Source organism: Enterobacter sp. MGH 37 (genome assembly GCF_000534515.1).
GTDB classification, from domain to species: Bacteria; Pseudomonadota; Gammaproteobacteria; order Enterobacterales; family Enterobacteriaceae; genus Enterobacter; species Enterobacter kobei.
On the sequence record NZ_KI973206.1, the window covers coordinates 1 to 115,343 of the forward strand.

The 115,343-nt window shown below is 55.7% G+C and carries 104 protein-coding genes, 8 tRNA genes, 2 rRNA genes, 1 other RNA gene, 1 pseudogene and 1 other annotated feature (1 of these 117 running past the window's edge); of the genes and pseudogenes, 53 read left to right on the top strand and 63 right to left on the bottom strand.

From position 1 onward, the window contains the following. The 6 genes from L383_RS0124045 to rluD form a co-directional block, all read right to left on the bottom strand. Nucleotides 1–1,774: ribosomal RNA gene (locus L383_RS0124045) — 23S ribosomal RNA — on the bottom strand; the annotation flags it as partial. A gap of 192 nt (nucleotides 1,775–1,966) precedes the next feature. After that, nucleotides 1,967–2,042: transfer RNA gene (locus tag L383_RS11080), tRNA-Glu, on the bottom strand. A gap of 85 nt (nucleotides 2,043–2,127) precedes the next feature. Continuing rightward, nucleotides 2,128–3,667 (bottom strand): 16S ribosomal RNA (locus L383_RS11075). Between the two features lie 429 nt (nucleotides 3,668–4,096). Continuing rightward, nucleotides 4,097–6,670 (bottom strand): ATP-dependent chaperone ClpB, encoded by a 2,574-nt coding sequence (gene clpB / locus L383_RS11070; protein WP_014884862.1) that lies wholly within the window; start codon nucleotides 6,668–6,670, stop codon nucleotides 4,097–4,099. A gap of 130 nt (nucleotides 6,671–6,800) precedes the next feature. Then, nucleotides 6,801–7,532: a purine nucleoside phosphorylase YfiH gene (gene yfiH / locus L383_RS11065; RefSeq protein WP_014884863.1), complete on the bottom strand. Its 732-nt coding sequence runs from the start codon at nucleotides 7,530–7,532 to the stop codon at nucleotides 6,801–6,803. Continuing rightward, nucleotides 7,529–8,509 (bottom strand): 23S rRNA pseudouridine(1911/1915/1917) synthase RluD, encoded by a 981-nt coding sequence (rluD, locus tag L383_RS11060; protein WP_014884864.1) that lies wholly within the window; start codon nucleotides 8,507–8,509, stop codon nucleotides 7,529–7,531. Before rluD ends, yfiH begins: the two co-directional genes overlap by 4 nt. Nucleotides 8,510–8,640: 131 nt before the next feature. Between rluD and bamD the strand changes: the two genes are divergently transcribed. The 4 genes from bamD to pheA all read left to right on the top strand — a co-directional run bounded on the left by bamD (nucleotide 8,641) and on the right by pheA (nucleotide 11,407). Then, on the top strand, nucleotides 8,641–9,378 hold the full coding sequence (gene bamD, locus L383_RS11055; RefSeq protein WP_023331105.1) for an outer membrane protein assembly factor BamD: 738 nt from the start codon (nucleotides 8,641–8,643) through the stop codon (nucleotides 9,376–9,378). A 267-nt stretch (nucleotides 9,379–9,645) separates the two neighbouring features. Further along, nucleotides 9,646–9,987 (top strand): ribosome-associated translation inhibitor RaiA, encoded by a 342-nt coding sequence (gene raiA / locus L383_RS11050; RefSeq protein WP_014884866.1) that lies wholly within the window; start codon nucleotides 9,646–9,648, stop codon nucleotides 9,985–9,987. A gap of 103 nt (nucleotides 9,988–10,090) precedes the next feature. Continuing rightward, nucleotides 10,091–10,216, top strand: a sequence feature (Phe leader region). Continuing rightward, on the top strand, nucleotides 10,092–10,139 hold the full coding sequence (gene pheL / locus L383_RS25960) for a pheA operon leader peptide PheL (protein ID WP_100249759.1): 48 nt from the start codon (nucleotides 10,092–10,094) through the stop codon (nucleotides 10,137–10,139). It overlaps the preceding feature by 48 nt. Nucleotides 10,217–10,246: 30 nt before the next feature. Beyond that, nucleotides 10,247–11,407, top strand: a complete 1,161-nt coding sequence (gene pheA, locus L383_RS11045) for a bifunctional chorismate mutase/prephenate dehydratase (RefSeq protein ID WP_023331106.1) — start codon at nucleotides 10,247–10,249, stop codon at nucleotides 11,405–11,407. Here the strand turns inward: pheA and L383_RS11040 are convergent. The 3 genes from L383_RS11040 to aroF are packed head-to-tail and all read right to left on the bottom strand — an operon-like array spanning nucleotide 11,404 to nucleotide 14,539. After that, the gene (locus L383_RS11040; protein WP_023331107.1) at nucleotides 11,404–12,276 is read right to left on the bottom strand and encodes an SMP-30/gluconolactonase/LRE family protein; all 873 of its coding nucleotides are present in this window, start codon (nucleotides 12,274–12,276) and stop codon (nucleotides 11,404–11,406) included. The two genes, pheA and L383_RS11040, sit on opposite strands and share 4 nt — an antisense overlap. A gap of 60 nt (nucleotides 12,277–12,336) precedes the next feature. Then, a complete protein-coding gene (tyrA, locus tag L383_RS11035; protein WP_023331108.1) occupies nucleotides 12,337–13,458 on the bottom strand; it encodes a bifunctional chorismate mutase/prephenate dehydrogenase in 1,122 nt (373 codons plus the stop codon). A gap of 10 nt (nucleotides 13,459–13,468) precedes the next feature. Then, complete coding sequence (gene aroF / locus L383_RS11030) at nucleotides 13,469–14,539, bottom strand: 3-deoxy-7-phosphoheptulonate synthase AroF (RefSeq protein ID WP_014884870.1); 1,071 nt, start codon at nucleotides 14,537–14,539, stop codon at nucleotides 13,469–13,471. A 214-nt stretch (nucleotides 14,540–14,753) separates the two neighbouring features. Here aroF and L383_RS11025 point away from each other — a divergent pair, with 214 nt between their 5' ends. From L383_RS11025 to L383_RS11010, 4 genes are all read left to right on the top strand, one after another. Then, a complete protein-coding gene (locus L383_RS11025; RefSeq protein ID WP_014884871.1) occupies nucleotides 14,754–15,128 on the top strand; it encodes a DUF2799 domain-containing protein in 375 nt (124 codons plus the stop codon). Nucleotides 15,129–15,281: 153 nt separating this feature from the next. Further along, nucleotides 15,282–15,818 carry a regulatory sequestration protein YfiR gene (locus L383_RS11020; RefSeq protein WP_032629438.1) on the top strand — a complete coding sequence of 179 codons (537 nt, stop codon included), beginning with the start codon at nucleotides 15,282–15,284 and terminating at the stop codon, nucleotides 15,816–15,818. Next, nucleotides 15,811–17,031, top strand: coding sequence for a diguanylate cyclase DgcN/YfiN (gene dgcN, locus L383_RS11015; protein WP_014884873.1), 1,221 nt, complete (start codon nucleotides 15,811–15,813; stop codon nucleotides 17,029–17,031). The genes L383_RS11020 and dgcN overlap by 8 nt, the downstream gene beginning before the upstream one ends. Before the next feature lie 12 nt (nucleotides 17,032–17,043). After that, the gene (locus L383_RS11010; RefSeq protein WP_023331110.1) at nucleotides 17,044–17,529 is read left to right on the top strand and encodes an OmpA family protein; all 486 of its coding nucleotides are present in this window, start codon (nucleotides 17,044–17,046) and stop codon (nucleotides 17,527–17,529) included. 2 nt (nucleotides 17,530–17,531) lie between these two features. Here the strand turns inward: L383_RS11010 and L383_RS11005 are convergent, their stop codons facing one another. The 7 genes from L383_RS11005 to ffh all read right to left on the bottom strand — a co-directional run bounded on the left by L383_RS11005 (nucleotide 17,532) and on the right by ffh (nucleotide 22,949). After that, nucleotides 17,532–18,902: a PepSY-associated TM helix domain-containing protein gene (locus L383_RS11005; RefSeq protein ID WP_023331111.1), complete on the bottom strand. Its 1,371-nt coding sequence runs from the start codon at nucleotides 18,900–18,902 to the stop codon at nucleotides 17,532–17,534. Between the two features lie 38 nt (nucleotides 18,903–18,940). Then, nucleotides 18,941–19,345 (bottom strand): DUF2946 domain-containing protein, encoded by a 405-nt coding sequence (locus tag L383_RS11000; protein ID WP_023331112.1) that lies wholly within the window; start codon nucleotides 19,343–19,345, stop codon nucleotides 18,941–18,943. Between the two features lie 132 nt (nucleotides 19,346–19,477). Continuing rightward, entirely contained in the window at nucleotides 19,478–19,825 is a 348-nt protein-coding gene (gene rplS / locus L383_RS10995) for a 50S ribosomal protein L19 (RefSeq protein ID WP_002914145.1), read from the bottom strand. 43 nt (nucleotides 19,826–19,868) lie between these two features. After that, nucleotides 19,869–20,636: a tRNA (guanosine(37)-N1)-methyltransferase TrmD gene (gene trmD, locus L383_RS10990; protein WP_014884877.1), complete on the bottom strand. Its 768-nt coding sequence runs from the start codon at nucleotides 20,634–20,636 to the stop codon at nucleotides 19,869–19,871. Between the two features lie 31 nt (nucleotides 20,637–20,667). Next, on the bottom strand, nucleotides 20,668–21,207 hold the full coding sequence (rimM, locus tag L383_RS10985) for a ribosome maturation factor RimM (protein WP_003863136.1): 540 nt from the start codon (nucleotides 21,205–21,207) through the stop codon (nucleotides 20,668–20,670). Nucleotides 21,208–21,222: 15 nt separating this feature from the next. Then, nucleotides 21,223–21,471, bottom strand: coding sequence for a 30S ribosomal protein S16 (gene rpsP, locus L383_RS10980; RefSeq protein WP_003863133.1), 249 nt, complete (start codon nucleotides 21,469–21,471; stop codon nucleotides 21,223–21,225). A 116-nt stretch (nucleotides 21,472–21,587) separates the two neighbouring features. Then, nucleotides 21,588–22,949: a signal recognition particle protein gene (gene ffh / locus L383_RS10975; protein WP_014884878.1), complete on the bottom strand. Its 1,362-nt coding sequence runs from the start codon at nucleotides 22,947–22,949 to the stop codon at nucleotides 21,588–21,590. A gap of 166 nt (nucleotides 22,950–23,115) precedes the next feature. On the opposite strand from ffh, the gene L383_RS10970 reads away from it, so the two are divergent. Both L383_RS10970 and L383_RS10965 read left to right on the top strand, forming a co-directional pair. Beyond that, nucleotides 23,116–23,907 (top strand): cytochrome C assembly family protein, encoded by a 792-nt coding sequence (locus L383_RS10970; RefSeq protein WP_014884879.1) that lies wholly within the window; start codon nucleotides 23,116–23,118, stop codon nucleotides 23,905–23,907. An 18-nt stretch (nucleotides 23,908–23,925) separates the two neighbouring features. Continuing rightward, complete coding sequence (locus L383_RS10965; RefSeq protein ID WP_032629440.1) at nucleotides 23,926–25,212, top strand: HlyC/CorC family transporter; 1,287 nt, start codon at nucleotides 23,926–23,928, stop codon at nucleotides 25,210–25,212. Between the two features lie 51 nt (nucleotides 25,213–25,263). Here the strand turns inward: L383_RS10965 and grpE are convergent, their stop codons facing one another. Continuing rightward, on the bottom strand, nucleotides 25,264–25,857 hold the full coding sequence (gene grpE, locus L383_RS10960) for a nucleotide exchange factor GrpE (RefSeq protein WP_014884881.1): 594 nt from the start codon (nucleotides 25,855–25,857) through the stop codon (nucleotides 25,264–25,266). Nucleotides 25,858–25,979: 122 nt separating this feature from the next. Here grpE and nadK point away from each other — a divergent pair, with 122 nt between their 5' ends. The 3 genes from nadK (at nucleotide 25,980) to bamE (ending at nucleotide 29,082) form a co-directional block, all read left to right on the top strand. Next, the gene (gene nadK / locus L383_RS10955; RefSeq protein ID WP_008502500.1) at nucleotides 25,980–26,858 is read left to right on the top strand and encodes an NAD(+) kinase; all 879 of its coding nucleotides are present in this window, start codon (nucleotides 25,980–25,982) and stop codon (nucleotides 26,856–26,858) included. Between the two features lie 85 nt (nucleotides 26,859–26,943). Then, on the top strand, nucleotides 26,944–28,605 hold the full coding sequence (gene recN / locus L383_RS10950) for a DNA repair protein RecN (RefSeq protein ID WP_023331114.1): 1,662 nt from the start codon (nucleotides 26,944–26,946) through the stop codon (nucleotides 28,603–28,605). A 138-nt stretch (nucleotides 28,606–28,743) separates the two neighbouring features. After that, complete coding sequence (bamE, locus tag L383_RS10945; protein WP_014884883.1) at nucleotides 28,744–29,082, top strand: outer membrane protein assembly factor BamE; 339 nt, start codon at nucleotides 28,744–28,746, stop codon at nucleotides 29,080–29,082. 104 nt (nucleotides 29,083–29,186) lie between these two features. Here the strand turns inward: bamE and L383_RS10940 are convergent, their stop codons facing one another. Both L383_RS10940 and L383_RS10935 read right to left on the bottom strand, forming a co-directional pair. Then, on the bottom strand, nucleotides 29,187–29,474 hold the full coding sequence (locus L383_RS10940) for an RnfH family protein (RefSeq protein WP_023331115.1): 288 nt from the start codon (nucleotides 29,472–29,474) through the stop codon (nucleotides 29,187–29,189). Continuing rightward, the gene (locus L383_RS10935) at nucleotides 29,464–29,901 is read right to left on the bottom strand and encodes a type II toxin-antitoxin system RatA family toxin (RefSeq protein ID WP_014832955.1); all 438 of its coding nucleotides are present in this window, start codon (nucleotides 29,899–29,901) and stop codon (nucleotides 29,464–29,466) included. The genes L383_RS10940 and L383_RS10935 overlap by 11 nt, the downstream gene beginning before the upstream one ends. Before the next feature lie 156 nt (nucleotides 29,902–30,057). Between L383_RS10935 and smpB the strand changes: the two genes are divergently transcribed. From smpB to L383_RS10920, 4 genes are all read left to right on the top strand, one after another. Continuing rightward, nucleotides 30,058–30,540, top strand: coding sequence for an SsrA-binding protein SmpB (smpB, locus tag L383_RS10930; RefSeq protein WP_008502505.1), 483 nt, complete (start codon nucleotides 30,058–30,060; stop codon nucleotides 30,538–30,540). Nucleotides 30,541–30,629: 89 nt separating this feature from the next. Next, nucleotides 30,630–30,993, top strand: a transfer-messenger RNA (tmRNA) gene (ssrA, locus tag L383_RS25085). A gap of 298 nt (nucleotides 30,994–31,291) precedes the next feature. Beyond that, nucleotides 31,292–31,642 (top strand): hypothetical protein, encoded by a 351-nt coding sequence (locus tag L383_RS10925; RefSeq protein WP_149278394.1) that lies wholly within the window; start codon nucleotides 31,292–31,294, stop codon nucleotides 31,640–31,642. A 34-nt stretch (nucleotides 31,643–31,676) separates the two neighbouring features. Next, nucleotides 31,677–32,516 (top strand): site-specific integrase, encoded by an 840-nt coding sequence (locus tag L383_RS10920; RefSeq protein WP_155857903.1) that lies wholly within the window; start codon nucleotides 31,677–31,679, stop codon nucleotides 32,514–32,516. A 15-nt stretch (nucleotides 32,517–32,531) separates the two neighbouring features. Here L383_RS10920 and L383_RS0124055 read toward each other — a convergent pair. Beyond that, nucleotides 32,532–33,679 (bottom strand): IS3 family transposase gene (locus L383_RS0124055; RefSeq protein ID WP_085949497.1). Its coding sequence is split into 2 segments (ribosomal slippage): nucleotides 32,532–33,442 and nucleotides 33,442–33,679, totalling 1,149 coding nucleotides; the frame shifts between segments, so codons are not numbered across the junction. Nucleotides 33,680–34,525: 846 nt separating this feature from the next. On the opposite strand from L383_RS0124055, the gene L383_RS25095 reads away from it, so the two are divergent. From L383_RS25095 to L383_RS10900, 3 genes are all read left to right on the top strand, one after another. Further along, nucleotides 34,526–35,599 carry a ParA family protein gene (locus L383_RS25095; protein WP_023331121.1) on the top strand — a complete coding sequence of 358 codons (1,074 nt, stop codon included), beginning with the start codon at nucleotides 34,526–34,528 and terminating at the stop codon, nucleotides 35,597–35,599. A 596-nt stretch (nucleotides 35,600–36,195) separates the two neighbouring features. Further along, the gene (locus tag L383_RS10905) at nucleotides 36,196–36,552 is read left to right on the top strand and encodes a hypothetical protein (RefSeq protein WP_014884928.1); all 357 of its coding nucleotides are present in this window, start codon (nucleotides 36,196–36,198) and stop codon (nucleotides 36,550–36,552) included. 104 nt (nucleotides 36,553–36,656) lie between these two features. Further along, the gene (locus L383_RS10900; protein ID WP_023331122.1) at nucleotides 36,657–37,217 is read left to right on the top strand and encodes a YceI family protein; all 561 of its coding nucleotides are present in this window, start codon (nucleotides 36,657–36,659) and stop codon (nucleotides 37,215–37,217) included. Here L383_RS10900 and L383_RS10895 read toward each other — a convergent pair. From L383_RS10895 to L383_RS10885, 3 genes are read right to left on the bottom strand one after another with little or no spacing between them, the layout of a single operon-like run. Next, entirely contained in the window at nucleotides 37,209–38,000 is a 792-nt protein-coding gene (locus L383_RS10895) for an anti-sigma factor family protein (protein WP_023331123.1), read from the bottom strand. The two genes, L383_RS10900 and L383_RS10895, sit on opposite strands and share 9 nt — an antisense overlap. Next, the gene (locus L383_RS10890; RefSeq protein ID WP_023331124.1) at nucleotides 37,997–38,527 is read right to left on the bottom strand and encodes a sigma-70 family RNA polymerase sigma factor; all 531 of its coding nucleotides are present in this window, start codon (nucleotides 38,525–38,527) and stop codon (nucleotides 37,997–37,999) included. Before L383_RS10890 ends, L383_RS10895 begins: the two co-directional genes overlap by 4 nt. Nucleotides 38,528–38,534: 7 nt before the next feature. Continuing rightward, the gene (locus tag L383_RS10885; protein WP_014884932.1) at nucleotides 38,535–39,062 is read right to left on the bottom strand and encodes a tetratricopeptide repeat protein; all 528 of its coding nucleotides are present in this window, start codon (nucleotides 39,060–39,062) and stop codon (nucleotides 38,535–38,537) included. A gap of 764 nt (nucleotides 39,063–39,826) precedes the next feature. Between L383_RS10885 and L383_RS10880 the strand changes: the two genes are divergently transcribed. The 5 genes and pseudogenes from L383_RS10880 (at nucleotide 39,827) to nudI (ending at nucleotide 55,511) form a co-directional block, all read left to right on the top strand. Continuing rightward, complete coding sequence (locus L383_RS10880) at nucleotides 39,827–49,936, top strand: BapA/Bap/LapF family large adhesin (protein ID WP_023331125.1); 10,110 nt, start codon at nucleotides 39,827–39,829, stop codon at nucleotides 49,934–49,936. A 77-nt stretch (nucleotides 49,937–50,013) separates the two neighbouring features. Beyond that, a complete protein-coding gene (locus tag L383_RS10875; RefSeq protein WP_023331126.1) occupies nucleotides 50,014–51,417 on the top strand; it encodes a TolC family outer membrane protein in 1,404 nt (467 codons plus the stop codon). Further along, entirely contained in the window at nucleotides 51,414–53,612 is a 2,199-nt protein-coding gene (locus tag L383_RS10870) for a type I secretion system permease/ATPase (RefSeq protein ID WP_023331127.1), read from the top strand. The genes L383_RS10875 and L383_RS10870 overlap by 4 nt, the downstream gene beginning before the upstream one ends. Before the next feature lie 10 nt (nucleotides 53,613–53,622). Next, nucleotides 53,623–54,806: pseudogene (locus L383_RS0124065) on the top strand (HlyD family efflux transporter periplasmic adaptor subunit). Between the two features lie 279 nt (nucleotides 54,807–55,085). Then, nucleotides 55,086–55,511: a nucleoside triphosphatase NudI gene (gene nudI / locus L383_RS10865; protein ID WP_023331130.1), complete on the top strand. Its 426-nt coding sequence runs from the start codon at nucleotides 55,086–55,088 to the stop codon at nucleotides 55,509–55,511. On the opposite strand, the gene L383_RS25100 is transcribed toward nudI, so the two are convergent. The 4 genes from L383_RS25100 to L383_RS10850 form a co-directional block, all read right to left on the bottom strand. Further along, entirely contained in the window at nucleotides 55,474–55,626 is a 153-nt protein-coding gene (locus L383_RS25100) for a helix-turn-helix domain-containing protein (RefSeq protein WP_226882784.1), read from the bottom strand. The two genes, nudI and L383_RS25100, sit on opposite strands and share 38 nt — an antisense overlap. A gap of 10 nt (nucleotides 55,627–55,636) precedes the next feature. Continuing rightward, on the bottom strand, nucleotides 55,637–56,155 hold the full coding sequence (locus tag L383_RS10860) for a DUF6622 family protein (protein WP_032629446.1): 519 nt from the start codon (nucleotides 56,153–56,155) through the stop codon (nucleotides 55,637–55,639). 85 nt (nucleotides 56,156–56,240) lie between these two features. Then, complete coding sequence (locus L383_RS10855) at nucleotides 56,241–57,422, bottom strand: aminotransferase-like domain-containing protein (RefSeq protein ID WP_023331132.1); 1,182 nt, start codon at nucleotides 57,420–57,422, stop codon at nucleotides 56,241–56,243. A gap of 20 nt (nucleotides 57,423–57,442) precedes the next feature. Then, nucleotides 57,443–58,330: a LysR family transcriptional regulator gene (locus L383_RS10850; RefSeq protein ID WP_023331133.1), complete on the bottom strand. Its 888-nt coding sequence runs from the start codon at nucleotides 58,328–58,330 to the stop codon at nucleotides 57,443–57,445. Between the two features lie 96 nt (nucleotides 58,331–58,426). Here L383_RS10850 and L383_RS10845 point away from each other — a divergent pair, with 96 nt between their 5' ends. Next, nucleotides 58,427–59,029 (top strand): short chain dehydrogenase, encoded by a 603-nt coding sequence (locus tag L383_RS10845; RefSeq protein WP_014884943.1) that lies wholly within the window; start codon nucleotides 58,427–58,429, stop codon nucleotides 59,027–59,029. Here L383_RS10845 and L383_RS10840 read toward each other — a convergent pair. From L383_RS10840 to L383_RS10810, 7 genes are all read right to left on the bottom strand, one after another. Further along, nucleotides 59,023–59,757, bottom strand: coding sequence for a class I SAM-dependent methyltransferase (locus tag L383_RS10840; protein ID WP_014884944.1), 735 nt, complete (start codon nucleotides 59,755–59,757; stop codon nucleotides 59,023–59,025). The two genes, L383_RS10845 and L383_RS10840, sit on opposite strands and share 7 nt — an antisense overlap. A gap of 126 nt (nucleotides 59,758–59,883) precedes the next feature. Further along, nucleotides 59,884–61,263: an amidohydrolase family protein gene (locus L383_RS10835; RefSeq protein ID WP_023331134.1), complete on the bottom strand. Its 1,380-nt coding sequence runs from the start codon at nucleotides 61,261–61,263 to the stop codon at nucleotides 59,884–59,886. Nucleotide 61,264: 1 nt separating this feature from the next. Next, nucleotides 61,265–62,221 (bottom strand): carbamate kinase family protein, encoded by a 957-nt coding sequence (locus L383_RS10830; RefSeq protein ID WP_023331135.1) that lies wholly within the window; start codon nucleotides 62,219–62,221, stop codon nucleotides 61,265–61,267. After that, nucleotides 62,218–63,771 carry a hypothetical protein gene (locus L383_RS10825; RefSeq protein ID WP_023331136.1) on the bottom strand — a complete coding sequence of 518 codons (1,554 nt, stop codon included), beginning with the start codon at nucleotides 63,769–63,771 and terminating at the stop codon, nucleotides 62,218–62,220. Before L383_RS10825 ends, L383_RS10830 begins: the two co-directional genes overlap by 4 nt. An 11-nt stretch (nucleotides 63,772–63,782) precedes the next feature. Then, nucleotides 63,783–65,198 (bottom strand): YlbE family protein, encoded by a 1,416-nt coding sequence (locus L383_RS10820; RefSeq protein ID WP_023331137.1) that lies wholly within the window; start codon nucleotides 65,196–65,198, stop codon nucleotides 63,783–63,785. Further along, nucleotides 65,198–66,739, bottom strand: coding sequence for an acyl-CoA synthetase FdrA (fdrA, locus tag L383_RS10815; RefSeq protein WP_023331138.1), 1,542 nt, complete (start codon nucleotides 66,737–66,739; stop codon nucleotides 65,198–65,200). Before fdrA ends, L383_RS10820 begins: the two co-directional genes overlap by 1 nt. Before the next feature lie 107 nt (nucleotides 66,740–66,846). After that, complete coding sequence (locus L383_RS10810) at nucleotides 66,847–67,452, bottom strand: ankyrin repeat domain-containing protein (protein WP_014884950.1); 606 nt, start codon at nucleotides 67,450–67,452, stop codon at nucleotides 66,847–66,849. Between the two features lie 320 nt (nucleotides 67,453–67,772). Between L383_RS10810 and L383_RS10805 the strand changes: the two genes are divergently transcribed. Next, on the top strand, nucleotides 67,773–68,702 hold the full coding sequence (locus tag L383_RS10805) for a LysR substrate-binding domain-containing protein (RefSeq protein WP_023331139.1): 930 nt from the start codon (nucleotides 67,773–67,775) through the stop codon (nucleotides 68,700–68,702). Here the strand turns inward: L383_RS10805 and L383_RS10800 are convergent. Next, nucleotides 68,699–68,857 (bottom strand): YqaE/Pmp3 family membrane protein, encoded by a 159-nt coding sequence (locus L383_RS10800; RefSeq protein WP_014884952.1) that lies wholly within the window; start codon nucleotides 68,855–68,857, stop codon nucleotides 68,699–68,701. The two genes, L383_RS10805 and L383_RS10800, sit on opposite strands and share 4 nt — an antisense overlap. Nucleotides 68,858–69,034: 177 nt before the next feature. On the opposite strand from L383_RS10800, the gene L383_RS10795 reads away from it, so the two are divergent. From L383_RS10795 to L383_RS10785, 3 genes are all read left to right on the top strand, one after another. Then, on the top strand, nucleotides 69,035–69,334 hold the full coding sequence (locus tag L383_RS10795; RefSeq protein ID WP_014884953.1) for an ArsR/SmtB family transcription factor: 300 nt from the start codon (nucleotides 69,035–69,037) through the stop codon (nucleotides 69,332–69,334). A 9-nt stretch (nucleotides 69,335–69,343) separates the two neighbouring features. Beyond that, a complete protein-coding gene (locus L383_RS10790) occupies nucleotides 69,344–69,865 on the top strand; it encodes a rhodanese family protein (protein WP_014884954.1) in 522 nt (173 codons plus the stop codon). Nucleotides 69,866–69,944: 79 nt separating this feature from the next. After that, nucleotides 69,945–70,124, top strand: coding sequence for a hypothetical protein (locus tag L383_RS10785; protein ID WP_014884955.1), 180 nt, complete (start codon nucleotides 69,945–69,947; stop codon nucleotides 70,122–70,124). 38 nt (nucleotides 70,125–70,162) lie between these two features. Here the strand turns inward: L383_RS10785 and stpA are convergent, their stop codons facing one another. After that, nucleotides 70,163–70,567: a DNA-binding protein StpA gene (gene stpA, locus L383_RS10780; protein WP_014884956.1), complete on the bottom strand. Its 405-nt coding sequence runs from the start codon at nucleotides 70,565–70,567 to the stop codon at nucleotides 70,163–70,165. Nucleotides 70,568–71,062: 495 nt separating this feature from the next. Between stpA and alaE the strand changes: the two genes are divergently transcribed. Further along, nucleotides 71,063–71,512, top strand: a complete 450-nt coding sequence (gene alaE / locus L383_RS10775) for an L-alanine exporter AlaE (RefSeq protein WP_023331140.1) — start codon at nucleotides 71,063–71,065, stop codon at nucleotides 71,510–71,512. Between the two features lie 32 nt (nucleotides 71,513–71,544). Here the strand turns inward: alaE and L383_RS10770 are convergent, their stop codons facing one another. Then, entirely contained in the window at nucleotides 71,545–71,889 is a 345-nt protein-coding gene (locus L383_RS10770) for a DUF2002 family protein (protein WP_006811693.1), read from the bottom strand. 160 nt (nucleotides 71,890–72,049) lie between these two features. Here L383_RS10770 and L383_RS10765 point away from each other — a divergent pair, with 160 nt between their 5' ends. From L383_RS10765 to leuA, 13 genes are all read left to right on the top strand, one after another. Further along, nucleotides 72,050–72,376, top strand: coding sequence for an ElaB/YgaM/YqjD family protein (locus L383_RS10765; RefSeq protein WP_023308924.1), 327 nt, complete (start codon nucleotides 72,050–72,052; stop codon nucleotides 72,374–72,376). A 246-nt stretch (nucleotides 72,377–72,622) separates the two neighbouring features. Next, entirely contained in the window at nucleotides 72,623–72,862 is a 240-nt protein-coding gene (nrdH, locus tag L383_RS10760) for a glutaredoxin-like protein NrdH (protein WP_014884959.1), read from the top strand. Beyond that, nucleotides 72,859–73,269, top strand: a complete 411-nt coding sequence (gene nrdI, locus L383_RS10755) for a class Ib ribonucleoside-diphosphate reductase assembly flavoprotein NrdI (RefSeq protein ID WP_014884960.1) — start codon at nucleotides 72,859–72,861, stop codon at nucleotides 73,267–73,269. Before nrdH ends, nrdI begins: the two co-directional genes overlap by 4 nt. Beyond that, nucleotides 73,242–75,386 carry a class 1b ribonucleoside-diphosphate reductase subunit alpha gene (nrdE, locus tag L383_RS10750; protein WP_023331141.1) on the top strand — a complete coding sequence of 715 codons (2,145 nt, stop codon included), beginning with the start codon at nucleotides 73,242–73,244 and terminating at the stop codon, nucleotides 75,384–75,386. The genes nrdI and nrdE overlap by 28 nt, the downstream gene beginning before the upstream one ends. A 9-nt stretch (nucleotides 75,387–75,395) precedes the next feature. Further along, the gene (nrdF, locus tag L383_RS10745) at nucleotides 75,396–76,355 is read left to right on the top strand and encodes a class 1b ribonucleoside-diphosphate reductase subunit beta (RefSeq protein ID WP_023331142.1); all 960 of its coding nucleotides are present in this window, start codon (nucleotides 75,396–75,398) and stop codon (nucleotides 76,353–76,355) included. A 333-nt stretch (nucleotides 76,356–76,688) separates the two neighbouring features. Further along, on the top strand, nucleotides 76,689–77,900 hold the full coding sequence (gene proV, locus L383_RS10740) for a glycine betaine/L-proline ABC transporter ATP-binding protein ProV (RefSeq protein ID WP_014884963.1): 1,212 nt from the start codon (nucleotides 76,689–76,691) through the stop codon (nucleotides 77,898–77,900). Continuing rightward, nucleotides 77,884–78,954 (top strand): glycine betaine/L-proline ABC transporter permease ProW, encoded by a 1,071-nt coding sequence (gene proW / locus L383_RS10735; RefSeq protein ID WP_014884964.1) that lies wholly within the window; start codon nucleotides 77,884–77,886, stop codon nucleotides 78,952–78,954. Before proV ends, proW begins: the two co-directional genes overlap by 17 nt. Nucleotides 78,955–78,963: 9 nt before the next feature. Continuing rightward, nucleotides 78,964–79,959, top strand: coding sequence for a glycine betaine/L-proline ABC transporter substrate-binding protein ProX (gene proX, locus L383_RS10730; RefSeq protein WP_023331143.1), 996 nt, complete (start codon nucleotides 78,964–78,966; stop codon nucleotides 79,957–79,959). Nucleotides 79,960–80,124: 165 nt separating this feature from the next. Continuing rightward, on the top strand, nucleotides 80,125–81,309 hold the full coding sequence (locus L383_RS10725; RefSeq protein WP_014884966.1) for an MFS transporter: 1,185 nt from the start codon (nucleotides 80,125–80,127) through the stop codon (nucleotides 81,307–81,309). Between the two features lie 314 nt (nucleotides 81,310–81,623). Then, a complete protein-coding gene (gene mprA / locus L383_RS10720) occupies nucleotides 81,624–82,154 on the top strand; it encodes a transcriptional repressor MprA (RefSeq protein ID WP_014884967.1) in 531 nt (176 codons plus the stop codon). A gap of 126 nt (nucleotides 82,155–82,280) precedes the next feature. Further along, nucleotides 82,281–83,453: a multidrug efflux MFS transporter periplasmic adaptor subunit EmrA gene (gene emrA, locus L383_RS10715; protein WP_014884968.1), complete on the top strand. Its 1,173-nt coding sequence runs from the start codon at nucleotides 82,281–82,283 to the stop codon at nucleotides 83,451–83,453. A 16-nt stretch (nucleotides 83,454–83,469) separates the two neighbouring features. Continuing rightward, a complete protein-coding gene (gene emrB / locus L383_RS10710; protein ID WP_014884969.1) occupies nucleotides 83,470–85,017 on the top strand; it encodes a multidrug efflux MFS transporter permease subunit EmrB in 1,548 nt (515 codons plus the stop codon). 166 nt (nucleotides 85,018–85,183) lie between these two features. After that, nucleotides 85,184–86,839: a 2-isopropylmalate synthase gene (leuA, locus tag L383_RS10705; RefSeq protein ID WP_023331144.1), complete on the top strand. Its 1,656-nt coding sequence runs from the start codon at nucleotides 85,184–85,186 to the stop codon at nucleotides 86,837–86,839. On the opposite strand, the gene L383_RS10700 is transcribed toward leuA, so the two are convergent. The 22 genes from L383_RS10700 to mltB all read right to left on the bottom strand — a co-directional run bounded on the left by L383_RS10700 (nucleotide 86,826) and on the right by mltB (nucleotide 102,282). After that, nucleotides 86,826–87,590, bottom strand: a complete 765-nt coding sequence (locus L383_RS10700; RefSeq protein ID WP_023331145.1) for an AraC family transcriptional regulator — start codon at nucleotides 87,588–87,590, stop codon at nucleotides 86,826–86,828. The two genes, leuA and L383_RS10700, sit on opposite strands and share 14 nt — an antisense overlap. Nucleotides 87,591–87,643: 53 nt before the next feature. Further along, the gene (gene luxS / locus L383_RS10695) at nucleotides 87,644–88,159 is read right to left on the bottom strand and encodes an S-ribosylhomocysteine lyase (protein ID WP_014884972.1); all 516 of its coding nucleotides are present in this window, start codon (nucleotides 88,157–88,159) and stop codon (nucleotides 87,644–87,646) included. A gap of 152 nt (nucleotides 88,160–88,311) precedes the next feature. Then, a complete protein-coding gene (gshA, locus tag L383_RS10690; RefSeq protein WP_023331146.1) occupies nucleotides 88,312–89,856 on the bottom strand; it encodes a glutamate--cysteine ligase in 1,545 nt (514 codons plus the stop codon). A gap of 83 nt (nucleotides 89,857–89,939) precedes the next feature. Next, nucleotides 89,940–90,368 carry a YqaA family protein gene (locus L383_RS10685; protein WP_014884974.1) on the bottom strand — a complete coding sequence of 143 codons (429 nt, stop codon included), beginning with the start codon at nucleotides 90,366–90,368 and terminating at the stop codon, nucleotides 89,940–89,942. Next, on the bottom strand, nucleotides 90,365–90,931 hold the full coding sequence (yqaB, locus tag L383_RS10680; protein WP_014884975.1) for a fructose-1-phosphate/6-phosphogluconate phosphatase: 567 nt from the start codon (nucleotides 90,929–90,931) through the stop codon (nucleotides 90,365–90,367). The genes L383_RS10685 and yqaB overlap by 4 nt, the downstream gene beginning before the upstream one ends. Before the next feature lie 258 nt (nucleotides 90,932–91,189). Beyond that, nucleotides 91,190–91,266, bottom strand: a tRNA-Arg gene (locus tag L383_RS10675). Between the two features lie 29 nt (nucleotides 91,267–91,295). After that, nucleotides 91,296–91,372: transfer RNA gene (locus L383_RS10670), tRNA-Arg, on the bottom strand. A gap of 29 nt (nucleotides 91,373–91,401) precedes the next feature. Further along, nucleotides 91,402–91,478, bottom strand: a tRNA-Arg gene (locus L383_RS10665). Between the two features lie 29 nt (nucleotides 91,479–91,507). Beyond that, nucleotides 91,508–91,584, bottom strand: a tRNA-Arg gene (locus L383_RS10660). A gap of 29 nt (nucleotides 91,585–91,613) precedes the next feature. Further along, nucleotides 91,614–91,690, bottom strand: a tRNA-Arg gene (locus L383_RS10655). A gap of 64 nt (nucleotides 91,691–91,754) precedes the next feature. Further along, nucleotides 91,755–91,831, bottom strand: a tRNA-Arg gene (locus tag L383_RS10650). A 4-nt stretch (nucleotides 91,832–91,835) separates the two neighbouring features. Beyond that, a tRNA-Ser gene (locus L383_RS10645) sits at nucleotides 91,836–91,928 on the bottom strand. Nucleotides 91,929–92,270: 342 nt separating this feature from the next. Next, nucleotides 92,271–92,456: a carbon storage regulator CsrA gene (gene csrA, locus L383_RS10640; protein WP_000906486.1), complete on the bottom strand. Its 186-nt coding sequence runs from the start codon at nucleotides 92,454–92,456 to the stop codon at nucleotides 92,271–92,273. A gap of 241 nt (nucleotides 92,457–92,697) precedes the next feature. Next, nucleotides 92,698–95,325: an alanine--tRNA ligase gene (gene alaS / locus L383_RS10635; protein ID WP_023331147.1), complete on the bottom strand. Its 2,628-nt coding sequence runs from the start codon at nucleotides 95,323–95,325 to the stop codon at nucleotides 92,698–92,700. A 131-nt stretch (nucleotides 95,326–95,456) separates the two neighbouring features. Then, nucleotides 95,457–95,957: a recombination regulator RecX gene (gene recX / locus L383_RS10630; RefSeq protein WP_014884977.1), complete on the bottom strand. Its 501-nt coding sequence runs from the start codon at nucleotides 95,955–95,957 to the stop codon at nucleotides 95,457–95,459. A gap of 68 nt (nucleotides 95,958–96,025) precedes the next feature. Then, nucleotides 96,026–97,084: a recombinase RecA gene (recA, locus tag L383_RS10625; protein WP_014884978.1), complete on the bottom strand. Its 1,059-nt coding sequence runs from the start codon at nucleotides 97,082–97,084 to the stop codon at nucleotides 96,026–96,028. Between the two features lie 89 nt (nucleotides 97,085–97,173). Beyond that, nucleotides 97,174–97,671: a nicotinamide-nucleotide amidase gene (gene pncC / locus L383_RS10620; protein WP_023331148.1), complete on the bottom strand. Its 498-nt coding sequence runs from the start codon at nucleotides 97,669–97,671 to the stop codon at nucleotides 97,174–97,176. A gap of 202 nt (nucleotides 97,672–97,873) precedes the next feature. Then, nucleotides 97,874–98,332, bottom strand: coding sequence for an IS200/IS605 family transposase (gene tnpA, locus L383_RS10615; RefSeq protein WP_023331149.1), 459 nt, complete (start codon nucleotides 98,330–98,332; stop codon nucleotides 97,874–97,876). 180 nt (nucleotides 98,333–98,512) lie between these two features. Beyond that, the gene (locus L383_RS10610) at nucleotides 98,513–99,391 is read right to left on the bottom strand and encodes a metal ABC transporter substrate-binding protein (RefSeq protein WP_032629455.1); all 879 of its coding nucleotides are present in this window, start codon (nucleotides 99,389–99,391) and stop codon (nucleotides 98,513–98,515) included. 14 nt (nucleotides 99,392–99,405) lie between these two features. Continuing rightward, nucleotides 99,406–100,266 carry a metal ABC transporter permease gene (locus tag L383_RS10605; protein WP_023331151.1) on the bottom strand — a complete coding sequence of 287 codons (861 nt, stop codon included), beginning with the start codon at nucleotides 100,264–100,266 and terminating at the stop codon, nucleotides 99,406–99,408. Further along, on the bottom strand, nucleotides 100,263–100,916 hold the full coding sequence (locus tag L383_RS10600; protein ID WP_023331152.1) for a metal ABC transporter ATP-binding protein: 654 nt from the start codon (nucleotides 100,914–100,916) through the stop codon (nucleotides 100,263–100,265). Before L383_RS10600 ends, L383_RS10605 begins: the two co-directional genes overlap by 4 nt. A 265-nt stretch (nucleotides 100,917–101,181) precedes the next feature. Beyond that, nucleotides 101,182–102,282, bottom strand: coding sequence for a lytic murein transglycosylase B (mltB, locus tag L383_RS10595; RefSeq protein ID WP_023331153.1), 1,101 nt, complete (start codon nucleotides 102,280–102,282; stop codon nucleotides 101,182–101,184). Between the two features lie 252 nt (nucleotides 102,283–102,534). Between mltB and srlA the strand changes: the two genes are divergently transcribed. The 7 genes from srlA to gutQ all read left to right on the top strand — a co-directional run bounded on the left by srlA (nucleotide 102,535) and on the right by gutQ (nucleotide 107,484). Beyond that, nucleotides 102,535–103,098, top strand: coding sequence for a PTS glucitol/sorbitol transporter subunit IIC (srlA, locus tag L383_RS10590; protein ID WP_023331154.1), 564 nt, complete (start codon nucleotides 102,535–102,537; stop codon nucleotides 103,096–103,098). Then, nucleotides 103,095–104,054, top strand: coding sequence for a PTS glucitol/sorbitol transporter subunit IIB (locus tag L383_RS10585; protein ID WP_014884986.1), 960 nt, complete (start codon nucleotides 103,095–103,097; stop codon nucleotides 104,052–104,054). Before srlA ends, L383_RS10585 begins: the two co-directional genes overlap by 4 nt. 12 nt (nucleotides 104,055–104,066) lie before the next feature. Further along, nucleotides 104,067–104,429, top strand: coding sequence for a PTS glucitol/sorbitol transporter subunit IIA (gene srlB / locus L383_RS10580; RefSeq protein ID WP_014884987.1), 363 nt, complete (start codon nucleotides 104,067–104,069; stop codon nucleotides 104,427–104,429). A 14-nt stretch (nucleotides 104,430–104,443) separates the two neighbouring features. Beyond that, complete coding sequence (gene srlD / locus L383_RS10575; protein ID WP_014884988.1) at nucleotides 104,444–105,223, top strand: sorbitol-6-phosphate dehydrogenase; 780 nt, start codon at nucleotides 104,444–104,446, stop codon at nucleotides 105,221–105,223. Between the two features lie 106 nt (nucleotides 105,224–105,329). Continuing rightward, on the top strand, nucleotides 105,330–105,689 hold the full coding sequence (gene gutM / locus L383_RS10570) for a transcriptional regulator GutM (protein WP_023331155.1): 360 nt from the start codon (nucleotides 105,330–105,332) through the stop codon (nucleotides 105,687–105,689). A gap of 63 nt (nucleotides 105,690–105,752) precedes the next feature. After that, nucleotides 105,753–106,526: a glucitol operon DNA-binding transcriptional repressor SrlR gene (locus L383_RS10565; protein ID WP_014884990.1), complete on the top strand. Its 774-nt coding sequence runs from the start codon at nucleotides 105,753–105,755 to the stop codon at nucleotides 106,524–106,526. Beyond that, on the top strand, nucleotides 106,519–107,484 hold the full coding sequence (gutQ, locus tag L383_RS10560; protein ID WP_023331156.1) for an arabinose-5-phosphate isomerase GutQ: 966 nt from the start codon (nucleotides 106,519–106,521) through the stop codon (nucleotides 107,482–107,484). The genes L383_RS10565 and gutQ overlap by 8 nt, the downstream gene beginning before the upstream one ends. Here gutQ and norR read toward each other — a convergent pair. Further along, complete coding sequence (gene norR, locus L383_RS10555) at nucleotides 107,481–108,995, bottom strand: nitric oxide reductase transcriptional regulator NorR (protein ID WP_023331157.1); 1,515 nt, start codon at nucleotides 108,993–108,995, stop codon at nucleotides 107,481–107,483. The two genes, gutQ and norR, sit on opposite strands and share 4 nt — an antisense overlap. A gap of 186 nt (nucleotides 108,996–109,181) precedes the next feature. Here norR and norV point away from each other — a divergent pair, with 186 nt between their 5' ends. Next, nucleotides 109,182–110,630 carry an anaerobic nitric oxide reductase flavorubredoxin gene (norV, locus tag L383_RS10550; RefSeq protein WP_023331158.1) on the top strand — a complete coding sequence of 483 codons (1,449 nt, stop codon included), beginning with the start codon at nucleotides 109,182–109,184 and terminating at the stop codon, nucleotides 110,628–110,630. After that, a complete protein-coding gene (gene norW, locus L383_RS10545; protein ID WP_023331159.1) occupies nucleotides 110,627–111,760 on the top strand; it encodes an NADH:flavorubredoxin reductase NorW in 1,134 nt (377 codons plus the stop codon). The genes norV and norW overlap by 4 nt, the downstream gene beginning before the upstream one ends. A 71-nt stretch (nucleotides 111,761–111,831) precedes the next feature. Here the strand turns inward: norW and L383_RS10540 are convergent, their stop codons facing one another. The 3 genes in view from L383_RS10540 to hydN are tightly spaced (at most 6 nt apart) and all read right to left on the bottom strand, a layout consistent with a single transcriptional unit that may run on beyond the window. After that, nucleotides 111,832–112,854, bottom strand: coding sequence for a HoxN/HupN/NixA family nickel/cobalt transporter (locus L383_RS10540; RefSeq protein ID WP_023331160.1), 1,023 nt, complete (start codon nucleotides 112,852–112,854; stop codon nucleotides 111,832–111,834). Nucleotide 112,855: 1 nt separating this feature from the next. After that, nucleotides 112,856–115,072, bottom strand: a complete 2,217-nt coding sequence (hypF, locus tag L383_RS10535; RefSeq protein ID WP_023331161.1) for a carbamoyltransferase HypF — start codon at nucleotides 115,070–115,072, stop codon at nucleotides 112,856–112,858. A gap of 6 nt (nucleotides 115,073–115,078) precedes the next feature. Continuing rightward, nucleotides 115,079–115,343, bottom strand: the end of a protein-coding gene (gene hydN, locus L383_RS10530; protein WP_008499565.1) for an electron transport protein HydN. It continues 281 nt past the right edge of the window; the window shows 265 of its 546 coding nt (coding positions 282–546); its start codon lies beyond the right edge, outside the window; it ends in the stop codon at nucleotides 115,079–115,081.

Here is a 115,343-nt window from a genome sequence, read left to right on the forward strand (position 1 = left end):
GTTGCAGCCAGCTGGTATCTTCGACTGATTTCAGCTCCACCCGCAGGGGCTTCACCTACATATCAGCGTGCCTTCTCCCGAAGTTACGGCACCATTTTGCCTAGTTCCTTCACCCGAGTTCTCTCAAGCGCCTTGGTATTCTCTACCTGACCACCTGTGTCGGTTTGGGGTACGATTTCATGTTACCTGATGCTTAGAGGCTTTTCCTGGAAGCAGGGCATTTGTTACTTCAGCACCGTAGTGCCTCGTCATCACACCTCAGCGTTAAAAAGGTACCGGATTTACCTGGAACCTCCGCCTACATGCTTAAACCGGGACAACCGTCGCCCGGCTAACATAGCCTTCTCCGTCCCCCCTTCGCAGTAACACCAAGTACAGGAATATTAACCTGTTTCCCATCGACTACGCCTTTCGGCCTCGCCTTAGGGGTCGACTCACCCTGCCCCGATTAACGTTGGACAGGAACCCTTGGTCTTCCGGCGAGCGGGCTTTTCACCCGCTTTATCGTTACTTATGTCAGCATTCGCACTTCTGATACCTCCAGCAACCCTCACAGGCCACCTTCAACGGCTTACAGAACGCTCCCCTACCCAACAACGCATAAGCGTCGCTGCCGCAGCTTCGGTGCATGGTTTAGCCCCGTTACATCTTCCGCGCAGGCCGACTCGACCAGTGAGCTATTACGCTTTCTTTAAATGATGGCTGCTTCTAAGCCAACATCCTGGCTGTCTGTGCCTTCCCACATCGTTTCCCACTTAACCATGACTTTGGGACCTTAGCTGGCGGTCTGGGTTGTTTCCCTCTTCACGACGGACGTTAGCACCCGCCGTGTGTCTCCCGTGATAACATTCTTCGGTATTCGTAGTTTGCATCGGGTTGGTAAGCCGGGATGGCCCCCTAGCCGAAACAGTGCTCTACCCCCGAAGATGAATTCACGAGGCGCTACCTAAATAGCTTTCGGGGAGAACCAGCTATCTCCCGGTTTGATTGGCCTTTCACCCCCAGCCACAGGTCATCCGCTAATTTTTCAACATTAGTCGGTTCGGTCCTCCAGTTAGTGTTACCCAACCTTCAACCTGCCCATGGCTAGATCACCGGGTTTCGGGTCTATACCCTGCAACTTAACGCCCAGTTAAGACTCGGTTTCCCTTCGGCTCCCCTATACGGTTAACCTTGCTACAGAATATAAGTCGCTGACCCATTATACAAAAGGTACGCAGTCACCTAACAAGTAGGCTCCCACTGCTTGTACGTACACGGTTTCAGGTTCTTTTTCACTCCCCTCGCCGGGGTTCTTTTCGCCTTTCCCTCACGGTACTGGTTCACTATCGGTCAGTCAGGAGTATTTAGCCTTGGAGGATGGTCCCCCCATATTCAGACAGGATACCACGTGTCCCGCCCTACTCTTCGAGTTCACAACCTGTGCATTTTCGTGTACGGGACTATCACCCTGTACCGTCGGACTTTCCAGACCGTTCCACTAACACACAAGCTGATTCAGACTCCGGGCTGCTCCCCGTTCGCTCGCCGCTACTGGGGGAATCTCGGTTGATTTCTTTTCCTCGGGGTACTTAGATGTTTCAGTTCCCCCGGTTCGCCTCGTTAACCTATGTATTCAGTTAACGATAGTGTGTCGAAACACACTGGGTTTCCCCATTCGGACATCGCCGGGTCAAAGGTTCATATCACCTCGCCGGCGCTTTTCGCAGATTAGCACGTCCTTCATCGCCTCTGACTGCCAGGGCATCCACCGTGTACGCTTAGTCGCTTAACCTCACAACCCGAAGATGTTTCTTTCGATTCATCATCGGTTTGCGAAAATTTGAGAGACTCGAACACACATAACATGTGTGTCGTTTCAATTTTCAGCTTGATCCAGATTTTTAAAGAGCAAATATCTCAAACATGACTCGCAAGTCAGTTTTGAGATATGACGGCAGGTGACTTTCACTCACGAACCAGCAAGTGGCGTCCCCTAGGGGATTCGAACCCCTGTTACCGCCGTGAAAGGGCGGTGTCCTGGGCCTCTAGACGAAGGGGACACTGAAGTCTCAATCGCAAGACGCCTTGCTATTTACTTTTCATCAGACAATCTGTGTGAGCACTACAAAGGCAGGTTCTTTAAGGTAAGGAGGTGATCCAACCGCAGGTTCCCCTACGGTTACCTTGTTACGACTTCACCCCAGTCATGAATCACAAAGTGGTAAGCGCCCTCCCGAAGGTTAAGCTACCTACTTCTTTTGCAACCCACTCCCATGGTGTGACGGGCGGTGTGTACAAGGCCCGGGAACGTATTCACCGTAGCATTCTGATCTACGATTACTAGCGATTCCGACTTCATGGAGTCGAGTTGCAGACTCCAATCCGGACTACGACGCACTTTATGAGGTCCGCTTGCTCTCGCGAGGTCGCTTCTCTTTGTATGCGCCATTGTAGCACGTGTGTAGCCCTACTCGTAAGGGCCATGATGACTTGACGTCATCCCCACCTTCCTCCAGTTTATCACTGGCAGTCTCCTTTGAGTTCCCGGCCGGACCGCTGGCAACAAAGGATAAGGGTTGCGCTCGTTGCGGGACTTAACCCAACATTTCACAACACGAGCTGACGACAGCCATGCAGCACCTGTCTCAGAGTTCCCGAAGGCACCAATCCATCTCTGGAAAGTTCTCTGGATGTCAAGAGTAGGTAAGGTTCTTCGCGTTGCATCGAATTAAACCACATGCTCCACCGCTTGTGCGGGCCCCCGTCAATTCATTTGAGTTTTAACCTTGCGGCCGTACTCCCCAGGCGGTCGACTTAACGCGTTAGCTCCGGAAGCCACGCCTCAAGGGCACAACCTCCAAGTCGACATCGTTTACGGCGTGGACTACCAGGGTATCTAATCCTGTTTGCTCCCCACGCTTTCGCACCTGAGCGTCAGTCTTTGTCCAGGGGGCCGCCTTCGCCACCGGTATTCCTCCAGATCTCTACGCATTTCACCGCTACACCTGGAATTCTACCCCCCTCTACAAGACTCTAGCCTGCCAGTTTCGAATGCAGTTCCCAGGTTGAGCCCGGGGATTTCACATCCGACTTGACAGACCGCCTGCGTGCGCTTTACGCCCAGTAATTCCGATTAACGCTTGCACCCTCCGTATTACCGCGGCTGCTGGCACGGAGTTAGCCGGTGCTTCTTCTGCGGGTAACGTCAATTGCTGCGGTTATTAACCACAACACCTTCCTCCCCGCTGAAAGTACTTTACAACCCGAAGGCCTTCTTCATACACGCGGCATGGCTGCATCAGGCTTGCGCCCATTGTGCAATATTCCCCACTGCTGCCTCCCGTAGGAGTCTGGACCGTGTCTCAGTTCCAGTGTGGCTGGTCATCCTCTCAGACCAGCTAGGGATCGTCGCCTAGGTGAGCCGTTACCCCACCTACTAGCTAATCCCATCTGGGCACATCTGATGGCAAGAGGCCCGAAGGTCCCCCTCTTTGGTCTTGCGACGTTATGCGGTATTAGCTACCGTTTCCAGTAGTTATCCCCCTCCATCAGGCAGTTTCCCAGACATTACTCACCCGTCCGCCACTCGTCACCCGAGAGCAAGCTCTCTGTGCTACCGTTCGACTTGCATGTGTTAGGCCTGCCGCCAGCGTTCAATCTGAGCCATGATCAAACTCTTCAATTTAAGTTTGATGCTCGTGAATTAAACTTCGTAATGAATTACGTATGTTCACTCAGAGACTTGGTATTCATTTTTCGTCCGAAGACATTAAGAATCCATGTCACTTTGAGTGCCCACACAGATTGTCTGATAAATTGTTAAAGAGCAGTGCAACGCGGCTTTCGCTCACCGTTGCGAGGTGGCGTATATTACGCTTTCCTCTTTCAGAGTCAAGCGTTTATTTTGCTTTTCTCTGCTGACCCGGCGGCGTATGTGCCGTTGTTCCGTGTCAGTGGAGGCGCATTATAGGGAGTAATTCCGAACCTGCAAGGATAAAGTGAAAATTATTTACTGACTGCTCACTTTCCAGGCAAAACACTTCCCAGACCTCAATTCTCGCCTGGTTTTTAAACAAAAACGAGCCGCAAGCGGCTCGTTTTTGCGTTTTGTGACTTACTGCACTGCCACAATGCGATCGTCGTTGGCTTCCAGACGGATAACTTTGCCCGGAATCAGCTCCCCGGACAGGATCTGCTGCGCCAGCGGGTTTTCGATCTGCTGCTGGATAGCACGTTTCAACGGACGCGCACCATACACCGGATCATAACCGTTCTCGCTCAACAATTTCAGCGCATCGTCAGAGATGTGAATTTCATATCCACGCTCTTCCAGACGTTTGTACAGACGCTGCAGCTGGATCTGCGCAATCGACGCAATGTGTTTCTCACCCAGAGGATGGAACACCACCACTTCATCAATACGGTTGATGAACTCTGGACGGAAGCTATGGCTGACAACCCCCATCACCAGATCCTTCATATGGCCGTAGTCCAGCTCACCGAAACGTTCCTGAATCAAATCAGAACCCAGGTTCGATGTCATAATGACGACCGTATTACGGAAGTCGACCGTTCTCCCCTGCCCGTCAGTCAGACGGCCATCATCCAGCACCTGAAGCAGAATGTTGAACACATCCGGGTGCGCTTTTTCTACCTCATCCAGCAGAATGACGGAATAAGGACGGCGACGCACCGCTTCTGTCAGATAGCCACCTTCTTCATAACCGACATATCCTGGAGGTGCCCCGACCAGACGCGAGACGGAGTGTTTTTCCATAAACTCGGACATGTCGATGCGCACCATCGCATCGTCGCTATCGAACATAAAGTTAGCCAGTGCTTTGCACAGCTCGGTCTTACCGACACCGGTCGGCCCCAGGAACAGGAACGAACCAATCGGGCGATTAGGATCGGACAGCCCCGCACGGCTACGGCGGATGGCATTGGAGACGGCCTCAACCGCCTCGTCCTGACCGATCACGCGCTGATGCAGATCCTGCTCCATACGCAGCAGTTTATCGCGTTCGCTTTCCATCATGCGCGCCACCGGAATACCGGTCCAGCGAGCCAGCACTTCCGCAATTTCTGCATCCGTCACTTTATTACGTAACAGACGCATGGTTTTGCCTTCCGACTGCGTGGCGATCTCAAGCTGTTTTTCCAGCTCAGGGATTTTGCCGTACTGCAACTCGGACATTCGCGCCAGATCGCCCACACGGCGAGCCTGTTCGATGGCGATTTTCGCCTGCTCAAGTTCCGCTTTAATGGTCTGCGTGCCAGACAGTGAAGCTTTCTCGGCTTTCCACTCTTCTTCCAGCTCAGAATACTGACGCTCTTTGTCGTCCAGTTCTTCGTTGAGCATATCGAGGCGTTTCTTACTGGCTTCATCAGACTCTTTCTTCAGCGCCTGCTGTTCCAGCTTGAGCTGAATGATACGACGGTCGAGCCTGTCCAGCTCTTCCGGTTTCGAGTCAATCTGCATACGAATGCTCGACGCCGCTTCATCAATCAGGTCGATCGCTTTATCCGGCAACTGACGGTCAGCAATATAACGGTGCGAAAGCGTCGCCGCCGCCACAATCGCCGGGTCGGTGATTTGCACATGGTGATGCAGCTCATAACGTTCTTTCAGACCACGCAAAATCGCGATGGTATCTTCAACGCTTGGCTCGGCAACAAACACTTTCTGGAAACGACGTTCCAGAGCAGCATCTTTCTCAATGTACTGGCGGTACTCATCCAGCGTCGTGGCGCCAACGCAATGCAGTTCACCACGTGCCAGGGCTGGTTTCAGCATGTTCCCGGCATCCATCGCGCCGTCGGCCTTACCGGCCCCCACCATGGTGTGCAGTTCGTCAATAAACAGAATGACGTTGCCTTCCTGTTTAGCCAGGTCGTTAAGCACACCTTTCAGACGCTCTTCAAACTCACCGCGGTATTTCGCCCCGGCCACCAGCGCCCCCATATCCAGTGCCAGCACGCGGCGACCTTTCAGCCCTTCCGGCACTTCACCGTTTACGATACGCTGCGCCAGCCCTTCAACAATGGCGGTTTTACCCACACCGGGCTCACCAATCAGAACCGGGTTGTTCTTGGTACGACGCTGCAATACCTGAATCGTACGGCGGATCTCTTCGTCACGGCCGATGACCGGGTCAAGTTTGCCCTGCTCAGCACGTTCGGTCAGATCGACCGTAAATTTCTTCAAAGCCTGACGTTGGTCTTCGGCTCCCTGATCGTTCACGCTTTCACCTCCGCGCATTTTCTCAATCGCCTGAGTCACATTGGCGGTGGTTGCACCGGCAGATTTCAGCAGGTCGGTTAAGGTACCGCGTGATTCAAGCGCCGCCAGAACAAACAGCTCTGACGAAATAAAGTTGTCCCCACGTTTTTGCGCCAGCTTGTCGCAAAGGTTCAGCACGCGCACCAGATCCTGAGACGGCTGAACATCACCGCCGGTACCTTCTACCTGCGGTAAACGGCTCAGTGCCTGATCGATAGCGGTGCGTAACTGGCCAGCATTAATGCCAGCAGACGTTAATAAAGGACGTACCGATCCCCCTTCCTGATTCAGCAAGGCGCTCATTAAATGAAGAGGTTCGATGAATTGGTTGTCGTGCCCCAGCGCGAGCGACTGGGCATCGGCAAGAGCAAGCTGGAATTTATTAGTAAGACGATCCAGACGCATAACTCCTCCCATAAACAGGTCAAATTTGCTACTGGAGATTAAATGAGGTCATCCCTCAATTATTCAAGGTTAATGATCTGAATTATGTGAAAAGAAAACGGCACGTTCCGGATCGTCTTGATTCTTTAGGTTATATCAGCCAAATAAAACTTGCCATACGACCCGTAGTCTTGTCGCGGCGATAAGAGAAAAAATCACCCTTTTCGGTGAAAGTACAGCGATCTCCGCCGAAGATCTGCGTGACACCGACGCTATTCAGGCGCTGACGGGCAAGCTGGTAAATATCTGCCAGATATTTTTCACCGGAAGGCTGAAAAGCCTCAGCGGCTTGCGGATCTTTTTCCATGAATGCTTCGCGAACTTCCGGCCCCACTTCAAAAGCACGAGGGCCAATCGCCGGACCCAGCCAGGCCATGATATTGGCGGAATCATCGTTAAAGCAGGCGACGGTCTCTTCCAGCACGCCCTCACACAATCCACGCCAGCCTGCATGCGCGGCAGCCACTTCAGTACCTGCCCGGTTACAGAACAAAACCGGCAGACAATCGGCGGTCATAACGGCACAAACCGTGCCCGGAGTATTGCTGTAAGAGGCGTCTGCGCGTTTAGAAGCGTAAGGTTCTCCCGTCAGCTTCAGCACCGCTTTACCATGAACCTGTTCCAGCCAGACCGGTTTCGAAGGCAGATTCCCCGCAGCAAACAGACGCCTGCGGTTCTCTTCTACATGATCCAGGTTATCGCCACAGTGTGCGCCGAGATTCAACGACTCCCACGCGCCCTGGCTGACTCCGCCAGTACGGGTTGAGCTGCAGGCGGCCACGCCTTCAGGTAGTGGCCACTCCGGGACAATCAGTTTGGTCATAACCAGTCCACATGGTCCTTATGTTCTTCGAAATCAGCACGCATGGCGTCAATCAGTTCCACCATATCCTGTGGGAGAGGCGCATGCCACTCCATCTGAATACCGGTGATGGGGTGATAGAGACGCAGCATGGTCGCGTGCAGCGCCTGACGATCGAACTTGCGCAGTACGCTGATGAACTCATCCGATGCGCCTTTTGGCGGACGCGGACGACCACCGTATACCTGATCCCCCACCAGCGGATGGGTAATGTGGGCCATATGAACACGGATCTGGTGCGTACGACCGGTTTCCAGGCGCAGGCGCAGGCGCGTATGAATACGGAAGTGCTCCATAATGCGATAGTGCGTCACCGCTGGTTTCCCCATCGGGTGCACCGACATATGAGTGCGTTTAGTTGGGTGACGGCTAATCGGTTCTTCTACCGTACCGCCAGCGGTCATGTGGCCAATGGCTACCGCTTCGTATTCACGGGTAATTTCACGCAGCTGCAGTGATTCCACCAGACGGGTCTGAGCAGGAACGGTCTTTGCCACGACCATCAGACCGGTGGTGTCTTTATCCAGACGGTGAACGATACCCGCGCGCGGGACATCAGCAATCGGCGGATAGTAATGGAGAAGTGCATTAAGTACCGTACCGTCAGGGTTCCCCGCCCCCGGATGAACAACCAGGTCGCGCGGCTTGTTGATTACCAGAATGTCATCATCTTCATAGACGATGTCCAGTGGGATATCCTGCGGCTCGAAGCGGATTTCCTCTTCGATTTCAGCATTGATGGCAACAGCTTCCCCACCAAACACTTTCTCTTTTGGTTTGTCCCAGATCTTGCCGTTTACCAGCACGCGCTGGTCAAGGATCCATTCTTTTATGCGTGAACGCGAATAATCAGGGAACAATTCGGCCAAAGCCTGATCTAAGCGTTGACCGAGCTGATTTTCGGAGACTGTTGCGGTGAGTTCTACTCGTTGTGCCATAAACTGCTTCTTTGTTTAACGTTGGGTTTTACGGCTTTGCCGTTTAATATAGTGTGCTATTGTAGCTGGTCTTAATCGGGAGCAGGAACAGAGTTTCTCCCGGACAAACATTTGAGGAAAGTCAAAACGTCATGACGCGCATGAAATATCTGGTGGCAGCGGCCACGTTGAGCCTGGCTTTGGTGGGCTGCTCCGGTTCGAATGAACAGGTCCCTGACAATCCGCCGAATGAAATCTATGCGACTGCACAACAAAAGTTGCAGGACGGTAACTGGAAACAGGCGATAACGCAACTGGAAGCGTTGGATAATCGCTATCCATTTGGTCCGTATTCGCAGCAGGTACAGTTAGATCTTATCTACGCCTACTACAAAAATGCCGACCTGCCGCTGGCTCAGGCAACTATCGATCGTTTCATGCGTCTGAATCCGACTCATCCTAACATCGATTACGTCATGTATATGCGCGGTCTGACCAACATGGCGCTGGATGACAGTGCTCTGCAGGGCTTCTTCGGCGTGGATCGTTCCGATCGTGATCCCCAGCATGCGCGTGATGCCTTCAATGACTTCTCCAAACTGGTGCGCGGCTATCCAAACAGTCAGTACGTGACCGACGCGACCAAACGTCTGGTGTTCCTGAAAGATCGCCTGGCGAAGTATGAATACTCCGTTGCGGAATACTATACCCGCCGTGGCGCATGGGTTGCCGTGGTTAACCGCGTAGAAGGTATGCTGCGTGATTACCCGGATACTCAGGCAACGCGTGACGGCCTGAAGCTGATGGAAAATGCTTACCGTCAGATGCAGATGACCATTCAGGCTGAAAAAGTGGCGAAAATTATCGCCGCGAATAGCAGCAACACCTGATAGTGCTTCAATGCAAAACGGCAGCCCTAAGGCTGCCGTTTTTGTATCTATTTCTGATATTCGCTGAAGCGCTTTATCTCAACTCATCCCGTCAACTATGACCGCAATTTTTGCCTTCCACAAGGTAAATCTCACCTCTTCCTGCCCTGCCTCACAAAAAAGATTCCCTGACAAAAACCGACAAAATAACGTGATCTAAATCACACATTTTGACATTAGGTCGGGTATGCTGGAATCACCAAGACGGAAAGACAAGAGGTAAAATTTATGACAATGAACATTACCAGTAAACAAATGGAAATTACTCCGGCAATTCGCCAGCACGTCGCAGACCGTCTCGCCAAACTGGATAAATGGCAAACTCACCTGATTAACCCGCATATCATTCTGTCTAAGGAGCCACAGGGTTTCATCGCTGACGCAACTATCAATACTCCAAACGGCCATCTGGTCGCCAGCGCAAAACATGAAGATATGTACACGGCTATTAACGATTTGATCAACAAGCTGGAACGGCAGCTCAATAAAGTGCAACACAAAGGTGAAGCCCGTCGCGCCGCATCCTCGGTGAAAGACGCCAGCTTCGCGGAAGAAGTTGAAGAAGAGTAATCCTTTAAATTGAGTGTACCGCCAACGCGCCTTCGGGCGCGTTTTTTATTGACAGGGTGAAAACAGTACAGGTACTTTAACGATATCAATCACAGGATGATGTTATGAAACTTACGCCGTTCTTCTTCGCATTCTTTTTTACCTTCCCCTGACCGGGAGGCGTTTCGTCGTGTGATAAAGAATGCGAAGACGAACAACAAGGCCTCCCACACCGGGGGGCCTTTTTTATTGATAACGATAAAATGAGACAGGCGACACTATGACACCGGAAAACCCGTTACTGGACCTGCGCGTAAAAATCAGCGCGCTGGATGAGAAATTACTGGCACTGCTGGCCGAACGTCGCATGCTCGCCGTTGAAGTAGGGAAAGCCAAACTGGACTCCCATCGTCCGGTACGTGATATTGACCGCGAACGCGATCTGCTGGAACGTCTGATCCAGCTCGGCAAAGCGCACCACCTCGATGCCCATTACATCACCCGGTTGTTCCAGCTCATCATTGAAGACTCCGTTCTCACTCAGCAAGCGCTGCTCCAGCAGCATCTGAACAAAACTAACCCGCATTCTGCGCGTATCGCCTTCCTCGGCCCGAAAGGCTCTTACTCTCACCTGGCCGCACGTCAGTATGCCGCTCGCCATTTCGAAGAATTTATTGAGAGCGGCTGCGCAAAATTTGCCGATATCTTTAACCAGGTCGAGACCGGCCAGGCGGATTACGCCGTCGTGCCCATTGAAAACACCAGCTCGGGTGCCATCAACGACGTTTACGATTTGCTGCAGCACACCAGCCTGTCGCTGGTTGGCGAGCTGACGATCCCTATCGATCACTGCGTGCTGGTCTCCGGCTCAACCGATCTGAGCAAGATAGAAACCGTCTACAGTCATCCCCAGCCGTTCCAGCAGTGCAGCCAGTTCCTGAACCGCTATCCGAACTGGAAAATCGAGTACACCGAAAGCACCTCCGCGGCAATGGAAAAAGTGGCGCAGGCTAACTCGCCAGCCGTCGCTGCACTCGGTAGCGAGGCGGGTGGCGCGTTGTATGGCTTACAGGTGCTGGAGCGCAACCTGGCAAACCAGACGCAAAATATTACCCGTTTCGTGGTGCTGGCGCGTAAGTCCATCAATGTGTCAGACCAGGTTCCAGCGAAAACCACGCTGCTGATGGCGACCGGACAACAGGCGGGTGCACTGGTTGAAGCCCTGCTGGTGCTGCGCAACCACAACCTGATCATGACCAAACTGGAATCGCGTCCGATTCACGGTAACCCGTGGGAAGAGATGTTTTATCTCGATATCCAGGCCAACCTGGAGTCTGCCTCCATGCAGAAGGCCCTGCGTGAACTGGGTGAGATAACCCGTTCCATGAAAGTGCTGGGCTGCTATCCGAGCGAAAACGTCGTGCCTGTCGATCCAAGCTAACGTTCGATAAAGCGACTTTTCTTCATCCCTGCCACATTTACGGGCAGGGTGAAGATGGCGCCGGAGAGCGGATACTCAGCCACCTCTTCTGCATCCATATTTTCCCGCGTGGTCGTAATGAACAGCGTTTTCATATCATCGCCGCCAAAGCAGACCATCGTCGGGCAACGTACAGGCAAGCGATACTCTTCCAGCTGCTCCCCTTGCGGTGAAAAACGCGCGATACGCCAGCCGTCAAACAGTGCGCTCCAGTAGCAGCCTTCCACATCGACTGCCGCGCCGTCCGGTATCCCTTCGCCCTCTTTAAATTGACGAAAGATCTCGCGTCTGCCGGGTTCACCCTGCTCATCAACCGGAGTGCGATAGATCACCCCATTCGGCGTATCGGAGGTATACATCCACCGCTTATCCGGACTAAACGCTAAGCCGTTATGCCCGTGAATATCACACTGGATTACTTTCGGTGTCAGATCGTTGTCGATACGCATCAGCAACGCGCCGTTGTAATCCCCCGGCCCCCAGAACGTCCCCGCATAGAAACGCCCCATACTGTCGGTTCCCCCGTCATTAAAACGCGCCAGCTGTGGGTTAGAGGGGTTATCGCACACCTTACGCTGCAGGAGGCCATGCTTATCGGCAAGCCAGATGCCATTGCGCATGGCTACGATAAACCCGCCGCGTTCACGCAACGCAAAACAGCCCACTTCCTCATGGAAAGAGAGCACGGTGTGTTCTGCCGTTGGCAGATGATATCGGTGGATTTCGCCTTCCAGGATATCGGCCCAGTAGAGCGCATGCTCTTCAGCGCTCCATGTCGGACACTCAGGCAGGTGCCCGGTGTAATTCAACAGCAGCTGCGGTTCAGCCATGACAGTTCCCCAAAATGAAAAAAGCCAGCAATGCTGGCTTTCAGTATATACATGATCGGATCACTGGCGACTGTCATTTGCCTGGCGCAACAGCGTGCGGCTCTCGCTCTGGAAACGCGTGGCGTAATCACCGAACCAATGCTCCACTTTACGGAAACTGTCGATAAACGCCTGCTTGTCGCCATGCTCCAGCAGCGTAATGGCTTCGCCAAAGCGCTGATAGTAACGTTTGATCAGTGCCAGATTATTTTCGGACGACATAATAATGTCGGCGTAAAGCTGGGGATCCTGCGCAAACAGACGTCCAACCATCGCCAGTTCCAGACGATAGATCGGTGATGAGAGCGCCAGCAGCTGTTCAAGCTGCACGTTCTCTTCCGCCAGATGCAGACCGTAGGCAAAGGTCGCAAAGTGGCGCAGTGCCTGAATAAACGCCATGTTCTGATCGTGCTCAACCGCGCTGATGCGGTGCAGTCGTGCGCCCCATACCTGAATCTGTTCGAGGAACCACTGATAGGCTTCCGGCTGACGCCCGTCGCAGTAAACCACCACTTGCTTCGCCAGGCTGCCGCTGTCCGGGCCAAACATCGGGTGCAGACCCAGTACCGGACCCGTATGCGCGGCCAGCATCGCCTGCAGCGGACCATTTTTGACAGAAGCGAGGTCCACCAGGATGCAATCCTGCGGTAAAGGCGGAAGTTTTCCGATGATCTGCTCCGTCACGTGGATCGGCACGCTGACGATAACCATTCCCGCGTCTTTCATCAGTTCTGGCGCCAGGGCCCAGTCCTCTTTCTCCAGAATGCGCACCTGGTAGCCAGAAAGCATCAGCATTTTTTCAAACAGACGCCCCATCTGCCCGCCGCCGCCGACAATCACCACCGGACGCAGGGACGGACAGAGGGTTTTAAAGCCTTTGTCGTTTTCGCTGGAATAGGATTCGCGCATTACGCGACGCAGCACATCTTCAATCAAATCCGGCGAAACACCCAGCGACTGGGCCTCTTTACGACGGGAAGCCAGCATTGAGGCTTCGCGCTCCGGAACGTAAATCGGCAGGCCGTATTTACTTTTTACTTCACCGACTTCAGCAACCAGTGCCATACGGCGCGCCAGCAGATCCAGCAGCGCCTTGTCCACTTCATCAATTTGATCGCGTAATGCGGTCAATTCAGCAACCATAGCTAACCTCTTAAGCCAGACGCGTCGCCAGCTGGCCATTTAAATCTTTATGGATCTCACGCAGCAGCGCATCGGTGGTTTCCCAGCTGATGCAGGCATCCGTCACGGAGACGCCGTGCTTCATCGCACTGCGCGGTTGTTCAGATGACTGATTACCTTCATGAATGTTGCTCTCAATCATCAGACCGATAATCGAACGGTTGCCGTCTTTGATCTGTGCGACCACGGATTCGGCAACCGCAGGCTGGCGACGATAATCTTTATTCGAATTACCATGACTGCAATCTACCATCAGTGCCGGGCGCAGTCCCGCCTGCTCCATCTCTTTTTCACACTGCGCCACATCTGCCGGGCTGTAGTTTGGCGCTTTACCGCCGCGCAGGATCACATGACCGTCCGGGTTACCCTGAGTTTGCAGGAGGCACACCTGGCCCGCCTGGTTGATACCCACAAAACGGTGCGGCATTGCGGCGGCGCGCATAGCGTTGATCGCCGTCGCCAGACTGCCATCGGTACCGTTTTTAAAACCAACCGGCATCGACAGACCAGACGCCATCTCGCGGTGGGTTTGCGATTCCGTCGTCCGCGCACCAATCGCAGACCAGCTGAACAGATCGCCCAGGTATTGCGGGCTGTTCGGATCAAGCGCTTCGGTTGCCAGCGGCAGCCCCATGCTAACCAGCTCCACCAGCAGGCGACGCGCAATCTTCAGCCCTGCTTCCACATCAAACGAGCCATCCATGTGCGGATCGTTAATCAACCCTTTCCAGCCAACGGTCGTGCGTGGCTTCTCAAAATAGACGCGCATCACCAGATAGAGGCTATCGCTGACCTCCTCCGCTAATGCTTTAAATCGATGAGCGTACTCAATGGCGGTTTCAGGATCGTGAATAGAGCAAGGACCACAGACCACCAGCAGGCGCGGATCGCGACCAGCGATAATGTCAGAAATGGTCTGGCGAGAGTGCTCAATTTGAGCCTCCTGCGCTGCACTCAGCGGGAATGCTGCTTTCAGTTGATCCGGGGTAATTAAAACCTGTTCGTCAGTGATATGTACGTTGTTCAGCGCGTCTTTTTGCATGATGGCGATCCTGTAATGCTCGTTTGCGATAGTTGTTATCCTCGATGAGGTGAAGCAACGATACCACAACAAGTAAAGATTTCAATCCAAAATCCGTAAATATTACTTTACAGAAGCTAATTATTAGTAAAAAGCAGCCATTAAATACGTAAACTTTAAATTACACTCCGATTTTCTTCCGCCAGGCTATGCTGAAGAAAAAAGGAGAATCGCTATGCGTTCAATTGCTCTGGTGTTGTTGTTGCTGTTTTTATCGGGCTGCCAGATTAATCCTTACACTTTTCAGCCCCACTGGACGACTCCGGACTGGTTCAGTGCCGGAAAAGAAGACGCCATGAATGGCTTGCCGGTTAAAGATAACCAGACCCTGGCCGATAGTTTTAATGACCCTCATGTTGATCGTAGCGAATATCTCCGCGGCTACGCTGATGGTCAGAAGAAAGTATGCGAAGAGGGTTTTATTCATGCCTGGGGATTAGCGGGCAAATCTTATCCTGCCAGTTGTGATAGTGTTGAAAATGCTGTGAAACTCCGTGCGTCATGGCAAAAAGGAATGGACGAAAGTATGCGTTCCAGCAGACTTAATTAAGTCTGTGTTTATCCCCTGGAAAATAAACCACTGTAGGATTTAGCTTAGGTCAGCCGAAGGCTATTTCTGACATAATGACGGCTCAGACAAACAATGGTATTCTGCCCGCATCTCTTAAGGACATCTATTTCCGGAGCGGTACGGCGGATTCTGGTGAGAAATTCATACTTGATCTCTTTGTTCCGACTCACTCTGGTGTTAATGCTGTTTCTTATGGTGGGCCCGGCGACGGCAGGCGCGCTCACGGAGACGGATAAATCGGTACGTTCGATTGTCTCGGGGATTGTGAGCTATACGCGATGGCCGTCACTTTCCGGACAGCCCAGGCTTTGCATTTATGCCACCTCTCACTACACGCACCCACTCAGCGGCAATGAAGGGCATACCGAGTTACCCTACACTCCCGTTATTGTCCGTAACGATCGGGAAGCCCTGGACGCGACGTGCGATGCTGTTTATTTCGGGTCTGAACCGCCGGCAAAACAACTTGAATTAATAAGTCAATATCAGGGCAGAGCATTGCTATTAATCTCAGAGCAAAATCCGGAATGTGTTATTGGCAGTGCTTTTTGCCTGATAATCGAACGTGGCCAGGTGCGGTTTTCCGTCAATCTGGATGCATTGTCGCGCAGTGGTGTCAGGGTCAATCCCGATGTATTAATGCTTGCACGGAATAAGCAGCATGGATAAAGATTTCACCTCGACGCCACGTCCAACGTTTAAAAGAACGCTTAGGCGAAACAGCATGATAAGCGTCATCATCACGATGACGCTTATATGGCTGTTACTCTGTTTTGCTTCCGTCGTGACGTTAAAACAATACGCGCAAAAGAATCTCGAATTAACCGGCGCCACCATGAGCCACAGTCTTGAAGCCTCTCTGGTTTTCAACGATTCGTTGGCCGCCAACGAAACCCTCGCAGCCCTGGGTAAGCAGGGGCAGTTTGCCGTAGCAGAAGTCATTAACGTACACAAAAAGCGTTTTGCATACTGGTCCTGGAATCCGAAGGATAATAACGACACGCTGGGGGCGCTGGTCAGCCGCTGGCTTTTCCCTGTACCGATTGCACAGCCAATCATGCATAACGGTTCGATGATCGGCGAAATTCGCCTTACCGCGCGTGACAGCCTGATTAGCCACTTCATCTGGATGTCGTTTGCCGTTCTTACCGGCTGTATTCTTTTTGCCACCGTCGTCGCGATCGCCATTACCCACTCTCTGCATCACGGCATGGTCACGGCCCTGCAAAACATCACCGATGTGGTGCATGACGTCCGTACAAACCGTAATTTCTCCCGACGGGTGAAAGATGGGCGTATCGAAGAATTTCACCAGTTTGGTGAAGACTTCAACAGCCTCCTGGATGAGATGGAGGAGTGGCAGCTTAAGCTTCAGGCGAAAAATGCCCAACTATTGCGTACCGCCATGCACGATCCGCTCACCGGCCTTGCTAACCGCGCAGCGTTTCGTAACAGCATTGCGGCCCTGATGAACGACCCTTCGGCGAGAATAAATTCGGCCCTGCTCTTCCTTGATGGTGATAATTTTAAGTTTATCAATGACACCTGGGGACACGCGGCAGGAGACTGCGTGCTGATTGAAGTCGCCAGCAGGATGGTGGAATTTGGCGATAAGCGCCATCAGTCCTATCGCCTTGGCGGTGACGAATTTGCCATGGTGCTGTACGGCGTTCATTCTGAGCTTGAAGTTCAACACATTTGTGCTGCGTTATCGCAGCAGTTTATCCGTCCGTTTGATCTGCATAACGGACAAAAAGCATCGATGTCACTCAGCATTGGCTTTGCTCTGGCGTGGGAAAATGCGTCCGTTGAAGCATTACTGGAAAAAGCCGACCGCAATATGTACCAGGTTAAAAACCAGCGTACAAAAACAATAAGTTAGAAAGGATATACTATGTTAAAACGATACTTCGCGCCGTTAGTCCTGGCCTCACTGGTTCTGGCAGGCTGTCAGTCGCCGCCTGAAGGTAAATTCACGCCAGAACAAATTGCAGCGATGAAGTCCTACGGTTTTAACGAACTGAACGGCGACTGGTCCCTGGGATTATCGGATACCATTCTGTTTGATAAAAATGACGCCAGACTCCGTTCCGAAAGTGAAACACAGATCCAATCCATGGCCTCTCGTCTGGCGAAAACCGGCCTGAATCACGCTCGAATGGATGGTCATACGGATAATTACGGCGAAGAAAGTTACAACGAAGCGCTGTCGTTAAAACGTGCCAATGCCGTTGCCGACGCATGGGCGAAGGGAGCGAATATCCCGCGCGAGAATCTCACCACCCGGGGATTAGGCAAAAAATACCCGATTGCGAGCAACAGTACCGCGCAAGGGCGCGCTGAAAACCGCCGGGTATCAGTGGTTATCAGCACGCCATAGGGTTATTTAGCGGATGATTCGGCGAGCGACACGCCTGTTGCCGCTCGCCAGCGTAGCCAGTCGATCAGAATAAACAGCGCCAGACTCACCCCCATCACAGGCAAAGCCAGCCCCAGTAGCACGCTGATGATGAGCGTAACACCTCTTCCCCATCCTGACAGCGCCAGCCAGCACTGACAAAGCGTTTGTAACGGATTGACTGCCGATTGTGCCGGGCGACGCATCCACCACATCCGGTACCCCCAGATGATAAGCACGCACAGGGCAAGCCCGAAGGCAACGAGCAGCAGCTGATTCACCAGCCCGAATAAAATCCCCATATGGAAATCTACGCCCCAGCGGGTCAGTTTTGCCATTAGCGGGAAATCCTCAAAACGGGTTCTGTCCAGAACCTGCATCGTACCGGGATCAACCGCAACCGCATCCACCTGAGTTGGCCAGCTGCGATCGATTTCCGTCACGGTCCAGGCACGGTCCGCCGTTTTCGCCGGGCGGATCTCAAGCTTGCTGGCATCAATCCCCGCTTTACGCGCCGCGTTTAATACGCCATCAAATTGCGTCAGATCCATCGCCATTTCAGGCATCATCATGCCGGCATGGTGACCGCGATGCTCCGCGTGTTCGTCCATCATGGCAGGCGCACCTGAAAGCGTGGTGTTCACCTGAGGCGTAAGCCAGTTCATTTGTGCCCGGAGTTTATCGACGTTTCCGCCCGCCCACTGCGACCACGTCAGGCCGGTTGCGGAGAACAACAGCATTCCGCCCAGCAGGATCCAGCCTAATACCACATGCACACGACGACGGTTCTGGAAGCGGTTGTTAATTCGCCGTTTCGGTCGGGTATAAAACCACAGGGCAATACCGCCCAATCCGGCAACCCACATCCACGACGCGGCCAGTTCACTATAGAGACGCCCGATATCACCCAGCATCAAAGAGGTATGCAAATAATCAATGGTCTGGCGCAGCGGTAAAATCCCGCTGGTGCCGTACACCGTCATATCCCCCAGCACCGCCAGATTTACCGGATCGACAAAGATAGCCCGGTTTTCCGATGGCCCCAGCGTCGGGTCAGCAAACATCACGCGGGTGGTTTCGCCTTCAACCAGCCCCGGACGAACGGCGTGCAAACGCAAATCTGAACCCACGATTTTTTCCGCCACGGCAATTTGGTTCGCCAGCGGCTGCGGCTCGCCCGCGGAATCGGTGTGGAGCGCGTGCCGATAGAGGACATTTTCCAGCTGTGGCGTCGCCACATACAGCGTACCGGTTAACGCAGCGAAGAAGATAAACGGGCCAACAAACAGCCCGATGTAGAAATGGAGGCGACGCAGCAGGTTTCCCCATGCCGCGCGCGGTGTGCAGGTAGTCATACTTTTCCTTTTTAAGGCAAAAAGTTATCGATATTTTTTTAAAGGGAGAAAGCAGACTGCCGCGGCGGCGCGCGGGTATCGGGGTAAAGCCAGGGGAAAAAGTGCCAGTAGCTGACCGCCTGACGCGGCGGCTTAAGGCGAAGCCGTTGCAGCACCACGCAGAGCAGGACGATCAGCGCCAGCATCATGCCAGGTACATGCGCTAACAGCACGCAGTAACCGCACGCTTCCGCATGGTCGACAGGCATCGTATGCGGCGTATCGCCATGATGCGCGTCCATCGACATCATGCTCATGTCATGATGCATGCCCGGCATGGCACTCATGGGATCTTTCTGCAAGGAGACGGAGATAAGCGGCGCTACCACGATCAGCAGGATCGCAAACAGCGCGGTCAAGGCCGCTGCGCGTTTCCAGGTGTGCTGATGCAGTACGTTGCCCACTTTCCCTCCATTCAAGAGGCAAGCATTGTAAATGATTTATGACAAAAGGGTTAATGCGAGAGGTGCGATGAGATAAAAAAAGGGCCGGCCTTTCGGCCAGCCCTTTCTAACAGGATGTCGCTTAAGCGAATCTTAGTTCAGACGCTCTTTAATACGAGCAGACTTACCAGTACGCTCACGCAGGTAGTACAGTTTAGCTTTACGTACAGCACCACGACGTTTAACAGCAATGCTGTCAACTACCGGAGAGTGAGTCTGGAAGACACGCTCAACGCCTTCGCCGTTGGAAATTTTACGAACAGTGAATGCAGAGTGCAGACCGCGGTTACGAATAGCGATAACCACGCCCTCGAATGCCTGCAGACGTTTTTTGGAACCTTCAACAACCCATACTTTCACTTCCACGGTGTCACCTGGACGGAAGGAAGGTACGTCCTGCTTCATCTGCTCTTGTTCAAGTTGCTTAATAATGTTGCTCATAATTTAATCTCTTATCCTGGGTAAACTGATATTCGGGAGCGTATTACGCCTTCCCATCATGTTCATGCTGCTGGTTCGCGTGTTCAGTTTTGAACTCGGCCAGCAACTTTGCTTGCTCTTCAGTCAGAGCCAGGTTTTCCAGAAGTTCAGGTCTTCTAAGCCAGGTTCGGCCCAGCGACTGCTTCAAACGCCAGCGACGTATCTCGGCATGGTTTCCAGACAGTAACACCGCCGGGACTTCCATCCCTTCTAACACTTCAGGACGAGTATAGTGTGGGCAGTCCAGCAACCCATCGGCAAAGGAATCTTCCGTTGCCGAAGCTTCATGGCCCAGTACACCCGGAATGAACCGGGCAACGGAGTCAATCAGCGTCATCGCTGGTAACTCACCACCGCTGAGAACGTAATCGCCGATAGACCATTCTTCGTCAATCTCGGTTTGAATTACGCGCTCATCTATCCCTTCGTAGCGACCACAGACCAGAATCAGCTTTTGATTCGTCGCCAGTTCGCTCACGCCCGCTTGATCAAGCTTGCGTCCCTGAGGTGACAGATAAATCACCTTTGCGCCTTCACCTGCCGCGGCTTTTGCTGTGTGAATGGCATCCCGCAAGGGTTGTACCATCATCAACATCCCCGGTCCGCCGCCGTAAGGACGATCGTCCACGGTACGGTGCCGGTCATGCGTGAAGTCACGAGGACTCCAGCTCTGGATGCTCAGCAGGCCATTCTTTACTGCCCGGCCAGTTACCCCGTAATCGGTAATCGCGCGGAACATTTCAGGAAACAGGCTAATTATGCCAATCCACATAGCGCCGTCTTTTACCGTTTATCCGGAGAATTTAAAAACCAGGATCCCAATCTACTTCAATGGTTTGAGTAGTGAGATCGACTTTCTTGATAACCTGTCCATCGAGGAACGGGACCAACCGCTCCTTGATGCCAAATGCATCTTTCAGGTTTGCCTTAATGACGAGAACGTCATTTGACCCGGTTTCCATCATATCGATGACTTTTCCCAGGCTGTAGCCTTCGGTAGTGACTACCTGGCAACCCATAAGGTCTTTCCAGTAGTAGTCGCCCTCTTCCAGCTGCGGCAACTGCGACGAATCCACGACAATTTCACAATTAGTCAGCGCATTCGCGGCATCACGATCGTCAATGCCTTTCAGCTTGATGATGATGTCCTGATTGTGGTGACGCCAGCTTTCCAGCTCGACCTCTTCCCACTTACCGGCTTTCTGGATAAACCAGGGCTGGTAATCAAAAATGCTATCAGCGTCTTCAGTGGAGGAAAACACTCTGAGCCAACCACGGATACCGTAGCAAGAACCCATTTTTCCCAATACGATCGGTTCAACAGGTGCTTTATTGCTCATCATGACCACCGTGACAGATTAAGCTGCTTTGTTTGCTGCTTTGATCAGCGTAGCAACGCGATCGGAAACAGTAGCGCCCTGGCCAACCCAGTGAGCGATACGATCCAGATCCAGACGAGTTTCTTCTTCTGCGCCAGCGGCCAGTGGGTTGAAGAAACCAACGCGCTCGATGAAGCGACCGTTGCGTGCATTACGGCTGTCAGTGACAACAACCTGGTAGAACGGACGCTTTTTAGCGCCGTGACGAGCTAAACGAATAGTTACCATAACATCCTCTTGTGTGAATAAAACAACCGGGCCCCATCGAGGAACGGAGCCCGGGTGTCATATTAAAAGCCCGAAAATTTTACTCATTTTCGGGCAAAAAGCAATCTCAAAAGCGATTATCGCCCAGGAAAGCCGGGTGGCATCATGCCTTTCATCCCGCGCATCATCTTCGCCATGCCACCTTTCTTCATTTTCTTCATCATGCGCTGCATGTCGTCGAACTGTTTCAGAAGGCGGTTAACGTCCTGCACCTGCATGCCGCAACCGGCTGCGATACGGCGTTTACGGGAACCTTTGATGATGTCCGGGTTAGCGCGTTCTTTCAACGTCATCGAGTTGATGATCGCCTCCATACGCACCAGCACTTTATCATCCATCTGCGCTTTCACGTTGTCTGGGATCTGCCCCATGCCCGGCAGTTTGCCCATCAGGCTGGCCATGCCGCCCATGTTTTTCATCTGGCGCAACTGCTCAAGGAAGTCGGTCAGATCGAAACCGTCGCCTTTTTTCAGCTTGCTGGCGAGTTTTTCCGCCTGCGCACGGTCAACCTTGCTCTCGATATCTTCAATCAGCGACAGCACGTCGCCCATGCCGAGGATACGGGAGGCAATACGATCCGGGTGGAACGGCTCCAGCGCTTCGGTTTTCTCGCCCACGCCAAGGAATTTAATCGGCTTACCGGTGATGTGGCGAATCGAGAGCGCCGCACCGCCGCGGGCGTCGCCGTCCACTTTGGTCAGCACCACGCCGGTTAACGGCAGCGCTTCGTTAAACGCTTTCGCGGTATTCGCCGCATCCTGACCGGTCATGGCGTCGACAACAAACAGGGTCTCTACCGGGTTGATAGAGGCATGCACCTGCTTGATCTCATCCATCATCGCTTCGTCAACGTGCAGACGACCGGCGGTATCCACCAGCAGCACGTCGTAGAATTTCAGCTTCGCCTCTTTCAGCGCGGCGTTAACGATGTCGACAGGCTTCTGGGCCACGTCTGACGGGAAGAAATCTACACCAACCTGCTCGGCCAGGGTTTCCAGCTGTTTGATCGCCGCCGGGCGATAGACGTCCGCAGAGACCACCAGCACTTTCTTCTTGTGCTTCTCACGCAGGAATTTACCCAGCTTACCGACGCTGGTCGTTTTACCCGCCCCCTGCAGGCCTGCCATCAGCACCACGGCCGGTGGCTGAGCCGCCAGGTTAAGCACCTGGTTCTCTTCGCCCATCGCCGAAACCAGTTCGTTACGAACGATTTTGACGAACTCCTGACCCGGGGTCAGGCTCTTGTTAACTTCATGACCAACCGCCTTCTCTTTAACGCGGTTGATAAAATCACGAACAACCGGCAACGCGACATCTGCTTCCAGCAGCGCCATGCGCACTTCGCGCAGCGTTTCCTTGATGTTCTCTTCAGTAAGGCGTCCGCGGCCGCTGATGTTGCGCAGCGTGCGCGACAAACGATCGGTTAAATTATCAAACATTGTCTCTCGCCTGAGTAGAAACGTTGGGCCGCATTGAGCGACACATACACAGAATTTTGCCGGAGTATAACATGAAGGCGTCTTTGTTGTTATGCAACGGTTGGAGCAGGCGTCACGTAACGTTATACTGCTTCTCTTTCTTATTAAGACAACTGTCGATGCCTATATGCCTGTTTTCGCACTGATCGCCCTTGTTGCCTACTCTGTCAGCCTCGCGCTGATCGTTCCCGGACTGCTGCAAAAAAACAGCGGCTGGCGGCGCATGGCTATTCTTTCCGCGGTGATCGCACTGATAAGCCACGCGTTTGCGCTGGAATCACGTATCATCCCCGGCGACGGCAGCGTGCAAAACCTGAGCGTCCTCAACGTCGGCTCGCTGGTCAGTTTGATGATCTGTACGGTAATGACCATCGTGGCGTCTAAAAATCGCGGCTGGCTGCTGCTACCGATTGTCTATACCTTCGCGCTGATCAATCTGGCCTTAGCCACCTTTATGCCCAATGAATTCATTACGCATCTGGAAGCGACGCCGGGGATGCTGGTGCATATCGGCCTGTCGCTGTTTGCCTACGCGACGTTGATCATCGCGGCGCTTTACGCTATGCAGCTCGCCTGGATTGACTACCAGTTGAAAAACAAAAAGCTGGCGTTTAACCATGAAATGCCGCCGCTGATGGTCATTGAGCGTAAGATGTTCCACATCACCCAGGTCGGGGTGGTGCTTCTGACGCTCACGCTCTGCACAGGCCTGTTCTACATGAAGAACCTGTTCAGCGTAGAGAATATCGATAAAGCGGTGCTCTCCATCATCGCGTGGTTTGTCTATATTGTCCTGTTATGGGGCCATTATCATGAAGGCTGGCGCGGTCGCCGCGTGGTCTGGTTCAACGTCGCGGGGGCGGGCATTCTCACCCTTGCCTATTTTGGCAGCCGCTTCATACAGCAATTTGCTGGCTAAGAAACAAAGGAGTTCCCCCTGGAACACATCTCTACCACCACGCTGATCGTTATCCTGATCGTCATGGTGGTCATCTCCGCCTATTTCTCCGGCTCGGAAACCGGCATGATGACCTTAAACCGCTACCGGTTACGTCATCGTGCCAAGCAGGGTAACCGTGCCGCACGTCGCGTTGAAAAACTGCTCCGCAAGCCGGATCAACTGATAAGCCTGGTGCTCATCGGTAATAACCTCGTCAATATTCTTGCCTCTGCTCTGGGCACCATCGTCGGTATGCGTCTGTACGGCAACGCCGGGGTCGCTATCGCCACCGGCGTGCTGACGTTTGTGGTACTGGTGTTTGCTGAAGTGCTGCCTAAGACCATCGCCGCGCTTTACCCGGAGAAAGTCGCCTACCCGAGCAGCTTCCTGCTGGCGCCGCTGCAAATCCTGATGATGCCGCTGGTCTGGTTGCTGAATATGGTGACGCGCGTACTGATGCGGATGGTGGGCATCAAAGCCGATGTCACCATCAGCAGCGCGCTCAGCAAAGAGGAACTGCGCACCATCGTGCACGAATCCCGCACGCAGATTTCCCGGCGCAATCAGGACATGCTCCTGTCGGTGCTGGATCTGGAAAAAGTGAGCGTGAACGACATCATGGTGCCGCGGAACGAAATCGTCGGCATTGATATCAATGACGACTGGAAAGCCATCGTCCGCCAGCTGACACACTCCCCGCACGGGCGCATCGTGCTCTATCGCGACTCGCTGGATGATGCCATCAGCATGCTGCGCGTGCGTGAAGCGTACCGCCTGATGACCGAGAAAAAAGAGTTCACCAAAGAGGTTATGCTGCGCGCCGCCGACGAAATTTACTATGTGCCGGAAGGAACACCGCTCAGCACGCAGCTGGTTAAATTCCAGCGCAACAAGAAAAAAGTCGGTCTGGTCGTCAATGAATACGGCGACATTCAGGGACTGGTGACGGTCGAAGATATTCTGGAAGAGATAGTCGGCGACTTTACTACGTCAATGTCGCCTTCCCTCGCGGAAGAGGTCACCCCGCAAAACGACGGTTCAGTGCTGATTGACGGGAGCGCGAACATTCGCGAACTCAATAAAGCCTTTAACTGGCATTTGCCGGAAGATGAAGCGCGTACGATTAACGGGATGATTCTGGAAGCGCTGGAGGAGATCCCGGCGGCAGGCACGCGGGTGCGCATTGAGCAGTACGATATTGATATCCTGGACGTGCAGGACAATATGATTAAGCAGGTGAAGGTTCTGCCCGTCACGCCGCTTCGGGAAAGTATTGCCGAATAAAATGTAGGCCGGGTAAGGCGAACGCCGCCACCCGGCACTACAGGTAGCAAATTACGCTTTCGCTTTCGCCACGGTCACCATCGCAGCGCGAATGGTACGACCGTTCAGGGTATACCCTTTCTGCATCACGCCCAGCACTTTACCGGCTTCAATCTCTTCAGATTCGACCATCGCAATCGCCTGGTGAACGTTTGGATCCAGCGGAACGTTGGTATCGGCAATCACTTCCACGCCAAACTTACGCACCACGTCGAGCATGGATTTCAGCGTCAGTTCGATACCTTCGATCATCGCCGCATTGTCCGGGTTCGCTTTATCAGCCACTTCCAGGGCGCGATCGAGGCTATCAATCACCGGCAGCAGTTCGTTGACGAATTTCTCCAGCGCGAATTTATGCGCCTTCTCAACGTCCTGCTCGGTACGACGACGCAGGTTTTCCATTTCCGCCTTAATGCGCAGAACACTTTCGCGTTCGCGATTCTGTGCTTCTACCAGTTGGGCTTCCAGATTCGCAATTTTTTCATCGCGCGGGTCCACCTGCTCAGCAGATGCGTCTGGCTCTACTGCCTCAACTTCATCGTGCTGTTCCGTGATAATTTCTTCAGGGGCTTGCCCCTCAGGCGTTTTCTGTTCTTTACTACTCATGAATTTCTCCGCGTTTTTCTGCATTCATCTCGCTAACTTCGCTTATTATGGGGATCAGTTTCCTGGATTCAAGGGAACAAGAGAGATTGTCATCATTCATCAGGCACAAGGACCTCCAGAAAATGAATAATCATTTCAGGTGTATTGGGATCGTCGGGCATCCGCGTCACCCTACCGCATTGACGACACATGAAATGTTGTATCGCTGGTTGTGTAGCAAAGGCTATGAAGTGATGGTCGAGCAGCAGATTGCGCAGGAGCTGCAGCTCAAGAGCGTCAAAACCGGCACGCTGGCAGAGATTGGTCAACAGGCCGATCTCGCCGTGGTGGTGGGCGGTGACGGAAACATGCTCGGTGCCGCACGCACGCTGGCGCGCTATGATATCAAGGTTATCGGCATCAACCGAGGCAATCTCGGCTTTTTAACCGATCTCGACCCGGACAACGCGCAACAGCAACTGGCTGACGTGCTGGAAGGTCACTATATCAGCGAAAAGCGCTTCTTACTGGAAGCGCAGGTGTGCCAGCAGGACTGCCAGAAGCGCATCAGCACCGCGATTAACGAGGTCGTACTTCACCCCGGTAAAGTGGCGCATATGATTGAGTTCGAAGTCTATATCGACGAAATCTTTGCCTTCTCGCAGCGCTCTGACGGGCTGATTATCTCCACCCCAACCGGCTCTACCGCCTACTCACTTTCTGCGGGTGGCCCCATTCTGACGCCCTCGCTGGATGCCATTACCCTGGTGCCGATGTTCCCGCACACGCTCTCCGCCCGCCCGTTGGTCATCAACGGTGACAGCACGATACGTCTGCGCTTCTCGCACCGCCGTAACGACCTGGAGATCAGCTGCGACAGCCAGATTGCGCTGCCGATCCAGGAAGGTGAAGATGTTCTCATTCGCCGATGCGATTACCACCTGAACCTGATTCACCCGAAAGATTACAGCTATTTCAACACATTAAGCTCGAAGCTCGGCTGGTCAAAAAAATTGTTCTGATTTTACATCCAGGACTTTACTGTATAAAAAACCAGTTTATACTGTATGAAAACACAGTCATGGTTTTTCATACAGGAAAACAATTATGCTGGCACAACTGACCATCAGCAACTTTGCCATAGTTCGTGAGCTTGAGATCGATTTCCACAGCGGCATGACGGCGATCACCGGGGAAACCGGTGCGGGTAAATCCATTGCCATTGATGCCCTCGGCTTGTGCCTTGGCGGCCGCGCCGAGGGAGACATGGTGCGCAGGGGCGCAAACCGCGCCGACCTGTGCGCTCGCTTCTCCCTGAAAGACACGCCTGCCGCCCAGCGCTGGCTCGAACAGAACCAGCTTGAAGATGGGCGTGAGTGTTTACTTCGCCGCGTGATCAGCAGCGACGGCCGTTCCCGTGGTTTTATCAATGGCACGGCGGTCCCCCTCTCTCAGCTTCGCGAACTCGGCCAGCTGCTTATTCAGATCCACGGTCAGCACGCGCATCAGCAGTTAGTCAAACCAGAACAGCAGAAAGCATTGCTTGATGGCTATGCGGGTGAGTACGCGCTTACTCAGCTTATGGCTGAACACTACCGTCTGTGGCATCAGAGCTGCCGGGAGCTGGCTCAGCATCAGCAGCAAAGCCAGGAGCGCGCCGCGCGTGCGGAGCTGCTGGCGTACCAGCTTAAGGAGCTGAACGAATTCAATCCGCAGGCGGGTGAGTTTGAGCAAATCGACGAGGAGTACAAGCGCCTCGCCAACAGTGGCCACCTGCTCTCAACCAGCCAGAATGCGCTCAATATGCTCGCTGATGGCGAAGACGCGAACCTGCAGAGCCAGCTCTATAGCGTTCGTCAGCTGATCACCGAGCTGGCAGGCATGGACAGCAAACTCTCTGGCGTACTGGATATGCTGGAAGAGGCCGCGATTCAAATCTCAGAAGCCAGTGACGAACTGCGCCACTACTGTGAGCGTCTGGATCTCGACCCGAACCGTCTGTTTGAACTGGAACAGCGCATCTCCCGTCAGATCGCCCTGGCGCGTAAGCACCATGTTACGCCGGAAGAGCTGCCGGGCTACTATCAGGCTCTGCTGGAAGAGCAGCAGCAGCTTGACGATCAGGCTGACTCGCAGGAAACCCTTTCTCTGGCGGTGAACCTGCATCATGAACAGGCGCTGGCCACAGCGCAAAAGCTGCATGAAATCCGTCAGCATTACGCTCAGGAACTCAGCCAGCACATCACCGACAGCATGCATACCCTGGCAATGCCGCACGGTGTGTTCACCATTGATGTTCGCTTTGAAGAGCATCACCTGACGGCGGAAGGTGCGGATCGCATTGAGTTCCGTGTCACCACCAACCCGGGCCAACCGCTACAGGCTATCTCCAAAGTCGCCTCCGGCGGCGAGCTGTCGCGTATTGCGCTGGCGATTCAGGTTATTACCGCGCGTAAAATGGAAACCCCGGCGCTGATTTTCGATGAGGTGGATGTCGGGATCAGCGGTCCAACGGCGGCGGTTGTCGGCAAACTGCTGCGTCAGTTAGGCGAATCAACGCAGGTGATGTGCGTCACTCACCTGCCGCAGGTTGCGGGCTGTGGTCATCATCACTTTATTGTCAGCAAAGAAACGGATGGCGAAATGACGGAAACGCACATGATACCGCTCGATAAACGTGCGCGTCTGCAGGAGCTGGCACGCCTGCTCGGCGGCAGTGAAGTCACGCGTAATACGCTCGCGAACGCGAAAGAACTGCTGGCGGCATAAACTTTTTCGGGATCTCAGGGTCATAGAGAACAACAAAAACGCCGCCAGACCGGTTTCAAAGTGGGGCAAGGTCTATTATCATCGGCATATTACATATGAGCCGCGTTCTGCTCGGGCCCGAAAAGGAATCAAATCACTATGCGTTGTAAAATGCTGACCGCTGCCGCAGCGGTTCTTCTGATGTTGACCGCAGGCTGTTCCACTCTGGAGAAAGTGGTTTACCGTCCTGACATCAACCAGGGGAACTACCTTACCCCTAACGATGTGTCCAAAATCCGTGTGGGGATGACACAACAGCAGGTCGCTTATGCACTGGGAACCCCGATGATGTCCGATCCGTTCGGCACTAACACCTGGTTCTATGTATTCCGTCAGCAGCCAGGCCACGAAGATGTGACCCAGCAGACCCTGACGCTGACTTTCAGCAGCGCCGGTGTGTTGACCAACATCGACAACAAACCTGCCCTGACCAAATAATCAGGCGTCAGAAATGCAAAAAGGTGCTCAATGAGCACCTTTTTTGTTTTCTGTTGATCCCCTCGCCCCTCTGGGGAGAGGGTTAAGGTGAGGGGTTGTAAGCACTACTTACTCGCCTTCTCGGCACGCTGGCGACGCAACTCTTTCGGGTCGGCAATCAGCGGACGATAAATCTCCACCCGATCGCCCTCTTTCAGCACGTCACCCAGCTTCACCGGACGGCTGTAAATACCGACCTTATTTTTCGCCAGGTCGATATCACTGCGAAGCTCGAGGATGCCGGACGCGCGGATAGCCGCTTCTACGGTCGCGCCCTCGTCCAGCATCACGCGCTGCAAATACTGTTTCTCTGGCAGCGCGTACACCACTTCCACAGCAATCTTATGCGACACTGTAAACCTCTTTGGCGCGGGTCGTGAACGCCTGAACCATATTCGAGGCCAGCTCTTTAAAGATGCGGCCAAACGCCAGCTCAATCAGCTTATTGGTAAACTCAAAGTCCAGATGGAACTCAATACGGCAGGCGTCCGCGCTCAGTGGGGTAAACTTCCAGCCCCCCATCAGCGTTTTAAACGGACCATCGACCAGATGCATCAAAATACTCTGATTGCTGGTCAGCGTATTGCGGGTGGTGAACGTCTTGCTGATCCCCGCTTTGGAGACATCCACCGCCGCGGTCATCTGCGTCGGGCCAGACTCCAGAACGCGGCTTCCGGTACACCCCGGAATAAATTCTGGATAAGACTGAACATCGTTCACTAACTGATACATCTGTTCCGCGCTGTAAGGCACAAGCGCAGTACGGCTAATCTGAGGCATAGCATTTTCCATGGTCACACAACGGACAAATAATAACATTTATCACCTGTTAAAAAAACGCTAAGCCTCATCTCGTGCTAAGATAGCGCGTTAGACCTCACAGGACGCAATGAGGTGACTTTTTGAAATCAGATTACCGACGGCTTTACGACACTTATGACGAAGAAAAAAGCACATAAACCAGGCTCGGCGACCATTGCGCTCAACAAGCGTGCGCGCCACGAGTATTTCATTGAAGAAGAATTCGAAGCTGGCCTTGCGTTGCAGGGCTGGGAAGTAAAATCGCTGCGCGCCGGGAAAGCCAATATCGGCGACAGCTACGTGATCCTGAAAGATGGCGAAGCTTTCCTGTTCGGCGCGAACTTTACGCCGCTGACCGTCGCCTCGTCACACTACGTGTGTGACCCAACGCGCACCCGTAAGCTGCTGCTAAATAAGCGTGAGCTAGAATCTCTCTACGGACGCATCAACCGCGAAGGTTTCACCGTGGTCGCCCTGTCGCTGTACTGGAAAAACGCCTGGTGCAAGGTGAAGGTTGGCGTCGCGAAGGGTAAAAAGCAGCACGACAAACGTACTGACCTGAAAGAGCGCGAGTGGCAGCTTGATAAAGCGCGCATCATGAAAAACGCAGGACGTTGATTCTGCACACTTATTGTACTATTCAATAAGTTAGCGTTCCGGGCTGGTATCCAGGAAGTAAAATCTGGTATACTCAGTTCAACACTATTGGGGCTGATTCTGGATTCGACGGGATTTGCGAAACCCAAGGTGCATGCCGAGGGGCGGTTTGCCTCGTTAAAAGCCGCAAAAAAATAGTCGCAAACGACGAAAACTACGCTTTAGCAGCTTAATAACCTGCTCTGAGCCCTCTCTCCCTAGCTTCCGCTCTTAAGACGGGGATCAAAGAGAGGTCAAACCCAAAAGAGATCGCGTGGAAGCCCTGCCTGGGGTTGAAGCGTTAAAACTAATCAGGCTAGTTCGTTAGTGGCGTGTCTGTCCGCAGCTGGCGTGCGAATGTAAAGACAAACTAAGCATGTAGTACCGAGGATGTAGAAATTTCGGACGCGGGTTCAACTCCCGCCAGCTCCACCAAATATAACGGCCTGATTCTCTTAGAGTTTCAGGCCGTTTTTCTTTGGGCGTGTGGCACAACTGTGACTCAGGAGTGTACCATATGCCATCAAACAACATCCCCCATTACCTCTATAAGCGTAACCACACCTGGTGGTTCAGGAAGCGTTTCGTATCTGAGGGCAATGCAATCGAATACAGACTGAGCCTGCAAACAGCAAGCTTTCAGCGTGCTCGTCTTCTTGCCCTGCGTTTACAGACACTCTGCTAACAGATGGTTGCTTCTTTGGGGGCCCCCAAGAAACTGAAGAATGGCGTGATGGACAAATCAGCACAAGAGCAAATCAGAGCAAAACTTCGAGCCAAAGTTGCCGAATGGACCGCCGAGGAAACAGAACATTGGTTCTGCGGCTCTACACGTAATGAAGGCAATCTGAACGATTATCTTGAGACATTAGATATGGTTGTCTCTGATTTGAAAGAACGCATCGCATACGATGATAAACCATCTCTGCACCGGGCCGAAGCAAGTACCGTTCTGGACGAACTGCCACACCTTAAAGCTACTCTCAGTGAATACGATTACCAAGTCATTGCTCGCATGGTGGCGCAAGCCAAGGTTAAATCCTTGCAGGATACCAGAGCAATTATTTCTTGGTGGGGATGCTGACTGGCTTACAACTAGCCCAGTTTCCTCACAAGAGATGCCCCATTCTGATGTTCATTTTCTTTCAGATATGATCAGCAAGTACCAAGCCGAGAACGCAAGCAAAGAACACTCGCAGAAGAGTCAGGACAAATATGCTCACTCGCTCGCACTGACCTTCAGTTTCTTCGGCAATGTGCCCATTTCGGAGATCTCATTATCCAGCGGTAGAGAGTTTCGTGAGTTACTTGCATCATTACCTGAGAAACTCAAAGCCAAAGAAATGCTCGAAACTCCACTGCTCGAGCTTATTTCTAAGAAAAAGGCGTCCAAAACTATCGCAACGGCTACTGCTAACGATCACCTTGAAAAGGTACGCCGCTTCTTTCAATGGATGCTAGATACAGGGTATCTGCCTGAAGACAATCCCATACCTAAAGAACCACTACCCGAGCCGAAACAGAGCAATAAAGCAGCGAGACATGCGACTTCTGACGAAGATGCAGTAAAAGTGTTTAAACATCAGATCTTTACTGAGCATCAAGGTCTTGTGACCACCAAAATTCAACATCCACATCACTTCTGGCTTCCTTTGCTCTGCCTCTTTACAGGCATTCGCCCGAACGAGGCATGTTTACTATATGTTGATGACATCGAGCTGGTGGGTAAGGTGTGGTGTATACGCATTGATAAGCGTTTTGATGAACAAAGGTTAAAAATGCCCAACGCCTTACGCTATATCCCTCTGCATAAGTGTCTACTGGAAATTGGCTTCTTGAGATATGTACATGATTTCCGCACTTTGGTAGGTGGAAACAGCCGACTATTCCCAGAGATTAAGGCGATCAAAGGCTACCACTCACATAAACCCGGAGAGTGGTTTAACCGTAACATTTGAATCGCCACGGATAATCTAGACACTTCCGAGCCGTTGATAATACTGGTTTTCATATTCTGTCGGTGACATCTGTTCGCTAGAACCATGCCGACGCTTACTGTTATAAAACATTTCGATGTAATCAAAAATATCACTGCGGGCTTCTTCCCGCGTTCCGTAGATCTTTTTCTTTATCCGTTCACGTTTCAACAACTGGAAAAAACTTTCTGCAACCGCATTATCATGGCAGTTACCGCGACGGCTCATGCTACCCTCCAGGCCGTGTGATTTCAGGAACGACTGCCACTCATGGCTTGTGTACTGACTGCCCTGATCCGAATGAACCAGCACCTGTTTTTCGGGATTACGCCGCCATACAGCCATCAGCAGTGCGTTCAGGACAATGTCCTTTGTCATCCGGGATTGCATGGACCAGCCGATAATTTTGCGTGAGAACAGATCAACAACAACGGCAAGATACAGCCAGCCTTCGTGGGTCCTGATGTAGGTTATGTCCGTTACCCAACGCTCATCAGGAGCATCCGGATTGAACTGTCGCTGGAGCCTGTTGGGTGACACGATACTGGCCTCGCCTTTACGTGCCCGCGGGCTTCGGTATCCGACCTGAGCCTTTATTCCGACACGTTTCATCAGTCTCCAGACTCTGTTTACTCCGCACTGTTGCCCGCTGTCACGCAGATCCAGATGGATTTTGCGATAACCATAGACGCATCCCGATTCCAGCCAGAACTGTTTAATCTGTCCTGTCAGTCTCAGGTCTGCCTGATGGCGTTGTGAATGCGGCTGCTGAAGCCAGGCGTAAAAACCACTGGGATGAACATCCAGCACCCGACAGAGCAGGCGAACAGGCCAGCAACAGGAGTTGTCACGGATAAAGGCGTACCTCAGTCGGACAGCTTTGCGAAGTACGCCGCGGCTTTTTTTAATATGTCCCGTTCGTCGGTAACCCGTTTCAGCTCTTTCTGGAGACGGCGGATCTCGGCCTGAGCATCTGACTGTTCTTTATTAGTGGAAGAATCCGGACCGTACTTCTTTATCCAGGCATAAAGGCTGTGGGTGGTGATATCGAGACGTGTTGCAACGCTGGCAACAGAATAACCGCGATCAACAACCTGTTTGACTGCTTCAGTTTTAAACTCTTCAGGATAACGCTTACCGCTCATGGGCACCTCTCTTTAAGTCATCTTAAATGACTCTGAGGTGTCTGTTAAACGCGTGGCGATTCACCTCGCGGTAAGCAGGGCCTAGATCCGAGTTCAACTCTTTATACCTTCAGACACGCTTTTCGCGACAAGTTAGTAATGCTGAATGCAACTGATGAATACCTAAACCGTTTAATGGGACATCAAGGTAGCCCCTATGGTAGTTCATTGTTAACCGATGTTACTTGTATGAAGGAGCTCATCGATAAGATTGAGTTTGCAAGCATTGTTCACGGCATTAAACCTTATGCAAACTTACAAGACTTCCGTAACGTAGCTGGGAGGACGAAATGTGCACATGAACAAGACGTTGGATGACGGTTACCTCACAGTCAAAGATTACGGAACCCTCGCACGGAGATCACGAAAACAGATAGATAACGAAGGGGCAATCCTCACTTTCAGCAACGGGGAGGTAAGAGCCAAAATTCTTCCTCTGGTGAAAAACGGTGTGGTCCGTTTCTACTTATGGGATAAAGGGGACTGGAGAGCTTGTAGTTGGAAATAGCCCCCAGCCATAAATGAATTCAGCTTCCAGTTAGGAGTTGGATTCATCTCTTTAAGGTTTTATTTGAAAGTAAATTTTGCTTAAGGAGAAAAGCCTTACAATTACACATCTATAACCCACAACCGCAAGAAAATATTTATCGATAAAAATCAATAAGATAACATTGTCGCGCTCACGGAATTTGCTTTTAACAACAATATTGAGAGACAATCCTCATGGGTGGTCACCACATGACTAGAGACATTTCACCCATTTAACTACTCACGGCATAATACTTGAATCCCAATAAGGACATAGAAATGAGCATTACTATATATTCAATGTATAATAATAAAGGCGGTGTAGGAAAAACCACATTAGGATTTAATATTGCATCACAATATGCATATAATAATCCAAGAACTCAGGTTCTAGTAATCGATATGTGCCCGCAAGCAAACATTTCGCAATACTTGCTAGGTGGAGCACATAACGGATATAGGAACAACCAGACCCTACAAGCTCAGCAGACCAGAGGGAATGTTGTTGGTTTTTTCGATTGGTTACTAAAAGGTAATTCAAACTTCACAAACATACGCCGTTCATTTAAAGTCCAAGTTAACCAATATAATAACCGCTTGAGTGATAATCTATATCTAATTGCTGGTGATTCGTTTTTAGAGTCTTTAACCTTAGCTCTTAGCTATGCAGTTATTAACCCGGCGAATAGAAATGCCTGGCCAGAATTCATGACTGCATTGAGAAGACTCTGTACGCTTGAGTTCGATAGTCAGCAATATGATAATTTAGTAGTTTTTATTGATTGCAACCCCAGTTTTTCTATATATACTCAAATGGCCCTTGTCTCATCAGACAGGTTGGTTATTCCGATGATGGCAGACTACTCATCTCTTGAGGGGCTAAAAGGAATAACAACTTTACTTTATGGAATTTATCCCACTGCAGCATCTCAGACTTATGCTCAGAATATTGTTACCTTCCATAGCCAAGTCGCACAATATCAATTAAGCCTCCCCAAAATGGACCGTTTTGTTTTCAATAACTTTACCACAAATGTTGGTGTTGCAACGGCTTATAATTCAATACAGAATGATTTATCGCTATTCGGTTATCAACTATATAGCCACCACAATCATTTATTTAGCCCTTCGCAAACACCAGTTAACAATGTGGCCGATTGGAGCAATAACTACCTTTCTGAAGTTAAAGATTTCCATACTTCTGGAAAAGTATCCGCAAGTCTTGGTATTCCGCTATTTTTACTACCCTATCAGACAAATTACACAATGCCGGATGGTCAGAATGTAAATGTCGTTAGAGCTAGATACCTAGAGGCACGTAACAACATGAGTGATTTAGTGGCCACTTTTTAATACTAACGTATTCCTCACTTGAAATTAGCAAGTTTGGTGTGCCATACTGCTGTGACATTGATTCCCGCTACATTGCTCAAAGAATCAGATAGTTAGTATTTGGTGTCGCTTTCAGCCAGCCCACCAAAATTCTCCATCGGTGATTACCAGAGTCATCCGATGAAGTCCTGAAAGCCCGCACGGCGCAAGCCCTGTGGGCTTTTTTGTACCTGTTTATTGTCTTCACTGCTGTATAGATTGAATCCACACAGTATCCACCGGCCAGTAGTTTATGTTGTACTCCTCTGGCATTGACAAGCATCAACACTCTCCCCTATCTCCTGTGGAAAATAACCTACACCACCCAGCGCTACGGATTAGCCGCCCCCACCCGGAAGGAAACCCACCATGTACAGACCCATAACCGTCATACTTTTCATTCTCCTGACCCTCGCCGCCCTCGCAGAAATAGGCGTTTTATCCTTTGGATAATCCTCAGGCGAAATACCCCACGTCAGGATGCGTTGATCTCATTACAGTTTTTTCCTAAAGCCATCCCGCTTCGCCTGTGCCAGGCTGAATCACGCTCATAACCGAAAACGTTAAATGAGGATATTATGAAAAAAACAATTATCGCATTATCTGCCGTTCTGCTGGCTTCCCCAGTATTTGCTGCGACCACACATGCAACTGATGATACCGTCGCGGCAGCGAACGCAAACGCCAATGAGGCGAAGCAAAAACTGCATGAAGAGCAGAACAAAGGTGAAGAGCTGAAGCTGAAACAGCAGCATGCTGCTGAAGGTAAAAGCGAGAGCCTGGGCAGTAAAGTCAGCGAAGATTCCCAGAAAGCCTGGCATAAAACCAAAGAAGGCACCGAGAAAGGGTGGGATGCCACCAAAGAAGGCGCTGAGAAAGGCTGGAATAAAACCAAAGAAGGTGCCAGCGAGCTGGAAAAGAAAGTCACTGAGTAATCTTTACGCTCAAAAAAAGGCCGCGCTTGCGGCCTTTTTTATTTCTTCGAATACAATTAGCCCCTCAGGCGTTTACGCAGTGCGCGTTTATCGGAGAAACCACTATGTATCGCCTTTTTGCCATTCTGACCGCCCTGCTGTTATGTCCGTCCCTGTACGCCGCCCCAAAAAGCTATCTTATCGACAGCGATAACACCGCTATTCGGCTATCGTGGCATGCCTTCGGCGGCATTCTCTCCTGGGCGACGTTCAGCGGCGTGACGGGTGCCGTGACGCTCAACCCAGATAACGACGTCGACGACCATATTCACGTCACCATTCCCGTATCAACTCTGGTGGCTTCTAACAAATTGCTCACCTGGCAGCTGAAAAGCGACATGTTTTTTGAATCCGAGCGCTACCCGACCATCGAGTTCATCAGCTCACGCGTGGTCGCTCTGAGCGCCGGGCGGTTCAGGGTATTCGGCACGCTGATCGTACGAAACATTGCCCGGCCGGTGATCCTGGAGGCCGTGTTGAAAGACCCGCATGCACAGGCCCCCCGGCTTGATGCCACCACGGCGATCTCGCGCGCATCCTATGGAATGGATAAGTTTGCGCTGGTCGTGGACGATCGTATAGCCATTGCCATTGCAATCAAGACGAACGATGTGCCGTCATCCTGAGATGAGGCGCTGTAGCTGCTCCGCGTTTGCCCGCAGGTGAGACGGCGGATTGCGGCCAATCAGGACAAACTGATAGCCCGCATCCTGCCACCACGCCAGGTTCATGCTGTGCCGCTGCTCCTGGCGGAGCGAGGCCGTCGCCTTCTCATCGACAGGCGAGATACAGAGCGCCATTGGGCCGTAGTCGGCGTTGAGCCAGGCTATCTGCGCGATAGAGGTCGTTTCATAGCGCAGCATGCGCACCATTTTAAGCTCAGCCCCTCGCAGAATAAGCTGCGACATAGTTAGCTTCATGCCGATATCCTGCGCCGCCCGTTCGAGCCCGCGCTGCAGGACCGGCGCTGCGCTGTCCATATCCAGCAGCGTCTCGACGCTGTACAGGGACATATATTGCGCTTCGAGGTCGCGAATATGGGCGTTCTCATCCGCTGGCGCGGAAGCGGGCCGCAACAGGTAGCCCAGCCCGGAGCCGACCATCAAAAAGCTGACCGACGCGGCAATCAGCGCCCGCCTGCTGACGCCAACCGGCGTGGAGGGCCGTGGGTCAGGAAGCGCCGTCAGACGCGCCTGCATCGTCTCAAGAGGTGCATCATCCAGCAGGGAGGCAAACGCCCCGGCGTAATCCTGGCTGCTTTTCATCAGTTCGGCGGTTCGCCCGGAGAGGCGTTCGTCACTGTTTAAATGCTCTTCAAATTGCTGTGCGTCGGCGCGGCACATCTCGCCATCTATCCATGCCACGATAGCGTCGTCGTTATAGGGCGGTGCAAAACGGTGCGCGTTCAAGAACGTTTCTCCTTTACCGGAGGCAGTGCGTCGGCGGACCTGGCAAGCCGAGCCCGTGCCGTGGCCAGCCGGCTCATCACGGTACCGATCGGCACTGCCAGCGTGTCCGCCGCCTCCTGGTAGGTAAAGCCTTCGACATAAACCAAAAATACCGCGTTACGCTGGGCTTCGGGCAAGGCGTTAACGCGCTGCATCACCTTCAGATAATGCAGGCGCGTCTCATCCTGTTCGCGGGTATCCGGCGCGAGGAGTTCGTCGCTGGCCACAAATCCCTGCCCCTGACGCACGTATCGCGCCCGAAGTTCAGAGATCCAGATGGAGTGCAGGATCGCGAACAGCCACCTGTCGATGCGTGTGCCCGACGTATACTGGCTGCTTTTTTCAAGCGCACGCACGCAGGTGGACTGAACCAGCTCTTCGGCGATATCCCTGTTGCGTGACAACACCAGTCCATAGCGCCAGAGACGCGACAGGTGTGCGGCTAACTGTTGACGAACCTCACTGGTTGCGATGAGTTTTCCCTCCACGAGAAAATCAGGATTCCGGATGTCCGTTGATGGCGGCCTGCAGGTCGCGATACTCCTCGCAGGACTGGCCACAAATACCGGCAATCACCTTCAGTTGTTCTTTCGCGAGATCGGGTCGTCCTTTTACCATCCACGCTTCACCGAGATACTCCCGGGCTTTGGCATAATCCGGTGCGATAGCCAGCGCGCGCTGGTAGTAACCAATGCCTTCGTCCGTACGGCCAAGTTTGCGCGTGGCGAACCCGCGATAGTTCCACGCTTCAGCCGTATTGCTATTTTTCAGTGAATCAAGCAGATTCAGCGCCGCCTGGTACTCCCCTTTCTTCGCGAGATGGTACGCATAGTTGGTTTTGTCCTGATCGCTGAGGCTGCTGCTCTTGTCCGGCACGCATTTCTGGGTGGCGCTGTCATACACCTGTCCGGAAGGACAGTCGGGCGTTTTGCTCTCGGTACTATTATCGCCCATTGCCAGCGCCAGCGGAGACAGCAGGGAAAAAATCAGCACCGGGATCAGGCGAAACGAGGTCGTGTTCATATAAAGCTCCTGGGTTAGAAGGGAGTGACGTCAGTAAACGCCCGACCGGCGGTTTTTATTCATTCTTCCGCGATTTTTTACCGTTCAGAAAATCATGCCTGCGACGTAATCACATTGAAAATAAATCAGGTTATTTTATATCTATCTTCCCATTATTATTATCCTGCAACCGCTAGCAGAGTTTTAACCCCCTACAAGAATATATTTTATTACACCGGTGATATAATATATCTTATATCAAAAACGTTACCCTAACTTAAACACACATTAAGCACGATTAAATAATCACAATTTAAATTATATTTAAAACATCTCCCACCAATAATTACACTGCATCTTCAGGATGACTAAGTCACAACACACGGAAAATAAAAAGACATTAAAAACATAACGATAGAAAAACACATCAATAAACACCATCAATACATTAATGCCCTCTTCATTGTTTACCCCTTTATTTACGCAAGCTTAATTTGCACATTCAGAGTTTTCTGGCTATATCATTTTTATCTCCTCAAAACGAATTCCTCTATTAATTACAGGGTTTTAAAAGACGCAAAACACAAATAAAACGTATTTCTTTCATATGTAATTAGATTCGCTCTGATGTTGCCACTCTGAATTCTGGCGGGCATCGTTCGCTCTAAAAAAGACGGTGAGGACTGTTTAATTAACAGTCACTCCGCCGGGGGCGCCCTTTACCTTCTACAGAGATGGCTCGTCTTGCTCGCCGTTCACGGTAACTCTGCTGGAGTCATAACGAAATGAGTCAAATCTCTGTTATATCAAAACTTACTGGCGTGGAAACTACGACGGAAGGCACACAGGTTACGCTGAGCCATTCCTCTATCGTTGAGCTTCATGTAGAGCGAGCTGATGTCTCCCATTTCGCGCGAAGTGGTAACGATCTGGTGGTGACACTGCACTCAGGGGAAGTAATAACCCTTAAAAATTTCTACGTCACGGACGCGCAGGGCGTAAGCCAGCTGGTACTCCAGGACAGCGACGGTGCGTTATGGTGGATAGAAGATCCTGCCGGGGCCGCCACGTATGAATCTATCGCGTCGACAGACGTGCTGCTAGCGGCATCCGGAAGTGATACCGGTGGCGCGGCCATCTGGCCATGGGCGCTGGGCGGTATTGTTGCCGCAGGCGGCATCGCGGCGGCGGCAAGCTCCGGTGGTGGTGGCGGGGGGGGTGACGATGACAATAACGGTAACCCTAATCCTAATCCTGATCCCGGCACGCCAGGTGAACCTTCTACCCCGGATACAACGCCGCCGAATGCACCCTCGAGTCTTACGTTCTCGTCGGACGGGAAAACCGTCACCGGTACCGCTGAACCCGGCAGCACAATCACGCTGAAAGATGCGAACGGCAACGTTATCGGCACAGGGAAAACCGGCAGCGACGGCAACTTTACTGTTTCTCTCGGCACTCCGCTGATCAACGGTGAACATGTCACCGCAACTGCGACGGATGCGGCAGGGAATACCAGCCAGAGCGCAACGGTGACCGCGCCGGATCTCACCGCCCCCGATGCCCCAACGATTGGCAGCGTAACGGACGATATCGGCCCTCAAACGGGGGCGCTGACTAACGGCAGCAGCACCAACGATCAGCGGCCCCAGCTCAGCGGCACGGCCGAGGCGGGCTCAACCGTGACGATCTATGACGGCGGGATCGCCATCGGCACTGCAGTCGTCTCCAGCAATGGCACCTGGACATTCACCCCGTCAGTTGATCTGAGCGAAAGTACCCACCAGATTACGGTGCGGGCAACTGACGCCGCCGGTAATACCGGCCCCGCTTCACCGGTCTTCACGCTGACCGTCGATCTCACCCCGCCGGCAACGCCGACGGCGATCGTACTGACTGACGACACGGGGACTATCAGAGGAACCATCACCTCTGGCACCGCCACCGATGCATCAAAACCGATCCTGGCGGGAACGGGCGAGCCGGGTGGAACCATTACCATTTACGATAATGGTGTGGTCGTGGGTACCACAACCGTACTGCCCAACGGCACCTGGAGCATCAGGCCAGACGGTCCGCTCCCGGACGGAGCACACTCGATAACCGTCGTGGAAACCGATGCCGCCGGAAACCAGAGTGCGGCATCAGCGCCTATCAACTTCACCGTTGACACTACCCCGCCGCTGGCCCCCGGCAATCTCGTCGTGTCAAATGATGGCGGTACCATCAGCGGTACCGCAGAGCCGGGCAGCACGGTGACCATCCGGGATGGCAATGTCATCCTTGGCACGTCGGTGGCAGACAGTGTGGGTAACTTCACCCTGACGCTGACCCAGCCTAAGCTCAACGGCGAAACGCTGACCGCAAACGCCACCGATGCCGCAGGCAATACCGGCCCCGCAACCGCCGCGGCGGCACCGGATACGACCCCACCGCAGACCCCGGTTATCGTGTCGGTGATTGATGACGTGCAGGCCACAACCGGCCCCGTGGGCCAGAATGGGCTGACCAATGACCGGGCCCCGACCCTGAACGGCACGGGCGAACCCGGTTCGACCATCACGATATCCAACGGCAGCGATATCCTCGGCACGGTGAACGTCCCCTCATCCGGCCTGTGGAGCTTTACACCGCCTGTACCACTGTCTAACGGTACCTATGTGCTCACGGCGACAGCAACAGATGCTGCCGGTAACCCGAGCGGCCAATCGAACGCGTGGACGATTACCGTTGACGGCACAGCACCAGATGCCCCGGTGATTACGCAGGTCGTGGACGATGCTCCCGGGGGGACGCTTGGCTCGCTCAACCTGAATGACACCACCAACGACGCCACCCCGACGCTGAGCGGCACCGCCGAGGCAAACGCCACGGTCACCATTCGTGCTGACGGGGTGGTGATTGGTACTACCGTCGCCGATGGCCTCGGTGCATGGAGTTTTACCCCTTCCACACCACTGGGAGAGGGTCCGCATACCCTGACGGCAGTTGCAACCGATGCGGCAGGCAATACAAGCGGCGTGTCCAACAGTTGGGGGCTGATAATTGACAGCGTGGCGCCCGCTACGCCGGTCATCACTCAGGTAGTGGATGATGCCCCTGAGGGCCTCGGTGCGCTCAACCCTAACGGCAGTACCAACGACACCACGCCAACGCTGAACGGCACGGCTGAACCGGGCTCAACGGTCACCATTCGTCTTGATGGTGCCGATCTTGTCACGGTCCCGGTCGGCAGCAACGGTACGTGGACCTATACCCCCACCGCACCGCTTGGCGAGGGACCTCATACTTTCACCGTTGTTGCCACCGATGCGGCAGGTAACACCAGCCTGCCGTCAACCGGCTTCAACATTATCGTCGATACCACGCCGCCAGTGGCCGCGACCATTGCCAGCGTGACGGATGATGTCGGCGGCGTTCAGGGGCCGCTCAGCAGCGGCGATACTACCGATGACACCCAGCCGCTGCTGCAGGGTACCGCACCGCCTGACGCGGTCGTCACCGTCTATGACGGCACAACGCTGCTCGGCACCGCCATCCTTGACGGAAGCGGCGGCTGGAGCTTTACGCCTGTTACCCCGCTCACCGACGGCCCGCATTCGCTGACGGTCCATACCACGGATGCCGCAGGCAATACCATTGTCTCCAGCCCGTTTGTGCTGACGGTGGATACCGTGGCGCCTGCCACGCCGGATATCCCGGCAATCACCGTCAATCCTGACGGAACAGAAACGCCGCTGAACCCGGGAGAAACCACCCGCGACACCACGCCGACCCTGAGCGGCACTGGCAATCCGGGCGATACGGTGACGATCTACAACGGTGGCGTCAAACTTGATGATGTCGTGGTGGACGGTACTGGGAACTGGACCTGGACGCCTGCCACACCGCTGCCTAACGGCACCTATGACATTACCCTGACCGTGACCAACATGGACGGCACGGGTAACGAAAGCGCGCCGTCACAGCCGGTAACCATCACCATTGACACCGACCCGCCAGCGACACCTGCGGCACCGGTTATTACCGACAGCGTCAGTCAGGTCACCGGCCCCGTTCCCGATGGTGGAACCACCAACGATCCGCGTCCGGTCCTGAGCGGCACCGGAACGGCGAACGACGTTATCAACATCACCGACACCGTCAATGGCATACCGACCGTTGTTGGCACCGTCACGGTAGACAGCACCGGCAACTGGAGCTGGCGTCCTGACAGCAATATTGGCGAGGGCAGCCACGTCTATACCGCCACCGCTACCGATGAAGCGGGCAACGTCTCTGCCGCGTCACCGGCGATCACCATCACCGTGGATACCGTGGCACCGGATACGCCGGTAATTAGCGCCGTTGGCGGCGAGCCGAGCGGTGGCTTCATCACAGACGCCACGCCGACAGTTGGCGGTACGGGTGTTAACGGTGAGACGGTGATCGTCTACAACAACGGCGTCGAAGTGGGACGCGTCGTCGTGGCTAATGGAGAATGGAATCTTGACCTGCCAGCCCAAACGGACGGCCCGCTGAATATCACCGTTGCGGGCGTCGACGCGGCAGGTAACGTCAGCGCGCCAAGCCCGGTATTTACCGTGACACTCGATACCGTTGCGCCTGCGATCCCGCAGATCAATGCCGTCTCAGATAGCCAGCTCACCAACAATGTGCTCTATACCCGCGACGGTGTACCAACGCTCACCGGAACCGGTGAACCGGGATCGACCGTTATCGTCTCGGTGGATGGCACGCCATCCGCCGTACCGGTAACGGTTCAGCCGAACGGCTCCTGGACCTGGACAGCCGACAGTACGCTGGCGGATGGACAACATACCTTTACCGTATCGGCCAGCGATCCAGCCGGTAACACCTCAGCCAGCTCTGCGCCGCTTAACGTCACGGTTGATACTCTCGACCCAACCGCCCCTGACAATCTGAACCTGGCTGCAGAAGGGACGCCACTGACCGGTACCGCCGAAGCGGGAAGCATCATTACCGTGATGAACGGTAGCACCGTCATTGGGACTGGTGTTGTCGACAGCACCGGCAACTTCTCCATCGCGGTCAGCCCGGCACCGCAGGACGGCGCGTCTCTGACCGTGAGCGCCGCCGATGCTTCGGGGCGCACCAGCCCTGATGCGACTTACAACGTCATCGGTACGTTGCCTAATCTTCCTGATATTCCCGTCATTACGGCAATCAACGATGACGCAGCGCCGCTCACGGGCGATGTAAAAGGCAAAACCACCAATGACATCACGCCTACGCTGACCGGTACGGCCGAAGCGGGCAGCCTGGTAACCATCTATCAGGACGGTGGACTGACGCCTGTGGCGACGGTAACGGCCGACGGCAGCGGCAACTGGAGCTATACACCGGCCGCGCTTGGCGAAGGTCTGCACTCCTTTGAGGTAACCGCGACACTCAACGGTGCGACCAGCGGCCGCTCTCCTGCCGCCAGCGTCACCGTTGACCTCACCGCACCGGGCACACCGACCATCGGCGCGGTGATTGACGACGTGGGTCCAGGCACCGGTCCGTTAACCAACGGCCAGACCACCAACGACAACCAGCCGACGCTGACCGGCACCGGCGCGGTGGGAGATACCATCTCCGTCTATAACAACGGGACGCTGCTGGGCAGCGCAGTGGTCGGCAATACCGGCACCTGGAGCTTCACGCCACCTTCTCCGCTGGCGGAGGGTACTCACGTACTCACCATCCGCGAGACCGATCCGGCGGGGAATCAGAGCGCGCCTTCTGCGGGCTTCACCGTTGTGGTGGATACCGTTTCCACCACGCCGGTCATCACTAACGTAACGGATGATGTGGGCAATTCCGCCACAACCGTGGTCAGCGGCACACCAACCAACGACGCCACGCCAACCCTTTCAGGAACGGCGGAAGCCAACAGCGTGGTGACGATATTCGACGGCGGCACGCAGATTGGCGTGGTTACGGCGGACGGCACCGGCGCATGGACATTTACCCCGGACACCGCACTCGCCGAAGGCTCGCATAGCTTCACCGCTCAGGCAACGGATCCGCAGGGTAACGTCAGCGCAGTCTCAGGCGCCTGGAGCGTGGTGGTTGACCTGACAGCACCGACGGTGCCAACGCTGGATACGGTGAATGACAACGTCCCTGGCGGCATCACGGGCAACCTCACCAGCGGGCAGGTAACCAACGACAGCACACCAACGATCGGCGGTACCGGACAGGCGGGCAGCACCATCCACATCATGAACAACGGTACGCAGATCGGTACTGCAATCGTCGACGGAAGCGGAAACTGGTCCTTCACCCCGACCACGCCGCTGGTCGACGGCAGCTACGCCCTGCGCGTGTACGCAACGGATGTCGCGGGCAACGCCTCGGCTAACTCCTCCGTCTTCACCTTTACCGTCGATACCGCAGGTCCGGTCGTGCCAGTAGTGACCAGCGTGATCGACGATATCGCACCGGTCACCGGGACGCTTACGTCAGGCAACACCACCAATGACGCGCGCCCGACCTTCAACGGCACGGGTGACGTGGGTTCTACAGTGCATGTGATCGTTGATGGTAACGAAATTGGCACCGCAGTCGTGAATGCCCAGGGTAACTGGACCTTCACCCCGGGGAGTGACCTGAGCGACGGGCCGCATGCCATCACCTTCAATGCCACCGACGCGGCAGGCAACACCGGCAGTACGACCGCGCCGTTTAACCTGACGGTAGATACTGGCGTGCCGTCTGCGCCGGTTATATCAACCGCAGCAGACAACGTGGGCAGCGTTCAAACCCCACTCTCCTCCGGGCAGAGTACCGACGACACCACGCCGACGCTGAACGGCACCGCGACGGCCAACGCCACGGTCACCGTGTATGAAAACGGGCAGCCGATCGGCACCGCGCAAGCGGACGGTACCGGCGCATGGAGCTTTACCCCATCAACGCCGCTGTCCAGCGGCAGCCATACCTGGACCGCCACCGTCACCGATGCCGCGGGGAACGTCAGCCCGGCTTCGCCAGGCTTTACCCTGGTTGTCGATACCACAGCCCCGAACGCGCCGGTTATCAGCCAGGCGATAGACGACGTGGGCAGCATCACCGGCCCGATCACGTCCGGGCAGACCACGGACGACACCGTACCGCGCCTTGTCGGAACCAGTGAACCGTTTGCCACAGTGAATATCTATGAGGGAACCACGCTGGTCGGAACAGGGACTGCTGACGGCACCGGGAGCTGGAGTATCGTGCTCAATACCACGCTGGCAACGGGCGCACACAGCTTCACCGCCCAGGCGACAGACGCGGCAGGCAACACCAGCGTGTCGTCGGCAAGCTTCAGTCTGACGATAGACACCACGCCGCCTGCGCTGCCAGTGCTCACCAGCATTCTGGATGACGTTGGCAATGCGCCAACGCCCGTTGCTAACGGCGGGCTGACCAACGATGCGCAGCCAACCCTCAGCGGGACGGCGGAAGCCGGATCGACGGTGAAAATCTTTGATAACGGCGTGCAGATTGGCAGCGTGACGGCCACCGGCGGGGCATGGAGCTTTACCCCTTCCCCGGCGCTGGGCAACGGTTCGCACAATTTAACCTTTACCGCCACCGATGCGGCGGGCAACGTCAGCGCGCCAACCGCCGGGTATGTGATTAACGTTGATACCCTTGCCCCGTCAGCGCCCGTCATTAGCTCGGTAGTTGATGATGTGGGCAGCGTCACCGGACCGGTAACCGGCCCGACCAACGACACGCGCCCTACGCTGAACGGAACCGCGGAAGCGAATGCGACGGTACGGATCTACGATGGCATCACGCTGGTGGGTACCGTCACCGCGGATGCCAGCGGCAACTGGACCCTGCCACAAACCACCACCACACTGACGCAAGGCACGCATAACTTCACGGCCACAGCCACCGATGCGGCGGGCAACACCAGCGTGGCGTCCACCGTGACGACGATTATCGTCGATACGACCGCCCCAACGGCGCCGACCGGGACCTTCAACGCCGACGGTAGCGTGCTGACCGGGAATGCCGAAGCAGGTAGCACCGTCAGTATCCGCCTTGCGGACGGCTCAACGGTAACCGCCATTGCGGGCAGTAACGGCACCTACAGCTATACCTTTACGAATAAACAGACCGAAGGCCAGACGCTGCAGATCACCGCCACCGACGCGGCGGGCAACACCTCGCTGCCCGGCTCGGCGCTCGCGCCGGTGGTGCCGCTCTCCGCCAGCAATAACGTCGAAGAGTTGGATCTCAGTACCACGGCCACCGTCACCAACAGCCAGTACAGCGACTACGGCTTCCTGCTGGTCGGCGCCGTGGGCAACGTCCTGACGCTGCTCGGGAACGACACCGCGCAGGTGAACTTCACGGTGGGCAACGGCGGGAGCGCGGATATCGTGGTGAACGCCAACGCCACGGGGGCTGTGCTCTCTCTGCTTAACACCCTTGAGCTGGTGGTGCAGCACTACGTCAACGGCGCCTGGACCACCGTGGTGGATACCGGACAGCCGCAGTTTGCTGACCTGCTGACCCTCGGTGCCACCGGCGTATCGCTGAACCTGACCGGGCTGGCTGACGGCAACTACCGTGTGCTCAGCTATAACACCAACCTGCTGGCGACCGGCTCCTACACCAGCCTCGACGTGGCGGTGAAAGAGACCGGTCCGGGCACGGTCACGGGCGATACCAGCCTCAACGGGAACGTGATTCTGGATACAGACCCGACCGCTGGCAGCGACAACGCCCCGGCCGGAACCACGATCTCCGCCGTTACGAATGCGCAAGGTGTTACCACCAACATCAATGCCGACGGGACGGTGGTCCAGGGACAATACGGTACGCTGACCATTAACCGCGACGGCAGCTACTCCTACACCCTGACCGACACCAGCGCGGCAGTCATTGGCCGGACAGAGAGCTTCACCTACACCATCACCCATAACGGCGTCAGCGCCTCGGCACAGCTGGTGGTGTCGCTCGGAACGGGAACCGTCAGCAACGGCATTGTCGCCGTGGACGATACCAACGCCCTGACCTTCGACACCAGCGTGCACGAAATCAATAACGGCACCTCGTCTCAGGGCGGCTTTACCCTGGTGGGTATCAATCTCGGCAACACGCTGGGGCTTAACCTGCTGGACGATATGACCAACCCCATTATCTATAACGTGGAGGAAGGCACCACTCGCACCATGACCATCCAGGCCTCCGTGGGCGGCGTGGCGCTGGCGTCGGTGTTTGATTTGTACGTCTATAAATTTAACAACGCCACCCAGACTTTCGAGCAGGTACGCGTCGAGTCGGGCTGGCTGCGTGCCCCGCTGCTGGGCGGCACGTCATCTCAGCTAACGCTGCAATTGCCTGCCGGGGAGTACCTGTTCCTGCTGAATACCGCGTCCGGGATCACCGCCCTGACGGCCTACACGCTGAGCGTTCTGCAGGATCATGTCTACAGCGTATCGAGTATCAGCGAGACGACCACGGGCGACGTGCTGGCGAATGACCCGGTTCCAGCAGGCACGCTGGTTACCGAAGTGAACGGCGTGGCGGTCAACGGCACTGGCACCACCACCATTCAGGGGGAATACGGCACGCTGACCATTAATTCATCCGGTCAGTACACCTATACCCTGAGGAGTGGTGTCGGTGTGGACCATATCAGCACGCCGGATACCTTCGTCTATACCGTCACCGCGCCAGACGGCACGAAAGACACGGCATCGCTCAACATCACTCCAACCGCCCAGCCGATGAATGCGGTGAACGATGTTAGCGCCGTGATGGATGTAACGTCAGTACACCATACGTCAGCGTACTCCGATACCACCGTGGGTACGGCAAGCTGGACGACTGCCTTGCTCTCGTCAACCCAGGGTAGCGGCAGCGGAACTTTTGTGGTGGATCCAAACACCGCGCTGCATAACGCCTCGCTGCACTTTAACGTGGCCTCGCTGCTGTCGCTGGGCGGACTGACGGTGAACTGGACAATCAGCGACGGCTCGGGCGTGATCCGCAGCGGCTCCTTCGGCGGCATTTCGTTACTGAACGGCAGTATTGACGTTCCGCTGACCGGGCTGGATCTCAACGCCGGGACCTACACGCTGAGCTATACCGGTAGCGTACCGGGGCTGAGCGTCGGGAACATTACCATTACCCCAAGCGTCAACGGCACCACTTACTCGCTGACTGATTTTGACGCCACGGGCACTCACACCGTCAACGGCAATATCTTTGACGGCACCGACTCGGGCGGCGTGCTGGATCAGCTCCACTCGGTGGATACACGCGTCAGTATTACCGGCTACAACGGCGTGACCACCACGCTGGATCCGTACACCGGCAGCGCAACCGTCAATATCACCGGCCATTACGGCACCCTGGCGATTGCCGCTGACGGGCATTACACCTATACCCTCAACAGCGGGGTATCGCTCTCATCCATGACCTCGAAGGAGACCTTCAACTACACCCTGACCGATGCCACCGGGAAGACGGACAGCGCCTCGCTGACCATCAACATGGCGCCGCAGTTCATCAGCTCTGAACACAACGACGTCATTACCGGCACCGCCTACGGCGACACGCTGATTTACCAGGTGCTGAACAATACGGTAGGGAATGCCACGGGGGGGAACGTCAGCAGCACCGCGGGCGACCACTGGACCGGCTTCTCGCTGGCGCAGGGGGATAAAATCGACATTAGCGACCTGCTGGTGGGCTGGAACGGTAGCGCCTCCACGCTCGGGAACTACCTCCATGTCACTAATAGTAATGGTAATACCGTGATCTCCATCGACCGTGACGGTGCAGGGAGCACCTACACTAATACCACGCTCGTGACGCTTGATGGCGTTCAAACCACCTACGACGAGCTCGTTAACCAGCAACACATCATTACCACATAACAGCTGTAGTACTAACCCGGGCGCACAGCGCCCGGGGATTAATAATAAAGCTGCACTTATTTTATTAGGGACATGACATGGGAATGAAGATGCCTTACTGGTGGCTCTCGTGCTGCCTGATATCTGTGCCCGCTCTGTGCGCGAATCCGGCGGCGACCATCAATACCGGACAACTGCGCGAAACGCAGGAACTCCCCTCACTGAATGGCCGTGTCGCCCCTGCGGCTGGCAACGCCGCGCCCGGCTCATTACAGCTTGGCGAGGCCGTCAACCGTGCCGTTACCTGGCATCCGGCGATCGGTGAAGCCGTGGGCAAACTCTACGAACAGAGCGAAGAAGTCGACGTCGCCAAATCGAAATACTATCCGCAAATTAACGCGGGCATGGACAACGGGTACTCCCACGACGGCGATCAGAACGGCTTTACGCCGTCGCTGGTGCTCTCTCTTTCACAAATGCTCTACGACTTCGGCAAAGTGGCCAGCCAGGTACGAGCCGAAAATGCCGGGGTTGCCCAGCAGCAGGCCAACGTGCTGGTGAGCATCGACACCATTGCCCATGATACCGCCGTCGCCATGGTGCAGGTGCAAACCTGGCAGCAGATGGTCGACACCGCCAAAGAGCAGCTCGATGCCCTCTCCTCAATAGGCACACTGACCCGTCAGCGTAACGACGAAGGGGCGACCTCGCTTTCTGACGTGGTGCAGACCGACGCACGTATTGAAGGGGCGCGCGCGCAGCTGATGCAGTATCAGGCCAGCCTCGACAGCGCCCGTGCCACGCTGATGAGCTTTCTCGGCTGGAACAGCCTGAACGCGATCAGCAATGATTTTCCGCAAAAGCTGGCCCGCAGCTGTGACATCGCCGAGCCGGACGATCGTCTGGTTCCGTCTGTCCTTGCCGCCTGGGCCCAGGCCAACGTCGCCCAGGCCAACCTCGACTACGCCGACGCGCAAATGACGCCAACCGTCTCGCTGGAGCCGGAGGTCCGTCACTATCTGAACGATCGCTACGCGGGCAGCGAAACGCGGGATCGCACGCAATATTCCGCCTGGGTGAAGGTGCAAATGCCGCTCTATCAGGGCGGCGGCCTCACCGCCCGGCGTAACGCTGCCGGACACGCGGTGGAAGCGGCGCAGTCGACCATTCAGCGTACCCGTCTTGATGTCCGCCAGAAACTGCTGGAGGCCCGCAGCCAGGTGATGAGCCTGCAAAGCACGCTGCAAATTCAGGGCCGCCAGGAGGCGCTCAGCGCCCGTACCCGCGAGCTTTACCAGCAGCAGTATCTCGATCTCGGCTCGCGCCCGCTGCTGGACGTGCTCAACGCCGAGCAGGAGGTCTATCAGGCACGCTTCACCCAGCAACAGACCCTCGGTCAGTTGCACCAGTTACAGCTCAACTGCCTCTATAACACCGGACAATTGCGTCATGCGTTCGATCTTGATAACCGCACCATCCAGACCGTGGAGATCCAGCCATGAAGCAACGCGAAATTCCGCAAGAAGAAACAATGACGGATGAGGCGCTGGCGCAGTGGGCGCAGGCGTTTGGCTTTGTTGCCACGCGCTACCGCGTCGCCTGCTCGCCCGGTGCGCTGATTGCGGGCGCACCCTGGCTGAAAGGCAAACCGATGGTACCTGCCCTGACGCAGCTTGCCCGGGAAGCCGGGCTGACGTTCCAGCTGCTCACAGCCGATCGGCAGTCGATCAACAGCTGGCGTCTGCCGGTGGTGGTGGCACTGAACGACGGCAAAATCGGCGTGGTCGACAGCTTCGACGGGGAAGACACGCTGGACGTCAGCTTTTTCGACGACAAGATGCATACTAACCGTCTGTCGATGAGCGCGCTGCTGCCCGCCATCCGCCACGTTATTGCCCTGCGCCCGCTGGCCGCGCTGAAGGACAGCCGCGTGGATGCCTACATCTCGAAATACCGCCCGGACTGGCTCTACCGGCTGGTGATGCGCGATCTGCGCCCGTACAGCTGGGTGATGCTGGCAGCCTTGTTCATCAACCTGCTCTCCCTCTCCGGCATTGTCTTTTCCATGCAGGTGTATGACCGGGTGATCCCTGCCCAGTCCTACCCGACGCTTTACGTCCTGACCATCGGCGTGCTGATCGCCACCCTGTTTGGTTTTGTGTTGCGCGTGGCGCGCGGTCACATTATGGATCTGCTGGGCAAACGCTCGGATCTGCGGGTCTCAGACCGCGTGTTCGGCCACGCCCTGCGGCTGCGCCACAGCGCCATTCCGCGCTCCACCGGCAGCTTTATCTCCCAGCTGCGCGAGCTGGAGCAGATCCGCGAGATGGTGACCTCTTCCACCATCTCGACCATTGTCGACCTGCCCTTTTTCTTCCTGTTTGTGGTGGTGCTGGCGATCATCGCGCCGCAGCTGGCGTGGATCGCCCCGGTCGCGGCGGTGATCATGGTCCTGCCCGGCCTGCTGCTGCAGAAGAAACTGGCGGAGCTGGCGAAGCAGTCGGCGCATGAATCAACCCTGCGCAACGCGGTGCTGGTGGAGAGCGTGCAGGGGCTGGAGGACATCAAGCTGATGCAGGCGGAGAACCGCTTTTTGCAGCAGTGGAACAGCTATATCCAGATCACCGCCGAATCCGGCCTGCGCACCCGCGAACTGACGCAGAACCTGATCAGCTGGGGGATGACCATCCAGAGCCTGGTCTACGCCGGGGTGATCGTGGTCGGCGCGCCGATGGTGATCGACGGCACCCTGACTACCGGTTCGGTGGTTGCCGCGTCGATGCTGGCCTCCCGAATGATCGCGCCGATGGCGACGCTGTGCGGCGTGCTGGCCCGCTGGCAGCAGGTGAAGGCCGCTAAAGAGGGGCTGGACAGCATTATGCAGTTGCCGACCGAGAACCAGCGCGAAGAGACGCCGATCCGCCAGGACGTCCTGCGCGGACACTATCTCTTCGAGCAGGCGCAGTTCCGCTATCAACCGGACGATCCGCGCATGGCGCTACGCATTAACCGTCTGGAGATCAAGCCGGGCGAGAAAGTGGCGATCCTCGGACGTAACGGCGCGGGCAAATCGACACTGCTACAGGCCATGGCGGGCGGAATGGATCTGGCGGCGGGGGAATTGCGGCTTGATAACCTCAGCCTGCCACATCTCGACGTGGCGGACGTGCGGCGCAACGTCGGCTTTATGACCCAGAACGCGCGGCTGTTTTACGGCACCCTGCGCGAGAACATCACCCTTGGCATGCCACGCGCCACCGACGAAGAAATTTTCGAGGCGCTGGAGTTAACCGGCGCAGCGGGCTTTGTGCAGAAACTGCCCAAAGGGCTGGACTACCCGATCATGGAAAACGGCGTGGGGCTTTCCGGCGGGCAGCGGCAGTCCATTCTGCTGGCGAGGATGCTGCTGCGCGATCCGAATATCGTGCTGATGGATGAACCGACCGCGTCGCTGGATGAGCACACTGAACGGGAGTTTATCCAGCGTCTGGGCGACTGGCTCGGCAACCGTACTTTGATTGTCGCCACCCACCGCGTGCCGGTGCTGGAGCTGGTGGAGCGCGTGGTCGTACTGAAAGAAGGGATGCTGGTGATGGACGCGCCAAAAGCGCAGGCGCTTAACAACAGCCGCATTCAGCAACAGCAGCAGCAGGCAGCAACCGGACGGGAGTGGAAAAATGAAAATCAGTCAGCGTGACGTTGCCGCAATGGACGATCTGGATAACGCGCTTGAATCCGAAAGTGGCTACACCGGCGCGCGTCGAATCGTCATCTTCTCGTTGCTGATGTTTGTGGCTCTGGGCGTCTGGGCATGGTTTGGCGTGCTCGATGAGGTCTCAACCGGCTCGGGGAAAGTGATCCCCAGCTCGCGCGAACAGGTATTACAGTCGCTCGACGGCGGGATCCTCACCGAGCTGAACGTTCATGAGGGCGATCAGGTGCAGGCAGGACAGGTGCTGGCGCGGCTTGATCCGACGCGTTCCGAATCGAACGTCGGTGAAAGTGCAGCGCGCTACCGTGCGTCACTGGCTTCCAGCGCACGTCTGAATGCCGAGGTGAACGATCTCCCGCTAACGTTCCCGCCTTCGCTGGCAAAATGGCCGGATCTGATTGCCGCCGAAACGCGGCTCTACAACTCCCGCCGTGCGCAGCTGGATGATACCCAACGGGAGCTGCGCGCCGCGTTAGATCTCGCCAATAAAGAGCTGGCGATCACCCAAAGGCTGGTTAAAACCGGGGCCGCCAGCCATGTGGAGGTGCTGCGCCTGCAGCGACAGAAAAGTGACCTGGAGTTGAAGCTCACCGACGTGCGCTCACCGACGTGCGCTCGCAGTATTACGTTCAGGCGCGCGAAGCGTTATCCAAGGCTAACGCGGAAGTGGATATGGTTTCCGCGGTCCTTAAAGGCCGCCAGGATTCCGTCACCCGCCTGACGGTAAAATCCCCGGTGCGCGGGATCGTGAAAAACATCAAAGTCACCACCATCGGCGGCGTGATCCCGCCCAACGGCGAGCTGATGGAGATTGTGCCGGTGGACGATCACCTGCTGATTGAAACCCGCCTCTCGCCGCGCGATATCGCCTTTATCCACCCGAACCAGGCGGCGCTGGTCAAAATCACCGCCTACGATTACGCCATCTACGGCGGGCTGCATGGGGTAGTAGAGACCATTTCACCGGACACCATCCAGGACGAAGCCAAGCCGGAAGTGTTCTATTACCGGGTGTTTATCCGCACCAGCCAGGATTACCTGGTCAATAAAGCGGGCAGACACTTCTCGATTGTACCGGGCATGATTGCCACAGTGGACATCAAGACCGGCGAGAAAACGGTGCTGGATTATCTGATTAAGCCGTTTAACCGGGCGAAAGAGGCGCTGCGGGAGCGGTAGTCAATCGCCTTACCAGTCCTACACACTAAAGCTAAGGGGAATGCGGTTTTCTCCCTCTCCCTGTGGGAGAGGGTTGGGGTGAGGGCGTCAGACCGCAACACAGAAAAAATTCACCGCCGATAGGGCGTTAAAACGGGCGAAAGCATTCGATATCAGCGCTGAATTCTGGCTGAATCTGCAACAAAATGTGGAAAACCGAGGGATGAGAATCCCCCCCTAACATAACCTCCCCCGCCTTATCTGCTAAAGTAGCCCAAATTCATTTTTCAGGAAGAAATCATGCTCCAACGAACCATTGTCTGCCCCATCATCCAGAACGACGGTGCCTATCTGCTGTGTAAAATGGCCGACGATCGCGGCGTGTTTCCCGGTCAATGGGCCCTCTCCGGCGGCGGAATGGAACCGGGAGAAACCATGGAACAGGCGTTGCGCCGTGAGATCCGCGAAGAGCTGGGCGAAGCGCTGGAGATCGTCTCGGTCACGCCATGGGCTTTTCGCGATGACATCAGGGTAAAAACCTACGCCGATGGCACCACCGAGGAGATTTATATGATCTATCTGATCTTCGACTGCATGAGCGCCAACCGGGACGTCACGTTTAATGAGGAGTTTCAGGAGATCGCCTGGGTTAATCCGGAATCGTTAAAAGATTTGGATCTCAACGAAGCTACCCGTATGACCTTCGCGCAAAAGGGTCTTCTTTAATCGCCCACTGCCCCGGCGTTTTACCGGTCCATGTTCTGAAAACCTCAATGAATGCGCTGACGCTGCTGTAGCCGCAGGACAGCGCAATCCACCCTACCGGATTCCCTGCCGCCAGTTAACGAAGTTCATTCCGCCCGGCGAAGTGCGGTACGATTATACACCCCAACATACCGCGCAAATTTCCCAATAAATACGCCGGCAAAAACGCCCCCGGAGACGATCGCCAGCGCGCTCATGGCAGGTTGTTGCATCGTCTGAGGCGAAACCGCGCTCATCACCCCCAGCACATACTTCACGCCAAACGCCAACATCATAAACGGCAGCGCGGTGTAGTCTGCCTGGCGGTAAAGCGTACGCGGCGCATCTGCCCGGGTGATAACCGCCCGCTTAATCAGGAGATACCCCAGCGCGGCACCGGCGAAGATCCCCGCCGTCCACAATGCGACAGTCGCAGGGGTCAACGTGCGATAGACCACCAGATCGTAAATATCCCACACCAGAAAGATCGCCGGGATAATGGCAAGCCTCTCCAGCGTAACGGTGGCGGGCCTGCGGGCTTTGATACCACGGGAGATGAGGAAGATAAACAACACCCACACCCAGGCGGGCGTGTGCGTAACAACACCGATCAGAAATTCAAACATGGAACTCACCATGAACGATCGCGGCCCGTGCCGCCCTGAACGCGTATTGCGCATAACGGCAGGAATGCCATTATGCGCAGGTCTTTTAAAGCGATTTCTTCAGGCGCTGCACCGCCTCTTTCAGCTGCTCATCTGTTGGTGTCACAAACGACATGCGCAGCGTGGTCTGGTCCGGCTCATTGCAGTAGAAAAACTCGCCCGGGACAAATACCACGCCGTTGCTTAACGTCTTTTCCAGCCAGCGGGTGGTATTCATACCGTTGTTCATTTTCGCCCACAGGAACATGCCGCCTTTAGGCTTGTGGAACGACATCACATCACCCAGCTCCGCTTCCAGTTCGGTGGCGAAGGTCTGGTATTTCTGGCGATAAGCTTCGCGGATCATCTTAATCTGCCCGGCCAGGCGACCGGTTTTCAGGTACTCATACGTCATTAACTGCGACAGCGTGCTGGTGTGCAGATCGGTGGTTTGCTTAAGGTTCACCACCGCACGCTTCAGCCACTCCGGCACCAGCACCCAGCCTACGCGGGTGCCCGGCGCGAGTATTTTAGAGAAGGTTGAGGTGTAGACCACGTTCTCTTCGTTACCGATATCTTTGGCATGGGCAATTAACGGGCGGAAGACCTCATCGGTGTAGTTAATTTCGCTGTACGGGTCGTCTTCAATAATGACGAAATCATAGCGTTTCGATAATTCCACCAGATGTTTACGACGCGCTTCAGAGAGCGTCACGCCGCCCGGGTTACCAAAGGTCGGGACGATATAAACCGCTTTGATGGTTTTCTTTGCCACCAGCGCCTCAAGTTCGTCGACCTTCATGCCGTCGCCGTCGGTGCCGACGGACTCAAAATTCGCCTGCGCCAGGCCGAAAACCTGCAGCGCGGCAAGATAGGTTGGACGCTCGACGACGACGGTATCGCCTGGGTTAATTAATGCACGCGCCAGCACGTCGAGAGACTGCTGCGAACCGGACGTCACCACCACGTCATCGGCTTTACAGGCAATGCCACGTCCTTCACAGATGCATTGGATCTCTTCCCGCAGTCCCGGAAAACCTTCGGTCAGACCATACTGAAACGCCTCGCCAAAATGTTGCGATAAGACGGCATCCGCGGCTATTTTAAGCCCTTCGTGATCGAACAAATCGGGGTTCGGAATCCCTCCGCCCAGCGAAATCACGCCAGCCATTTTGCTATGTTTTAATAATTCACGGATGGCAGATGATTGCAGGCCCTGCGCGCTGCTGGCGAGTTTGTTTGCAGACATTCTTTGATTACCTTCTTTTTTTATATTGTGCCCAATCTTAGCAGAATATGAGCGATAAATTCCGTTAGCTTCGGAAGAGGACGTAAATCCTGGCGCCACAATAAATGCACCGGCCTCGGCGCGGGGGTGAACGGCTCCAGTACCCGAATCAGCCTGCCGCTTGCCAGCTCTTCCGCCACCAGCACTTCCGGTTGTAGCAACAGCCCCGCCCCTGCGCGTGCCGCCATACGCAGGCCATAGCCGTCGTTACATCTTAAGATGGCATCACGCTTCCAGCGTACTTCCCCTTCCACGCCCGGTAGCCGCCACTCGTTACGCGCGGTCCATACCGTGTGCGAAAGACACAGATGATCCACCAGATCGGCAGGCGTTTGCGGCGTACCGTGTCGCGCTAAATAGTCCGGTGCGGCGCAGATCACCATGTTGTAGGGGCACAAATATTTCGCCACCAGATCGTCATTGCGAATATCACCAATGCGAATGGCCAAATCGACCCCCTCCTCCACCAAATCGACCATTCGGTTAGTCAGATCCAGTTCGATGCGCACCTGCGGGTAACGTTGTAAAAAGGTGGCGGTGAGCGGGGCGATCACGCAGCCGCCAAACGATGTAGGCGCCGTGACGCGCAGGGTTCCGGCCGGTGTGGCACGCAGGCGTTCAACCGCGTTTTCGGCGATTGAGACCTGCTCCAGCACCCGTCTGGCTTCTTCAAAATAGACGCGGCCCGCATCCGTCAGGCTCTGACGACGCGTGTTACGCTCAAGCAGGCGGGTGCCAAGCCGGGACTCCAGCAACGCAATATACTTTCCCACCATGACCGCCGACATCTCAAGGCGGGAGGCCGCGCCGGTAAAGCTGCCGCTTTCTACCACCGCGATAAACGTCTCCATGCCGCGAAGCTTATCCATATTCCGAACCTCTGGTTAGCAATCTTCTAACTTTAGCCCAGTTTATCTGACTTTTTATTTATTAAAGAATGAAGGCTCACACATAAGGAGTCTGCTATGAAAATCGTGATTATTGGTGCCAGCGGTACGGTCGGTCAGGCAGTGACAGAAGCGCTAAGCCGCCGTCACGAGGTGATCCGCGTGGGTCGTACCCAGGGCGACTATCAGGTGGATATCACCTCGCAGGAGAGCGTGCAGGCGCTGTTCGAGAAAATTGGCCGGGTGGATGCCATTGTCTCCGCCAGCGGTGGCCTCTACTTTGGCCCGCTTGCGACCATGAAAGACAGCGACTTTAATCAGGGCCTGCAGGATAAACTTCTGGGGCAGGTGCGCCTTGCGCTAACCGGCCAACACTATCTGAACGAAGGTGGCTCTATCACTCTGATTAGCGGCATTGTGGCGCACGAGCCGATTGCCCAGGGAGTAAACGCCACCACCGTGAATGCCGCACTGGAAGGGTTTGTTCGCGCCGCAGCCTGTGAGCTGCCGCGCGGGATCCGCATTAACCTGATTAGCCCGACGGTCCTGACGGAATCCGCTGAAGCGTACGACGGTTTCTTCCCCGGCTTTGAGAGCGTCCCCGCTGCAACCGTGGCGCAGGCCTATCGCCGCAGCGTGGAAGGGGTACAGAGCGGTCGGGTGTATAAGGTTGGTTACTGAGCCTTACGGGCGGCGATCAGCACCAGCATCGGGCGCTCTGCCTCTTCGGCCAGCGCGGGCCAGGCCGCAATTTGCCCCTGCGTTGGCCCCCATTCGTTGACTTCGCTTATCGTTAATCCGGCCTTGATCAGCGCGTTGAGCGTGGTGCCCAGCGTACGGTGATACTTGATGACCCCGTCCGCCAGCCAGTTGCTGACGCGCTGGCTCTCGTCCTGATAATGATTCACGCCCCAGAACCGCTCGCCGTTGTCGTCGGTCAGCCAGCCCTGGCGGGTGGCGCAGGTGTAAATGGGGTGCTCCATCGAGAAGACCAGGCTGCCACCGGGTTTAAGCGCGCGCTGAACGTTGGCGAATAACGTATCCAGTTCCGGCAGGTAGTGCAGTGCCAGCGAGCTGTAGACCAGGTCGAGGCTGTTATCTTTGAGCGCCAGCGACTCCAGATCGCTACGCTGATAATGAATCTGTGGGTCAGCGGTAAGCTCCGCAGCCCGGGCGAGCATCTTTTCTGAGATATCAACACCCGTGATGTCAGATGCACCCAGCTCGCGCGCAGCGCGACAAAACCAGCCGTAGCCGCAGCCGAGATCGATAACCGATTTCCCGGTTAAATCCGGCAGCATGCTTTTCAGCGAAGGCCACTCCGGCGCACCGTCCAGCCCCTGCACCGAGCGCGGAAGCTGAGCGTAGCCTTCGAAAAACGCCGGGTTGTCGTAGATATTTTGTGCCATGGCAGATCCCTCTTTAAGAATGTGACTCCCAGTATAAAACATTGCCGGGTGGCGCTGCGCTTACCCGGCCTACGATTTGAGGGTTTCAGTAGGCCGGGTAAGGCGAAGCCGTCACCCGGCTCGCCTTTAGCCCACAGTACCCCAGACCAGATTTCCCTTATGGAACGTCGCGGTACGCGGTGAAATCCGCGCCACGGCTTCGGCGGAGCACGAGGCATCCACCAGCACAAAGCTGGCGTCGTCCTGCGCTTTCGGCCACACCCGTTCGCCTTTGTCGTTCAGCGGCAGAACGTCACCGGTCGCGATACCGAGCGCCCGGGAGAGCGTCTGCTCGTTCGGGCGAATGTACAGCTGCGCGTAAAGATTGGCTTTTTCCAGCATATCTCCCAGGCCGTACGGCGACCAGTGGTCGATCACGCTGTCGGTGCCGGTCATGACAAACACTCCCTTATCACGCAGCTGTTTCAGCGGCATATGGAGGGTACCAATCGGCACGGTAGAGGCGATGGTTACCTGCTGCGCCGCCATGCGGGTCGCAATCGCATCCACCTCCTGCTCGTTAAGCGTCGCCAGCGCGAAGGCGTGGCTGATAGTCAGCTTGCCCTTCAGCTCCGGCGTTTTCTCCACCGTTTCCACCATGTAATTCACCGCCGCCACGCCCGCCGGGCTGGTTTCATGCAGGTGAATATCCACCCCTTTGTCGTAATCCAGCGCTATCTGGAACATCAGATCGAGAGATTTCTCCATCGCGCCGTCGACGTTCGTCGGGTCCAGCCCGCCCACGTAGTGCGCACCGGCCTGCATCGCGTCGCGCATCAGTTTTTCAGAATGGGAAAGCAGCAGTCCGTGCTGTGGAAACGCGACAATTTCACAGTCAAAGCCAGGCTGGCGGCGCGATAACACCGCCTGCAGATTTTCCAGGTTTTTCAGGCCGGAAACCGGCTCAATGTTGCAGTGGCTACGGGCGATGGTGGAACCTTTCGACTGAATCAGGTCGATAAGTGCCTCCGCGCGTTCCTGGGTGTAGGGCTGCAGCTCCGGCAGCAGCTTCTGCTCAAGGCGGATCATGTCCTGAATCGTGGTCCCCGCCGGGCGGTTCAGGGAGCGCCACGGACCGCCGTAGAAGGTTTTATCCAGATGGATGTGCATGTCGCGCATCGCCGGGAGCATCAGCTTTTTACCCGCGTCATAGTGAGGCAGAGACGCGTCGGCGTGGCTAATGTTATCGCGCAGGGCGACGATCTTGCCGTCTTTAATCTCCAGCGTTTTAAGCTCGGTGCGGGTGCTCGTCGCCACGCTGCCGTCGAAAATAAACCCGGCTTCGAGCAGCACGTTGTCCAGATAGTAATGCTTCGCGGTGATGTTCATCGGTTTACCGGTCTCGCAGGCGGGCTCTGCGGTATCCGCAGCATACGCGACGGAGCCGGTGGCACCAAACAGCGCGCAGGCGGTGACCATTTTGCCGCTCTGGCTGATAAATTCGCGGCGGCTTTTATTATCATTCATCTTATTTTCCTTCATTCACAATATGGGTACCGGTTTCCCCGCGCAGTGCCGCGGGCAGACAGTCCGGGGAGGTGATAATCACTCGCCTGCCGCCGTGGTGTAAAAATTCCAGCGAGGCCACGATTTTGGGCAACATGCTCCCTGCCGGGAAATGGCCTTCCTCCATGTAGCGCGTCATCTGCGCCACGTTGACGGTATCCAGCGCCTGCTGGTTCGGCTTGCCGAAGTGAATGCACACCTTCTCCACACCGGTGGTGATAACCAGCACGTCGGCGCGGATCTCCCGTGCCAGCAGCGCGGTGGAGAGATCTTTATCTATTACCGCGTCGACGCTGCGGTAGTCGCCCTGCTCCGAGCGCACGACGGGAATTCCTCCACCGCCCGCGCCGATCACCACAAAACCTTTTTGCGTCAGCGCCTTGATGGCATCTGCCTCTACGATGCGCAGCGGCTGCGGCGAGGCCACGACGCGGCGATAGCCGCGGCCTGAATCCTCGACAAAATGCCAGTCCGGGTGCGCCTGCTGCAGATCATTGCGCTGCGCCTCGCTGAAGAAAGCGCCAATCGGTTTCGTCGGGTGCGTAAAGCCGGGATCGTCTTTATCCACTTCGACCTGGGTGACGACCGTGACCGCTTTTTGCTCCCCGCGCCCCGCCAGACGGTTATTGAGTGCCTGCTGGATCAGGTAGCCGATACCGCCCTGGGTATCCGCGACGCAGTTTGCCAGCGGCGTCAGCGGGAGCCCTTCCCGTTCGTGAGCGATTTCGGCCCGGCGCAGATCCAGCCCCACCTGGGGACCGTTGCCGTGGGTGAGTACGATGTCATAGTCGGAGGCCAGCATCTCGAGCACGGACTCTGCCACCGCTTTGACCGCCTGCGCCTGGTGCTCAACCGACTGGCTGGCGTTGTCTTTGATAATGCTGTTGCCGCCGATGGCGACGACCATAAGCTCTTTCATACGTTTTCCTTCGCAACGGTACCAGTCGCAGCGCTCGCCGCTTCGCGGCTATCCAGCACATGCTTCACCACAAACATGCCGCCCATCATCAGGTAAGCCGTAACGAACATCAGCGAACTGCCTTCGGCAAAGCCCACCACCGGGGCGTGGATCACCCCAAACAGTGCCAGCAGCGCCCCACCCGCGGCCGCAACGGCCCCGCGCAGCGGCTTGTTGATGATGGCGAAGATAGCGATACAGCCCCACAGCATGCTGGCAAGCGGCGCGCCGTTGCCGAGATGCATCAGCCCTTCGTAGTAAATCCCTTTGCTGTGCAGCACGTCGGTGCCGATTTTCGCTGCGCTGGTCCCTGCCGCATTCATCACGCTGTTCATCATGGTGAGCGCCCAGTTGGCGATCCACGGGAACAGGCAGATGAAGATGACGGGCACCTCCACTTTCGGCGTTTCCCGCACCACCTGGTTAGCGGTAACGACGCCGATAAACACCAGAATGGGCACGATGGCAGTCATCGGAATGATGGCGAGCATAAATGCCCCCAGCCCGAACAGCGGCACGATGAACATGGTCACCCCGGAAGCCAGCGTGTAGCCAATGCTGGCCCCCATCGCTTTCCAGCCCGGGTGGCCGACGTAGACCGTGACCGGGAACGGGTTACCCATCAGGCAGCCCAGCATCGACGCCAGACCGTTCGCCAGCATCACCTTACGGGTCGGGTACTCATCCCCCGCCGCGTGGGCGCTTTCGATGTTCTCCAGGTCAAAGATATAGTTCGCCAGCCCCAGCGGCACGGCGGATGCCAGATACGGTAGCGCGTGCGGCAGCCCCTGCATAAAGCTGTCGACGTGCACTTCCGGCGGGTTAAAGCCGAAGGATGACATAGACGCCTTAATGGCTTCCGGGCTTTGCAGCCCCGAGATCCACGCTAATGCCGTACCGGTAATCAGCAACAGCAGACCGGTCGGGATTTTGGCGAAAATCGGCTTTTTGCCGAACCAGTTGATAAAAATCAGCAGCAGTACGATGAATGACACGGTCGGCGCTTCAAACGCCTGGAGCATCGGGTTCATCGCCAGCAGCAGCAGGCCTAAACCGGAGAGACACGACAGCAGCACGGTGCGCGGGATCATCTTGCGGATGGTCTCCCCGAGGAACGAACCGCCCGCGAGGATCATTGCTTCCACGAAGCACCACACCAGACCGATCTGAATCGCGAAATCCGCATCCCCGGTCTGCTGGTAGACGGGCATGAGGACCAGGAAGGTCACGGTAAAAATCGACGGCGCGCTCGGGCCGGACGGCAGCGCCGTCACGTCCGTGCGCCCAGTGGCGCGCGCCATCTGCAGGCCAAACCAGGCATAACAGATGCTCGCCACCAGCACCGCCAGCCCGAAGGCTGGTGCGATGCGTCCATAAACAATCTCCTTCGGGATGCCGACGACAAAAATGAGCAGCCCCATCATGGTCAGCAAATTGGTCAGGTTGTTGGTCATCAACCCGAAATAAGCCGCCCAGTCACCTCTTTTCCACTCCAGTTTCATGTTTTTCATGGATGCATGCCTTATAAAACGTAGCGATCGCGGAAGGTCAACAGCGCCTTTTCAAAACAGCTGAACGGCGGGTGAACGATGCCCGCCCCAATCATGCCGATACCGGCGTCCTTGTGGGCAATGGCGGTATTAATGACCGGCAAAATGCCGCTGCCTGCCACTTTGGTGATGTCGATGGCAGTCGGGATGCCCATAAAAGAGAGCAGCGGAATGGTGACGTTCGGGTTTTCGCCGAGGGTGATTTCGCGCATCTGCCGGGAGAAGTCGATGGCTTCTTCCACCGTGCCGCCCACCAGCGCCACAATCGCCGGCGCCGTCGCCATGGCAAAACCGCCGATGCCGTAGGTTTCCGTAATTGCGCTGTCGCCGATATCCAGCCCGGAGTCTTCCGGCTTATAGCCCGCAAACATCGGGCCAATGACCTGCTGCGCCGGGCCGGTGAACCATTGCCCCGGCAGGCCGGAGACGCGCAGACCGAACTCGTAGCCGTTGCGCGCCATGGTGGTGACAACGGTGCTGTACTCAATGCCGTGGGCGGCGTCCAGCGCGGCTTTGCACATTGCCATCCACGTCGGGCCGGAGAAGTAGTCGCTGCTGGCGACAAACTCGAACACCTCACGCTGCTGCTCAACAGGATAACCCGCCTGGATCAGACCCGGCGTCAGGGCCTGGATCAGCAGCGTAGTGCCCGCGTTGTTGCGGTTGTGGCACTCGTCGCCCATGTGCAGCGCCTGGGCCAGCATCAGACGAAGATCGATTTCACCGACGATCTTCATCGCGTCGCGCAGCATCGGGCCGAGCACGTCGCGCATCCAGTTCAGGCGGTCAATCACGCTCTGGTCGTTGGCGCCCATGCGCAGGATCTTCGCCATCTGCTCGCTGAGGTTGGTGAACGCGCGGTTGCCGTAGGTTTTGTTCTCAACGATGTGCATAAACATCGACGCGGAGGTGACGCCCGCCATCGAGCCCACGCAGTCGTGCTCGTGGCACGGCGAGAAGGTGATTTCCCCTGAAGCGGCGAGCCTTGCAGCCTCCTCCAGATCCGCCGCCAGCCCCTCGAACACCAGCGCGCCGGTGACCGCCCCTTTCATCGCCCCGCACATGTTTTCCCACGAGACAGGCGGACCGGCGTGCAGGATGGTGGTGCGGGTCATGCGCGGCACGACGTTAATCGCCTGGTCATAGCCCACCAGCACCGGGTGGGACTGAATAATGCGCTCAAGCGCGATGTGGTTAGCGGCGGCAATTTTCTCCGCCAGCGATTTTTCGGCCAGTTGATCGAGCGCCTCAACGATCTGCATGTTGCCCAGCCCTGGCGGCGTCCAGTCGAGCTGGGTCACGGGAACGTGCTGTTTTTTGAGGTCGTCGCTGAACATCGCGATACCGACGTTAATCACGTTCAGCGGCTGGTTAAATAAGGTGGTCATTATGCGTTCTCCCCTTTGCAGACAAATTCGCGAGCCAGTAATCCGGTATTGGTGCTGCTGCTGGCCCAGATGACGCCCGCATCGGTCAGGAGCTGGCACTGCTGAGCAAGCTTCTGCGGATCCTGGTCGGTACCAAGCACATAGCCTAAGATCGCCAGCGGACGGCTGTCGGCCTTCGCGATCGCCTGCGCCTCTTTGATCGCGTCGAGCATCACGCCAACCGGATCCTCATGCGCGCCAAACCCGAGCACAAAATCCATCACGATGACCCCCACCTGCGGATCGCGCGCCTCCTGCAGCAGGCGGCTGATGCGGTTGGACGGGTCGATCATCGGGTGCGGTTTGCCGTTGGTGAAATCATCATCGCCAAAGTCGAGGAAGGTATGGGCCTGGCTGACGTTGATGTCGCTCAGACGCTTCGCCGGATCCGGCTGGATGTTGCTGTAGACGTCGTCGTACTTCTCCAGCGCCGCAAACATCGCTTCGTCGCACAGGGTCCCACCGCAGAAGAGCCCACGAATGTATTTTTGCTGCGGGGTCAGGCGGGCGCGCACCTCTTCAATCAGCGGCCAGTTGAGCGGGTGCAAATCCAGAGACGCTTTGTCGATGCCGGTAAGGAGTACCGCTTTCAGGGCTGCCTCTTTGGTGGCTCGGGCAAACTGCAGGCCGTCTTCATCAGCGGGCGGTACGTTGCGGCCGAGGAAACACACGACGACGGGCTTGCGGCAGGCGCGGGCGCGGGCGAGGACTTTTTCAGCCACCGCGGGTGCGGGTGGCTTGGAGATGAGGGCAATCACCTGGGTGCATTCATCGGCCTCCAGCATGTCGATGGCGTCGAGCATCATCAGGCCGCCGATTTTCTCGCTGAGATCGCGCCCGCCGGTGCCAATCAGCTGCGACACACCGCCGCCGAATTCATGAATGCGCACGCTGAGTTCCTGGCTGCCGGTCCCGGATGCGCCGACAATCCCAATCGTCCCGCGACGTACCGCGTTAGCGAAGCACAGCCCCGCGCCGTTGATAATGGCGGTGCCGCAGTCCGGCCCCATCATCAGCAGCCCTTTCTGGTGGGCCAGCTGCTTCAGCGCCAGCTCGTCATCGAGCGACACGTTATCGGAAAAGAGCATGACGTTAAGATCGTTTTCCAGCGCCTGACGTGCTTCACGGGCGGCGAAGGTGCCGTTGACGGAGATCACCGCAAGATTGCTGTCCGGGCGATGGGTTTTGGCGCTGGCAATCGTGGCGTAGCGCGCTTCGTGGGAGCCTGCACGCTCTTTGTGCGTAAATAACGCTTCGATGGCCGCCAGCGTTTCATCATTCGCCGCATCGCCTTTAATAACGATCATCAGATCGCCGTTTTTCGCGTTTTCTAATTCCTGCGTCAGCAGTCCAAGGTTTTTTAATACGCCTTTATTCATCTCCGTCGCCATCGCCACAAAGGCCTGTTCAACCCCCGGCAATTTATTGGCTTTTGTGGAAACGGACATTAATGAGACGGAGTCAAAATAAGTGTTCTTTTTAATCACGATTTTTGTGGGCATTATTTTCTCCTGAAAGCGGATAAAAGGGGGCCGCCGTCGTGCAAAATGCACGTCGGTAAAAATGCTTTTTTATTAAGCGGCCAGCCGGAACAGGCTGACCGTCGTCTTTACGCGCCGGCCGCCAGCAGCAGGTCGGCGATCGCGTGGTAGCCTTTTTCCCGCGCCAGCTCGAGCGGGGTTTTACCGTATTTATCGGTCATGTGCGGGTTCGCGCCGTTATCCAGTAACAGCTTCACAATTTCCTGCTGTTTCTCGCCGCCGTCATTCAACACGATGGCCTCCAGCAGCGGCGTCCAGCCGACAAAGTTGGTGTGGTTGACGTTAATATCGGTTTTTGCCAACAGCTCGCGCACAATTTCAACGTGGCCTTTCTCACTGGCCGGGGTAATCCCCACGCCACCGAAGCGCGTCAGGCGATCCAGGTCCGGATTTGCCGGAAGAACGATGCGCAGTAACGTTAAATCATTGGTCAGGCAGCTAATCAGGAAGGGGTTAAAACAGGTCTGGTCCTGTTTATCAATATCCGCACCGGCTGCAATTAAAAATTCCACACAGGCATAATGCTTTTTCAGGCTGGCAATAATAATGGCGGTTCTTTTCTGGCGGTTGGTGGCGTTAATATCGACGCCTTTCTCCAGACAGGCTTTTAGCGCGTCGACGTTCCCCTCTTCTGCCGCCAGCAGAAATTCCGTCACCAGTGCAGTTGCAGACATATTCAGACTCCCTATGTTTCATTTCTGATGACCTGAGAATAGCAACAGCCTGGTGATAAAAGAATCCGCTTAAAATTCATTCATCGACAGGCAATTCATTGTTGAGTTAAATTCAACGGTTCAGCTAAAACGTGCGTCTGTGCAACCTTTTTCTTATGTTTTACCGCTTTTTAGCGCCTCAGGCTGCATTATCCTTATGGCTGAAAAAGCCTTGTACCGCGCGGCCCTGAGCAAATAGTCAGAACTGTGACCGGCTTCAAATGTGATGTAACAGCGCTGTTAAAATATGTTCAAAACTGATGGCAACCAGGAGCCGTAATATGAATTCCATCTTTACCGAAGAGAACCTGCTTGCCTTCACCACTGCGGCACGTTTTAGCAGTTTCAGCAAAGCCGCCGCCGAGCTGGGCGTGACCACCTCGGCCATCAGTTACACCATTAAACGCATGGAGACCGGGCTGGACGTGGTGTTGTTTGTGCGTAACACGCGCAGCATTGAGCTGACCGAATCTGGCTTTTACTTTTACCGCAAGGCAACCGACCTGCTGAACGACTTTCACGCCATCAAGCGCGGAATTGATACCATTTCGCAGGGCATTGAGGCGCGGGTGCGTATCTGTATCAATCAGCTTTTGTATACTCCACGCCATACTGCACGCCTGCTGCAGGTGCTGAAAAAGCAGTTTCCCACCTGCCAGATCACGGTGACCACCGAGGTGTATAACGGCGTATGGGATTCCATCATCAACAACCAGGCCAATATCGCGATTGGTGCGCCGGACACCCTGCTCGACGGCGGCGGCATTGATTACACCGAGATTGGCGCCATCCGCTGGGTATTTGCTATCGCACCGGAACATCCGCTGGCCTTTGTCCCCGAGCCGATTGCGGAGAGCCAGCTGCGGCTATATCCCAACATCATGGTGGAAGATACCGCGCACACCATTAATAAGAAGGTCGGCTGGCTGCTGCACGGGCAGGAGGCGATTCTGGTGCCGGATTTCAACACCAAGTGCCAGTGTCAGATTCTGGGAGAAGGGATTGGCTTTTTGCCGGAATACATGGCCCGCGAGGCGGTAGAAGACGGGCTACTGGTCACCCGACGCATCAACAATCCGCGTCAGGATTCCCGCATGCTGCTTGCCACACAACATGCGGCGACCGGCCAGGTCACTCGCTGGATCAAACAACAGTTTGGTCCAGCGGGCGTGCTGACGAACATCTATAGCGATTTACTCTGGCGGGCTTAGCTTTTGGTTTGAACCCAAAACGCGTGGATAAGACCGGGAATGTAACCCAGCAAGGTCAAAAGAATATTCAGGATAAACGCCCAGCCAAACCCCTTACCGAGCAGCACGCCCAGCGGAGGAAGAATAATCGTAAAGACAATACGCCAAAAACCCATAAGCACTCCGTACAAGCTAACCAGTTGAAAATAAATAAGAGTATGACTCTAGCGTAGCCAGTTTATCGGCTTCTGCCATCCAGACCCGTCCCATTTACCCTCTTTTACGCTTTTGGCAGTGGTGTAACGCACCGGAATAGTTTAGTATTTACTTAATTAAGTAAACACTAAACTAAAATGACTGAACTTGAACAACTCCAGGCCAGCGCTGAGCAGGCCGCCGCCCTGTTGAAAGCGATGAGTAATCCACGTCGGCTGCTGATCCTCTGCACATTATGCGGAGCTCCCGGCACCCGTGCGGGCGACCTGGCGCGTGCCACCGGGCTGAGCCCTTCCGCCACGTCGCAGCATCTGGCGCGTATGCGTGAGGAAGGACTTATCGACAGCACCCGTGAGGCGCAGCGCATTCTTTATTTCATTAAAAACGATGCGGTGCTTCAGCTCATCAGCACCCTGAAAACCCTTTATTGTCCGTAAGGAGTCGCCATGTCACTTCCGCTGATTACACCGCAACAGGCCAAAGCCCGCGTAGCCGAGGGCGCCAGACTCATAGATATTCGTGATACCGACGAATATGCCCGCGAGCATATTTCCGGGGCAGAGTCAGTACCGCTAGCCACCTTACCCGGCGGACTTAACGCACGGGCGGGTGAAATAGTGCTTTTTCACTGTCAGTCCGGTGCCAGGACGTCCGGGAATGCTGACCGCCTGGCCCAGGCGGCGTCACCCGCTCAGGCATTTGTGGTCGAGGGGGGCATTCAGGGCTGGAAGCAGGCCGGGCTGCTGACCGTTGAAGATAAATCCCAGCCTCTCCCGCTGATGCGTCAGGTGCAAATCGCGGCCGGGCTGTTGATTCTCTGCGGCGTGGTGCTGGGCTATAGCGTCTCCAGCGGCTTTTTCCTGCTCAGCGGTTTTGTGGGCGCCGGGCTGCTGTTCGCTGGTGTAACGGGATTTTGCGGTATGGCGAGACTGCTCAAGGTGATGCCATGGAACCGGCGTACCTCATAAGCAGTAATCTGTGCAAGTCACTGTACCCGGCGTCATACGTGGGCTAAGGTGAAGATCGCTTAAACGATGAGGAGGTAATATGTTTTCTGTCGGTGATTATGTGCAACCGCGTAAAGGCGGCCCGAAGCTGAAAGTGCTCGAAGTGAATGGTGAAAGCGTTGTGGCGGTTCAGGCCAGTAATGAACAAGGCGAAAAATATACCCTGAAAGCGGCCGATCTGGCGCCGTATAGTGAAGAAGGTGATTTTGGCGTCTGCTGAACAGACAACCGGGCGGCGATTACCGCCCGGCTCACGCATTAGATCAGAAAATCATCCAGCGATTTACCCTCTGCCAGCGCGCTGGCAATAGGCTTCGGCGTGCGGCCCTGGCCGGTCCACGTTTTCTCTTCACCGTTCTGATCAATAAAGCGATATTTCGCTTCACGCGGTTTACGCTTTTTAGTCGGTTTACCCGTCTGCGCCAGCTCGGAACCCAGCAGATCGGTCGGTGAAATACCATCGGCTTTCATCAGCTCCAGCAGGGCATTAATTTTCTCCTGCTGCTCAGCACGCTGCTGCTCTAATTCCGCCAGCTCACTGCGTTTCTCTTCAGTAACGACCCTGACCTTTTCCAGCATTTCCTCAAGAACGTCCAGGGATAATTCACGCGCCATCGCGCGCAGGGTTCGGATATTATTAAGATTCTGTAACGTCAAAGACATATTATTTGAAAACCTTTTCTTTGGGGTAAATAGATAAATCACCCACAGAATAATTCATTTCGGCCAGAATATCTACCCAAGGGTCCGCAGGGGCATCAGTGTAAATATATTTAAATATTAACGTTAATAATAACGCAGGATGCCGGCGAGCCTGGTGCGAATCTAATCACCACATCAATATAAATGGTCAACTTTAATTCAAATTACAGCATACTGCGCCGCCATCCAGACAAGGATGACTCACCCTGGCCGCCTCGAAAATCAAGTCTTTGTTTTTTATGAAAAATAACCATAACAAGACAGATTATAACGAGCAGAACAAAAAACACTCAATTTTAGAGAATTTTGTGGACAAAAGGTGATTAAATAAAAATTAATCACTAGTTGTTAGTTTAAACGCAGAGAGATACGCTATACGCGTCAAACAAAGCAACCTAAAGCACTAATCGCCGAAGGGAAATCGTTTCCACTGTGTTCTTCTCAAGGAGTTCAGACATGTTCTCGCCGCAATCTCGCCTGCGCCATGCTGTGGCGGATACTTTTGCGATGGTTGTTTACTGTTCCGTCGTGAACATGCTGATTGAAATATTCCTCTCAGGAATGACCTTTGAGCAGTCACTTTCTTCGCGTCTGGTGGCCATCCCGGTCAACATTATTATCGCATGGCCATACGGGTTATACCGCGATGCGGTGATGCGTTTCGCCCGTCGTATCAGCCCCGCAGGCTGGGTAAAAAACCTGGCGGACGTGCTGGCTTATGTGACGTTCCAGTCTCCGGTATATGTGGCTATTCTGTTAACCGTGGGCGCAGACTGGCACCAGATCGTCGCGGCGGTCAGTTCGAATATTGTTATTTCGATGTTGATGGGCGCCGTATACGGCTATTTCCTCGACTACTGTCGCCGTCTGTTCAAAGTCAGTCAGTACAGCCAGGCGAAAGCGTGATGTGAAGCGACTGGCGAATGCCAGTCGCCAGTTTACTGTACGTCGCCAAACAGTCCCTTCAGAAACCGCTCCAGCGCCATGCGCGAACTGAAGCCATGCGGAATACCATAATGCTCATGCGTTTCTCCGCCTAAATAGAGCGGGAATTGCTGATAATGATCGCAGGTTTTAATATCCGAGGCAGGCTCAGCAAATGACAGACTTCTGTCTTTCAGCGTCGGGTGAATAATGAGAGCAGTACGTCCCATTCTGGCTTCACGATTAACATACACATAATTCTCACCGCGGCGATATCCATACGCTTTTGACGTCACCTCATCCATGGTGAATCCCTCTTTTTCAAGAACGCGTGCCACCTCGTCAGGTCGTAAATACATATCTTTTCCTCGTTATCTTTTCCTGCCCGGCAACCTTACAGTATTCAGCATTAGCAGGGCTTTCAGAATAGTCCATAAACTGCCGGATAACGCGTGACGCGCTTCAGATATTAAATTTCTGAACTAAACTGATTGGGAACGCAAATTTACGGAGGATCGTATGTTTAACAGACCGAACCGAAACGATATTAACGACGACGCGCAGGATATTCGTAATGATGTCAGCCAATTAGCGGACACGCTGGAAGAGGTGCTGAAGTCCTGGGGATCTGACGCGAAGGACGAAGCGGATGCCGCAAAACGTAAGGCTCAGTCTCTGCTCCGTGAAACCCGCGCCAGAATGAACGGACGTTCACGCGCCACGCAGGCTGCCTGCGACATGGCAAGCTGTGCAACGACCTTCGTACGTGAAAAGCCACTGTGTACGCTGGGAACGGTCGCAGCGGTCGGCATCTTTGTCGGCGCCCTGCTCAGCCTGCGAAAATAAGTGCGGCTTCTCATCAGCCCCGGTGGCCTCAGGCGCCGGGGCTTTTCTTTGCCTTATCCTTTGAAAAACCCGTGCAGCCCGCCCTGCCCCGCTGAGCTCATCACCAGGGCAACATCAATCTGAATTTCCCATATCTTGTATGGTTGAAACTTAAGATAACTACATCTAGTATCCCCTTTAGCAAGACACACACAACCTGACGCGATGACTCGCGCCGCTCTCTCATTTTAAATGGAAATGCGAATCATGAGCATTATTATTTACACTCGTAACAATTGTGTTCAGTGCCACGCCACCAAACGGGCGATGGAAAGCCGTGGAATGGTTTTTGAGATGGTGAATATCGACCAGCAGCCTGAGGCCGCTGAGACCCTTCGGGCGCAGGGATTCCGTCAGCTCCCTGTGGTCATTGCCGGTGAAACCCGGTGGTCCGGCTTTCGCCCGGACATGATTAACCGTCTGAGCGCCCAGGCCGCCAGCGCATGAGTGGGCTGGTCTACTTCTCCAGCAGCTCGGAAAACACGCTTCGCTTTATCGAGCGCGTCGGGCTGCCTGCGGTGCGTATTCCGCTTAATGAGCGGGAACGTATTCAGGTAGACGAACCTTACATTCTGGTGGTGCCCAGCTATGGCGGTGGCGGTACGGCAGGCGCCGTGCCTCGCCAGGTGATCCGCTTTCTTAACGATCCGCATAACCGCAGGCTTATCCGTGGCGTGATCGCGGCAGGCAATCGCAATTTCGGCGATGCCTTTGGCCGCGCCGGGGATGTCATCTCTCAAAAATGCGGCGTGCCGTATCTCTATCGCTTCGAACTGATGGGGACACAGCAGGACGTAGAAAATGTGCGAAAAGGAGTGAACGAATTTTGGCAACGACAACCGCAGAACGGATAATCCAGGCAACACCTGATTACCACGCATTAAACGCGATGCTTAACCTCTATGATCGGGAGGGGCGCATTCAGTTTGGCAAAGATCATGAGGCGGTGGAGGCCTTTTTCGCCGCCCACGTCCGTCCAAACAGCGTCGTTTTTGGCAGCCAGCAGGAACGCCTCGACTTTCTGGTTAAAGAGGGCTATTACGAGGAGCGCGTGTTGACCCGCTACGACCGCGCCTTCGTGGTGAAGCTTTTCGAGCGCGCGCATGCGAGCGGTTTTCGTTTCCAGACCTTCCTCGGCGCGTGGAAGTATTACACCAGCTACACCCTGAAAACCTTCGACGGTAAACGCTACCTGGAGCATTTTGAAGATCGCGTCGTGATGGTGGCGCTGACCCTTGCCCAGGGCGATGAAGCGTTGGCTGAACGGCTGATGGAGGAGATCCTCGCCGGGCGCTTCCAGCCCGCTACGCCAACGTTTCTCAACTGCGGTAAGGCCCAGCGCGGCGAGCTGGTCTCCTGCTTCCTGCTGCGCATCGAAGACAATATGGAGTCGATTGGCCGTGCGGTAAACTCGGCGCTTCAGCTTTCCAAACGCGGCGGCGGCGTGGCGTTTCTGCTCTCGAACCTGCGTGAAGCGGGCGCGTCGATCAAGCGCATTGAAAACCAGTCTTCCGGCGTGATCCCGGTGATGAAGATGCTGGAAGATGCATTCTCCTACGCCAACCAGCTTGGCGCACGCCAGGGCGCCGGGGCGGTTTACCTGCACGCGCATCATCCCGATATTCTGCGTTTTCTGGATACCAAACGCGAAAATGCCGACGAAAAAATCCGTATCAAAACCCTGTCGCTGGGGGTGGTGATCCCGGATATCACCTTTAAACTGGCCAAAGAGAATGCCGAGATGGCGCTCTTTTCGCCGTATGACGTTGAGCGTATTTACGGCAAAGCCTTTGGTGACGTAGCCATCAGCGAGTGCTACGAGGAGCTGGTAGCCGACGAGCGCATCCGCAAAAAAACCATCAACGCCCGCGATTTCTTCCAGACGCTGGCAGAAATCCAGTTTGAGTCTGGCTATCCGTACATCATGTACGAGGATACGGTAAACCGCGCGAACCCGATTGCCGGACGCATCAACATGAGCAACCTGTGCTCGGAGATCTTGCAGGTCAACAGCGCGTCAGCCTACGACGAGAACCTGGACTACGCGGCTATCGGCAAGGATATCTCCTGTAACCTCGGGTCGCTGAATATCGCCCACACCATGGATTCCCCTGACGTCGGCCGCACGGTGGAGACGGCCATTCGCGGACTGACGGCGGTATCGGACATGAGCCACATCCGCAGCGTGCCCTCCATCGAAGCGGGTAACGCCGCATCGCACGCTATCGGCCTGGGGCAGATGAACCTTCACGGCTACCTGGCACGCGAAGGCATCGCCTACGGCAGTCCGGAAGGGCTGGATTTTACTAACCTCTATTTCTATACCATCACCTGGCATGCGCTGCACACCTCAATGATGCTGGCGCGCGAGCGCAACCAGCGGTTCGCGGGATTTGAACAGTCGCGCTACGCCAGCGGGGAATATTTTAGCCAGTATCTTGAAGGTGAGTGGCAGCCGAAAACCGCAAAAGTGCGCGATCTCTTTGCCCGCGCGGGGATAACCCTGCCGACGCGCGAGATGTGGCAGCAGCTGCGTGATGACGTGATGCGCCACGGTATCTATAACCAGAACCTCCAGGCCGTGCCGCCAACCGGGTCTATCTCGTATATCAACCATGCCACGTCGAGCATTCATCCGATTGTGTCGAAAATTGAAATTCGCAAGGAAGGCAAGACCGGACGCGTTTACTACCCTGCCCCGTTTATGACCAACGACAACCTGGCGCTGTATCAGGATGCGTATGAAATCGGCCCGGAAAAAATCATCGATACCTACGCCGAAGCGACAAAACACGTGGATCAGGGGCTGTCGCTGACGCTCTTCTTCCCGGATACCGCCACCACGCGGGATATCAACAAAGCGCAGATCTACGCCTGGAAGAAAGGCATCAAAACGCTTTACTACATTCGCCTGCGCCAGCTTGCGCTGGAAGGCACCGAAATCGAAGGCTGCGTGTCCTGCGCGCTGTAAGGAGAGAGGATGAAACTGTCACGCGTGAATGCCGTTAACTGGAACAAAATCCAGGACGATAAAGATCTGGAGGTATGGAACCGCCTGACCAGCAACTTCTGGCTGCCGGAAAAAGTCCCGCTCTCCAATGATATTCCGGCCTGGCAAACCCTGAGCCACGCCGAGCAAAAGCTGACGATCCGCGTCTTTACCGGCCTGACGCTCCTGGACACCATCCAGAACACCGTTGGTGCCCCGGCGTTGATGGCTGACGCGCTGACACCGCATGAAGAGGCGGTGATGTCGAACATCAGCTTTATGGAGGCGGTGCACGCCCGCTCTTACAGCTCGATTTTTTCCACGCTGTGCCAGACCAAAGACGTGGATGCGGCTTACGCCTGGAGTGAAGAGAGCGCGTCATTGCAGCGCAAGGCTGCGCTGGTGCTTGAGTATTATCGGGCCGACGAGCCGCTGAAAAAGAAGGTCGCCAGCGTGTTTCTGGAATCCTTCCTCTTCTACTCTGGCTTCTGGCTGCCAATGTACTGGTCGAGCCGGGGCAAGCTTACCAACACCGCCGACCTGATTCGGCTCATCATTCGGGATGAAGCGGTGCACGGGTATTATATCGGCTATAAATACCAGAAAGGTCTGGAGAAAATCAGTACGGAACAACGCGATGAACTAAAAGGGTTTGCGCTCGATTTGCTGATGGATCTGTACGATAACGAGCTGAGCTATACCGAAGAGCTGTACGCCGGAACGGGCTGGGAAGAAGACGTCAAAGCGTTCCTCTGCTACAACGCCAACAAGGCGCTGATGAACCTTGGTTACGAGGCGCTGTTCCCGCCGGAGATGGCGGAAGTGAACCCGGCCATTCTGGCGGCGCTGTCGCCTAATGCCGACGAAAACCACGATTTCTTCTCCGGGTCCGGTTCATCGTATGTGATGGGCAAAGCGGTGGAGACGAAAGACGAAGACTGGGATTTTTAATGAGTGAATTAACGTTCATTAATTAAATATAAATCCCTTTATTTCTACCAGAATATTTCCCTGGGAACTACGCTGTAATTCCTCCGTCATATTCGCCTGAATCACACCGATTCAGGCGAAATTCCCCGATGCAGCAGCAAAAATTTAAGAAAAACTCAAATGACGCTCAGCCCTTTACTCATGGGAAATTCAGCCGTTTCGCTTACCTGAAAATCCCCACCATAAGCAAACGCAGGGTTGTCTCAGATTCTCAGTATGTTAGGGTTATGCCCGTTAACAATTTACCATGGTAATCATATTGGCATAAACAAATAACAGGACACTCTCTATTGCATGGCAATTAAATTAGAAGTGAAAAATCTTTATAAAGTATTTGGCGAGCATCCACAGCGCGCATTCAAATATATTGAAAAAGGCCTTACGAAAGAGCAAATTCTGGAAAAAACCGGGCTATCGCTTGGCGTTAAAGACGCCAGTCTGGCCATTGAAGAAGGCGAGATTTTTGTCATCATGGGGTTATCCGGTTCGGGTAAATCCACTATGGTTCGCCTTCTCAATCGCCTGATTGAACCCACCCGCGGACAGGTGCTGATTGACGGCGTAGATATCGCCAGAATATCAGACGCAGAGCTCCGCGAGGTGCGCAGAAAGAAGATTGCAATGGTGTTCCAGTCATTCGCGCTAATGCCGCATATGACGGTGCTGGATAATGCCGCTTTCGGTATGGAATTAGCGGGCGTTGCTGCGCAAGAACGTCAGGAAAAAGCGCTTGATGCGCTGCGTCAGGTTGGGCTCGAAAATTATGCTCACGCCTACCCGGATGAACTTTCCGGCGGGATGCGTCAGCGTGTGGGCTTAGCCCGCGCATTAGCCATTAATCCAGACATATTATTAATGGATGAAGCCTTCTCCGCGCTCGACCCGTTAATTCGCACCGAGATGCAGGATGAGCTGGTAAAATTACAGGCAAAACATCAGCGAACCATTGTCTTTATTTCCCATGATTTAGATGAAGCCATGCGTATTGGCGACCGAATCGCCATTATGCAAAATGGTGAGGTGGTGCAGGTCGGCACGCCGGATGAAATACTGAATAATCCGGCAAATGATTACGTGCGTACCTTCTTCCGCGGCGTGGATATTAGCCATGTGTTTAGCGCGAAAGATATTGCCCGTCGAACGCCAAACGGCATCATCCGTAAAACGCCAGGTTTCGGTCCACGCTCCGCGCTTAAGCTTCTGCAGGACGAAGACCGTGAATACGGTTATCTGGTTGAACGCGGCAATAAATTTGTCGGCATTGTCTCCATCGACTCCCTGAAAACCGCCCTTAGCGAAAATCAGGGAATCGATGCGGCGTTAATTGACGCTCCCCTTGCCGTGGACGCCGAAACGCCGCTCAGCGAGTTGCTCTCCCACGTCGGCCAGGCGCCGTGTGCCGTTCCGGTCGTCGGGGAAGAACAACAGTACGTCGGCATCATCTCAAAACGCATGTTGCTGCAGGCTTTAGATCGCGAGGGAGCAAACAATGACCGATCAATCTAACCCGTGGGGCACCACTGAAGCAGCGGACAGCGCTGCGCAATCTGCCGATGCGTGGGGCTCCACGCCAGCACCTGCCGATGGCGGTGGCGCGGCGGACTGGCTCAACAGCGCACCTGCGCCTGCGCCAGAACACTTCAACATTATGGATCCGTTCCATAAAACGCTGATCCCACTCGATAGCTGGGTCACGGAGGGGATCGACTGGGTAGTAACGCATTTTCGTCCGCTCTTTCAGGGGATCCGCGTCCCGGTGGATTACATCCTCAACGGCTTCCAGCAGCTGATGCTCGGTATGCCAGCGCCGGTCGCGATCGTTTTGTTCTCGCTGATCGCCTGGCAGTTCGGTAGCGCAGGAATGGGGATCGCCACGCTGATTTCGCTGATTGCCATTGGCGCCATTGGCGCCTGGTCGCAGGCGATGATCACCCTGGCACTGGTGCTGACCGCCCTGCTCTTCTGTATTGTCATCGGCCTGCCGATGGGGATCTGGCTTGCACGTAGCCCGCGGGCGGCGAAGATCATTCGTCCGCTACTGGATGCGATGCAGACCACACCGGCATTCGTCTATCTGGTGCCTATCGTAATGCTGTTCGGTATCGGTAACGTGCCGGGCGTGGTGGTAACCATTATCTTCGCCCTGCCGCCGATTATTCGTCTGACCATCCTGGGCATTAACCAGGTGCCGGCCGATCTGATCGAAGCGTCACGCTCGTTTGGTGCCAGCCCGCGTCAGATGCTGTTTAAGGTTCAGCTCCCGCTGGCGATGCCGACCATCATGGCAGGCGTTAACCAGACGCTGATGCTGGCGCTGTCGATGGTGGTCATTGCCTCAATGATCGCCGTGGGCGGTCTGGGCCAGATGGTGCTGCGCGGTATTGGCCGTCTCGACATGGGGCTGGCTACCGTCGGCGGCGTGGGCATTGTGATCCTCGCCATTATTCTTGACCGCCTGACACAGGCTGTCGGTCGTGATTCACGCAGTCGCGGCAACCGTCGCTGGTATACCACCGGCCCTGTCGGGTTATTCACCCGCCCTTTCACGAAATCAAAATAAGGAACAACGATGCGACATAACGTACTTTTTGCCACAGCGTTTGCCACCCTTGTCTCCACCAGCACGTTTGCAGCTGACCTGCCGGGTAAAGGCATCACCGTGCAGCCGGTGCAGAGCACCATTTCGGAAGAGAGCTTCCAGACGCTCATCGTCAGCCGAGCCCTGGAAAAACTGGGCTACACGGTCAACACGCCGAGCGAAGTGGATTACAACGTGGGCTACACCTCGATTGCCTCCGGTGATGCCACCTTTACCGCGGTGAACTGGCAGCCGCTGCACGACGATATGTATGCCGCCGCCGGTGGCGACAAGAAATTCTATCGTGAAGGCACCTTCGTAACCGGTGCAGCGCAGGGTTATCTGATCGACAAGAAAACCGCCGATAAGTACCACATCACCAATATTGAACAGCTGAAAGATCCGAAGATCGCCAAACTGTTCGACACCAACGGTGACGGTAAAGCAGACATGATGGGTTGCTCACCGGGCTGGGGCTGTGAAGCGGTGATTAATCACCAGAACAAAGCCTATGACCTGGCGAAGACGGTTGATGTCAGCCACGGCAACTATTCGGCGATGATGGCCGACACCATTGCCCGGTTCAAAGAGGGTAAACCGGTGATCTACTACACCTGGACGCCGTACTGGGTGAGCGACGTGCTGAAGCCGGGTAAAGACGTGGTGTGGCTGCAGGTGCCATTCTCCTCCCTGCCGGGCGAGCAGAAAGATATCGACACCAAACTGCCGAACGGCATGAACTATGGCTTCCCGGTGAATACCATGCACATTGTGGCGAACAAAGCCTGGGCCGAGAAAAACCCGGCGGCAGCAAAATTGTTCTCGGTAATGAAATTGCCGCTGGCGGATATCAATGCTCAGAACGCCATGATGCATGCGGGCAAATCGTCTGAAGCGGATGTCAAAGGTCACGTCGACGGCTGGATCAAAGCCCACCAGCAGCAGTTTGACGGCTGGGTGAAAGAGGCGCTTGCGGCGCAGAAGTAAAGTCCTTAGCCCTCTCCCTGTGGGAGAGGGCCAGGGTGAGGGCACCAGACCGCACGCTCCCCCTAAACCGCACAATCCATCACCCAACAATCCCCCCACCTTAACAATCATTCGCTATTATGGTTTCCGGAAAAATAATCACTTAACGAACGATTCCTGAAACTCATGACAAAAACAACTCCAGGGCTTAGCCCCGCACTTATCCTTTTAATGTCCGTGGCAACGGGTCTGGCCGTCGCCAGCAACTATTACGCGCAACCCCTTCTCGACACTATCGCCCGCGCGTTCAACCTTTCTGCCAGTTCCGCTGGCTTCATCGTGACGGCGGCACAGCTCGGCTACGCCGCCGGGTTGCTGTTCCTGGTACCGCTTGGCGATATGTTTGAACGCCGGATGCTGATTGTTTCGATGACGCTGCTGGCGGCAGGTGGCATGCTGATCACCGCCAGCAGCCAGTCGCTGACGATGATGATCGTCGGTACCGCGCTGACAGGGCTGTTCTCCGTCGTCGCGCAAATCCTGGTACCCCTCGCCGCGACGCTGGCCTCCCCGGACAAACGTGGCAAGGTAGTGGGCACCATCATGAGCGGCCTGCTGCTGGGGATTTTGCTGGCGCGTACCGTGGCAGGACTACTGGCAAGCCTCGGCGGCTGGCGCACCGTTTACTGGGTGGCGAGCGTGTTAATGGTGGTGATGGCGCTGGCGCTGTGGCGCGGCCTGCCGAAGGTGAAGCAAGAGAACCATCTTAACTATCCGCAGCTTCTGGCCTCCGTGTTCAGCCTGTTCACTCAGGATAAACTCCTGCGCACCCGCGCCCTGCTGGGATGTTTGACCTTCGCCAACTTCAGTATTCTCTGGACCTCAATGGCGTTTCTGCTCGCGGCACCGCCGTTTAACTATTCTGAAGGCGTCATTGGTCTGTTCGGCCTGGCCGGTGCTGCGGGCGCGCTGGGCGCGCGTCCGGCGGGTGGGCTGGCCGACAAAGGCAAATCACATTTGACCACCACCGCCGGGCTGGTTTTGCTCCTGCTCTCATGGGCGGCGATCTGGTATGGACACGTCTCGGTGCTGGCGCTGATCGTCGGTATTCTGGTACTCGACCTCACCGTACAGGGTGTCCACATTACTAATCAGACCGTGATTTATCGCGTGAAACCCGAAGCGCGTAATCGCCTCACCGCCGGATACATGACCAGCTACTTCATTGGTGGTGCTGCCGGTTCATTAATTTCAGCGTCGGCGTGGCAGCATGCTGGCTGGTCGGGCGTGTGTGGGATTGGGGCCATCGTTGCCGCGCTCAACCTTCTTGTATGGTGGCGCGGCTACCATCGCCAGGAGGCGATTCACTAAGTTTTACATTGCTTTGGGCCTCTTAGGGTATAAAGGGGCCCTGCAGTCTGTTAATGTAAACGTAATCATTTATCCCAGAAATTTTAATGTGGGTGACATATCTACAATTGGCATGAATAGTTCAGACCCCCGTCCTCACATCCTCTCTTCTACGGGTTCACACCCTACTCTTTCTGTGCTCACCGGGTCACGGACTTACCCGGCGCTTTCTGACGGTGACATTCATGTGGCGGATATAACCGCACAAATAATTCATTTACATTATTTGTCACTGTCGTTACTATATCGGCTGTAATTAATGAGGTTATGCCCAAATGGATAGTTCGTTTACGCCCATTGAACAAATGCTTAAATTCCGCGCCAGTCGCCATGAGGACTTCCCGTATCAGGAAATCCTGCTGACTCGCCTGTGCATGCACATGCAGGGTAAGCTACTGGAAAACCGTAATAAGATGCTGAAAGCTCAAGGGATTAACGAGACGTTGTTTATGGCGTTGATTACGCTGGAGTCTCAGGAAAACCACAGTATTCAGCCTTCTGAGCTGAGCTGCGCGCTGGGCTCTTCCCGTACCAACGCAACCCGTATTGCCGATGAGCTGGAAAAGCGCGGCTGGATTGAACGCCGTGAAAGCGACAACGATCGTCGTTGCCTGCATCTGCAACTGACCGACAAAGGTCACGAATTCCTGCGTGAGGTACTGCCACCTCAGCACAATTGCCTGCACAAACTCTGGTCTGCCCTCAGCACCGCCGAGCGCGACCAGCTTGAGCACATCACGCGCAAGCTGCTCACCCGTCTGGATCAGATGGATGAAGATGGCGCCATTCTTGAGGCGCTGCGCTAACGCGACGACACGCTCAACAATCCAGATTCATAAGAAAACCGACAGGCCAGCACGTCACACTGCTGGCCTTTCTGACAACAGGTCGGCTCAGCCGATGTGAAAATAAGAAGATCGTGGAGAACAACAATGAGCGCAAATGCGGAGAGCACTAACCCGCAGCAACCGGCCAACAAGAAAGGCAAACGTAAAAGTGCCCTTCTTCTGTTGACCTTGCTCTTTATTATTATTGCCGTGGCATATGGGATCTATTGGTTTTTAGTATTGCGTCATGCTGAAGAGACAGACGACGCCTACGTGGCAGGGAACCAGGTACAGATTATGGCGCAGGTGTCGGGCAGCGTGACGAAAGTCTGGGCTGACAATACCGACTTTGTGCAAAAAGGCGATGTGTTGGTCACCCTCGATCCGACTGACGCGCAGCAGGCATTTGAGAAAGCCCAGACCGCGCTGGCCTCCAGCGTTCGTCAGACCCGCCAGCTGATGATCAACAGCAAACAGCTGCAGGCCAATATCGACGTGCAGAAAACTGCACTCGCACAGGCGCAGAGCGACCTCAACCGCCGCGTACCGCTCGGCACCGCCAACCTGATTGGCCGTGAAGAGCTGCAACACGCCCGCGATGCCGTTGCCAGCGCTCAGGCGCAGCTGGATGTGGCGATTCAACAGTACAATGCCAACCAGGCAATGGTGCTGGGCACCAGCCTTGAAAACCAGCCCGCCGTGCAGCAGGCGGCGACTGAAGTGCGTAACGCATGGCTAGCCCTGCAGCGTACCAAAATCGTCAGCCCGATGACCGGCTATGTCTCCCGCCGTTCCGTTCAGCCTGGGGCGCAGATCAGCCCGACCACGCCGCTGATGGCGGTCGTTCCGGCAGACAATCTGTGGGTAGACGCTAACTTTAAAGAGACGCAACTTGCCCATATGCGTATCGGCCAGACCGCGACGGTTGTCAGCGACATCTACGGCGATGACGTGAAGTACACCGGGAAAGTGGTTGGCCTGGACATGGGTACCGGCAGCGCCTTCTCCCTGCTGCCTGCGCAGAACGCCACCGGTAACTGGATCAAAGTGGTTCAGCGTCTGCCTGTGCGTATTGAACTGGATGCAAAACAGCTGGCGGATCACCCGCTGCGTATCGGCCTCTCAACGCTTGTGACGGTTGACACCGCGAACCGCGACGGTCAGATCCTGGCAAGCCAGGTGCGTAGCAGCCCGGCTTATGAAAGTAACGCCCGTGAAATTAGCCTCGATCCGGTCAACAAGCTGATCGATGACATCGTGAAGGCAAACGCCGGTTAATCCGAAGGTGAGCGTTATGCAACAGCAAAAGCCGCAAAAACCGCTGGAAGGCGCGCAGCTGGTCATTATGACCATTGCGCTGTCGCTGGCGACATTCATGCAGGTGCTGGACTCCACCATCGCAAACGTGGCGATCCCGACCATCGCCGGTAACCTTGGCTCGTCGCTGAGCCAGGGGACCTGGGTCATTACCTCATTCGGGGTGGCAAACGCCATCTCCATTCCGATCACCGGCTGGCTGGCAAAGCGCGTCGGTGAGGTGAAGCTGTTCCTGTGGTCTACGGTGGCGTTTGTGCTGGCCTCCTGGGCATGCGGCATGTCAAACAGCCTGACGATGTTGATTTTCTTCCGCGTCATTCAGGGGATTGTCGCCGGGCCGCTGATCCCGCTTTCCCAGAGTTTGCTGCTGAGCAACTATCCCCCTGCGAAACGCTCCGTCGCGCTGGCGCTCTGGTCAATGACCGTGATCGTCGCGCCTATCTGCGGACCCATTCTCGGCGGATACATCAGCGATAACTATCACTGGGGCTGGATCTTCTTCATCAACGTACCGATTGGCGCCGTCGTGGTATTAATGACGCTGCAATCGCTGCGGGGACGAGAGACGCGCACCGAACAGCGGCGTATCGACAGCATCGGGCTGGCGCTGCTGATCCTGGGTATCGGTAGCCTGCAGATCATGCTCGACCGGGGTAAAGAGCTCGACTGGTTCAACTCGCAGGAGATCGTCATCCTGACCATTGTCGCGGTGGTGTCGCTCAGCTTCCTGATTGTCTGGGAGCTGACGGACGACAACCCGATAGTCGATCTCTCGCTGTTTAAGTCGCGAAACTTCACCATCGGCTGTCTGTGTATCAGCCTCGCCTATATGCTCTACTTCGGCGCGATTGTTCTGCTGCCACAGCTGTTGCAGGAGGTGTATGGCTATACCGCAACCTGGGCGGGGCTGGCGTCTGCACCTGTTGGGGTGATCCCGGTTCTGCTGTCGCCGATCATTGGGCGCTTCGCCCATAAGCTCGACATGCGTCGTCTGGTGACGTTCAGTTTCATCATGTACGCGGTGTGCTTCTACTGGCGTGCGTATACCTTCGAGCCGGGAATGGACTTTGGCGCCTCGGCGTGGCCGCAGTTTATTCAGGGCTTCGCGGTCGCGTGCTTCTTTATGCCGCTAACCACCATCACGCTCTCCGGCTTACCCCCTGAGCGTCTGGCGGCGGCGTCGAGCCTGTCGAACTTCACCCGAACGCTGGCGGGCTCCATCGGGACGTCGATCACCACCACCCTGTGGACGAACCGTGAATCGATGCACCATGCCCAGCTGACCGAAGCGGTGAATCCGTACAACCCGAATGCCCAGCAGATGTACAGCCAGCTGCAGGGCATGGGGATGACGGAGCAGCAGGCATCCGGCTGGATTGCCCAGCAGATCACCAGCCAGGGACTGATTATCTCGGCCAACGAGATTTTCTGGATTTCGGCAGGGATCTTCATCGTCCTGCTGGGGCTGGTGTGGTTTGCCAGACCACCGTTTGGTGCCGGTGGCGGGGGCGGTGGCGCGCACTAGTCCTCTGCGGCGGTTGCCGGGTGGCGGCTACGCCTTACCCGGCCTACGATAACCGGGCCGCCATCCGCAGGCCCGGTTGTCCAAAACGCGATAGCAATTGTCATTTCCGATAAAGCAGCGCGCCTGAAATCTCGTCACGATAGTGAAAAGACAACAGGAGCGCACCATGCTGAACACACCCGCAGACAAATACACGCCTTACCCTACTCTCTCTCTGCCCGATCGCCGCTGGCCGGAGAAGCGCATCACCCGCGCGCCGCGCTGGCTCTCAACCGACTTACGAGACGGCAACCAGGCGCTGGCCGAGCCGATGGACAGCGCCCGCAAGCTGCAGTTTTGGGATCTTCTGCTGAGCTGCGGCTTTAAGGAGATTGAGGTCGCCTTTCCTTCCGCCTCACAGACGGACTTCAACTTTGTTCGCCAGCTGATTGAAGAGAACCGCATCCCGGATGATGTCACCATTCAGGTGCTCACGCAGGCGCGGGAAGATCTGATCGTCCGCACCTTTGAGTCCCTGCGCGGCGCAAAGCAGGCCACGGTACATCTTTATAACGCCACCGCCCCGCTGTTCCGTCGTCTGGTGTTTGGCATGGAGAAGGCGCAAATCGTCGAGCTGGCTACGCGCTCCACCCGCCTTATTCGTCAGCTGTGTGAAGAGAACCCGGATACCCACTGGCAGTATGAATATTCACCGGAAACCTTCTGTTTTACCGAGCCGGAGTTTGCGCTGGAAATTTGTGAGGCCGTGGCAGAGATCTGGCAGCCGTGCGATGCGCGTCCGATGATCATCAACTTACCGGCCACCGTTGAAGTCAGTACGCCAAACGTCTATGCCGATCAGATTGAATATTTCTGCCGTCACTTCAGCCGCCGCGCCGACGTCTGCATCAGCGTGCATCCGCATAACGACCGCGGCACCGGCGTCGCCAGCGCGGAGCTGGCCGTCATGGCCGGGGCTGACCGCGTCGAGGGCTGTCTGTTTGGTAACGGCGAGCGGACGGGCAACGTCTGCCTGGTGACGCTGGCGATGAACCTCTACAGCCAGGGCGTTAGCCCCGGCCTGGACTTTAGCGATATGAACCGGGTGGTGGAAGTGGTGGAAACCTGCAACCAGCTGCCGGTACACCCGCGCCATCCGTGGGCAGGACGGCTGGCCTATACCGCCTTCTCCGGTTCGCACCAGGACGCGATCAAAAAAGGCTTTGATGCCCGCAAGCCTGGCGAGCGCTGGGAGATGCCCTACCTGCCTGTTGACCCTCAGGATATCGGCTGCACCTATGAAGCGGTGATCCGAGTGAACAGCCAGTCAGGGAAAAGCGGTAGCGCGTGGCTTATCGAGCAAAATCATGGGCTGAAACTGCCCCGCGCCCTGCAGCAGGATTTCAGCCAGCACGTGCAGCAGGAAACCGACCGCCACGGAAAAGAGATGACGCAAAATGCACTGTGGCAGCTGTTCCGCACCCGCTACGGTCTGGTGGAAACACCGCAGTTTGCGCTGCAATCGTACCGCAGCGACAGTCAGCAGGATGGCCAGTTGCGTTTAACGGCAAGCGTCACAACGCAGGGGGGGACGCGTCAGCTTGAGGGACACGGGAATGGCTTGCTGTCCGCTGCCGCTCATGGCCTGAGCCGCTGGATCAACGCGCCGTTTGTAATTAAGGATTATCACGAACACACGCTGGGTGAACGCAGCGACAGCCGCTCGGTGGCATACATTCGCTGTCTGTTCCAGGACGGTACCAGCCGCTGGGGCGTAGGCATTGATAGCGACGTTGCACGCGCATCGCTTCAGGCGCTCTTTAATGCGGTCAGTCGTTCTTAAAATAATCGCTGGGTGAGATACCCATCACCCGGCGGAACATGGCCGTAAAGGCGCTGTGGCTGCCGTACCCCAGATCCAGCGCCACACCTAATACCGGCTGGCCCTGCGCCAGCCGCACTAAGGCTTCCAGCAGCCGCGCCCTTCTCACCCACTCGCTGTAGCGTAATCCCGTCTGCTGCTGAAAATGACGGTTCAGCGTGCGCTCGCTCATGCCAAGCGCGCTCGCGCTCTGTTGACTGTTCCAGCTCTCTCCTGGCGACTGACGGATCTGTCGGCACAGCTGTCGTAACGGTTCACTTTCCGGCTCCGGCAGATGAAACGGCAGCACCGGCATGATGCGAAGTTCATCCAGAATGAGTTCATACACGCGCTCGTCACGGCTTCCCGGTGAGTACGATTCAGGCAGTGAGAGGGCGGCGAGGATCAGCTCGCGCAACAGGGGCGAGATCTGCACGATCTGGCACGTGGCCGGGAGATCGGCTCGCGCCAGTGGATCGATAAACAGCGCTCGCGCCGCTACGCTACCGGTGATGCGCAGGGCGTGTTGTGTCCCCGCAGGAAGCCAGACGCCGCGTCCGGGGGGTACCACCCAACAGCCAGATGCCGTTTCGACCCGCACGACGCCCGTCAGGCTGTGCAGCAGCTGCGCGCATTCGTGCTGGTGCCATGGCTCACTGTCGCCATGAACGTAATCATGGGCAAACGGAACAAGGGGACGATGGGTAAAGGAGAACGTTGAGGTTGTGGTCATGGGCTAAACAACCCTCACCCTACCCTCTCCCGGAGGGAGAGGGAAAAGGTGCACTAGATGTGCAGTTCCTGCAGTTTTTCTTTCGGCAGGGCCAGCTCTTCGTTGCTGTTCACGCGAACATCACGCTCGATGATGTGACGAGCGATGTCCTGCGCTTCTTCCAGAGAGTGCATCTGGTAAGTCCCGCACTGGTAAACGTTCAGCTCTGGGATCTGGTTCTGCTCTTTCACCTTCAGCACGTCTTCCATGGCTGCTTTCCACGCGTCTGCAACGCGTTTCTCTTCCGGCTGACCGATCAGGCTCATGTAGAAACCGGTACGGCAGCCCATCGGAGAGATATCGATAATCTCAACGCCGTTACCGTTCAGGTGGTCGCGCATAAATCCGGCGAACAGGTGCTCCAGCGTGTGAATGCCTTTCTCTGGCATCACTTCTTTGTTCGGCACGCAGAAGCGCAGATCGAAGACGGTGATTGTGTCGCCGTGCGGGGTGTGCATGGTCTTTGCCACGCGGACTGCAGGTGCTTCCATACGGGTATGGTCGACAGTAAAGCTATCTAATAACGGCATACGTCACCTCCGATAGTGATTTTTTTTAAAATAAACTGAACTCTTCTACACAATGCGCGTCTGAGTATATGAAAGACGCGCATTTGTTATCATCATCCCTGAATTCAGAGATGTATATTTTGGCCACAGCGATGTGGCCTTTTTCTTTTGGTTCAAGCCTGTTTCGCCAGAAACGCTTCAAACGACTCCGTATCCGCCGCTTCAACTTCTTTCTGACGCACCACGGACGCATCGCGTTCTGCTTCAAAATCCGCTTCGCGCAGGATCTGTAATGGCTCCTGCATCAGCATCTCACGGTACTCCGCGGAGAGTGCACGCCCGGTACCACCAATGCCCTGATCAATCATAGAACGCAGAATGCGTGCTGAGAATGTTAGTTCCGGGTTATCGAAGCACTCTACCAACTGGTCGCAGATCTGTTGGTAGGCGTCGCCGCCGTCAATGCTGTCCAGAGTCCGGGCAACACGCTTCAGGTCACGGAACAGATCTTTACCCACTTTGGTCAGCGGGAACTGTGCCGTTTCGCAGCCAATACCCAGCGTCAGACCAGGCTTACGCCCTTCCAGAATCACGCGATTCCAGTTTGTACGGGTGCAAAGCAGTTCGTCTGCACTCATTTCCGGCGCATCCGCCAGCGCACACCAGACCATAAACAGATCCAGGAAGCGAACCTGCTGCTCATCAACGCCAATCGGTGAGAACGGGTTGATATCCAGCGAACGTACTTCAATGTATTCAATGCCGCCGCGCTGTAGCGCATCCGACGGGGTTTCACCGCTGCGCGTCACGCGCTTAGGACGAATTGGCGCATACAGTTCGTTTTCAATCTGCAACACGTTGCTGTTGATTTGCAGGCGTTTGCCGTCTTTTTCGAGGCCGATTTTCGCGTACTCTTCCGACGGGGTTTTGATCGCCCGCTTCAATCCTGCCACATATTCGTGCAATTCGTTAAACGTAATACCGAGATTGCTTTGCGATTTATTGGTATAGCCCAGATCGCTCATGCGAAGAGACGTCGCGTACGGGAGATAGTACATGCCGCACTCGGTCTTTTCGAACGGCAGCGTGGTGGGTTTCCCCTGCAGGAACGAAGAGCAAATGGCAGGTGACGCGCCAAAGAGATACGGGATCACCCAGCCGAAACGGTAATAGTTGCGGATCAGACGGAAATACCCGGCTGAGATCGCTTCTTTGTCCGTTTCTCCCCCTTTCGCCTGCCAGAACGCCATCGGCAGCGAGAAATTGTAGTGCACGCCAGAGATGGTCTGCATCAATGCGCCGTAGCGATTTTTCAGACCTTCACGATAGAGCGTTTTCAGCCGACCGATATTTGACGTGCCGTACTGCGCCAGCTCAATCTCCTGGCCCTGTTCGATATAGCACGGCATGCTGAGCGGCCACATACGCTCGTCACCAAGATTGCGCGCCGTATAGCGATGAATATCGCGCAGGATTGTCAGCATGTGATCAATATCGCCGTCCACCGGCGTGATGAACTCCAGCAGCGCTTCAGCGAAATCGGTTGTGATCCATTTATGTGTCAGCGCCGAGCCTAACGCCTTCGGGTGACCCGTCGTCGCTAAGCTACCGTCCGCGTTAACGCGCAGCGTTTCACGCTCAAGACCACGCTGAATACCCTTCAGAGCCTGAGGGTGGTTTTCCAGCCAGGCCAGCGCCTGAGATACGTCCGGGATCAAATTGACCTCCCGCCTGTCAAAGTAATGTTACTCAGCATAATTGTAATGGTTGACGATTGAAGGTCGCGTATTCATTCCACCAATTAGTGCCACCACGTCATACCCTGTAGTGTTGCCCACGCCACGAGAACATAGCGCAACGCCTTGCCAAGGCACAAAAAAAAGAGCACCGGTCCCCAGGAGATGCGCATCCATCCCGCCAGCAGACACAGTAAATCGCCTATTACAGGCATCCAGCTTAATAACAGCGTGGCAGCGCCATAGCGTTTTAGCCAGCCAACTGCCTTTTCCTGCCAGCGCGACGTTTTGCGCAGCGGAAAGAAACGCCCAAGAATAACGTTAGTCAGTCCTCCAAGGCTATTACCCATTGTTGCTATTAATACAAGTAGCCAGGGCTGACTGACGCCGGACAACAACATCGCCACCAGCACCACTTCCGAATTTCCCGGTAACAGCGTGGCGCTTAAAAAACTGCTGGCGAATAATGAGGCAAGTGACAATGCGTCACTCACAGTAAGCGCACATCCACCGCATCCATTCCGGCATCACGTGCGGCCTGGATACCAAAATCGGCATCCTCAAACACGACGCATTTTGCCGCCGGTACGCCCATTAATTCTGCGCAGAGCAGGAAGGTGTCCGGTGCTGGCTTGTGACGCTTAACATGATCGGCAGCGACGACAGCTGAAAAATAGTGGCGCAGGCCAAGATGGTTGAGCAAGGCTTCTGCAATCGCGCTCTCGCTGCCCGTGCCGACAGACATAGGGCGACGTCCGTGCCACGCTTTAACCACGTCGATAAGGGGTAAAGGTTGTACGGTGTCTAACAGTATGGCTTTAACCGCATCGGTTTTTTCGCGCGCGAGCAGGTAGGGGTCGAGATCGGCCTGATTCAGTTCAATCACGGCCTGCGCAATACGCCAGGTTGGGGATCCGTTGAGGGCTATCATCGCCTGCAGGTCGAAACGCATACCGTAGCGGCCCAGGACCTCGGTCCAGGCTTGACGATGCGTGGGTTCGGTATCCAGCAGGGTGCCATCCATATCGAAGATCAAACCGTCATACTGTGCGTACATCGTGCTCTCGCTAAACGATTAACAAAGCATTACTTTATCGTAAATGGTGGTTTTTGTCGCTGATTGCGAAGTGATAACAATGAGAGTGATTAAGAACTAAACATCGAAGGGGACGATAAGAAGAGATGGTGCATCCGGGAGGATTACTCGGCTACGCCTCGCCCTACGGGCCGTTGCTGAAGCAACGTTATCCTCCCTGGTGCTTGCGTTTAACTCGCAGACCTTGAAACAACAGTATGGCTGTTATCTCGGAGAATATGGTGCATCCGGGAGGATTCGAACCTCCGACCGCTCGGTTCGTAGCCGAGTACTCTATCCAGCTGAGCTACGGATGCATCAGGGAAATGCTTTAAGAAACAGTAAATGGTGCATCCGGGAGGATTCGAACCTCCGACCGCTCGGTTCGTAGCCGAGTACTCTATCCAGCTGAGCTACGGATGCATCAGGGAAATGCTTTAAGAAACAGTAAATGGTGCATCCGGGAGGATTCGAACCTCCGACCGCTCGGTTCGTAGCCGAGTACTCTATCCAGCTGAGCTACGGATGCATCAGGGAACTGCTTTCAGAAATAGTAAATGGTGCATCCGGGAGGATTCGAACCTCCGACCGCTCGGTTCGTAGCCGAGTACTCTATCCAGCTGAGCTACGGATGCATCAGGGAACTGCTTTCAGAAATAGTAAATGGTGCATCCGGGAGGATTCGAACCTCCGACCGCTCGGTTCGTAGCCGAGTACTCTATCCAGCTGAGCTACGGATGCATCGGGATTTACTACTGTACTGCTCGATATTCATATCACTTCGAAAGCAATATGAAGTAATAGATGGTGCATCCGGGAGGATTCGAACCTCCGACCGCTCGGTTCGTAGCCGAGTACTCTATCCAGCTGAGCTACGGATGCAAAATGGCGGTGAGGCGGGGATTCGAACCCCGGATGCAGCTTTTGACCGCATACTCCCTTAGCAGGGGAGCGCCTTCAGCCTCTCGGCCACCTCACCACACAACGCCTCTTTCGAGTGCTTCGAGTAACTCGTTAAGAGCTTCTCGTCGCTGCGTGGCGCATATATTACTTTCTGGGACTTATAAGTCAAACAATTTTCCAAAAGCTTTTATCGTTTGCACAAATCACACGCAATTCGCATGTAAAACCCGCAAAGAGGGTGTTTTATAAGCGGATTTTGCATCGAACTTCTCAAAAAACGTTTGTAGAAAGGCTGGGGTTGGGGCGCGTTAAGAATAGTAGAGTGGTTAAAAAGAGAGCGGTTGAAATGAAACGGTAACGTTGAGCAGGAAAAATGACAGGAGGGTTGCGTCTCGCCCGACAGCGAGACGCGACAATATCAGTAACTGGACTGCTGGGATTTTTCAGCCTGGATACGCTGGTAGATCTCTTCACGGTGGACAGATACTTCTTTAGGAGCGTTAACACCAATACGTACCTGGTTACCCTTTACCCCTAAAACTGTCACGGTGACCTCATCCCCAATCATGAGGGTCTCACCAACTCGACGAGTCAGAATCAGCATTCTTTGCTCCTTGAAAGATTAAAAGAGTCGGGTCTCTTGTATCCCGGCATTATCCATCATATAACGCCAAAAAGTAAGCGATGACAAACACGTAAAGTGTAAGCAGTCACGGCATCACATTCTGTTAAACGTAAGTTTAGCCGATATACACAAACTCAACCTGACTTTATCGTTATCGATAGCACAGTGAACAAGACGCCATAACGTTGCCGCTATGGCGTCTGATTGTGCTTTGTAGTTATTACAGTTTCGCGCTCACCCAGCTTTCTACGCTGGCCAAAGCTTGCGGAAGTGCCGCCGCATCCGTACCACCGGCTTGCGCCATGTCCGGACGACCGCCTCCCTTGCCACCCACCTGCTGGGCGACCATACCAATCAGTTCCCCTGCTTTTACGCGGTCGGTCACATCCTTAGAGACGCCCGCAATCAGAGAAACCTTACCTTCTGCCACTGTCGCCAGCACGATAACGGTAGAACCAAGCTGGTTCTTGAGATCGTCGACCATAGTACGCAGCATCTTAGGCTCAACGCCCGCCAGATCGCTGACCAGCAGTTTGACGCCCTTAATGTCTACCGCTTTGCTGGAGAGGTTTGCACTCTCCTGCGCCGCAGCCTGTTCTTTCAGCTGCTGGAGCTCTTTTTCCAGCTGACGGGTTCGCTCCAGCGCAACACGCACTTTCTCGCCCAGATTCTGGCTATCGCCTTTCAGCAGCTGCGCGATGTCGTGCAGCTGATCGCTCTGCGCATGCAGGCTGGCAATTGCGCCTTCACCGGTTACCGCTTCAATACGACGCACGCCAGCCGCCGTACCCGACTCGGAAACGATGCGGAACAGGCCGATGTCACCGGTGCGCGATGCGTGAGTACCACCGCACAGTTCGGTCGAGAAGTCGCCCATGCTCAGTACGCGAACACGTTCGTCATATTTCTCACCAAACAGCGCCATCGCACCTTTTTTCTTCGCGTCCTCGAGGTCCATGATATGGGTCTCGATCGGCAGGTTACGACGGATCTGAGCGTTCACCAGATCCTCCACCGCACGGATTTCCGACGGTTTCATCGCTTCAAAGTGCGAGAAGTCGAAACGCAGCACTTTGTCATTAACCAGAGAACCTTTCTGTGCAACATGGGTGCCCAGCACGTCGCGCAGGGCAGCGTGCATCAGGTGGGTTGCAGAGTGGTTCAGACGAATACGCGCACGGCGTGCTTCATCAACATTCGCCTGCACGCCCTCGCCCACTTTCAGCGAACCGGAAACCAGTTTGCCCTGGTGACCAATCGCCTGACCAAATTTCTGGGTGTCGCTTACGCTGAAGCTGAAACCATTGCCTTTCAGTTCGCCCTTATCGCCAACCTGGCCGCCGGACTCAGCGTAGAACGGCGTTTTGTCCAGAATGACAACCGCATCCTGACCTGCACTGATGCTGTCTACGGCTTTACCGTCAACAAACAGGGCGGTCACTTTACCGGTCAGCTCCAGTGCGTCGTAGCCTTTGAATTCAGACGCGCTATCAACGCGGATCATCGCGTTGTAGTCTGCGCCGAAACCGCTGGATTCACGCGCACGACGACGCTGTTCTTCCATCGCGGCTTCGAAGCCCGCTTCGTCAACTTTGATGTTACGCTCACGGCAAACGTCCGCCGTCAGGTCAACCGGGAAGCCGTAGGTGTCGTACAGGCGGAAAGCGGTTTCGCCATCCAGCGTGTCGCCCTTCAGTTTTGCCAGTTCTTCATCCAGCAGCGCCAGACCGCGCTCCAGCGTACGGGCAAACTGCTCTTCTTCGGTTTTCAGAACCTGCTCGACCTGCGCCTGCTGGCGTTTCAGCTCGTCACCGGCTGCACCCATCACGCCAATCAGTGGCCCAACGAGTTTGTAGAAGAAGGTGTCCTTCGCGCCCAGCATGTTGCCATGACGGATCGCACGACGAATGATACGACGCAGCACATAGCCACGGTTTTCATTCGACGGGATTACGCCGTCGGCAATCAGGAACGCACAGGAACGAATGTGGTCTGCAATCACGCGCAGCGATTTGTTGTTCAGATCGGTCGCACCGGTCACTTCCGCAACGGCTTTGATCAGGGTGCTGAACAGGTCAATTTCGTAGTTGGAGTTAACGTGTTGCAGCACGGCGGCAATACGCTCCAGGCCCATACCGGTATCAACGGACGGTTTCGGCAGCGGCTCCATGGTACCGTCTGCCTGACGGTTGAACTGCATGAAGACGATGTTCCAGATCTCAATATAGCGATCGCCGTCTTCTTCCGGGCTGCCAGGAGGTCCACCCCAGATGTGGTCGCCGTGATCGTAGAAGATCTCGGTGCACGGACCGCAAGGACCGGTATCACCCATCTGCCAGAAGTTGTCAGACGCGTATGGCGCGCCTTTGTTATCACCGATGCGAATAATGCGCTCGCGCGGGATACCGACCTCTTTTTCCCAGATTTCGTAGGCTTCGTCATCGGTTTCATAGACGGTAACCCACAGACGCTCTTTCGGCAGGTTGAACCAGTTTTCACCGGTCAGCAGTTCCCACGCATATTGAATGGCATCGTGTTTGAAATAGTCGCCGAAGCTGAAGTTACCCAGCATTTCGAAGAACGTGTGGTGACGCGCGGTGTAACCGACGTTTTCCAGGTCGTTGTGTTTACCGCCCGCACGCACGCAACGCTGTGAGGTTGTGGCGCGGGAATAATTACGCTTGTCGAGACCAAGGAACACATCCTTGAACTGGTTCATCCCGGCGTTGGTAAACAGTAAAGTCGGGTCGTTGTTCGGTACCAGGGAGCTGCTGGCAACAACCTGGTGTCCCTTACTATGGAAAAAATCGAGAAACGCCTGACGGATCTCAGCGGTGCTCTTGCTCATAATTATCCTGAAATCAAGCTAACGAAATGTCGCAGCCAGCCTGTATCGATAAACCGTTGGACAGACCAGCTACTGGAAAAAGTGGGAATAAGATAAGTTTTCTTTGGTGGGAAGTAAAATCCCGCATGCGTTCAATCCACAAAATTGCGCCAGATATCCTGAATATCTTCCATCAGAAAGCCGCGGTAGAGCAAAAAGCGCTGGATTTTGACTTTATCTGAAAAATCACGCGGCAGCGGTTCGCCGTACTTTCGAATCGCCTGCTCTTTCGCCAGTTCACACCAGTCTGTGTCGCATTCACGCATCGCTTTTTCAATCGATTCCCGGGCTACCCCTTTCTGATTCAGTTCCTGGCGGATGCGTGCAGGACCGTAGCCTTTACGTCCGCGGCTGGCGAGAAAGCGGGCGGCAAAGCGTTCGTCATCGAGGTAATGATGTTCATAGCACCAGGCAACCACGCGGTCATAATCTTCGGCAGTGGCATCAATCTCTTCCGGCCCGTTTTTGCTCATGACAGGCGCTGACAGTTTTCGTCTTAGCTCCTGTTCGCTGTGGTCACGCACGGCAAGAATACGTACGGCACGGTCCAGCAAGCGCGAGTAGGCGGGTCGGCGTGTGGTCGGTTCACTCATATAAAACCTGCAGATTCAGAAATGCAAAAAGGGCCGCATCAGCAGCCCTTCATCTTTACACGAGAGACTTAAAAGTCTTCGTTGGTTTCTTCAGCATCCGCAGCATCCACCACGAAATCAGGTTTAGAGTCCTGGTTGCTCAGCAGAAGCTCACGCACCTTCTTCTCAATCTCTTTCGCCGCAGCCGGGTTCTCTTTCAGCCAGGAAATCGCATTCGCTTTACCCTGACCAATTTTGTCACCGTTATAGCTATACCAGGCGCCCGCTTTTTCAATCAGCTTCTCTTTCACGCCCAGGTCAACCAGCTCACCGAAGAAGTTAATCCCTTCGCCGTAGAGGATCTGGAATTCAGCCTGTTTGAACGGTGCGGCGATTTTGTTCTTCACAACCTTCACGCGCGTTTCGCTACCAACGACGTTTTCACCCTCTTTCACCGCGCCGATACGGCGGATATCCAGACGGACAGAGGCGTAGAATTTCAGTGCGTTACCACCGGTTGTGGTTTCCGGGTTACCGAACATCACACCAATTTTCATACGGATCTGGTTGATGAAGATCAGCAGCGTGTTGGACTGCTTCAGGTTACCTGCCAGCTTACGCATCGCCTGGCTCATCATACGTGCCGCGAGGCCCATGTGAGAGTCGCCGATTTCACCTTCGATTTCCGCTTTTGGCGTCAGTGCAGCAACGGAGTCGACCACGATAACGTCAACAGCACCAGAGCGCGCCAGCGCGTCACAAATTTCCAGCGCCTGCTCACCGGTGTCCGGCTGAGAACACAGCAGGTTGTCGATGTCCACGCCCAGTTTACGCGCATAAACAGGATCCAGCGCGTGCTCGGCATCGATAAACGCACAGGTTTTACCTTCGCGCTGTGCCGCAGCAATCACCTGCAGCGTCAGGGTGGTTTTACCGGAGGACTCTGGCCCGTAGATCTCTACGATACGGCCCATTGGCAGACCGCCCGCGCCCAGCGCGATGTCCAGAGAAAGCGAACCGGTGGAGATCGTTTCAACATCCATGGTACGGTCTTCACCCAGGCGCATGATGGAGCCTTTACCGAATTGCTTTTCGATCTGGCCCAGTGCTGCCGCCAACGCTTTCTGTTTGTTTTCGTCGATAGCCATTATTACTCCTGTCATGCCGGGAGAAGCGACTGTGCTTCACCGTGGATTTCTGTTCTGTTGGTGCAATTATACTGTATGGTCATACAGTATCAAGTGTTTTGTAGAAATTGTTGCCAGAGCGTTTTTAACGCATATTCCGTTGCCTGACGACGCACGCTTTCACGGTCGCCGCTAAAGCACTCCCGGCGAGTGATCCCTTCACCTTTTGAGGTCGCAAAACCAAACCAGACGGTGCCTACGGGCTTCACGTCACTGCCGCCGTCCGGGCCCGCGATGCCGCTGATTGAAATCGCGTAATCTGCCCGCGCCTCTTTTAGCGCGCCAATGGCCATCTCGATCACCACCGGCTCGCTGACCGCGCCGTGCTGTTCCAGCGTGGATTCACGCACGCCAATCATCTGTGCTTTAGCTTCGTTACTGTAGGTCACAAAGCCGCGTTCAAACCAGGCGGAACTGCCGGCAATATCGGTAATCGCTTTCGCCACCCAGCCGCCGGTGCAGGATTCCGCGGTGGTAAGGGTCGCCCCGCGTTGCTTAAGCGCCAGTCCGACTATCTCGCTAAGCTGCATCAATTCATGGTCAGTCATTCTCGCTCCAGGCTTCAGAAAAACGTGCAGCACAAGATAGCACTTTCTCGTCAAATATGGGGATGCGCTTCGGGTTTTACGAGGGGGCTTCAGAATAAATATCCTCCGGCATAGCCGGAGGTTTTTCTGATGCGCCTATAAGGCTCTCTTACCAGCCGCGCCCTAACAGGCGCATACGATCTGACATTTGCATCAGACTTCGTTACTTACGGCCCGTAAACGGGCTGCCCGGATATGGAATCGATAACTGCTCTCCCATTTTATCCTCTTCAAGCTGGTGCTTTATGTAGTCCTGTATCTTCGCCGTGTTCTTACCCACCGTATCGACGTAGTACCCTCTGCACCAGAACTCCCTGTTCCTGTATTTGAATTTCAAATCCCCAAACTGCTCGTAAAGCATCAGACTGCTTTTCCCTTTCAGATATCCCATAAAGCCGGATACGCTCATTTTGGGCGGGATTTCCACAAGCATATGGATATGATCTACACAGCATTCTGCTTCCAGGATGTTCACGCCTTTCCATTCACACAGTTTTCTCAATATGCTGCCTACCGCCCTGCGTTTTTCACCGTAGAGCGCCTTTCTGCGGTACTTCGGCGCAAAAACTATGTGATATTTACAGTTCCATCGGGTGTGCGCTAAGCTCTTTTCGTCCCCCATTGGGACCCCCTTTTGATTTCTTGTTGAACATTTGCAGTTGCCAGACCGCAAGGTGTTTTAACAAATCAAAAGGGGTTTTAATAACTGGCTTAAAGCTGAAAGCTTTCCGGAACCCCCAGCCTAGCTGGGGGTTTTCTGGGCACAAAAAAGCCGATGCGGGCGCACCGGCTATGGGGGAGGTTATTTCATACTGTCAGCGAGGGTGTTCACGTTGTGGCGAAATGCCTTAACGTAGGTATCAGCAACCCCACCTTTTGCCGACAGGGCTTCCGGGTAAAGTTCGCCTCCCGGCTGCGCGCCTGTCGCCGTCGCAATTTGCTTCACCAGACGCGGATCGAGCTGGTTTTCCATAAACCAGGTTTTCACGCCATCGGCTTTGATCTGATTGATAATCTCAGCGACCTGCGCTGCGCTGGCCTCGCTCTCTGAAGAGAGCCCTTGCGGTGCCATGAAGGTGACGCCATACGCGCGGCTAAAATAGCCGAATGCGTCATGGCTGGTCAGCACGTTACGTTTTTCCTGTGGGATCTGGCTAAAGCGGGTTTTGGCCCAGCCGTCCAGTTGCGTCAGTTGCGCGATATACGGCTGGCCTGAAGCCTCCAGTGCCGCTTTATCCTCTGGATCTGCTTTCACCAGCCCGTTCAGAATATTTTGTGCATACAGCGCACCGTTCGCCGCGCTATTCCAGGCATGCGGGTCGGTCACGGTCTTTCCATCTTCCTCGAGCGTGTGCGTTTTTACCCCGGTTGAGGCCACAACCAGCTGCCCTTTGAAACCGGAGGCTTTCACAAGACGGTCGAGCCACCCTTCCAGCCCCAGGCCGTTGACCACCACCACGTCAGCCTTGCTCAGCGCCGCGCTGTCTTTAGGTGACGGTTCGAAGGTATGCGGATCGCCGTCCGGCCCGACCAGCGTCGTCACGTTCACATGGTCGCCGCCCACTTCCTGCGTAATATCTCCCAGTATCGAAAAGCTGGTCACCACATTCAGCGTTTTCGCCATCACGCCGTTCGACAGCATACCCAGCGCAAGCGCCATCACTAATCCTGTATGTTTCATCGTTTCCCCTTGCCTTAAAAAAGCGCGCGCAGACTGCCAGCCAGCCTGCTTCGCGTGCCAAATAAAACAGAAATAAAGAACAACGCGCTGGCGGTCAGCACAATGGACGGTCCGGCGGGCAGACTGATTGCCCAGGACAAACTTAAGCCCTGCCACGCGCAGAAAATTCCGCTGATGCCGGCCATCAAAAGCAAACCTGGCAATGTGCGCACCCAGCAGCGTGCCGCCACCGCCGGGAGCATCATCAGCCCGACGGCCATCAGCGTGCCGAGCACCTGAAAACCGGCCACCAGGTTAAGCACCAGCAGCGCCAGAAACAGTCCGTGGAGCAGGCCGGGCAACCCGCGGGCATTGACCTGCAACCAGGCGGTATCAAAGGCTTCGGTCACCAGCCCACGATAGAAAATCGCCAGCGTTATCAGGGTGAACATGCAAACGCCCGTGACAAACAGCGCCGCATCGTTGTCCACCGCAAGAATGGAACCAAACAGCAGATGCAGCAGATCGACATTCGACCCGCGCAGCGACACCAGCGTGACGCCCAGTGCCAGTGAGCCAAGGTAAAATCCGGCAAAGCTGGCATCCTCTTTAAGCGGCGTGCGTCGGCTGACCAGGCCGGCCACCAGCGCCACGGTAATGCCGGCAATAAAACCACCGATACTCATCGCCAGCAGCGACATACCGCTGAGCAAATACCCTACGGCGACACCGGGTAAAATGGCGTGAGAAAGGGCATCACCCATCAGGCTCATCCGGCGCAGCTGGAGGAATACGCCGAGTGCGGTTGTACTGACAGAAAGGGCCAGGCAGACCACCAGCGCACGACGCATAAAGCCGTACTCAATAAACGGCTGGAAAAAGAGATGCCAAATCATGCCACCCTCACCCGCTCGGTTTTCCAGTGGGGAATGTCAGCATCCAGCATTAATGTTTGCGGGAAGTGGCGTGCCACACGCTCGCTGTCATGCAATACCGCAAGCAGAGTCTGGCCCTGCATATACATCTCCAGCATTAGATCCATCAGCACGTTGCAGGTCGCTTCGTCGACGCCGGTGAAAGGCTCATCGAGCATCACAAGCGGTGCCTGCTGCACTAAAACGCGGGCAAATAACATGCGCTGAAACTGCCCACCGGAGAGTTCATCAATGGTGGAAAGCGCCATCGACGCCAGCCCGACCCGCTCCAGCGCGCTGGCAATGCGTAACCGCGTTTCCCGACGAAACCCGGATAAGAGCGATATGCCCGGCCAGCAGCCCATACTCACCACGTCCTGAACGGTGAGCGGAAATTGCGCCTCGAGTGCGTGGCGCTGTGCCAGCCAGCCAATCACCGGGCGCTTACCCTGCCAGCGAAAGCTGCCGCCCACGGGAGGAATAAACCCGGCGAGCGTTTTCAGCAGCGTGGATTTTCCGCAGCCATTGGCGCCGACGATAGCCGTCATACTGCCGCGCTCAATCGTGCCTGAGAGGGGCCGCGTTACAGGCTGGCGGTCATAGCCCGCGACCAGTTCGTTCATCAGGATCATGGCAGCGCCACCGCCCAGCGCACGGCCAGCCCGATAAAAACAATAAGCACCAGCGCCAGTAAAAGCCGAACCGGAGCAGACAGAGAGAAAAGGGACGTTGACATCTCGACACCATGTTAAATGTTATAACATAACAATAATGAAAGGTGATTGAGATGTAAATGGCGGGTTTGAAAAGGGAGTGTGGCGAAATGTTTCTGTAAAACGACCCTCTCCCGTGGGAGAGGGTCAGGGTGAGGGCATCAGGCCTGCCCGTCAGAGCGACTTACTGACTAAACGGTGACGCCGCCGGCACGCGGGCCTGCGAGACCGCCAGCCCCAGCTGCCATACGGCCATGGCATAATGAGTGCTGTGGTTATAACGGGTGATGGTGTAGAAGTTCGGCATGCCGTACCAGTACTGATAACCGGTTCCCACGTCCAGACGCAGCAGGCTTACCTGGTCAACATTGCCCAGCGGCTGCGTTGGCGTTAAGCCTGCCGCCGTCAGCTGCGCGACGCTGTATTTGGTTTTAAAGCCGTTTTCCAGACCAAATGCCTCGCCGTTCGCCTGCACGGCTACCTGACCACCTGGCGTCCAGCCGTGCGCTTTGAAGTAGTTTGCCACGCTGCCGATGGCATCCACCGGATCCCACAGGTTGATATGACCATCGCCATTGAAGTCGACGGCATATTGTTTATAGGAGGATGGCATAAACTGGCCGTAGCCCATCGCACCGGCAAACGAACCTTTCAGATCGAGCGGGTCGTCCTGCTCGTTGCGCGCCATCAGCAGGAAGGTTTCCAGCTCGGAAGAGAAATACTCCGCGCGGCGCGGGTAGTTAAAGGAGAGCGTCGCCAGCGCATCGAGGATGCGGGTTTTGCCCATTACGCGGCCCCAGCGGGTTTCCACGCCGATAATCCCGACGATGATCTCCGGCGGCACGCCGTATACCTGCCACGCGCGATTAAGGGCATCTTCATACTGATTCCAGAACACCACGCCGTTTTGCACGTTGTCCGGGGTAATAAACTGTTTGCGGTAGCGCAACCATGCGCCGTTTGGCCCGGTAGGGACCTGTGCCGTCGGTGCCTGTCTGTCCATCAGGCGCAGCACGTAGTCCAGACGCTTTGCCTGGGACAAAATTTCGTGCAGCTGCTGGCGGTCAAAGCCGTGTTTGCTCACCATTTTATCAATGAACTGCTCGGCCGCCGGGTTATTCGCGAAGTCGCCCCCCATCTGCATCATATTGTGCTGCGGCTCCAGCAGGAACCCTCCGGAAGGGGCGCCAGCCGTTTGCTGAACAGCTTCGGTCTTAGGTTTGCTACTGCAGGCAGACAGCAGAATAAGCGCTGGCAACAGCGCTGCATAACGACGCTTGAACATGAGACATCCATTTAACGGGTTCGATAAGAACCCAGTATGGTAAAGCATCCGTAACACCTCAAGGAAGCGGTACGCACCTCTCCAACGCAAATCCGTGCTTTTTTCCACCGGAAATCATTCATCACATCAATTAACTTTCAAAATAATCCATTTTTCTTTCATTGTGAGATCTAAATAACACTTTAAAACCTTTCAAAGTGATTATTATTAGCCCCAGTAATACAAAACAAAAAAGCCCCACAGGAGAGAACAATGATAGAAACCATCACCCACGGCGCCGAGTGGTTCATCGGGCTGTTTCAGAAAGGCGGAGAAGTGTTCACCGGCATGGTGACCGGGATCCTGCCCCTGCTGATCAGCCTGCTGGTGATCATGAACGCGCTGATTAACTTTATCGGCCAGCATCGCATTGAACGCTTCGCTCAGCGCTGCGCCGGGAACCCGCTGTCCCGCTACCTGATTTTGCCGTTCATCGGCACCTTCGTGTTCTGCAACCCGATGACCTTAAGCCTCGGCCGCTTTATGCCAGAAAAGTACAAGCCGAGTTATTACGCCGCCGCCTCTTACAGCTGCCATTCGATGAACGGCCTGTTCCCGCACATCAACCCCGGAGAGCTGTTTGTTTACCTCGGTATCGCCAGCGGCCTTACCACCCTTGGTCTGCCGCTCGGCCCGCTGGCGGTCAGTTACCTGCTGGTTGGCCTGGTGACCAACTTCTTCCGCGGCTGGGTCACAGACCTCACCACCGCCATTTTCGAGAAAAAAATGGGTATCCAGCTTGAACAAAAAGTCCATCTTTCAGGAGCCACAGCATGAACCGGATCCGCATTGAGAAAGGCACGGGTGGCTGGGGCGGCCCGCTGGAGTTCGACGCCACCGAAGGCAAAAAGATCGTTTACATCACCGCAGGCACGCGCCCGGCGATCGTCGATAAGCTGCGTGAGCTGACCGGCTGGGAAGCCGTCGATGGCTTTAAAGAGGGTGAGCCGCCGGAAGCGGAAATCGGCGTGGCGGTGATCGACTGCGGCGGCACGCTGCGCTGCGGCATCTATCCGAAGCGGCGTATTCCGACGGTGAATATCCATTCCACCGGCAAATCCGGCCCGCTGGCACAGTATATCCTTGAAGACATCTATGTGTCGGGCGTGAAGGAGGACAACATCACTCTGGTGAATGGCAGTCCCGCGCCGCAAAAAGTGGCCCCGCGAGATTACGACACCAGCAAGAAAATCACCGAGCAGAGCGACGGCCTGCTGGCGAAGGTCGGGATGGGGATGGGCTCCGCCGTGGCGGTGCTGTTCCAGTCCGGGCGCGACACCATCGACACGGTACTGAAAACCATTCTGCCGTTTATGGCGTTCGTCTCGGCGCTGATCGGCATCATCATGGCGTCCGGCCTGGGCGACTGGATTGCCCACGGCCTCGCCCCGCTCGCCAGCCACCCGCTCGGGCTGGTGACGCTGGCACTGATCTGCTCCTTCCCGCTGCTGTCGCCGTTCCTCGGCCCGGGCGCGGTGATCGCTCAGGTCATCGGCGTACTGATTGGCGTACAGATTGGCCTCGGCAATATTCCGCCACACCTCGCCCTGCCCGCCCTGTTTGCCATTAACGCCCAGGCCGCGTGCGACTTCATCCCCGTCGGACTGTCACTGGCCGAAGCGCGCCAGGACACCGTGCGCGTAGGCGTGCCGTCCGTACTGGTCAGCCGCTTCCTGACGGGCGCGCCGACGGTGCTGATTGCCTGGTTTGTCTCCGGCTTTATCTATCAATAAGAGGTTCCTGCGATGACCGTGATTTATCAGACCACCATTACCCGCATCGGCCAGAGCGCAGCGGATGCGCTCAGCGACCAGATGCTGATTACTTTCCGCGAAGGTGCCCCGGCGGATATCGAAGAGTTTTGCTTTATTCACTGCCACGGCGAGCTTAACGGCGAGCTGAAAGCAGGAAGCCAGCTGGAGCTGGGCGAGACGCGCTATGCGGTAACCGCCGTCGGCGATGTCGCCGAGCAAAACCTGCGCGAACTGGGCCATATCACCCTGCGTTTTGACGGACAGCCGCAGGCGGAGTATCCCGGTACGGTTCACGTAGCGGGCCCGGTTCCGCAGGCTGTCACCCCAGGCTGCACGTTAAAATTTGTTGCGTAATTAAGGAGAAACACATGAGTCAGGTTGCCGTTGTCATTGGTGGAGGACAAACCTTAGGTGAGTTCCTTTGCCGTGGGCTTGCCGCAGAAGGCTACCGCGTGGCGGTCGTGGATATTCAGAGTGAAAAAGCCGCCCGCGTGGCGGACACCATCAACACCGAATTTGGTGAAGGGATGGCGTACGGGTTTGGTGCCGACGCCACCAGCGAGCAAAGCGTAATGGCGCTCGCCCGCGGCGTGGACGAGATTTTTGGACGTACCGACCTGCTGGTCTACAGCGCGGGAATTGCGAAAGCGGCGTTTATCAGCGATTTCGAACTGGGGGATTTTGACCGCTCGCTGCAGGTCAATCTGGTGGGTTATTTCCTCTGCGCCCGCGAGTTTTCCCGCCTGATGATCCGCGACGGTATCCAGGGGCGCATTATTCAGATCAACTCGAAATCCGGGAAAGTGGGCAGCAAGCACAACTCCGGCTACAGCGCGGCCAAGTTTGGCGGCGTGGGGCTGACGCAGTCTCTGGCGCTGGATCTGGCTGAATACGGCATTACCGTTCACTCGCTGATGCTGGGCAACCTGCTGAAATCGCCAATGTTCCAGTCCCTGCTGCCGCAGTACGCCACCAAGCTCGGCATCAAGGCTGAGGACGTGGAGCAGTACTACATCGACAAAGTGCCGCTGAAGCGCGGGTGCGATTATCAGGACGTGCTGAACATGCTGCTGTTTTACGCCAGCCCGAAAGCGTCGTACTGCACCGGGCAGTCGATTAACGTCACCGGCGGGCAGGTGATGTTCTGATCGAGCGGTTTTGCCCGGTGGCGCTAACGCTTACCGGGCCTACAAAAACCTTCAAACCGTAGGCCGGGTAAGGCGCAGCCGCCACCCGGCAATTAAAGGAGTCAATATGGTCACCGCACTCATCACCGTCGCCGCCCTCGCCTGGATCTGCCAGATGGCGTTTGGCGGCTGGCAGATCCATCAGTTCAACCGCGCGTTTGATGCCCTGTGTCAGAAAGGTCGCGTGGGCGTCGGACGTTCCGGCGGACGCTTTAAACCGCGCGTGGTGGTCGCCGTTGCGTTGGATGAACACGATTGCGTATGCGATTCCCTGATCATGCGTGGCATGACGGTGTTTGCTCGTCCGACTAAAATCCAGGCAATCAACGGCATTTCACTGCAGGAATTACGGCCTGATGTGATCTTTCCCCATGATTCAGGCTGTCAGAATGCACTATCATTAGCGCTTAATCTGAAACATGGATAATTTCGTTGTGAAAGCTATAGACTTGCGAAATTATCATTTCGCAACCTAAGGAACGAAGCGCCTATGAAACCACGTCAGCGGCAGGCGGCCATTCTCGAGTATCTGCAAAAGCAGGGGAAATGCTCGGTGGAGGATCTGGCCCACTACTTTGACACCACCGGCACGACAATACGCAAGGACCTGGTATTGCTCGAAAACTCTGGCGCCGTCATCCGAACTTACGGCGGGGTGATGCTGAATAAGGACGAAGCTGACCCGCCTATCGATCACAAAACGCTGATCAATACCCACCAGAAAGCGCTTATTGCCGAGGCTGCCGTTAAATTTATTCACGATGGTGATTCCATCATCCTCGACGCAGGCAGCACCGTCCTGCAAATGATCCCCCTGCTCAGCCGCTTTAACAACATCACGGTGATGACCAACAGCCTGCATATCGTCAACGCCCTGTCGGAATTTGACAGCGAGCAGACTATCCTGATGCCCGGCGGCACCTTTCGCAAAAAATCGGCGTCGTTTCACGGTCAGCTGGCCGAGAACGCTTTCGACCACTTCAGCTTCGATAAGCTGTTTATGGGCACCGACGGCATCGATCTGAACGCAGGCGTCACGACCTTCAATGAGGTATTCAGCGTCAGTAAAGCGATGTGCAACGCCGCACGGGAAGTGATTTTGATGGCAGACTCGTCGAAGTTTGGCCGCAAAAGTCCCAACATTGTCTGTAGCCTTGAAAGCGTTGATAAGCTGATTACCGACGCGGGGATTGATCCGGCGTTCAAAAAGGCGCTGGAAGAGAAAGGTATCGACGTGATCGTAACCGGAGAGAGAGATGAGTGATTTTCTGTTAGAAACGGGCCGCCAGACGCTGATGCTGGAGCTGCAGGAAGCCAGCCGCCTGCCAGAACGTCTGGGCGAGGATTTTGTCCGCGCCGCCAACACGATTATCCACTGCGAAGGCAAAGTGATCGTGGCGGGCATCGGTAAATCCGGCCATATCGGCAAAAAAATTGCCGCGACGCTGGCGAGCACCGGCACCCCGGCCTTCTTCGTGCATCCCGCCGAGGCGCTGCATGGCGATCTGGGGATGATTGAAAGCCGCGATGTGATGCTGTTTATCTCCTACTCCGGTTCGGCCAAAGAGCTGGATCTTATTATTCCGCGTCTGCAGGAGAAATCGGTCGCTCTGCTGGCGATGACCGGCAAATCCCGCTCGCCGCTGGCGCTGGCCGCCAAAGCGACGCTGGATATTTCCGTTGAGCGTGAAGCCTGCCCGATGCACCTTGCCCCGACCTCCAGCACCGTCAACACCCTCATGATGGGTGACGCGCTGGCGATGGCGGTGATGCAGGCGCGCGGATTTAACGAAGAAGATTTTGCCCGCTCGCATCCGGCGGGCGCGCTCGGCGCGCGGCTGCTCAATAAGGTTCATCATCTGATGCGCACTGACGATGCCATTCCCCAGGTCAAGCTCGATACCAGCGTGATGGACGCGATGCTGGAACTGAGCCGCACCGGGCTGGGGCTGGTCGCGGTGTGTGACGACCACGGTAGCGTCCAGGGCGTATTCACTGACGGCGACCTGCGGCGCTGGCTGGTGGGGGGTGGCAAACTGGAAACGAAAGTGTCTGACGCGATGACCAAAGGCGGGCTGACGCTGAATGCCGACAGCCGCGCCATTGAGGCCAAAGAGGTGCTTATGAAGCGCAAAATCACCGCCGCACCGGTGGTGGATGACGCCGGCAAGCTCTGCGGTGCCATCAACCTGCAGGATTTCTACCAGGCGGGGATTATTTAACCCTTCAGCCCAAGACGCTTCGCCAGCCGGTGCAGGTTGGCGACGTCTATCTCCAGCGCCCGCGCGCACGCCGCCCAGCTGCGGTTGTTCTGCTCCAGCGCGCGGGTAATCATCTGACGCTGGTACGCTTCCGTCGCCTCGCGCAGGTTTTCATTTGCATTCTCCGGCACACGCTGAGCCACCGCCTGCACGGCGTCATCGTGCAACGCAAAATGACGCGCGTGGATCACAACCTCATCACCCGCACGCGTCGCCCGCGCCAGCACCACCGCACGGTGAATCGCATGCTCGAGCTCCCGCACGTTGCCCGGCCAGCCGTAGCTCAACAGATGCGCCCTTGCCCCCGGGCTGAGTACCACGCGGGAAAGCCCCATTCTGAGACGGCATTGCTCGCAGAAATAGCCCGCCAGCAGAACCACATCTTCTCCGCGCTCGCGCAGCGGCGGCACGGTAAGCGGGAACACGCTCAGACGGTGGAAAAGATCCGCGCGGAAATGCCCGGCCAGCACCGCTTCTCGCAGGTCGCGGTTGGTCGCCGCCAGCACGCGCACGTCCACCCGTAAGCTGCGGTCATCCCCCACGCGCTGGATGTCACCGTACTGCAATACGCGCAGCAGTTTGGCCTGGAGCGAAAGCGAAAGCTCTCCAATCTCATCGAGAAACAGCGTCCCGTTATCGGCCATCTCAAACTTACCGCTGCGGTTGCTGATGGCCCCGGTAAATGCCCCTTTGACGTGACCAAACAGCTCGCTTTCCGCCACGCTCTCCGGCAATGCGGCACAGTTAAGGTATACGAGCGGGTTGGCCGCGCGTGGTGAGGCTTCATGAATTGACTTCGCCACCAGCTCTTTACCGGTGCCGGTTTCACCGAAGATCAGCACGTTCAGGTCGGATGCGGCGACAATCTCAATCTCTTTTTTAAGCTGCGCTATGCCCGGCGACAGGCCGATCATCTCCGTGTGCGCCACCGGCTCAAACGCCGACGGGCTGCCGGGAAGAATATTCTGACTTTCCAGCTGTTCTATCAGCAACGCGTTATTGAGCGCCCCGGAGGCCAGCGCGGCAATCAGCCTTAACTCTTCATCACTGAAGGTGTCGAACTGGTCCGGCGACATGCCGTCGAGGGTTAATGCGCCAATCAGGTGTTGTCCGGCAAACAGCGGCAGACCGATACAGGCGTGCACCTTCAGGCTCTCCTGCCCCGGGATCAGACCGTCGTAGGGATCCGGCAAGTCGCTGTCCGCCGGGAAACGTACCACGTCACCCGCACGGGCAATGGTTTCCAGCCGCGGATGCCCTTCAAGAGTAAACCGCCGCCCGAGAACATCTTTCGCGAGCCCGTCGATAGCCAGCGGAATAAATTGTCTCCCCTCGTAGCGCAACAGCGCCGAGGCATCGCACGCCAGCACGTGACGCAGCGTGGAGATAAGCCGCTGAAAACGGTCCTGATGACCGATACCGGTTTGCAGTTCAATGGCGATCTTCGCCAGCACATCTACGGAAAAACTCATGGCTGCCTCGCTGTCATTTTGACAATAAATAGTGTCATATTGACCGTCATCAGGATAGTCATAATGACTACTCATCACGAGTTATAGAAAAAATAACCCATTAAAATCAATAAAATAAAAGCTGGCACGCTATGTGATATAGGCAAATCATCTTATTCAAAAACGCTGTATTACGTTGAGGTTGCTATGTCTATTCTGGTTAAAAATAACATTCATTGGGTGGGTCAACGTGACTGGGAGGTGCGTGATTTCCACGGGACGGAATACAAAACGCTGCGCGGCAGCAGCTACAACAGCTATCTTATCCGTGAAGGCAAAAACGTACTGATCGATACCGTCGATCACAAATTCAGCCGCGAGTTCGTGCAGAACCTGCGCAGCGAAATCGATCTCGACGCAATCGACTACATCATCATCAACCACGCTGAAGAGGATCACGCCGGTGCGTTGACCGAGCTGATGTCGTACATTCCGAATACACCGATCTACTGCACCACCAACGCCATCGACTCGATCAACGGTCATCACCATCATCCGGAATGGAATTTCCACACCGTGAAAACCGGCGACTCGCTGGATATCGGCAACGGCAAACAGCTGATCTTCGTTGAAACCCCGATGCTGCACTGGCCGGACAGCATGATGACCTACATGACCGGCGACGCGGTATTGTTCAGCAACGACGCCTTTGGCCAGCACTACTGTGACGAACGCCTGTTCAATGATGAAGTGGATCAGACCGAACTGTTTGAGCAGTGCCAGCGCTACTACGCCAACATTCTGACCCCGTTCAGCCGTCTGGTGACGCCAAAAATCACCGAGATCCTCGGCTTTAACCTGCCGGTGGACATGATTGCCACCTCCCACGGCGTGGTGTGGCGTGAAAACCCCACCCAGATCGTTGAGCTGTACCTGAAATGGGCGGCGGATTATCAGGAAGACCGCATCACGATTTTCTACGACACCATGTCCAATAACACCCGCATGATGGCGGACGCCATAGCCCAGGGCATCAACGAAGTGGATCCGAACGTGGCGGTGAAAATCTTCAACGTGGCGCGCAGCGATAAAAACGAGATCCTCACCAATGTCTTCCGCTCAAAAGGCGTGCTGGTGGGCACCTCCACGATGAACAACGTGATGATGCCGAAAATTGCTGGCCTGGTGGAAGAGATGACCGGCCTGCGTTTTCGCAACAAACGCGCCAGCGCGTTTGGCTCTCACGGCTGGAGCGGCGGCGCGGTAGATCGCCTCTCTACCCGTCTGCAGGATGCAGGTTTTGAGATGTCCCTGAGTCTGAAAGCGAAATGGCGCCCGGATATCGACGCGCTGGAAATTTGCCGTCAGCATGGCCGCGACATTGCCCGTCAGTGGGCGCTCGCACCGCTTCCTGAGGCGTCTGCAAAACCTACCGAACAGCAGGAAGCCTGTGCCTGTGCAGCTGCCGCTGCTGCACACCTCGGCCCACGCATGCAGTGCAGCGTTTGCCAGTGGATATATGACCCGGAACGGGGCGAACCCCTTCAGGACGTTGCCCCGGGCACGCCGTGGTGCGACGTGCCGGATACCTTCCTCTGCCCGGAATGTTCCCTCGGTAAAGACGTCTTTGACGAACTGGGTACGGAGGCAAAATGAATCACGGAATCGTCATCATCGGTTCGGGCTTCGCCGCCCGCCAGCTGGTGAAAAATATCCGCAAACAGGACGCTAACGTGCCGGTGACGGTGATCGCTGCCGACAGCATGGATGAGTACAACAAGCCTGATTTAAGCCATGTCATCAGCCAGAATCAGCGCGCCGAAGACCTCACCCGCCAGACGGCGGGGGAGTTCGCGGAACAGTTTAACCTGCGCCTGTTTCCCTACACCTGGGTTACCGATATCGACGCCGCCGCGCACGTCGTGAAGGCGAAAGACAAAATCTGGCAGTACGACAAGCTGGTGCTGGCCACGGGGGCCTCTGCCTTTGTGCCGCCCGTTGAAGGGCGAGAGCTGATGATCACCCTAAACAGCCAGCAGGAGTATCAGGCAAGCGAAACGGGGCTTCGCGATGCGCAACGCGTGATGATCGTCGGCGGTGGGCTGATTGGTACCGAGCTGGCGATGGATTTCTGCCGCGCGGGTAAAACCGTTACCCTGGTTGACCACGCGGCGAGCATTCTGTCGGCGCTGATGCCCGCAGAAGTAAGCAGCCGCTTACAGCATCGACTGACCGACATGGGTGTCCATCTGCTGCTCAAATCGCAGTTACAGAGTCTGAGCAAAACCGCAGGCGGCATTCGTGGGGCGCTCGACCGCAACCGCAGCGTTGAGGTGGATGCGGTGGTTGCCGCGACGGGTCTGCGCCCGGAAACCGCGCTGGCACATCGCGCAGGCGCCGAAACAGACCGCGGCGTAAAGGTCGACAGCTACCTGCAAACCTCACAGCCGGACATTTATGCCCTGGGCGACTGCGCGGAAATTAATGGCCGGGTGCTGCCGTTTCTGCAACCGATCCAGTTGAGCGCCATGGTCCTGGCGAAAAACCTGATCGGCGTCAGCGCGCCGCTAAAGCTTCCGCCGATGCTGGTGAAGGTGAAAACGCCGGACCTGCCGCTGCACCTTGCGGGAGAAACGCAGCGACAGGATCTGAACTGGCAAATCGCCATTGAATCACAGGGGATGGTGGCGCGCGGCATCGACGCAGATGACCAACTGCGCGCCTTTGTGGTGAGCGAAGAGAGAATGAAGGAGGCGTTCGCGCTGCTGAAATCGCTACCTGCTTAACCGTCGTATTGCCGGGTGGCGCTGCGCTTACCCGGCCTACAAAACAACAAAAAGAGAGTTGAGGCAAAAATTCAGGAGCTCACCACCAGCGCATCGTAGCCGCGCCAGCGGTAGTTGGCCATGGAGATCAGCCAGCAGGCGACAAACAGCCCGACCACCACAAACCCGGCGTTGCCGAGGTTATCGTTCACCGCGCCCACCGCATCCCAGATGCCGCCGCTAAGGGCAAATTTATCCATCAGCAGACCCAGCGCTTCCAGCCCACCAATGAACAGCGCCACCACCACGGAGGTACCGGTAATGGTCATGTTGTAGTAGAGCTTGCGCTGCGGTTTGTTAAACGCCCAGCCGTAGGCACCGACCATCAGCAAATTGTCGAGGGTATCCACCAGCGCCATACCGCTGGCGAAGAGCGCCGGGAAAATCATGATTGACCACACCGACATCCCGCTGGAGGCGCTGGCGGCAGAAATCCCCAGCACGCCAATTTCAGTGGCGGTATCAAACCCGAGACCAAACAGGAAGCCCACCAGGTACATCTGCCAGCTTTTATTGACGAGGCGGAAGGTTTTGCCAAACAGCCAGCTCATCACCCCACCCTGGGCGGGAAGCTCCACGTCGCTGCGGGCCGCATGCCCCTTTTTCAGCGCCTGGAAACTGCACCATACGCCGCGCAAAATCACCATATTCACCAGCGCCATCGCCAGCAGGAAGGTGGCGGAAACGGCGGTGCCAATCAGGCTCCCGGTCTCGTGGAACCATGCCATATTTTTCTGAAACGCCGTGGCGGTGGCGGCGATAGCGATGGAAGCCAGCACCACGATGGTGGAGTGCCCCAGCGAGAACCACGCCCCCACGCCGGACGGGCGTTTGCCCTGCTGCATCATCTTACGCGTCACGGTATCAATGGCAGCAATGTGGTCGGCATCCACCGCATGACGCAGCCCGTAACACCAGGCCAGCAGACTTGCCGCCATCAGCGCCGTACTGCCGCTGAAGGTGTGCCATGCCCAGCCCCAGGCCAGCAGATTTGCCATTACCAGTGCCAGCAGCAGAAGCGCGGCGCGAGGTTCATTGCGTAACAGTCGTAACATTTTAAATCCTTTGTGAACATGACCGGGCAGCGGCGACCACCGCCTGCCCGAAGGAGATCGCTCCGTCACCTGCAGGCAGGCGCGAAGGAAAAAGAAGCGTAAAGTCAGAAAGATAATGCCGCAGGCGCGCGCGCAGCAGGCGGTTATGTAACACACCGCCACTGAGGCAGATTGTTGAAAGCGATAAGCGTCGGGCATGGGATGCGGCATGCTCCGACAGCCCTCTGGCCAGCGCATCGTGAAACGCCCACGCGCGCTCGCAGGGCTCCGCCTGCCAGGCAAGCCACTGTTGCCAGAAAAGTGCAAGGTCGTCCACCGACAGCGTAACCGGGTGTTTCACACCGTTGCACCGTGCCGCCAGCGCCTCCAGCCTGCAGGCCGCTTCGCCTTCGTAGCACTGCGTATCGATGCCCAGCGCACAGGCAACCGCATCAAACAGGCGTCCACAGGACGAGGCCCGCGGCGCGTTGATGCCACGCTGGATCGCCGTCGCCAGTAGCGGCCAGTTCTGGCCCTGCACTGCCCGCGTCTCCGGGAACTGCTGCCAGTCAGGCACAAAGGCCAGGCAGTGGGCGAGCAAATTGCGCCACGGCTGCTTCGCTGCCAGATCGCCCCCCGGCAGCGCAACGGCAGGCAGGCCACCCAAATGTTCGCAGTCGACATAGTTCACCCGCAGGCACTCTCCGCCCCACAGCGCGCCATTCTCGCCCATGCCGATCCCGTCCAGCGTCAGGGCGATAACGTCCCCACCGCCGAGCGGCCAGCCATTTTCAGCCAGACACGCCGCCGCATGGGCATGATGATGCAGCACGGTTTCAACGGGCAGCCCCTGCTCCAGCGCCCACTGACGGGCGTGATACGCCGGATGGGCATCGCACACGACACGCGCGGGCTTAAAGGCATAAACCTGTTGCATCATTGCCAGCGCCGAACGCCACTGTGCGTCGACCCCCTCGTCACTGAGATCGCCAAAATGCGGGCTCAACACAGCCTGATTTCCGCGCACCAGGCAGAAGGTATTTTTCATCTCTGCCCCGGTAGACAATATGGCAGGGATATCGTCAAACCCGGCGGGTAACGTGATGGCATCCGGCACAAAACCGCGCGCGCGACGCAGCATCGCGCCATCCCGATCCACCACCGAATCATCCATCCGTTGCAGAATATCGCGGTTGTGCAGCAGGAAGCCGTCAGCCATGTCGCGGAGCGCATCCAGCGCTTCCTGATTCGTCATCGCAGGCGGGCGGCCGCTGAGGTTACCGGAGGTCATCACCAGCGGACGCTGGCAGTCCATCATCAGTAAATGCTGAATCGGATTCGCAGGCAGCATCACGCCGACACAATCTAGCCCCGGCGCAATGGCCTCAGGCAGCGCGGGAAGCGAGGCTTTGGGCGTCAACACAATGGGCGCAGCAGGAGAGCGTAGCAGGGTCTGCATCGCCTCCGGCAGGTCATCCGCATCGGGGATCATCACCGCCAGCGGCTTCGTCGGGCGCTGTTTGCGTGCCCGTAGCGTCGCCACCGCCTGCGGGTTAAGCGCGTCGCAGGCAAGGTGAAAGCCTCCCAGCCCCTTGATGGCGACAATACCGCCGCTTTTTAGCTTCTCCACTGCGGCGCGTAATGCCGGTTCGCGCGTGGCGACGCTTTCCCCGGCTCGCCACATCAGCGCTGGCCCGCAGTCCGGGCAGGCCACCGGCTGAGCGTGAAAACGCCGATCGGCCGGGTTGCGATACTCGGCTTCACACGGTGCGCACAGCGGGAAGTCGGCCATTGACGTGGCCGGGCGATCGTAGGGCATGGCGCGGATGATGGTGAAGCGCGGGCCGCAATGGGTACAGTTGATAAACGGGTAACGATAACGGCGCTCGCGGGGATCGCGCATCTCCGCCAGGCACGCCGGACAGGTGGCGGCATCCGGCACGATTTGCGTGTCCATCGCTCCGCTCTCGCTCTGGCGGATGGTAAAATCCGTCGGCAGAGCGGACCAGCTAAAGGGCTGAGTGTCTACGTCGTCAATCCGCGCCAGCGGTGGGCAGTCCTGGCGCAGCCTCGCGATAAAGTCCCCCCCATTACCCGCGAGACGCACCAGGACACCCTCTCCGTCGTTACAGACGTCGCCCGTCAGCATCATCTGGTGCGCCAGCTGCCAGACAAAGGGACGAAACCCCACGCCCTGCACTTTGCCACGCACCCGAAGCTGTACGCCGTTAACGCGCATTGCGACTTAAAACAGCAGCGATGACGAGGTGTCAAACGCCGCACGACGGCGTTTTTCTGCGCTCATCTGCTCGAGCTTGTCGCGATCCACGCAGACCAGCGCGTGGGTCGGGCAGGCTTCCATACAGGCCGGGCCAGCTTCACGGTGGTAGCAAAGGTCGCATTTGTTGGCCTCGGCTTTCTCCGCCCGCACGCTCAGGCCCATACCGCTGTTGCGTACTACCGGACGGACAACCACTTCCATCGCGCCATACGGGCAGGCGACCACGCAG

Excerpts from the sequence above, each read along its gene's own strand:
- clpB (WP_014884862.1), bottom strand. The coding sequence starts at position 6,670 with ATGCGTCTGGATCGTCTTACTAATAAATTCCAGCTTGCTCTTGCCGAT.
- yfiH (WP_014884863.1), bottom strand. The coding sequence starts at position 7,532 with ATGACCAAACTGATTGTCCCGGAGTGGCCACTACCTGAAGGCGTGGCC.
- rluD (WP_014884864.1), bottom strand. The coding sequence starts at position 8,509 with ATGGCACAACGAGTAGAACTCACCGCAACAGTCTCCGAAAATCAGCTC.
- bamD (WP_023331105.1), top strand. The coding sequence starts at position 8,641 with ATGACGCGCATGAAATATCTGGTGGCAGCGGCCACGTTGAGCCTGGCT.
- raiA (WP_014884866.1), top strand. The coding sequence starts at position 9,646 with ATGACAATGAACATTACCAGTAAACAAATGGAAATTACTCCGGCAATT.
- pheA (WP_023331106.1), top strand. The coding sequence starts at position 10,247 with ATGACACCGGAAAACCCGTTACTGGACCTGCGCGTAAAAATCAGCGCG.
- L383_RS11040 (WP_023331107.1), bottom strand. The coding sequence starts at position 12,276 with ATGGCTGAACCGCAGCTGCTGTTGAATTACACCGGGCACCTGCCTGAG.
- tyrA (WP_023331108.1), bottom strand. The coding sequence starts at position 13,458 with ATGGTTGCTGAATTGACCGCATTACGCGATCAAATTGATGAAGTGGAC.
- aroF (WP_014884870.1), bottom strand. The coding sequence starts at position 14,539 with ATGCAAAAAGACGCGCTGAACAACGTACATATCACTGACGAACAGGTT.
- L383_RS11025 (WP_014884871.1), top strand. The coding sequence starts at position 14,754 with ATGCGTTCAATTGCTCTGGTGTTGTTGTTGCTGTTTTTATCGGGCTGC.
- dgcN (WP_014884873.1), top strand. The coding sequence starts at position 15,811 with ATGGATAAAGATTTCACCTCGACGCCACGTCCAACGTTTAAAAGAACG.
- L383_RS11010 (WP_023331110.1), top strand. The coding sequence starts at position 17,044 with ATGTTAAAACGATACTTCGCGCCGTTAGTCCTGGCCTCACTGGTTCTG.
- L383_RS11005 (WP_023331111.1), bottom strand. The coding sequence starts at position 18,902 with ATGACTACCTGCACACCGCGCGCGGCATGGGGAAACCTGCTGCGTCGC.
- rplS (WP_002914145.1), bottom strand. The coding sequence starts at position 19,825 with ATGAGCAACATTATTAAGCAACTTGAACAAGAGCAGATGAAGCAGGAC.
- trmD (WP_014884877.1), bottom strand. The coding sequence starts at position 20,636 with ATGTGGATTGGCATAATTAGCCTGTTTCCTGAAATGTTCCGCGCGATT.
- rimM (WP_003863136.1), bottom strand. The coding sequence starts at position 21,207 with ATGATGAGCAATAAAGCACCTGTTGAACCGATCGTATTGGGAAAAATG.
- rpsP (WP_003863133.1), bottom strand. The coding sequence starts at position 21,471 with ATGGTAACTATTCGTTTAGCTCGTCACGGCGCTAAAAAGCGTCCGTTC.
- ffh (WP_014884878.1), bottom strand. The coding sequence starts at position 22,949 with ATGTTTGATAATTTAACCGATCGTTTGTCGCGCACGCTGCGCAACATC.
- L383_RS10970 (WP_014884879.1), top strand. The coding sequence starts at position 23,116 with ATGCCTGTTTTCGCACTGATCGCCCTTGTTGCCTACTCTGTCAGCCTC.
- grpE (WP_014884881.1), bottom strand. The coding sequence starts at position 25,857 with ATGAGTAGTAAAGAACAGAAAACGCCTGAGGGGCAAGCCCCTGAAGAA.
- nadK (WP_008502500.1), top strand. The coding sequence starts at position 25,980 with ATGAATAATCATTTCAGGTGTATTGGGATCGTCGGGCATCCGCGTCAC.
- recN (WP_023331114.1), top strand. The coding sequence starts at position 26,944 with ATGCTGGCACAACTGACCATCAGCAACTTTGCCATAGTTCGTGAGCTT.
- bamE (WP_014884883.1), top strand. The coding sequence starts at position 28,744 with ATGCGTTGTAAAATGCTGACCGCTGCCGCAGCGGTTCTTCTGATGTTG.
- L383_RS10935 (WP_014832955.1), bottom strand. The coding sequence starts at position 29,901 with ATGCCTCAGATTAGCCGTACTGCGCTTGTGCCTTACAGCGCGGAACAG.
- smpB (WP_008502505.1), top strand. The coding sequence starts at position 30,058 with ATGACGAAGAAAAAAGCACATAAACCAGGCTCGGCGACCATTGCGCTC.
- L383_RS10925 (WP_149278394.1), top strand. The coding sequence starts at position 31,292 with ATGGACAAATCAGCACAAGAGCAAATCAGAGCAAAACTTCGAGCCAAA.
- L383_RS10920 (WP_155857903.1), top strand. The coding sequence starts at position 31,677 with ATGCCCCATTCTGATGTTCATTTTCTTTCAGATATGATCAGCAAGTAC.
- L383_RS25095 (WP_023331121.1), top strand. The coding sequence starts at position 34,526 with ATGAGCATTACTATATATTCAATGTATAATAATAAAGGCGGTGTAGGA.
- L383_RS10905 (WP_014884928.1), top strand. The coding sequence starts at position 36,196 with ATGAAAAAAACAATTATCGCATTATCTGCCGTTCTGCTGGCTTCCCCA.
- L383_RS10900 (WP_023331122.1), top strand. The coding sequence starts at position 36,657 with ATGTATCGCCTTTTTGCCATTCTGACCGCCCTGCTGTTATGTCCGTCC.
- L383_RS10885 (WP_014884932.1), bottom strand. The coding sequence starts at position 39,062 with ATGAACACGACCTCGTTTCGCCTGATCCCGGTGCTGATTTTTTCCCTG.
- L383_RS10880 (WP_023331125.1), top strand. The coding sequence starts at position 39,827 with ATGAGTCAAATCTCTGTTATATCAAAACTTACTGGCGTGGAAACTACG.
- L383_RS10875 (WP_023331126.1), top strand. The coding sequence starts at position 50,014 with ATGGGAATGAAGATGCCTTACTGGTGGCTCTCGTGCTGCCTGATATCT.
- L383_RS10870 (WP_023331127.1), top strand. The coding sequence starts at position 51,414 with ATGAAGCAACGCGAAATTCCGCAAGAAGAAACAATGACGGATGAGGCG.
- nudI (WP_023331130.1), top strand. The coding sequence starts at position 55,086 with ATGCTCCAACGAACCATTGTCTGCCCCATCATCCAGAACGACGGTGCC.
- L383_RS10860 (WP_032629446.1), bottom strand. The coding sequence starts at position 56,155 with ATGTTTGAATTTCTGATCGGTGTTGTTACGCACACGCCCGCCTGGGTG.
- L383_RS10855 (WP_023331132.1), bottom strand. The coding sequence starts at position 57,422 with ATGTCTGCAAACAAACTCGCCAGCAGCGCGCAGGGCCTGCAATCATCT.
- L383_RS10850 (WP_023331133.1), bottom strand. The coding sequence starts at position 58,330 with ATGGATAAGCTTCGCGGCATGGAGACGTTTATCGCGGTGGTAGAAAGC.
- L383_RS10845 (WP_014884943.1), top strand. The coding sequence starts at position 58,427 with ATGAAAATCGTGATTATTGGTGCCAGCGGTACGGTCGGTCAGGCAGTG.
- L383_RS10840 (WP_014884944.1), bottom strand. The coding sequence starts at position 59,757 with ATGGCACAAAATATCTACGACAACCCGGCGTTTTTCGAAGGCTACGCT.
- L383_RS10835 (WP_023331134.1), bottom strand. The coding sequence starts at position 61,263 with ATGAATGATAATAAAAGCCGCCGCGAATTTATCAGCCAGAGCGGCAAA.
- L383_RS10830 (WP_023331135.1), bottom strand. The coding sequence starts at position 62,221 with ATGAAAGAGCTTATGGTCGTCGCCATCGGCGGCAACAGCATTATCAAA.
- L383_RS10825 (WP_023331136.1), bottom strand. The coding sequence starts at position 63,771 with ATGAAAAACATGAAACTGGAGTGGAAAAGAGGTGACTGGGCGGCTTAT.
- L383_RS10820 (WP_023331137.1), bottom strand. The coding sequence starts at position 65,198 with ATGACCACCTTATTTAACCAGCCGCTGAACGTGATTAACGTCGGTATC.
- fdrA (WP_023331138.1), bottom strand. The coding sequence starts at position 66,739 with ATGCCCACAAAAATCGTGATTAAAAAGAACACTTATTTTGACTCCGTC.
- L383_RS10810 (WP_014884950.1), bottom strand. The coding sequence starts at position 67,452 with ATGTCTGCAACTGCACTGGTGACGGAATTTCTGCTGGCGGCAGAAGAG.
- L383_RS10805 (WP_023331139.1), top strand. The coding sequence starts at position 67,773 with ATGAATTCCATCTTTACCGAAGAGAACCTGCTTGCCTTCACCACTGCG.
- L383_RS10800 (WP_014884952.1), bottom strand. The coding sequence starts at position 68,857 with ATGGGTTTTTGGCGTATTGTCTTTACGATTATTCTTCCTCCGCTGGGC.
- L383_RS10795 (WP_014884953.1), top strand. The coding sequence starts at position 69,035 with ATGACTGAACTTGAACAACTCCAGGCCAGCGCTGAGCAGGCCGCCGCC.
- L383_RS10790 (WP_014884954.1), top strand. The coding sequence starts at position 69,344 with ATGTCACTTCCGCTGATTACACCGCAACAGGCCAAAGCCCGCGTAGCC.
- L383_RS10785 (WP_014884955.1), top strand. The coding sequence starts at position 69,945 with ATGTTTTCTGTCGGTGATTATGTGCAACCGCGTAAAGGCGGCCCGAAG.
- stpA (WP_014884956.1), bottom strand. The coding sequence starts at position 70,567 with ATGTCTTTGACGTTACAGAATCTTAATAATATCCGAACCCTGCGCGCG.
- alaE (WP_023331140.1), top strand. The coding sequence starts at position 71,063 with ATGTTCTCGCCGCAATCTCGCCTGCGCCATGCTGTGGCGGATACTTTT.
- L383_RS10770 (WP_006811693.1), bottom strand. The coding sequence starts at position 71,889 with ATGTATTTACGACCTGACGAGGTGGCACGCGTTCTTGAAAAAGAGGGA.
- L383_RS10765 (WP_023308924.1), top strand. The coding sequence starts at position 72,050 with ATGTTTAACAGACCGAACCGAAACGATATTAACGACGACGCGCAGGAT.
- nrdH (WP_014884959.1), top strand. The coding sequence starts at position 72,623 with ATGAGCATTATTATTTACACTCGTAACAATTGTGTTCAGTGCCACGCC.
- nrdI (WP_014884960.1), top strand. The coding sequence starts at position 72,859 with ATGAGTGGGCTGGTCTACTTCTCCAGCAGCTCGGAAAACACGCTTCGC.
- nrdF (WP_023331142.1), top strand. The coding sequence starts at position 75,396 with ATGAAACTGTCACGCGTGAATGCCGTTAACTGGAACAAAATCCAGGAC.
- proV (WP_014884963.1), top strand. The coding sequence starts at position 76,689 with ATGGCAATTAAATTAGAAGTGAAAAATCTTTATAAAGTATTTGGCGAG.
- proW (WP_014884964.1), top strand. The coding sequence starts at position 77,884 with ATGACCGATCAATCTAACCCGTGGGGCACCACTGAAGCAGCGGACAGC.
- proX (WP_023331143.1), top strand. The coding sequence starts at position 78,964 with ATGCGACATAACGTACTTTTTGCCACAGCGTTTGCCACCCTTGTCTCC.
- L383_RS10725 (WP_014884966.1), top strand. The coding sequence starts at position 80,125 with ATGACAAAAACAACTCCAGGGCTTAGCCCCGCACTTATCCTTTTAATG.
- mprA (WP_014884967.1), top strand. The coding sequence starts at position 81,624 with ATGGATAGTTCGTTTACGCCCATTGAACAAATGCTTAAATTCCGCGCC.
- emrA (WP_014884968.1), top strand. The coding sequence starts at position 82,281 with ATGAGCGCAAATGCGGAGAGCACTAACCCGCAGCAACCGGCCAACAAG.
- emrB (WP_014884969.1), top strand. The coding sequence starts at position 83,470 with ATGCAACAGCAAAAGCCGCAAAAACCGCTGGAAGGCGCGCAGCTGGTC.
- leuA (WP_023331144.1), top strand. The coding sequence starts at position 85,184 with ATGCTGAACACACCCGCAGACAAATACACGCCTTACCCTACTCTCTCT.
- L383_RS10700 (WP_023331145.1), bottom strand. The coding sequence starts at position 87,590 with ATGACCACAACCTCAACGTTCTCCTTTACCCATCGTCCCCTTGTTCCG.
- luxS (WP_014884972.1), bottom strand. The coding sequence starts at position 88,159 with ATGCCGTTATTAGATAGCTTTACTGTCGACCATACCCGTATGGAAGCA.
- yqaB (WP_014884975.1), bottom strand. The coding sequence starts at position 90,931 with ATGTACGCACAGTATGACGGTTTGATCTTCGATATGGATGGCACCCTG.
- csrA (WP_000906486.1), bottom strand. The coding sequence starts at position 92,456 with ATGCTGATTCTGACTCGTCGAGTTGGTGAGACCCTCATGATTGGGGAT.
- alaS (WP_023331147.1), bottom strand. The coding sequence starts at position 95,325 with ATGAGCAAGAGCACCGCTGAGATCCGTCAGGCGTTTCTCGATTTTTTC.
- recX (WP_014884977.1), bottom strand. The coding sequence starts at position 95,957 with ATGAGTGAACCGACCACACGCCGACCCGCCTACTCGCGCTTGCTGGAC.
- recA (WP_014884978.1), bottom strand. The coding sequence starts at position 97,084 with ATGGCTATCGACGAAAACAAACAGAAAGCGTTGGCGGCAGCACTGGGC.
- pncC (WP_023331148.1), bottom strand. The coding sequence starts at position 97,671 with ATGACTGACCATGAATTGATGCAGCTTAGCGAGATAGTCGGACTGGCG.
- tnpA (WP_023331149.1), bottom strand. The coding sequence starts at position 98,332 with ATGGGGGACGAAAAGAGCTTAGCGCACACCCGATGGAACTGTAAATAT.
- L383_RS10610 (WP_032629455.1), bottom strand. The coding sequence starts at position 99,391 with ATGAAACATACAGGATTAGTGATGGCGCTTGCGCTGGGTATGCTGTCG.
- L383_RS10605 (WP_023331151.1), bottom strand. The coding sequence starts at position 100,266 with ATGATTTGGCATCTCTTTTTCCAGCCGTTTATTGAGTACGGCTTTATG.
- L383_RS10600 (WP_023331152.1), bottom strand. The coding sequence starts at position 100,916 with ATGATCCTGATGAACGAACTGGTCGCGGGCTATGACCGCCAGCCTGTA.
- mltB (WP_023331153.1), bottom strand. The coding sequence starts at position 102,282 with ATGTTCAAGCGTCGTTATGCAGCGCTGTTGCCAGCGCTTATTCTGCTG.
- srlA (WP_023331154.1), top strand. The coding sequence starts at position 102,535 with ATGATAGAAACCATCACCCACGGCGCCGAGTGGTTCATCGGGCTGTTT.
- L383_RS10585 (WP_014884986.1), top strand. The coding sequence starts at position 103,095 with ATGAACCGGATCCGCATTGAGAAAGGCACGGGTGGCTGGGGCGGCCCG.
- srlB (WP_014884987.1), top strand. The coding sequence starts at position 104,067 with ATGACCGTGATTTATCAGACCACCATTACCCGCATCGGCCAGAGCGCA.
- srlD (WP_014884988.1), top strand. The coding sequence starts at position 104,444 with ATGAGTCAGGTTGCCGTTGTCATTGGTGGAGGACAAACCTTAGGTGAG.
- gutM (WP_023331155.1), top strand. The coding sequence starts at position 105,330 with ATGGTCACCGCACTCATCACCGTCGCCGCCCTCGCCTGGATCTGCCAG.
- L383_RS10565 (WP_014884990.1), top strand. The coding sequence starts at position 105,753 with ATGAAACCACGTCAGCGGCAGGCGGCCATTCTCGAGTATCTGCAAAAG.
- gutQ (WP_023331156.1), top strand. The coding sequence starts at position 106,519 with ATGAGTGATTTTCTGTTAGAAACGGGCCGCCAGACGCTGATGCTGGAG.
- norR (WP_023331157.1), bottom strand. The coding sequence starts at position 108,995 with ATGAGTTTTTCCGTAGATGTGCTGGCGAAGATCGCCATTGAACTGCAA.
- norV (WP_023331158.1), top strand. The coding sequence starts at position 109,182 with ATGTCTATTCTGGTTAAAAATAACATTCATTGGGTGGGTCAACGTGAC.
- norW (WP_023331159.1), top strand. The coding sequence starts at position 110,627 with ATGAATCACGGAATCGTCATCATCGGTTCGGGCTTCGCCGCCCGCCAG.
- L383_RS10540 (WP_023331160.1), bottom strand. The coding sequence starts at position 112,854 with ATGTTACGACTGTTACGCAATGAACCTCGCGCCGCGCTTCTGCTGCTG.
- hypF (WP_023331161.1), bottom strand. The coding sequence starts at position 115,072 with ATGCGCGTTAACGGCGTACAGCTTCGGGTGCGTGGCAAAGTGCAGGGC.